Genomic DNA, 115,031 nt, shown 5'->3' with positions numbered 1-115,031 from the left:
AGTCTCTAATTGGCAAACAGGTGCCAGGTATCGGATGGCTAATCACCTTCACTTGCGGCTCAAGCCAGCCCATGCAAGGAGCTACCGAGGCTCATGCATTTCTCTGGGGGAGCAGCAAGATGAGTGAAGTACAAGTCTCACTAATGGCCCGTTTCGTTGCTTTTGGTCTGCTGACATTGCTGTTTTGCTGAGGTTCTACAGGTGCCCAGGTCCGCTTCGATGACTGTGAGCCTTCCTCCGCTGGAGGCGTTACCTGCAACACCGTTCCTGAAGGAAATACCCGGATGCAGATGATTGATGGTGAAAGCGGTTTGCTCGATGAGGCCAGCCCAGGCTGGTCGGAATATGACCCTTATCAGGGATATGAAGACATGCTGGATGACAATCAGAGCTGATGCGACTGGAGCAACTCGGCAAGAACACTGCAGCCAATCCATTTGAGCGTGTTGCCAAGCTTTAAGAGCCACCCTGATGGCGGATGGCCAGCTTCTCGAAGCAATGGAGCGAGATGTCTTCAGAGAGGTTGAGAGACAAACAACGCCTTCCTTGGGATTGGGGTTCAATCAAATTTCATAGGACTGGTTGTCGATAGTGGCAAGCTTCAAAAAAACAATCGAATCAAGCATGGCGATAATCAGTTTTTTTCTTGGATTTAGTTATAAAGACAGAGCCCAAGATAGGCTTAACAATTGATGCGTGGTTATTTGTGTCGAATCATCATTGCCAGGCTTATCTCCCCCAAATAGTAAATTTAATTGAGAATTGAATAGACAAGCAGAGGCTAGTTAATAGATCGCTCATCTTTCAGTATTAGGCAGTCTTGTCCAGGTTAATTGTGCTGAGATTAGATGCTAGTTCGATAGCTTATGTCCACAGAAAAGTCCTCGTGCTAATAAATTTTACTTATTATTGGAGAGCTACATAATGTGATTGATTCAGGATCATTTAAGAGACTTCCTTGAGCAGTAGCTTGACGAGATAAGTATTTGATCAGTGGCTTGATTGGATGTTTTGGGCAACACTGGCCTGTTCACACCATGGTGATTTCGCCTAAGAAAACTATCATTAAGCTGCGCAACTCGTCCATGCTAACAAGTAATGCCAACAAGATATAATTCTTTTACCAACCATTGTCATCGTCGCCTTTTCTTTCTATGGCTGACACATCAGACCAGCCGATCATTGACATTTCTGCCGAAACGACGGAAACCCACCCTCTGCTCAATGACGAGGATATTCATGAAAAAGTGGCTGAGCGTCTCAAGCACTCAAAAGAATTTGGAGCTTTGGTTTGGGAGGCTACTAAGGAATACTTGCAAAAAATGAACCTTACTCCACAAGAGAAGTCAAATGTAAGTGACTGGCTGGCCAGTAAAAAAGATAAATTACAACAATCAGTTGTTGCGAAATTGAATGATCTTCACCAAGGTGATCGAAAGTAGTTGTTGTATTTGCAAAAAAGTTACTGCTTGAATCTGGCTTGATGTGCTGATTGCGATGCTTTGTTTTTGATCGATAAGCCAGCCCATGATTCCAGTTTTCTGACTGCCAATCAGGTTGATAGCGATGATACATAGGTCTTCAGAGATGCCTTTCTCTTGGTCGTATGTATTTTGTATTGCCTGCCTGCATGATCGGCTTGCAGGTTTTTATGCTAACCGCAAAGTCCTTTCTCGCTCAATGAGTCGTTGTCATTAACCTGTCTACGTTTAGTGGAATTCTATATCGTGGCATCTAGAGCAGTTGCTAATAAGTAAAACCATCAGTGCTGGTTTTACTCACTGTCCTTCAGATTTTCTAATTCAATGGAGAAGTGATATAGGGCGATGCCAAGAAATGCACCAAAGACAACTTGGCCGTCGGCATTAGGTGCGATTTCTGTCGCAACGATCAGGATGAAACTAGTTAATGTCAAGGCGCGTAGAGTGCGTCGCTTTATTGCTCTATTCCTCAGCCTTTTGTGGAGCAGGGAATTGGTCTCACTCATCCACTGTTCAAGCTGTTCTCTGGATTTAGTCACTCCTAAGTCGTCAGCAGCTGTTGATTTCTCATCTTACTGTGCTTTGTCTAAGCTTTTCAGTGTGTGCACTAACAGTCCGATCAATAGTCCAGAAAACGTTCCCACAAGAATTTGTCCATCGTTGGGAGCAACTTCTAGCATCATGACAAATACAAAAACTGTCCATATTAATAGCTTTATGTTGACCATTATCATTGTTTAGCTCTTGGCTAATGATGGTGCGTTGTCTCTTTAAGAATAAGGTTTAATTTTTCAATCTGATCTGCTCTGTTGTGATGCTTTTTGCTCTGCCCTGGCAAGCTTCGCAATGATGCCAGCAGCTTCTAACTCCCCTGTGAAGCCAAATGAGGCAGAGTCAACCAGACGATCGGGAAACAAAACCCCGTCTAAGTGGTCACATTCATGTTGGATCACTCTTGCTGGGAATCCCTCAAGGCAATGCTCAATCTCTAAACCATCTTCATTGAGCGCCCTGTAGTGAATCCGACTCCAGCGGGACACCTTGCCCCGCAGGCCTGGCACACTCAAGCACCCCTCCCAACCATCTTCTAGATCAGAGCCGATTGTTGTTAAGACAGGATTAATCAGAAGTGTTTGTGGAATCGATGGGGCCTCGGGATAGCGGGGATTAGGGCCTCCTCCACCAAACAGCACCACTCTTAAAGGGATACCAATTTGGGGTGCGGCGAGTCCTGCTCCTTGATGGGCCTTCACCGTGTCTTGTAAATCCTTGATGAGTGAAATGATCAGCTCAGCAGAGACATCATCGACGACCTTGGACACTTGCCTCAATTGAGGGTTGCCCATACGCAGGATTTCCTTCACAGCCATGATTATTAACCTCCTTTTCTCTTTGCTGTAGTTCTCGCCAACACACCAAAACCAGCCACAAGGATGAGCAAGATTCTTTCAATGGACAATTGAGTTATCAGGTTCATTGTTTTGGTTTTTGTTCATGTTCAGCTGCTTAGCAGTCTCTTGCAAAAATTACTTGAGTGAGTTACTGCTGCGCTCCAGTTGTCGGCTTCAGTGAGTCCAGAGTTTCGGGTGGGTTTGAAGCTGTGATCCCCGGCAGGCATCCATTGCAAACAGACCTTTGGCGACAAAGTGTAGGTTTCCACCTCATCTTGTCGACCCATCCCATCGCGTTCGCCTTGCAAAACCAAGGTTGGTGTTTTTTGCACAGCAAGATGTTCAGTTCTCAACTGCTGAGGTTTCCCCAAGGGATGAAAGGGGTAACCCAGGCAGATGCAGCCAAGTACGTTCATTTTGGCTGAGAGTTCATCTGCCAGAAGACTGGCGACCCTGCCCCCCATCGACTTACCAGCGATGAAGACGGGCCGACTTGCAATTTCTATCTCCACTTGCTCAAGGAAGACTTGCTTCAATTTCGGCAATCGATCAGGGGGAGAGCGTTTGCCATTGATGCGTTGTTTAGCCATGTAGGCGAATTCAAAGCGCACCACTCGCCAACCGACCCCTGCTAAACCACTAGCTATCGCTGTCATGAAAGGGCTATCCATCGCTGCACCAGCCCCATGGGCTAAGAGCAGGGTGGCAGGAGCATCGCTTGAACCATTCACCAGGCGAGGGGTGGGATCCATCGATGATTTATTCATCTACGCATTCTCCTGATTTATGCCAGTTACGTAGACATACTTGGTGAGTCATCGGTTTTTGTCAGGAAGGAACGGAATGGCTCAATGAAAAAATCGTAGGAAGCTAATCAATGGGGTTGTGACCTAGGGCTGATCTAATCCCCGACAAAGAGTCGTAACTTATTAAGTGCAGTGTTTCTAATTGCCTACCGATCAGAACTTGCAAGCTTGATCACCTATTCCAAAGCGGCAGCAAGCAAGTGATGAGACGGTTAGGAGAGTTCAGCTCTTGACTAAGGAAATCAATCAGAATTCAACGCTATCGGAGCAAGGGTGTTTGGCAGCTCAACCTTTTCTCAAATGGATGATGCCATCGAAAGCAACGTTATGCACTCAATGGCTGCTCCTCTTGTTGATCAATGGAAACCACTTGGAATTCCAGCTTGGCGGCCTCTCGATTACTTAAGCGTCGAGTCCAGGCACCTTGAATTGGATCATTCCAACGAAACCCAGCTTCCTTGGCTAAGTGTCTTTGTGCATAAGACACCTGGGCACGCATCAAACGCCTTGGCTCTAGCCCATGAAGCAGCAGAGTTTCGAGATCCTTGCAACGGGCGAACACCTCGGCGAGATAAATGCAGTCGGTGAGAGCACGATGTGCGGCCCATACCGGCACGCCATAAGCGAGAGCTAAATCTCTTACAGAAGGCCTGGAACGAAGCTGACGATCAACTGGCCAAGCGATGTCTTCCATCGTGCACAGCCAGGGCTTGGAGACAGCTGGAAGCTGATCCTTCCCGAACCACTGACGATCGAAGCCAGCATTGTGAGCAACTAACAGATCAGCGGCATCCAGTAAGGCTTGGAAATAGTCCAGCCCTTGTCGCCAAGGCTGATCCAAGCGAGTGACCTCAGCGGGGATGCGATTGATTGATTCAGCCGCATTGGTTTCCACAGGTAGCAAAAAGGAATGCTGGGCAAGCACAGCACGCTGCGGTGCATGGAAAAGGATGGCTCCAACCTCTAGGCATTGACCTCGCTTCGGATCCAATCCAGTGGTTTCCGTATCGATGATCAGCAGCATCTCTGGCAGTGAGCTCAAAGCTTCTCGATGCAATGAAGGCAGTGCCACTGGTGCATGAGGTTGCGGTAAAGAGACAGCCTCTGAATTAGAGACAGCCTCTGAATTAGAGACAGCCTTTGAGGTAGAGACAGCCTTTGAGGTAGAGACAGCCTTTGAAGGAGTGACAACTGCCTCTTCTGCATTGAGATCGGGGAGAAGATCCAACTGACCAGCTCCAAAGAGATGCTGCTTTGCTTCCCCCACGCCGAGTTCATCGATCGATTGCTTGTATTCTCCCGCACCCATCAAGGGGCTCTCTAGGGTGCGTCATAGATGCGAGCTTCTGGATGGCCCTTCAAGTTGGTGATAAGGCTCCTGCCATTGATCTGGTCGATCAAAATGGCAACAAGCGGCGTAGTAATGATCTCAAAGGCAAAGTACTCGTGTTGTTTTTCTATCCCAAGGACGACACACCTGGATGTACAGCCGAAGCTTGTAGCTTTCGAGACAATTACTCAGTTTTTGCGAAACTCGGTTCTGAAGTCTGGGGGGTGAGTGGAGACGATGACATCAGTCATCGGCAATTTGCGGAACGACATGGCCTGCCCTATGCATTACTGAGCGACAAGGACAACACACTGCGGCGAGCCTTTGAAGTTCCTCGCACCCTTGGGATGCTGCCAAGCCGAGTTACTTACGTGATTGATGGCCAAGGAACAATCCGCCATATTTTTAATAATCTCCTCGATGGTCCTGCTCATATGCGTGAGGCATGTCGTGTCGTGGAGGAAATCAAAAAGAAACGATGACCAGATGGAGACGCCTCGGCAACGTCTGGGGACTATGGCCAGCTCAGCCAATCGCACTGGTCGAGATGGTGGGGGGCAGTTATTTGGCGGCGAGCCCCCAGCTCAGCTACCGACGATTGCTTGAAGGTTTAGCTGACCACAATCTGGCGGTTCATACTTGGGGCTATGTGCCAGGCTTCGACCATCAGGCTCAGGCCAATGAAGCTTGGAAACATTTGCGTCGTTGTCGACAACAACTTGAGGCCAGAGTCGGAGCCCTCCCCACACCCCTTCGCTTGGGCCATAGCCTTGGCTGCAAGTTGCATCTTCTAGCCCCAGATGGAGGTCGTAACAGCAGGGCTTTGGTGGCATTGAGCTTCAACAATTTCACGGCTGATCGTTCGATTCCCATGCTTCGCGAACTTGCACCAAAGCTTGGCTTTTACACGGAATTCAGCCCAAGCCCCAATGAAACATTGCGATTGATCCGCGAGAGTTACCACCAACCTCAGAACTTATTGGTGAGTTTTGGGGATGACAGCCTCGATCAGAGCCCAAGCCTTTTGCATAGTCTCCAGCAGCGAGTGGAAGATGCAACACAAAGCTTGCATCTTCCAGGCGATCACCTCACCCCGGCCAGTGCAGGGTTACGGCAGAACCTTCTCGGCGACTGGGCGGATGACTCCGCCCGGGCCGAGACTCTCAAGCAATTGGTGGAAACGATCTCCTCTTGGGCAAGTCCATGAACGAGGTTGTGATCAGGATCTAAGCCGATCCAGCACGGAGCGATCTTCCAGGGTGCTGGTATCACCCTTGACCTCCTCTCCAGCGGCCAAAGCCCGCAAGATACGGCGCATAATTTTGCCGCTGCGGGTCTTGGGTAAGGCATCACTGCAACGGATCTCATCAGGTCGAGCAATGGGGCCGATTTCCTTGCCCACATGAACACGAAGCTCCTGAATCAAAGCATCACTCACTTCCCTGCTTCCCTCCAAGGTGACGAAGGCCACGATCGCTTCACCTTTAAGGTCATCAGGCCTTCCAACCACTGCCGCTTCAGACACTGCCGGGTGACTCACCAATGCCGATTCGATTTCCATCGTGCCAAGACGATGGCCTGAAACGTTAATCACATCATCCACCCTGCCCATCACCCAGAAATAACCATCACCATCTCGACGAGCTCCATCGCCTGCGAAATAGATGAAACTGCCATCCTTAGGGCGTAAGTATTCCCAATAGCTCTCTCTAAAGCGTTGAGGATTTCCGTGCACGGTGCGCATCATTCCGGGCCAAGGACGTCGCACGATCAGATATCCACCATCGTCAACGGCTACCGGCTCGCCTTGTGCGTCAACCACATCAGCCTCAATACCTGGTAGGGGAAGGGTCGCAGATCCTGGTTTTGTTGGCGTCGCACCAGGTAATGGGCTGATCATTACTCCACCCGTCTCCGTTTGCCACCAAGTGTCGACAATTGGGCAACGATCACCACCGATCACCTCGCGATACCACATCCAGGCCTCAGGATTGATGGGTTCTCCGACGGTACCTAGCAAGCGCAGACTGCTCATGTCGTATTGATCGGGTACATCCCGACCACTTTTCATGAATGCCCGAATTGCCGTAGGTGCGGTGTAAAAAATCGTGATCCCGTGCTTCTGAATTAACTCCCAAAAGGCTCCAGGCTTGGATGGGCGTGGTGCCCCCTCATACATCACAGTTGTCGCCCCATTGGAAAGAGGCCCATAAACAATGTAGCTATGGCCAGTGATCCAGCCCACATCGGCTGTGCACCAGTAGACGTCTTCGTCGCGAATGTCGAAGATCCACTTGAAAGTGAGGTGAGCCCAGAGGTTATAGCCTGCCGTGCTGTGCACAACGCCCTTTGGCTTTCCAGTGGAGCCAGAGGTGTAGAGCACAAACAGGCGATCTTCACTCGCCATGGGTTCGGCCGCGCACTCTTGAGATTGAGCTGACACAAGCTCGTGCCACCACTGATCTCGACCAGGTTCCATCACCACGCTTTCTTTTGTGCGTTGCACCACCAGCACCGACGTCACGCTCGGGCAGGCACCCTCGGCTAATGCAGCATCCACTGCCGGCTTCAAGGCAACGGCCTTGTCCTTACGAAAACCACCATCAGCAGTGATCACGGCTTTGGCTTCACCATCCACCAAACGATCTCTAAGGGCTTCAGCGGAAAAGCCACCAAAGACAACAGAATGTGGGGCTCCGATACGGGCGCAAGCCAACATGGCAATGGCCGCTTCTGGGACCATTGGCATATAAAGGGCAACCAGGTCACCTTTGCCAATGCCAAGAGCTTTCAGCGCATTGGCAGCCCTGCACACTTCAGCATGAAGTTCTCGATAGGTGAAGCGCCGCACATCACCTGGCTCTCCTTCCCAGATCAGGGCTGTTTTGTCTGCCTTCGGGCCATTGAGATGGCGATCAAGACAGTTGAAGGAAAGATTTGTCGTGCCTCCTTCAAACCAACGCGCAAAGGGAGGATTCGACCAATCGAGAACGCTATCAAAGGGTTCAAACCATTCCAGCTCAGTGCGGGCGGCTTCACCCCAAAAACTGTCAGGATCAGTTTTGGCTTGCTCTGCCATCCGACGATAGGCTTCCAGGCTGCCAACCATCGACTGTGAGGCCAGCTCTGCGGAGGGATGAAAGACGCGCTGCTCCTGCAGCACTGACTTAATGGTGCCGGATGGATCAGGGGACATAAGGCAATCAATGACCAGTGATTTTCCGCATTCAAGCGATTAAGAGCAGGGACTACAGCGCTGTGACACGCTTGTTTAAACGAATCCCATAAGCGACAGTCTCTGAAGGGCATCTAAATGAGTACAGATTGAAAGGGTAAAAGTCTGAAATAAGATAAAAATACGAAGCGCAATGATCAATTCAAAGTCTTTTCCTATCTGCTTGCAGGCCGCCAAATATAGTCGTAAAAAATACATTCCTGCTAACGGTGAAAAGAATGCTCATAGCAGCACAACGATGGACCAATTCTGCGGGCAATCCATTGACTCGCAATCACTTCAATATGAAACTTGTGATTATGTTGTAAAGTCGATTGTAAAAGTGATGCCGGCTGAGTTAATTCGTGTGATTGATAAACTTGAAAAATGCATTCATCCTCTGGCCTAGATACTAATAACACATACAGGTTTCGATCTTCATCAGGTCGGCTGTCTTGTGCTTCCAGAATGTCTTGAAACATCTCATCTGCATGATTGCTTGGTAGCCATATTCACTGCTTCAGTTGAGTGGAAGCTTAGAGATTTGTTTAATGCCTTGAATGGCAACTTTCTTTGAGTAAGGGGATTGTCTTGCTTAAGTTATCCCATCATGCTTGGCTTGTCTGACAAGTGTTTGTTTTTGCTTCAGGCAGATTTGTCTTTGGATTGACGATAAGATCCTCTGATAGGCCAATAAGCCGCAAGCCAAGTAGAGCCTACCTCTGAATGCAAAATCGCAGGTTTCAGCTAGAAATGCGATAGCTGCTTCTTTTCATGACTGATGACCAGTCTCTCTTGCTAGGTGAGCCACTTTTATAGGAAAGGTGTTAAAAGTATGAGTTGGGCCACACAACCTCCTGTTAAACCCTTGACAACTTGCATCCAATCGAAAATGACTGAGCTGGATATTGAGTTTTAATCAAGTCAATCGAGAGGGTGCGCATTGGTTCATGTCCTTCCCTGCGGCCTGCTTGTTTGATCTAGATGGAGTGTTGTTGGATACTGAACCTCTACATGCTCAGGCCTGGTCTCAAACAGCGGCTGTCTTTGCTACCAGTCTCAGTACAAGTCAGTTGTCGATGCTAAAAGGTCGGCGTCGTCTTGATTGTGCTCATCTGGTCAACAATTGGTTGAACACCCCGGTAGGGATCGAACAGCTCTTAGCCGTGCGCCAGCCGATCGCAAAGCACCTGCTCAGTCAGGCTAAAGCCATGCCTGGAGCAGAGGAACTGGTTCGCTGGTGCTACGACCACAGGCTGCCAATGGCCATGGCCTCCAGTAGTACGACAGATGCCGTGGCATTTAAAAGTATCCATCACAGCTGGCTTGCACTGATTAAGACTCGAGTTCTTGGCGATGATCTATCTCTTACAGCAGGCAAACCCGCTCCAGATCCTTATCTACTTGCCGCGCGGCGGCTGGCTGTCAAGCCGACTGCCTGTTGGGCATTGGAAGACTCTCAGGCCGGCACACAGGCTGCCCTAGCCGCAGGGTGTCATGTCTGGGTGCTGAGCGAAAATGAAGCCCACATCAATTGCGATGGCAAGTTTAAAGATGAGAATCCTCGTCAAATCGCTCAGTTAAAAACCGTTCTTGACCATCTCCAGCAGGCTTGGGATGCACTCTGAAAAGCTCAGTAGAGACGGCTTAAAACAAAATCAGGTAGTTCCATTAATGCACGCTGGCAAGGTGAATCTGGTAGCCAAGCGATAGCTTCACGAGATTCCCTGGCAAAATCTTCAGCCAACTGTCGGCTGCGTGAAATAGCCTGCGAATTACGCACCAGCTCAAGGGCTTGATCAAGATCGTCCTCTTCGCTGAACTCTCGCTCAATCAGACGAGCTAGAGCCAAATGCTCCTCTAGCGCATAGAGAGCCGGTGCCGTTAGATAGCCACTGGCTAAATCACTCGCGGCAGGTTTCCCTAATTGCTGTTCACTGCCTGTGAAGTCGAGGATGTCATCGACAACCTGAAAGGCGAGTCCAAGCTGGCGACCGAAGTGATGCAGTGATTTCTGATGCTCAACACTCTCACCACTGAGCACGCCGGCAGCCTGCACACTGTTGGCCATCAGAGAAGCCGTCTTGCAATAGCTCTTCTCCAGATATGTCGCAAATGATTGGCCGGTGTCATAGCGATAGAGGCCCTGCTTCACCTCCCCATCGGCGAGGTCCATGATCACCCGACTGAGAAGCTTGACCACAGCTAAGTTATCAAGATTAGCCAGATGCCAACTGGCCTGTGCGAATAGAAAATCACCTGCCAAAACCGCAACGCGATGATTGAAACGGCTATGAACAGTGGCCACGCCTCGGCGAGTGGCCGCCTCATCGACGACGTCGTCGTGAACAAGAGAAGCCGTGTGGATCATCTCGGTAATCTCCGCCAGCCGACGATGGCGGGCCGAGAGATCACCATCAGCAGATAAAGCTCTTGAGATCAACAGCACAATGCCCGGGCGAAGGCGTTTGCCCCCGGCACTGAATAAGTGCTCTGCCGCTGCTTGAAGAATGGGATGACCGGCACCAATCAAGCTGCGCAGATCAGTGAGCAGGGTCTCAAGATCCAGCTCGACCGGCTGCAGCAGCTCAGTAACGGTGGCCATGGATTCCCTCGGTGGAGTGATCTTACGAGGCGCAGGCAGGACATTGCAGTGAAACCAACTCAACTTGAGGACGCTCGCCCAACCATGGCGTAGCACGTGTGGCAAAGCCCTCGGGATTGGCAGTCACGCAGAACCGTGTAGAGGTCAGCGACAGTGATGTTCCCAATGGGATCGTTGGGCCACCCAACAGAACATCCAGCTCGCGCGCCACACCGATAGCAGGATCAATCAAACGCACATCTTGCGGCAAAATCTGACGCAAGATCGGTTCAAGAAGAGGATAGTGAGTGCATCCGAGAACCACTGCTTCCACCTGTGCAGCCAAGAGTGGATTCAGATACTCACGCGCCGCCTGATAAAGCTCCTCGCTGCTGAGTTGACCAGTTTCAATCAATGGCACAAAGGCAGGACATCCCTGCTCAATCACCATCGTGCCTGGTCGAGAGATCTCAATTTGTTTGCCATATGCGCCTGATGCAGCAGCAGCAGGAGTGGCCAGTACTCCCACACGCGCTTCCGAAAGCATGTTGGCTGCTGCCTCGATCAACCTCACGACAGGGATCCCTCCCGCAACCGCTTCAGCCACATCAGAAGCCAACGCATTCGTGGTGTTGCAAGCCATCACAACCGCAGTCACTTGCTGGTCTCGTAACCACTGGACAACTTCCTTGGCGATCACTCGGATTTCATGCGGCATGCGGTTTCCGTAAGGGACTCGGGCGGTATCACCGAGATAGAGGCAAGACACCTGCCCATGGCGCTCCAGCACTCGCCTGAGCACAGTCAGCCCACCCACGCCGCTATCAAATAATCCCAAGCGAGGCTTCAACGGACCCCCTGCAAATAGTTGAGGATGCCAGTAGCAATAGCCAGAGCCAACTTGCGGCGATGGGCTGCTGAAGCCAGCCGAGGAGCATCTAGCCGTCCGGTTAAAAAACCTGTCTCAACAAGGGCGGAGGGCATTGTGGTTCGCCGGATGACAAAGAAACGGCCCCGTCTGACCCCTCTGTTGGGGCTCCCAGGGGAGACGTTCAGCACCTGTTGCTGGATATGAGACGCCAGCCTGGCTGAACGGGAATCAGAGAAATAGAAGGTTTCGATTCCATTGACCTGTGGTCTGGACATGCTGATGGCATTGGCATGAATGCTTACAAATGCAGTAGCACCTACTCGATTGGCGATCGCCACTCTTGGCGGTAGATCCACATCCACATCAGCCGTGCGGGTCATGATGACCTGCACCCCTCGAGCTTCTAATAGCTGAGCCACCTGAAGGGAAACATCGAGAACAACATCCGTCTCACGCACACCGCGAATCCCTATGGCACCAGGGTCTGGACCACCATGACCAGGGTCAATGACAACTCTAAAGCGCCCGCGGGGGACATTCGGCAAACCAGAGGCATTGATAGGCGTCCGTGTGGGGGTAATCCGGATTCCAGGAGCCCATCGGCTCAAAGTTGATGCTGTCAGGTCTCCTTCACCGATAGGGCGAAGCCCACGGGTCGGTAAGCCTTCGAAGTTGAGCTTCCAGCGGTCCGGAGAGGTTCCTATCAGCTTGAGCTGATTTGGATTCAGAGAGATTGATGGTTTGAACTCAATCACCAGTCGAGTTGATCCAGGCGTTGGTTTCCCCAAACGAATCGCACGCACCGGCCCGCTACCCCGCAGGCTGCGAGAGCGGCTCAATTCGCCAGGAAAATCAATCCAGACCTTTGCTCCCTGGGCACCATCCGCTGGTTGAAAGAACGCTTCTAGACGAGCCCCTCTTGATGTACGCAACTGCAACACCCCGTCGCTTCCAAGTGCCCAGGCCGCTAAAGCGCTTGCCGCTCTGGCCGGCAACGCTGCCAAAACCAAAGGGATCTGCAAGGCACCAACCACCAGCAGGATGAGAGGGCGGGACGGAGCCGAGGCCATTGGCTCAGAACAGTGCTGACTGCCGGTGTTGGAGGCTTGGCATTTGCGCGCGAATGCGACCAATGTGCGAGTTGTCAACAGGAGCAATGGCTGCACCCTGACTCACCCCTGCATCAGCCAAGACGGTTCCCCAGGGATCAATCACCATGGCATGTCCATGGCTTTGTCGACGGCTGTAATGACGACCTGTCTGGGCAGGTGCAAGCACATAGGAGGTGTTCTCGATGGCCCTGGCCTGAAGTAAGACCTGCCAGTGATCTTTTCCGGTGAAAGCCGTGAAGGCTGCTGGAATCATCAATAACTCGGCGCCAGCACCGACGAGATGGCGATAGAGCTCAGGGAAGCGCACGTCGTAGCAGATGGATAGTCCCACTCGACATAGTCCTGGCACATCCACGACCGGGGGTAGTTCACGACCAGACGTAGTCGTGGCCGACTCCTGATAGGTGTTGCCTTCAGGTAGATCCACATCGAAGAGATGAATCTTGTCGTATCTCGCGAGCAGCTGACCATCACGACCGACCAATTCGGCTCTGTTGACCGTGTGATTGCTATCTCCTGCAGGTACAGGGAAGCCCCCGCCCAGAAGCACCACCTGGTAGCGCCTTGCCATGGTGACCAGAAAGCGGCTGCATTGCTGAGCTAAGTCTTGTGCCAGCTCCAGCCGTCGCTCGTCATCACCCATAAAGGCAAAATTTTCAGGTAATCCCACCAACTCCGCACCACGGCGGGCAGCCAGTTCGATCTGCTCCTCGGCAGCAGCAAAATTGAGCTCTGGCTCCGAGGTGCTCGTCAGCTGCAAAGCGGCTGCCAGAAAGTCGGTCACAGGGTTGAAACAGAGAGCGAGATTTTAGATCGCAGTGTGGTTTCAAGAGGCACAAAGGACTCCGGGTTTGACCTGAACAGGAACCACAGAAAGCCGATCCAATTCAGCACAACATCTGAAATCTGCATCGTGATCGCCAAGCCCAATTAAGCGTTGCCCATGGCTGGCTTGACGAAGACAGGCTTCTGGATCGTGCTTCCACTGCTGCCAAAGGGCTAGTGCAGCAGTGAGTTCGTCGTTCACGACACAAGCCTCATCAGCGGCAGCATCCAATAGCAAATCGGCTAATGCTCCGGCCGCCAAAGAATCCTCCAGGGAGTAGGCCCCTTCCCAGCCACTACCAACAATCCAAAGTTGCTCAGGTGGATCCATCAACAAGTGGTCTGCAACAGCTTTGCGGTTTGGTAGTGCCAAAGTGAATAAACGCTGAACCCCACGCACTCGCTGCAACGAGCGCGTGCCGTTAGTCGTGCTCATAAATAGTCTTTTGCCAGCCACTTGCTCGGGCACCACAGCGACGGGGGAATTCCCCAGATCAAATCCCTCAATGCGCTGTCCGCCTCGCTCACCAAGCATCAAACGGGAAGACTCCGGCCATTGAGCCGCGCTCTGCCTCAGTTGGTCCAAATCAGCAAAGGTTTCAACAGCTTCGGCACCGTTGTTTAAAGCCCAGGCGATGGTGGTGGTGGCTCTGAGAACGTCGATGACGACAGCAGCATCAGGCTCAGCCCCCTGAGGCACATCCGCGGCCACATGGAAATAAGCGAGCTGCATGGCCTCGATAGGGAACGACGTGCGCCACAGTAACTAGATCATTTTGCTGGCTGTCTTACCAACCATGCCCCTGCTTCGTCCCGGACCTGCGTCCCAAGACATGCGGGACTTCCTAGCCCTACTTGAGCAACGTGGCCAACTAAGGCGGATCAGTGCCCCCGTAGATCCAGATTTAGAACTCGCCGCTATTACTGATCGGGTGCTGGGCTTGGGTGGGCCGGCCCTGTTGTTCGAAAACGTGATTGGTTCATCGATGCCAGTGGCAGTGAATCTGATGGGCACCATGGAGCGAGTGGTGTGGAGCATGGGTCTGGACAACGCTCAGCAACTTGAGGATCTGGGAACTCGTCTGGCTCTGCTGCAGCAACCAAGGCCGCCAAAGGGTCTGCAAGAAACCAGACAGTTTGCAAGTGTGTTTTGGGATCTGATCAAAGCGCGACCAGACCTGGATCTCACACCTCCCTGCCATCAGCAGGTGCTGCGTGGAGATGCGTTGAATCTCGACAACCTGCCTTTGATCCGTCCCTGGCCAGGCGATGCCAGTGGTGTGATCACCCTGGGCCTTGTGATTACCAAAGACCCGGAGACGGGAGTGCCGAATGTGGGGGTCTATCGCCTACAACGCCAATCGCCAAAGACCATGACGGTGCATTGGCTGAGCGTTCGCGGCGGAGCCAGGCACCTACGCAAAGCTGCTGCCATGGGCCAGAAGCTTGAGGTAGCCATTGCTATTGGTGTACACCCGCTGCTGATCATGGCCGCAGCAACTCCGATTCCTGTGCAACTCAGTGAATGGCTTTTTGCTGGTCTTTATGCAGGAGAGGGTGTACGTCTCACTGGCTGCAAAACACTGGATCTGAAAGTCCCTAGCCACAGTGAAGTGGTGTTGGAAGGAACCATTACACCAGGTGAGGAATTAGAGGATGGTCCATTTGGTGACCATATGGGCTTCTACGGAGGAGTGGAGCCCTCACCATTGGTGCGCTTCCACTGCGTGACTCAACGCCGCGATCCGATTTTCCTCACGACGTTTAGCGGCCGCCCCCCCAAGGAAGAAGCGATGCTCGCCATCGCCTTGAACCGCATCTACACGCCTATCTTGCGTCAACAGGTGTCGGAGATTGTTGACTTCTTTCTACCGATGGAGGCCCTCAGTTACAAGCTGGCGGTGATTGCAATCGATAAGTCTTATCCAGGACAAGCCAAGCGTGCCGCGATGGCTTTCTGGAGCGCATTGCCCCAATTCACCTATACAAAATTCGTTGTTGTGGTAGATGCAAACATCAACGTGAGAGATCCACGCCAAGTCGTATGGGCTATCGCTGCACAGGTCGATCCGCAAAGGGATCTCTTTGTACTTGAGAACACCCCCTTCGACAGCCTTGATTTCGCTAGCGAACATCTAGGGCTTGGAGGCAGGATGGCTATCGACGCCACCACTAAGATTGGCCCTGAGAAACGCCATGAATGGGGCGAGCCACTCAGCCGGGATGCAGATCTAGAAAGCAGGGTGGATGCTCGATGGCAGGAGTTGGGGCTGGAGGATTTGGGCAGCGAAGAACCTGATCCAAGCCTGTTCGGTTATGTGATGGAGAGTCTTTGCCGTCAAGCGATGGTCAAAAAGACCTGAATTAAAAATGGACTGATTAGCAAAAAACACTCGGCAGATATCTGTTGGTTGAGATGGTCCAAAAGAGACAAATTACACAACACAAAAACAAATTGGAAATAAGCTCAAACGCTTGCCCATAAGATCGATCTGATCCGGGCCACACCCATTGAGCGTTACAAGCACTGCCTCATCGTCACGTGAGCTTCGAGCAGGTGGTGGGCTTTCTGGAACGGTGCGAGTCCCTGGAGATAAATCGATTTCCCATCGAGCGCTGTTATTTGGAGCTATCGCAGAAGGGGTCACCACCATCGAGGGCCTTTTACCTGCTGAAGATCCCATGAGTACCGCCGCCTGTCTTCGAGCGATGGGAGCCACGATCAGCCCGATTCATGCCGGGCAAATAGTTCGCGTTGAAGGCGTTGGTCTCGATGGACTTCAAGAACCGCAAGATGTACTCGACTGCGGTAACTCCGGCACAACAATTCGGCTGATGCTAGGGCTGTTGGCGGCAAGCAAGGGCCGCCATTTCGTGCTTAGCGGTGATGCCTCTTTGCGCCGTAGGCCCATGAATCGGGTTGGCCAGCCATTAACAATGATGGGAGCCAAAATTAAAGGACGATCCAACGGCGACTTCGCACCACTTGCCGTGAGTGGTCAGAAACTTCGTGGTGGTGTCATCGGTACACCTGTAGCAAGTGCCCAGGTGAAGTCAGCCCTGCTGCTGGCAGCCCTGACAGCCGATGGGGCAACGACTGTGATCGAACCAGCCCATTCGAGAGACCACAGCGAACGCATGTTGCGGGCATTCGGCGCTGATCTCGAAGTGGGAGGAGAGATGGGTCGCCATATCAGAGTGAGCCCAGGACAAAAGCTTTATGGCCAAAATATTGTCGTGCCAGGTGATATCAGTTCTGCTGCTTTTTGGCTTGTCGCAGGAGTGCTTGTGCCTGGAGCTGAGCTCGTGGTGGAAAACGTTGGTTTAAACCCCACCCGTACCGGAATCCTGGAAGTGTTGCAGCAAATGGAAGCTCGCGTTGAGGTGCTCAACCGCCATGAAGTCGCCGGTGAACCGGTTGGAGACCTACGGGTGAGGCAAGGACCGTTAAAGCCCTTCAGCATCAATGGGGACATCATTCCTCGCCTGGTCGACGAGGTGCCGATCCTGGCGGTGGCTGCTTGTTTCTGTGATGGTGAAAGCAAAATTACTGACGCAAGTGAACTGCGCGTCAAGGAAACTGATCGGCTTGCTGTGATGACCAGGCAGCTCACGGCTATGGGAGCAGATATCGACGAACATGCCGATGGGCTTACCATCCGCGGGGGCCGAACACTGCGAGGCACAGACCTCGATAGTGAAACGGATCATCGTGTCGCCATGAGCCTGGCGGTGGCTGCGTTGCTGGCAGAGGGCGATTCCCGCTTGACGGGTAGCGAAGCTGCGGCTGTTTCCTACCCGAACTTCTGGGATGACCTTGAGCGGCTGCATCGCTAATGCCGGCCACTCTCGCTCTTTGGGGGCGCTGAATGTTTTCCCAACGGCGGATGGTAGCTTCAGCCTGCATAGTGAGTACTTCGACGAAGCGTTCCACAACTCCGCCGGAGCGCTGAATGAAGCATGCGCGAAATTCGCACAACCGGCAGAGTTGACGCGCTTTAGTGGCGGACAAACTCTTCGGATCCTCGACGTATGTATGGGTCTTGGCTACAACACTGCGGCTGTGCTGGATGCCATGCCAACTCCAGCGCCGAATGTGCTGTGGTGGGGTCTAGAGATTGACAGGCGACCACTGGAACTCGCTTTGGCGCAGACGGGATTCTGTAGTGCCTGGTCAGCATCGGTCCACCAGAAACTTATTTTAATCCGAGATTGTGATGGTTGGGATCAGCTAGAGAGCAGGGGAAGAATGTTGTGGGGCGATGCACGCCAAACGCTTCATCAGCTACCCCAAGATCAGCAGTTTGATTTGATTCTTCACGATGCCTTCTCTCCAGGCCGCTGCCCACAGCTATGGAGTGAAGAGTTTCTGCATGGCTTGGCCATACGATTAGCTCCAGGTGGGAGGCTCCTGACCTATAGCCGTGCAGCGGCCATACGTGCCAGCTTGCAGCGAGCAGGGCTGAAATTATTCTCGCTACTGCAAGTGCCAGGGGAGCGCGGAGGTTGGAGCAGTGGCACCATGGGGATGAAGCAGTTCAAGATCAGCTTTGGAGAGAAAGGGCCTGGTTGGCGGTCGCTTACTGCAATGGAACATGAACATCTACATACACGCGCAGCCGTTCCGTACCGCGATCCAACTGGAGAAGATCAGGCAGAAGTGATCCGGAGGCGGCGCAGCACTGAACAACAGCTCTGCGGATTAGAGGCGACCAATACCTGGCACCACCGCTGGACAGCCAAGCAAAGGCAAGGTTGATTCTTGTCAGGAAGAAACTAGTGAAAAATTAGAATAGATAAGAATTGAAAGAGATTGTTTAGAGTCATTCTTGAATCCTCCCAACTCAATGCAAGTTCATTGCTTACAGCTGATCAATCCCAAAGGTGATGTTGTGGCAACGTTTGATTTAATGGACCCTCTTTTACTGGGTGATTCATGTCAATGACTTGCAGCTTGCTTTCACTTTAGATTGTTGATCATGATCTAAACGATTGCTTGAACAATGACTCATCAATAAGGAGGCTTTTTATGTGGGGCCATAGTGCGCTTCATTGCCAGCAAAGTGCCAGTGCTAGTGAAAGTAGAAACTTCTCTGGCGCTCTTCTGGCTGAATCATCACTGCTAGAAGCTGAGCTGATCCTGCTTAAAGGCTGTTAACTGCAGTGAAGTTGTCGGAATTCAATTAGATTCCGGCCGATTCGCCATTCGCTCCATGCTTGCCGTCGCCATCTTGGCTGCTGGGAAGGGCACCCGCATGAAGAGCTGCCTGCCGAAAGTCTTGCAACCGCTCGCAGGCTCCACATTGGTTGAGCGGGTGTTGACCAGTTGCTCGGGCCTTCAACCTCAACGGCGCTTGTTGATTGTTGGCCACCAGGCGCAAGAGGTGCAACAGCAGCTCACTGATTGGCAAGGCTTGGAGTTTGTTGTTCAACAACCTCAGAACGGTACAGGTCATGCGGTGCAGCAAGTACTGCCCGTATTGGAGGGCTTTGACGGTGAGCTTTTGGTTCTCAATGGTGATGTTCCATTACTTCGACCAAGCACGATCGAACACTTGGTGAACGAACATCGCTCAAGTGGTGCCGACGTCACGCTGCTAACAGCTCGACTCGCAGATCCCACGGGCTACGGCAGGGTGTTTTCAGATCAACAAGGCCGCGTAAGCAGCATCGTTGAACATCGCGACTGTAGTGACGAACAGCGCCACAACAATCTCACTAACGCGGGCATCTACTGCTTCAATTGGAAGACATTGGCCGCAGTACTACCTCAACTTTGTAGTGATAATGATCAAGCTGAGCTCTACCTCACCGACACTGTGGCGTTGCTACCTATTGCGATGCATGTAGAGGTGGCTGATCCCGATGAGGTAAATGGCATCAACGATCGTTGCCAACTTGCCAACTGTGAGGCGCTGCTTCAAGAACGGCTACGTAACCATTGGATGAAAGAAGGGGTCACTTTTGCTGACCCTGCTAGCTGCACGCTTAGTGAAGACTGTCAGTTCGGTAGAGATGTGGTGATTGAACCCCAAACCCATTTGCGGGGCTGCTGCAACATTGGCGATGGCTGCCAGCTTGGCCCAGGAAGCTTGATTGAGAATGCCGACCTTGGTCATGGAGTCAGCGTTCTTCATTCCGTTGTACGTGATGCCAAGGTGGGAAATGAGGTGGCTATTGGCCCTTTCTCACACCTACGCCCTGGTGCAGGCATTGCTGATCACTGCCGTATTGGCAACTTTGTGGAGATTAAAAAAAGCCAAATTGGCGAGGGTTCAAAGGTGAATCACCTCAGTTATATCGGTGACGCACAACTTGGTCGCCATGTCAATGTCGGGGCCGGTACGATCACTGCAAATTACGACGGTGTGAGAAAACATCTCACCGTGGTTGGTGATAACAGCAAAACAGGGGCGAATTCCGTTTTGGTGGCGCCGATTGTTTTAGGGTCGGACGTGACAGTAGGAGCTGGCTCCACTCTCACTAAAGATGTTCCCAATGGTGCTCTCGCCCTTGGCCGCTCCAAACAACTGATTAAAAATGGTTGGCAGTGAAACGAGAGGATTGAGGCTTAGCCCCCTTAGAGCAAAGGGATCAATTTCTCTAAAGCGACACCACGACTAGCCTTAAGCAGAACCACATCGCCGTCCTCAAGCCAAGCCTGCAATGGCTGAGCAGCCTGCTCTGGGTTGGCAACGACGGCCAAATGTGGCAAGGACCCTGCTGCTGTTGCCATGGCCTCAGCCTCTGCGCCTGCAGCAACGACGACGAGTCCATCCAAACCAACTTGTACCGCCCGTTCAGCGACTTGGCGATGCAAAGCCACGCTCTGGTCTCCTAGCTCCAGCATGGTTCCGAGCACTGCAAAGTGACGTCCCGGTTGAATTGCTAATAGCTCCAATGCTGCTTGCACGGCTTCCGGCGAAGCGTTGTAGGTTTCATCCAGAACAGTGAAGTTGCCAACTTTTAGCCGTCGACTACGGCCACCAGGAACGTCTACTTTCAGATCGGATAGCGATTCGTTGCAGACATCTAATTCACGGGCAACTGCGAGTGCCAGCATCAAATTGCAAGCGTTATGCATCCCTTCTAAAGGCAGGGTGTAGGCCTTTCCCTCTAGCAATAGTTCACCCTTGGCCAGGTCAACGCAGCCAACGAGGTCAGCCATGGGTAGAGGTCTTCGATGCAGATCTGCAATCTCTGGTGGCTCTAATTGTTGATTGTCTTGAACTGCCACGCGGATCACCCGCCCCCGCCAGATCCGTTCAAGAGCATCTTCCAGTAGCGAATCCCCTGCTGGGATGACGATCACTCCTCTGGGTTTGAGGCAAGTGGTGATCTCACACTTGGCGGAAGCAATCGCCGCACGACTACCTAAACGACCGACGTGTGCATTGCCGATATTGGTGATTACAGCGACGTCTGGGTAGGTGCAACAGGAAAGCCGTTCTATTTCCCCAATTCCACGCATCCCCATCTCCACCACAACTGCGCCATGATCTGAATGCGCCTGCAACAAGGTGAGCGGCACACCCACGTCGTTGTTGTTGTTGCCTGCACTTGCCAAGACCTCACCAAGGGGTGTGAGTGCAGAACGGATCAACTCCCGAGTCGTGGTTTTTCCTGCAGAACCTGTTACGGCAACCACCGGTACATTCAGCTGACGGCGATGCAGCAACCCCAGCTGCTGATAAGCCTCGAGAGTGTCTTCCACAATCCAATGGGGGAGACCCTCGGGTACTGGATGATGATCTTTGCGAGCCACCACAGCCGCCTGGGCCTCAAGTTTTAGAGCTTGAGCAAGAAAGGCATGACCATTGAAATGCTCCCCCACCAACGGCACAAAGAAGCTGCCTTGGCTCAACTGACGACTGTCTGTGCAGATCGGACCAACAGCTTGGTCAAGATCTAGGTCAGACGCGTGAACATGCATCGGAGCACCCCAAAGCTCGACCAGCTGCCCCAGGCGCAGTCTCATTAAGCCAAATCCCGATCGAAAATAATCATGCCCACACCCACTCTTGCTGTCCTGGCAAGCAGTTGATCATCCTCACCCTGAAGCTGAAGTTCGTCATAACCGAGCTGTTCAGCAAGAGCCTGCCAAAGATCGGCAAGTTCATGCTGTCGAGATGAATTGAGGTTGTTCCAAACTGAACTAAGCCTCAACACAAGATCATTGTCCAGGGGTCTTGGTTCGGCGGCAAGAAGCAAACCACTGGGGAGATCATTGTCTGCCAGCATCGTTAACAGAGGCTCAAGCTGAAGAGGCACAGCCAAAGGCTCTGAAAGTTGTGAGGGTTCCAGTTCAGAAGGCTCCGACAACGTTGCAACAGGCTGTGACTCCGCAGTGGAGGGGGTAGACATCACAGCCAATGCAGCTGAATTGCTGGGATAGGTCTCTGCAGGATCTGGTTGTGCCACAGCTGCACGTTGGTCAATCAGCAGACTGCTGGAGAACACTCCCAAGACCACTACGGTTGCAAGTGTCAATGGCCAAAACATTGGTGCCATTGCTGCAGGCCAGAACCTTGGTGTGGAGAATTCGCCTTGCCGGTTGAGACGCCAGAGTTGCCTGAGTCGCAGACCAAGGTCTGCGAAGACATCACGAAATCCCTCTCGCAGGGATACCCAGGGATTGGTATAGGGGACTGGGAGTCGTCCCGTTTGCTTCTCTGGCCGGGGCGACTTTTCCATGTTGATCAGGAGCCCTGACGACCAATCGGCAGATTGAAAAGATGGGGGTGCAGCAATGGGGTCGTCTGCAAAAGAGCCGCCAAATCTGCAAACCCAACAACCAAGTTTAAACCTCTTTTTTTAATCATTCCCCTTCTTCTTGCGTCTGGTTCTTTTTTTCGCATTGCTGTCCTGACCCTGAAGGGAAGGATCTGAACCCTGGCCGAGAGAAAATTGCTCCACAACCGCCGCATCAGGAGACGGCTCCTTAAGGCCACAGACATCCCGATACATCTGGTCATAGTCGAGAGCGGAGCGATCCCAGCTGTAGTTTTGAGTCATCGCACGTTGCTGCAACTCACGCCAGCAATCACGATGACGGAACGCCTCCCAAGACCTCACTAATGCTGTATAGAAGTCAACAGGCTCAAATCGATCGAAGCAGAATCCAGTACCGGTTTTATGAATAGGGTCGTAAGAAGGCACCGTGTCGACAAGACCACCCACTTTGCGCACCACCGGCACGCTGCCGTAGCGCATGGCCAACAGCTGACTAATGCCACAGGGTTCGAAGCGACTCGGCATCAGAAATGCGTCACTGCCGCCGTAGATCAAACGTGCTAGGTCATCGTCGTAAGTGAGGAAAACCGAGAAGCGGCCAGGGTTCTGAATCGCCAATTGCCATAGGCCGGATTCCAAACCACGCTCACCAGTGCCCAGCACCACGATCTGGGAATCTGTGTAAGCAAGCAACCGCTCTGTCACCTGCAGCAGAAGATCAACACCTTTCTGATCCACCAACCGACTCACCATCCCCAGCAGATAGGTGTCCGGATTGACCTCAAGCCCCATGCGCTGTTGAAGTGCCTGCTTGTTAACAGCACGACCTGAAAGGTCATCGGCACTAAAAGTGGCTGGCAAAGACTTGTCATTAGCAGGGTCCCAATCCTGCAGGTCAATGCCATTGAGAATCCCACGCAGCTTTCCGGAGATGTAGTTCAACAAGCCATCAAGGCTCTCCCCGTATTCAGATGTACAAATCTCTCTGGCATAGGTGGGAGAAACGGCATTCACCCGATCGGCATAAAGCAACGCTGCCGCCATGGTGTGATCCCCTTGCATGTACCAGGGGCACCAAGTCATCCGATCAAGTTTCCAGCGCCAGGGGCCCTGATATTTGAGGTTGTGAATGGTAAAGACCGTGCTGACTTCAGGGTCCTGATGCATCCACACAGGAATCATTCCGGTATGCCAGTCGTGGCAATGCAGCACCTGCGGTTTCCAAACGTTCCAGGCAAATTCCGTTGTTGCGCTTGCGAAAAACGTAAAACGCCAATCTTCGTCTTCTCCGCCGTAGATCCGTTCAGGATCAAACACTGGATGCCCCACCAGATAAAGGGGCAAACCATTGCTGGGATGACTTGTCTCATAGATGGCGAACTCGTTGCCCATGGTCTGACCCCGCCAAATCGGATCAGTAGGGATATCCAGCAAGCTCCAGAGCTTGCCGTAACCAGGCATGATCAGACGCACATCATGATCAAGCTTGGCCAGGGCTGGGGGCAATGAGCCCACCACATCCCCCATTCCACCGACCTTGACCATCGGCGCGCATTCCGCAGCAGCAAATAGCACGCGCATTTTCAAGTCAGTCGAGAGCCGCGAGACTCTAAATGTGCATCAGCTCAATCAGATCACGATCATGGGAGCACCTTGAGCGGCGTGCCGATTTTGACCAGCCGATAGAGGGATTGGATGTCCTCTTCAAACAGCCGAACACAACCATGGGAAACAGCTCGGCCAACAGTCCAGCGGTGTGGCGTCCCATGGAAGCCAGAGGTGACGCAGCCATCAATCGTTAGCCAACGATCACCATCGTGAGCGTTTCTGCCGTTGCAATCTCGATAGAAGCCGATCCAGCGACTGCCAAGGGGATTGTTAGGCCCAGATCCGATTCGCTTACCGCTCTGGGGATGCTCCCAAATGGGATGGGGAGTCTTTCCCAAAACTTGAAACTCACCTGCCGGAGTCTCCCAGCCAGGCATGCCCACCGCCACTGAGAAGCTTGTAATTAAGGAGCCATCTTGCAAAACAAGCAGCCGACGGCTACGCCGATCCAAGACCAGATGCCGCCCCTCACGTTCAATCACAGCGGCGGGGAAGCTGGCGACGATTTGCGGAAGAGATTCTTGAAGTGCTGCATGAATCAGGGAGGGCAGCAGCGGCAGTGGAAGCGGTAGCAAGAACTCCTTCCCCAAAGCAAGCGATGCGTCAATCATGACGCTGCCTAGAGCGGCTGGTTAGGGAAGCCAGCCTGAGCCTGAAAAATCTGGAGGTCGTTTTTGTAGAAAAGCATTTCGGCCCTCCTGGGCTTCATCCGTTCGATAGAACAGATGGGTGGCCTGGCCGGCTAGCTCCTGAATTCCTGCCAAGCCATCGGTTTCAGCATTGAATGCGGCCTTCAGGCAGCGGATGGCTGTGGGGCTGTGCTGCAACACCTCTCTTGCCCAACGCACTCCCTCTGCTTCAAGGGCATCAAGGGGAACAATCTCGTTGATCAACCCCATTTCCAGCGCTTCTTCAGCTCCGTATTGACGACAGAGAAACCAGATTTCACGAGCCTTGCGTTGCCCCACGACCCTGGCTAGGTAACCAGCACCAAAGCCACCATCAAAGCTGCCCACCTTGGGACCGGTTTGCCCAAACGCGGCATTCTCTGCCGCAAGACTGAGATCACATAACAAGTGCAGCACTTGGCCGCCGCCGATCGCATAGCCAGCTACAAGTGCAATCACAACCTTTGGCAAGCTGCGAATGATGCGTTGTAGGTCGAGAACATTGAGGCGCGGCAAACCTTCCTCATCGAGGTAGCCACCGTCGCCGCGCACACTTTGGTCACCACCTGCACAAAAGGCATAGCCGCCATCGTCAGCAGGTCCAACACCGGTGAACAAAACCACGCCTAAACGTTGGTCGTCTCGAATTCGTGTAAACGCATCACAGAGTTCCATCACCGTGCGTGGTCGGAAAGCATTGCGCTTGGCCGGACGATCAATCGCAACCCTGGCAATGCCTTCTGAACTGCGATCGAGCAGTACGTCTTGATATTCACCCCAGGGTTCCCATTCGATCGTGGGCTTGCCAGGCAAAACCTGTCTTGGCCTCATATCAAACCGATTGGAATCCATAGCCATCGGGATCAAAGATCAATGTGGCCATTTTGGGAAATCGACTGCAGATGCATCACCAATCCCTCGCGAAGCTGTTGCCTCATCGATGAATCTTGACCCCGATGTGTGCATACACGTATCAAAACAGGTCCAGTCTGGAAGAGCCCCCACTCCAAGGCTGCTGGTATGTCTTCGAGACAGGCCACCTGACGGTGAGGAATGTTATGAGCCGCTGCAAGGGCAAGAGGATCAACCGCCTGAGGCATGGCAAACAGCTGCTCAAATGCTTCGCTCGGAGCTGTCTTCACCAGCAGCTGCTCAAAGATGCCTCCGCCACCATTGTCGATCAACACCACCACCAAAGGCGGGCGCTGGGGATGAGCAAGCAACCAGCCATTGCTGTCATGAAGGAGAGCTAGATCGCCGCTGACAAGCAAAGTGGGCCCAAGGGCCATCGCTAAACCCATGCTTAAAGAAAGGGTGCCGTCGATACCAGACGCGCCTCGAAAACTGAAGCATCGTCTCGAAAATAAGCTCTTGTCCGCATAAGCCAGCCAGTCCCTCACAGGACTACTCGCTGCCAACATGATTGGTAGCTCAGCTGGCAGAAGACGGGATAACCAGCGCGCCAGGGCTGGTTCTGTGATGGCACCCTGCAGGGGTAACTGCTGATCTAGCCAGTCCTGCGCAAAACGATCGATGATCTGCCATTTTTTCAGTAGAGACTGGGTTGCCTGTTGAGAGGCGGCATCAGCATCGATCCAGCGATGGTGATGTTGTTGCCACCAGGTCGTCAATCCATGACTCCATTGCACTGACAAACCAAGGGGATCGAGACAACGGGAGTCTCCCTCTGTAATTAGGAGCTGACCGTCACCAAAGCTTTTCAACCATGCCTCAAGGCTCCGACTGGCTGACATTGGTCCTAGACGCAGCACTTGAAGCTGCTCATGAGAGCCTAAAAGCCCAGCAGCCAAAAGCAGCTCCCAGGAGCGGATTAGACCAGGTTGGTCTGAAGGCAGAGCCGATAGTGGATCGGCCAGCAAGGGCCAGCCACTCAAGGCCTGCCACTCCCGCAAGGATTGCTGAAAAGCAAAGAGGTCTTTACTTAGGCCTCGCCAAGCACCAGCTATCACAACGCCGGGTCGGAAAGGATCCAATGCAAAGGGAGCCCGATCGCTAACCCCATCAGTCCCCTCAGCTGCCATTGCCAGATTTGTTGGCGTGATCGGAGCTGAACGTGGAATCTTGGGAGACCACCCCTTCCAGATCACCCTCTGCTCTTCTTCACTGAGATGTAGAGGCTCCTCAAAAGGCAGATTGAGATGAACGGCTCCTGAGGGGTGATGAGCTCGTTGCCAGGCCTCCTCTGCGAATGATTCCAGCGTTTCTCTACTGAAAAGATGCAACCCCTCTCTTGGGCCCTGCCCAATCCATCGACAGGCAGGACTCAAGAAAGTCTCCTGATTCACCGTTTGATTGGCACCGCAATCTTTGAGTCGATAGGGACGGTCAGCAGTGAGCAGCAACAGGGGCTGACAGGATCGATCAGCCTCCACCGCTGCAGGCAAAAGGTTGGCTACAGCGGTGCCCGAAGTGGTTACTACAGCTGCTGCAGTGCCAGTAGCAGTGCTAAAACCCAAAGCCAAGAAAGCAGCAGAGCGCTCATCAATGGCAGTGCTAAGCCGCAAGAGTTTGGTACGTGCCATTCCTCCTGCAGCAAGTGCAAGGGGCCCCGAGCGGCTGCCGGGACAAAGCACGAGATGGCGTAGCCCCAAGGCATGAAATGCCTCGAGCAAGCTCAGGCAAACCAGCAGATTGTTGTGAGCAAGAGACAGAGCTTGAGCCTTAGCCAATGCGATTCTCGGTCAATACCGACCGGCGAGGGCCGGCTTAATCAGTTTCGATGACCCCGACACCTTCTCCTCCTCGAAAAGAAGCAAGCGGTAGCTGGCGCAGCCTGCTGCTCTGGTTGGTTCTGGCCTTGTTGATGCGCTGGCAGGTGGTGGAGCCTCGCTGGATTCCCTCAGGTTCAATGCTGCCAACCCTTGAGTTGAAGGACCGCATTCTTGTTGAGAAGGTTCGCCCTCGACTTGCACGTCAACAAGAGCAGCCTTTGCCGCTGGGCAGCGTGGTGGTGTTTCACACGCCACCTGCACTATTGGATGCTGGCTACGACCCCAAAGCGGCCTTGATCAAACGCGTGGTGGGGCGTCCGGGCGATGAACTGGAAGTTCATCATGGTCAGCTCTTGCGCAACGAGATCGCCATCAAGGATGACTGCCGTGATGCACCAATGAACTACGAGATGGCGAAGGTGACCGTTCCTGAGCATGAACTCTGGGTGATGGGGGACAACCGCAATTCCAGTCTTGACTCTCATCTCTGGGGGCCATTACCAGAAGAAGCTGTGATCGGAACAGCTGTTTGGAGGTACTGGCCACTCAATCGGTTCGGTCCAATACGGTTCCCCTCCCAAGGCAAGAGTGGATCTAACGACCTAGCTGCGATAGGGTCAACATCGTGACGAAAAGCACACCGGATGTTCAACCCGGAGTTCCTGACCACCGATAACAACGATTGCCAGGACGGTAATGGGCTAATTCAGTACCTTCAGGATCAATCCCCTGATGTATTGCAGCGAGTCGCCAAGTCCGCCAGCAATGATATCCAGGACATCATTCGCCACAATGTTCAGGGCCTGCTGGGCATGCTCCCAGGCGAGCAATTTGAAGTGAAGGTCACAGCCAGTCGAGATAATCTCGCCAGTTTGCTCGCATCAGCAATGATGACTGGATATTTTTTGCGCCAGATGGAGCAACGCAAGGAATTGGAAGAGTCGTTGTTTTCAGATGAAGCGATGGCAGTCGACACAGACGATCTCAATCTCTGAAGGCTGCCTGAGGATCTTTCGGCACCACACCAAGGCTGAGCAGGCGTTGATCAACGCTGCCTAGAAAGCTCCAGCTGGCTTGATTGATAGCCCATGGGCGTCTGGAAATAGATTCACTTAAAGCTCGAACGTGATGAGGCTTGAAGGCCACGATGTCGCTGAAGTGAGCAGACACAAGCCAACGCATCCCTTTCAGGCGCCGCATCTCATCCAACCATTCCAACAAGACGTCCTTCGCTCTTGGAAATACGAGCCGTTCCAACACGGGCGCAACTTGTAGAAGCGGGCCTTTCTTTCCGAGACGCTCCTGAGCTGCAGCTTCCCAACCGGGTTGCCAAGCGAATGGAAACAGGCCGAAATGGGCTTTAGGGCTAAGTGTTCCGGGCCTGAAGGCATTGCGCAGCACTTCCAACAGGGGAGGTATCACAAGCGGCCCTGGCTTCAGATAGGTTGCGAACAACACCACACGGGCCCATCCTCGGCGGCGCGCTTGTGGAGAATCCTCAAGGGGTTGATCACCCCGATCACGGGCGTGGAATAACAGGGGTGTGGGGTCTAGATCAAACAGAGCTGGAGGCTCTGCCTCGATGCCTACTAGAGCATCTGTTACCAATACAGCGCCGGAAGCTCGGTGAAAACAAGCCACCTCTTCAAAACGGCCAAGCCCCAAATCCAGGGGGCCTAAAGGGAGCCAAGTACAACTGTCCGGATGGGGGAAGCCATCCTCCTGCAACACCTTGGTGCGGCGCGCTGGAATGCCTAGCCAAGATGAAGGCAAGGAAATTGGGAAACTCCACTGACCAGGACAAACCCATACCTCTGCCTGTGGGAAGGCTCGTGCCATTGCCGGTAGAGACAGTTTGTGCTCTAGGCCAGACGCGGTGGGAAGCACAATCGTGACCACATTGCCATGGGTGGCCTCCAGATCAGCTAGAGCTCGACGCAACTCGGGAGTAGGAGGAAGGGGATTGAACAACATCAACCCACCTGGCACCTTCACCACGGTGAGCCTGACAGGCACAGCGACGTAATAGAGACCTTGGAGTTGTTCAAAACTCCAGATCTGATTGGGTATTAGTTCCCGGACTAGGGTGCGGCGCTGACCATAGGGATAGAGAGGTAACAGCGGCCACCAAGGCCACTCTTGATCAAGCCAAGAGACAGTCTTATGTGCACTCACTTGCTCTGCAATAGCTTGATTCTCGGGAGTCATGTCCTCAGTCTGTGCAAGTGGTCAACATCTTGTGCAACTGGCTTTAGGGACAAGCTAGAGATAGAACAGGCGAGCAAGCCAATCTGTCCCTGGATGACGCCCAACTCCGGGATGCGTCGCAACAGCGCGAGGCTGAGGCAGCTTGCCAATTATCTCAGAGGAGTTCACTCTGAGCGGCATGGACTATCTCTGCGCAGGTAGACCAGGCCGAATGGCTAGGGTTTGATCTGTCTGCTCTTCAACGCAAAGCCAGAGGGTGGAGACGACCAGAAGTGGCTGAAGCTAGGAGCGAGTTGCAAGATCCAGATGTTTCGATCTCTGCAGCATGTTTGCTCTTCAATATCGCTACTGATGGAAAGGCTCTTAACCCTGGCAAAGAGAGCGGTTACCAATAGGCCGAAGCAGGTTAAGGAAAGCTTGTTAATCCAGGACAGACCAGCGCGTGATCATGGCCTTATGGGTTGGAGCAGAAGCTGAAACCTCGGATCCTTGCGCAGCCGCCGCCTAATCTTCGCGACGAGGTGAATAAAATAAAAGCTAATGCTTCTACTCTTATCCATACATAGACCTAGGTAAAAAAAACTAAAAATCATTCAAATAGTTTGGACAGAAAGAAGGGGCCGATTGAGATACTGGAATGATTTAAAGATCAAGGATGAGAATGGTAACTATTAACTTATTTACTGCTCTCATCCTAACCCGTAGGGGTTGGCAATAGGAAGGTGCCAGCAATTACCATTAAGTTAATCATTGACTCTGCTACTCCTGAGGCTGCTTTTGACGGCATTTTATTGATCTAAGTATTGATTGATATGTGAAAATCGCAAAAGAAGATGACCTGAAATGCATTGTTAGCATCGTTAATGCTAGGGAAGATTTGTCCATGGATGTCTACATCAAGGCTGTCAATTCTAATCAAAGATAGGTATTGAATGAATTCGATCTAAATAGTATTGAGCTTTTTGGGGCTGGCAGAGATTGCTCAGTATTTGAGATTTAAGAAGACACCAACTACAATTAAAAGCACTGTAAGCAAAGCTGCCCATATGATAACCGGGCTAATTGAGGGATTATTTCTTTTGCTGAGGGCATCGATAATCTGGTCCTTAATCTCTTGGTCAGAGAGCTCGACTACAGCTTCTGTAGTGGACTCATTTGAGTCAATAAAGAGTGAAGCGACTTTAGCTGTTGAGACTATATCTGCACCTTCAGTAGTTAATTGACTTTGCAGCAAGGGTTCTGATTTGAGCTTGGCAAGAAAAACTTTGAGTTGTGCTGCTTGCATCGCAATCTTGCTATTATTAATTACTCTATCAAGATCATGTGTAATATCAACCTTTCGTAACCAACCATAATTATAAAAACGCTGCCAATGAACGATGATGATGAAAAGACGGCAAGCTTTTGGCGAAACAAGTGAACTCCCTTGATTGTCTTGCCATCCATTGAACACTTATTAACTCTTGTATAACAAGTCAATTGAACCTTTTGGATTGCTATGGTCTCCCCTCAAATTTGTTGATAAACACCTATGCTTACGTCTGCTGCAAAGTAGATTCAATGCGTTCACCAATCAACAACATTTCATCAGTCCGATCAGGCGTTGCTCCTACGGTGATGATTGTAGGAGTTTCAATTGCAGCGATTGTTGGTTTCTCGTCGATATTCGTCGTGCCTGCTGGTGAAGTAGGAGTCGTAACGACGCTTGGGAAGGTTAGTAAAAATCCACGGCTGCCTGGCTTAAACCTAAAGATACCCTTCGTTCAATCAGTTCATTTCTTCAACATAAGGACACAAGTTCGTCCAGAAAACTTCTCTAGTTTAACTAAAGACCTGCAAGTTATAGAAGCGACTGCAACTATTAAGTATGCTGTAAAGCAGTCTGAGGCACCAAGGATTTATAGTACTATTGCAACAGGTAATGCTGAGATTTATGAACGGATCATCCAGCCATCATTACTCAAGGCTCTGAAGTCTGTGTTTTCAAAATATGAACTCGTAACCATTGCAACTGATTGGAATAATATCTCTCAGATTGTAGAAACCAATGCATCTGCTGAATTGGCAAAGTTTGACTATGTTGAGGTGAAAGGTCTCGATTTAACTGGATTAAAAATCGCAGAAGAATATCGTTCCGCAATTGAACAGAAGCAAATAGCCGAACAGCAATTATTAAAGGCACAAACAGAAGTGAAGATCGCAGGGCAAGAAGCAATCAAGTTTGAGACTCTTAATAGAGGTCTCAATGATAGGGTGCTTTATAAGCTATTTCTTGACAAATGGGATGGCAAAACTCAGGTTGTGCCAGGTTTGAATGGTCGGATGCCTCCAGTCATCGTCGGCCAGTGACGATCTCTGTATATTTATTTGTTGATGATAGTCTGAACTTGCAGGTGCAATTAAAGGCCTAAGCAGGATCATTCATATAAAGAATAGCTAGCTTTCCTTGACTGTTCACTCTTGCCTGCACTTGATTTCTCTATGTCTAGTATTCAGGAGCTGTTTGATTATAAATGAAAGCAATCTGAACAGACTTTATTGTTTCCGAACAGGTAAAAAAATTTAAGAGTTGTCCCTAGTCAAATTTCACTGTTTAAGCAATATTTGCTTAGCTCTTTTTCTTGATGTTGAGGTTGGCGAGCGGCTTTGTTAAACACCATTCACGATTCAATGTCCTTCCCGCCTTTTACTTGCCCTGAAAACCTACACCACTTCGTGAACCTGCCCTGAATTATTTGCTCGATCCAAATTTTGTACTTGTTTTGGCTTAGTTGCTGCAGAGCTTGATCACCATCAAGATGGACACTCCATTGGCTTTTTAGATCCAATTAGATCAATTGCGTTGTTCGTTTCTCTTTCCATTATCGCTCACTGGAGCCTCGATCAAAGAAGAACTTAGTAGCTCTGAATTCTGATTCGAAGTTCGAATTCAGTGGCTGTTGCAAAGATCGAACAACGCGACTTCGGCACAAAGACCGGGCCCAAAGGCGAGTGCCAGGCAAGGTCCGCTGCAAGCCTTATGACGCATGCGTTCAAGAATGAAAAGAACGGTGGCCGAAGACATGTTGCCGTGAGATTGAAGGACGGACCGGGATTCAGCCAGGTGCTCATGCTTGAGGGCCAAGGCGTCGGCGCAGGCCTGCAGGATCCTCGGCCCCCCAGGGTGGAGGGCCCAGCTGCGGATTTCAGTCAGATCGGATCCATGGCCCCTCAACCAACTGCTCAGCCAAGGTTGCAATGCACCAGCTATCGCCTCTGGCACCTGTGGTGATAAACCCATAGCGAAACCATGATCTCCGACCTGCCAATGCATCAGACTGCTGGTGTTCGGAATCACGGTGGAGCCAGAAGCCTTCAGAGTCAGAGATTCCTTCGATTGCGCCAAAGCTTGAGAAGCAACCAAGGCTGCTGCTCCATCCGCGAACAGGGCGTTGGCTACCACCTTCTCGGGGTCCCAGCCGTAATGAAGATGGAGACTGCACAGTTCGATAGAACACAGCAGCACTACCGCGTTGGCATCAGCCTCAGCGAACGCTCGCGCCACACGTAGACCGTTCAAGGCACCGTGACAGCCCATGAATCCCACATGGGTCCTCTGAACACCGGGGTCAAGTTCAAGTTGCTCGATCAGAGCAAGGTCAACACCCGGAGCCTTGAATCCGGTACAGCAAACGGTCACAAGATGAGTGATCACATCAGCTGCCAGCTCGGCCTCCTCGAGGGCAAGACGGCATGCATTGATTGCCAGCGCTGAAGCATGGTGATCAAACTCGTTCATCCTTGCGGCAGTAGTGGGGCTTTTGGCCCCGTAGAAGGGCAAACGCTGCCTGATCGGCTCACTCGCGTCGTCTCCCAGCAGAACGCTGCCCCTGTTCTGAACCTGAGTTCGTCGCTGAATCCGGCGGACCAGTGCCGCTCGTTCGGGACTGTCGGCACTCACCAATTCTGCAAGCGCCATGGAATCGCTCTGATTGACTTGTTGTTCCGGCACTGCAGTTCCCATGCCGAGAATGGTCAGAGGCATTGCTGACTTCCGGCGGAGGGGAGGGTCACATGGTTCAGGCTGGCAACAATCCGTTCAGACAGTGCCGGCCAGCGGCTGCTCAGTTCAAACAATGCCCTCGTCGACTTTGGCTGCCTCAGCACCATGGCCAGAGTGCGACAGATCCGCTGGCGACGACCGATCCGCAGCTTCAGCTCTCGCGTCCAGCGTTTCTCCAGATCATGGCTCCAGCGCAGGAGGCCTTCTTGAACGAATGGTGCCGCTGCGGCACCTGCAGTGAGGGCCCAGGCAATTCCTTCTCCTGTAAATGGCTCCACATAACCCGCTGCGTCACCCATCACCAGAAAGCGCTCTCCGGCAACAACCTCAGCGCCGCGACTAAGAGCTGGCGTCAGCTGCCATCGCCCCTGTCTCAGAGCAGCAGGAGGGGGGAAACCAGCCTGTATAAGTACATCCTGGGTAGCTCCGGCCGCTCCTTGCCCATGGGCTAGCGCCTGCCGATCGAAAGCGGCTGCCAGATTGAGTAAACCGTCCTCTCGGCGCACCAGACCCACATAACCACGTTCGCCGATTGCCATGTGAATGGCGCCTGCGGTGTAGTGCTTCTGATCATCAACAAGAACACAACCGGCTCCAACCCTGGAACGACTACGGATCCTGGTAATGCCAGCATCCTGCTCGGGTAAGCAACGCTGGGCAAGCCCAGCTGCGACAAGCACGACACGCGCCCTGACGAGGTTCTGTTGACCGCTGCGCTGATCCTTCAGCCGCACAATCCGCCAGCCTGGTTGGACTTCTTCGACCCCGGCGCTCATTTGACAGCGAACGGAAGCTCCAGCTTCAACGACCGCGTCCATCAGGGCCTGATCGAACTGTTCCCTGGAGAGAGCAAAACCATCGGGAATGGCTAGAGATGTTTGACGACCATTCAGGCCGAGGCGAAGGGTTTGCAGTCGTACGCCGCCGCGATCAATGATTAGATCGTTCTGTCCCAGAGAGGCGAGAGTCGCCTGAGCCTGTTTGTTAAAGCAGCAACCACACACTTTCCAGCGGGGGAAAGCGCGTTTTTCTACAAGTAACACCCTTAATCCTCGCCTTGCGCAATCCAGGGCGGCTAGCCCCCCTGCAGGACCGGCCCCAACCACCAGTACATCCCACGACTCCTGCATCTCAATGACGCTCCCAGCTGAGCAGGTAACGCTCAGGCCAGCAGCGATTCAGTTGAACACCCTCCAAACCTGCGCGCCGGGCTAAAGCCATGATTTCCGCAGGACGGAAAGCGGCACGAACCGAAAGGGGGCCATCGGTATGGACCACCCAGGAGCGACTCAGAAGACGCGTTCCAGCCCAGGCCATCACATAGCCCAGACGACTGCGGATCAGATCATTAACCAGCACAAGCCTGCGGGCCCTTGTTGCCATTCTGGCGAGAAGCCGTTCCACGTCGCTGTCGTCTAAGTGATGGGTGAACAGGGTGCAGAACACCACATCGAACGATTCAGCACCAACGTTCTCAGAGAGTGCGTCGGCAGAGAAGAATGTCAACTTGGCATTCCGTTTCCGTGCATTGGCACGGGCAATACGTACGGCCTCTGGGTTGAAATCACAGGCTTGAATCTCCAGCTTCAGGCCCTGGCGCTGTGCCATCAGAGCAAGATCGATCGCTGTGTCTCCACCTCCGCAGGCGAGCTCGAGCACACGTAGGGGAGTCTCGAGCTGAGGGATGGCTAGAGCCTGGATGGATTGGAATAGACCTGCAGAACAGCGGCTGATGGCATTGATGCGACGCAAGCCGTTTAAGGCCCTGGCATGTTCAGCGGGATCGAGCCCTGGCTGATCCATGACTTCCGGTTGACGATCACGCCGGTTGAGAGCCTCACCCCAGGGCATCGGGCACGAACGTGGTGTTCCCTCAACTTAGGCAGAAGGCTGGTGCGGAAATCGTCAGATCATCTTTAATCTCGCTCGAAACGTAGATGCAGGCAATGCGCCCGAACACCGAACCGGTCAAGGCCCCAAAAATCCTCTCAACAACAAGCTGCCGAACATTGTCAGAGAGCACAGCAGAGGACTCATTGCTCAGGTAGACGACGTGTCATTGCAGGAAACATGGCTCCCTGCACAAATCCCTAGGCACATCACAGGGATAAGGCCTGCAAACAAATTGCAACCACAGCCGCAAAGCGGCAGCAGCGGCCATCAAAGCCACGCTTGATCAAGTCAAATGATTGCTTGAACTGGAGTCTCAGGCGTTATCAGTGGATTATCTGTTGAAAGTGCAGATCATGCACAGAATGTGCCTTCTCAATTTAAATCTGAACAGAGATTAGGCATTGAGCAATTGCTGTTCCTCAAACCACATTGAGCGGCGCCGAATTGAAGAGGCCCACAAAAATCAAATCCTCTCTGGTCAGAGTTGCGCTGTTCGGCCACACCTATGGAGCAAGTGAACGCTGAACTTTCAAAATGCCGTATCGAGGTGCCAATAAGAAAGTCAGCAGGAAAAGAACGGTCTGCACCAGCACAATGCAGCCTGCGGTGGAACTATCGGTCCAATAGCTGATGTAGACACCTAGAACACTTGAAAGGGCACTGCTGAGGATTGCGAGCAAAGTCATCCGATCAAAGCGGTCTGTGAGTAGATAGGCCGTAGCACCAGGAGTGATCAACATCGCAACCACCAGAATGATGCCTACGGTCTGTAGACCAGCAACGGCAGCAAGTGATAACACCGATAACAGTAAATAATGCAGTAGCCCTGTATTGATGCCGATCGATCGTGCATGGGTTGGATCAAAGCAGAACAACATAAAATCCCTGCGAAGAACCAACAGAATTGCCACCACAATTCCAGTAATCAACAGCGTTTGCTGGATATCAGCCATTGAGATTCCCAGCACATTGCCAAAAAGAATATGGGTGAGGTCGATGTTGCTTCTGGTTTTGGATACCAGTACCAATCCGAGCGCAAAAAAGCCTGTGAAGACAAGCCCAATCACAGTGTCTTCCTTGACCCGTGACTTCTGTTTTACAAAGCCAATCAAAGCCACCGACCCCACGCCAAAGACAAAGGCCCCTATCGAGAACGGCAACCCCAGGGCATAGGCCACAACCACTCCGGGCATCACGGCATGGGAGACCGCATCGCCCATCAACGCCCAGCCCTTGAGGGTCATGTAGCAGGAGAGCAGTCCACATACCCCTCCAACAAGAGCACTCACCACCAAGGCACGCACCATGAACTCATGACTAAGGGGTTCCAATAACCAAGACAGTGTTGTCGCTGTTGCCAGAAGCTCTTTCATTGCTTGAAGTCCTCCGTGGAGGTCGGACCACCGCTCAGGACGTTCGGAACCATGCCGCCGAATGTCATGGCGAGGTTCTCTGGAGTAAAGACCTCTGCCGTTTCGCCATAGGCCAACACGGTCTTGTTGATGAGTACCACCAGATCGCAGAACTCACGTACATGACTGAGGTCATGGGTGGAGATCAAGATGGTGTGACCCTCATGACGAAACTGAAGGAACAGCTCCGCCATGAGCTTTTCGGTTCGTACATCAACACCGTTAAATGGCTCATCCAGTAGGAGTACCGAGGCGCGCTGGGCAATTGCGCGGGCCAGGAATGCCCGCTTGCGTTGGCCGCCGGAGAGGGCCCCAATGGGGCGATGTCTTAAGTCGAGGAGCTCCACCCGTTCGAGGGCATGCCAAACCGCCAATCGATCTGATTCCCTAGGGATGCGTAAGAGATTCATGGAGCCATAGCGACCCATCATCACCACTTCCCAGACGCTTATTGGGAACGAGCAGTCGATTTCCTCGCTCTGAGGGACGTAGGCAACAGCTTGATCGCGCTGGGCACGGGGAACTGATAGCCCATTGATTTGGATCGTTCCTCGTGATGGTCTTACAAAACCCATCAGGGCCTTGAAAAGGGTTGATTTTCCAGAACCATTCATTCCAACTAGCCCGCAGATGCAGCCAGCCCGCAAATGCAGGCTGGCGTCATAAAGCGCCACGACGCCGTTGTAATCCACGCAAATTTGATCGGCCTCAATGCGCAGGCGATCGCCGAAAGGAATTGAACGACACTGATCCATTATTTTTCGCGATTGGCTGGTACCAATTCATCCAGAATCAGACCGACGTTATGTCGTTGAAGATCGAGCAAGGTCGAGGCCGGCCCATCGGCTTGCGAAAGAGAATCAACAAAGAATGTACCGCCCATCCGAGCGCCGCTAGCCCGTGCGACCTCACGCTGAGCCTTGTCGCTGACAGTGCTTTCACAGAAGATCGCTGGCACTTCACGCAGCTTGACGGTCTCGATGAGTTTGGCCATACGTTGAGGTGTGACCTCACTCTCGGCATTGACAGGCCAAAGGTAAGCCTCCTCCATGCCGTAATCCTTTGCCAAGTAGGTGAAGGCTCCCTCACAGGTGACCAGTAAACGACGTTTGGCTGGAATCATTGCCAGAGATGTCCTTAGTTCATCATCCAGTTTTTGGAGCTGGTCTTTGTAGCGACGACCATTAATGGCAAAGGTCTTGGCACCTTCTGGATCAAGACTGCTAAAGGCTTTCACCAGTTGATCGACGTATTGCATCGCTCGTTGCGGAGACATCCAGGCATGAGGATTGGGCTTGCCTGCGTAGGCATCCCCCTCAATTAACAGTGGCTCCATACCCTCACTAAGAGTCAGCGTTGAGACCTTGCCAGCAGCGGCAGTGAACTTGCGCGCCCAGAGTTCCAGCCCAAAGCCATTTTCGACAATCAAATCCGCACCAACAGCTTGGGCTAGGTCACTTGGCGTTGGCTGATAACCATGAATTTCAGCGCCCTGCTTGACGATGGAGCGCACCTTTAAACGGTCGCCGGCAACATTGCGTGCCATGTCTGCCAGCACCGTGAAGGTGGTGAGCACAAGAGGTTTGCCTGAGTCCTGGGCCTGGGACTGGCTCGCCATCCTGGTTGGTGGTGTGCAGGCACCTAGAAGTGCAAGGCAGCTGAAGGCAAGTACAAAACGGAGGGCTTGACGCCCAGAGATCAATTGAGACACGTGATAGGTCCGTTCGCGCCAAAGACTCTCAGGGGTTATTTCATGTTCCCTGAAGCTCCTAAGTATGGAATCTTGCTTAGCCCAAAAAGAGGCTTTTCAAAGAAGTTGCGACTTAGCAACAAAAAGCCCCCTCCTTAGAGGGGGCTTTCAGGTTCAGCTGCTGCCAAACCTTGTATTGGAGATGATCAGATCAGCCAATCGCAGGAGCAATCAGAGCCACAGGTGTGGACTCAGCAGCTGCCAGGTCGAGAGGGAAGTTATGAGCATTACGCTCGTGCATCACTTCCATACCGAGGTTGCTGCGGTTGAGCACATCAGCCCAGGTTGGTACAACTCTGCCTTGGGCATCGAGAACCGACTGGTTGAAGTTAAAGCCGTTCAAGTTGAAGGCCATGGTGCTAATACCCAGTGAGGTGATCCAGATGCAGATCACCGGCCAGGCGGCCAGGAAGAAGTGCAAACTGCGGCTGTTATTGAAGCTGGCGTACTGGAAGATCAGACGACCGAAATAACCGTGGGCAGCCACGATGTTGTAGGTCTCTTCCTCTTGGCCGAACTTATAGCCGTAGTTCTGAGACTCGGTTTCGGTGGTTTCACGAATCAACGATGAGGTCACCAGTGAACCGTGCATGGCGGAGAACAAACTGCCGCCAAACATGCCTGCCACACCAATCATGTGGAAGGGATGCATGAGGATGTTGTGCTCTGCCTGGAACACCAACATGAAGTTGAAGGTTCCAGAGATGCCTAAAGGCATGCCATCCGAGAAGGAACCCTGACCTACTGGATAGATCAGGAACACAGCAAAGGCTGCCGACAGCGGTGCGCTGTAGGCCACACAGATCCAAGGGCGCATGCCCAAGCGATAGGAGAGTTCCCATTGGCGACCCAACCAGCAACAGATGCCGATCAGGAAGTGGAACACAACAAGCTGGTATGGACCGCCGTTGTAAAGCCACTCATCAACAGAAGCAGCTTCCCAAATGGGATAAAAGTGCAGGCCGATGGCGTTGCTGGAAGGAACAACAGCACCAGAAATGATGTTATTGCCGTAGAGGAAAGAGCCAGCAACTGGCTCACGGATACCGTCGATATCAACCGGCGGTGCCGCAATAAAAGCAATGGTGAAGCAGATGGCAGCTGCCAACAGCGTGGGAACCATCAGGACACCGAACCAACCCACATAAATGCGGTTATTGGTGGAGGTGACCCAATTGCAGAAGGACTCCCAGCCACTGAGGCGACCACTGCGAATGGTGGTGGTCATTGAGTATGAAGAGGACGTTAACGAGCCTCAACCCATGGTTAGGGAAGACTCGCTAATAGCATATAAAAATTGGGCAGCAAAGCTCACTTGCCGCAACTGCTTTCCTCACATTGCGACGCAGTGCGCAAACAAACTTCATGAAGGTTGTTTGCGCAGCCTAGGCAGGGTTCGATGAGGCGCCTGGTTGGCGAGCCAACTCCTTGATCCAGCTGATTCCCTGTTGAGAAAAGCTGGACCAATCGAGACGTTCCTGCTCTGCAGCCTTAGCAACCAGCAGCGGTGCCTGAATCTTTAAGGCCTCCAAATCCGGCTCTGCAACGCCACTGTTCAATGCCAGCCAATCGGCCATTGAGCGTCCAACAACACGGGTTAGGTAAGCAGCGCTGAGCGCCTGAAGAGTACCCGCTGCAAGCCAGCTGCTGCCGTCAAGTTTGGCTACGCCCAATAGAGCTTGGCCACTCCACTCCACCACTCCCTGGGCTAGAGCCGCCCCAGCCAACTGGCGAGCTGCCAACTGCAGAACCTCTGGCTTCAAGGAACACTTCCAAATCCCCGCCATCTCTTTAATCATCAAGCCGTTGACCACAGCCACGGCTAGAAGATCCGTCGTGGGTAAAGGAGAGGCAAAAACAGCCCCTGCAACCACCCATTGAGTGCGCTGTTGGAGTCCAAGGAACCTCTGCCTGCGAAGCTGCTCTAACTCGGCTTGCCAATTGCGGTGCAGACTGCCCAACAAGCGCTTACGCGTGATCTCAAGATTTCGCTGAGGGTGCTCTAACAGACGTCTCACCGGTGCAAGGGCTTCTGAAAGATCGTCTTGATTGCCTGTCCAACGCAGCACCTGTCCGCTCAAGCGTTGTGGCAACTGAGCTTGAAGTGCCTGCTGCTGATCGACCCAAGTCGATGAATCTTGCCAAGAGACGATCAGCCAGATTGGTTGATTGGCTGGCACCCTCTCTAACCAAAGAAGGTCTGCTGCCATCAACGGCAAAGGCAAGACATAGAGCAAGACATCCTGCTCTTGTAGAGCTGCGGGCCAGACCCAAGATTCGCCTGTTTGAGAGAGGGGCCGCGCCCAGCTGATGCTCAGTGGAGTGGATCCTGCAATGGCTGTCTGAACATCGGGATGATCCTCAAGAGAACCCTCTCCGGAATTCACAAAAGAAACTTTTTGAGGTTCGGAACGCTGGAGAACGGCATCAAGGGCCTCGCTGCGCTGTTGGCGAAGCGCAACCACATCTTCCTCATCCTCTAGGGCCTCAAACTGATCAAGGACCTCTTTGCAGCGACGGATCCAGCCCTGCACAGAATCTGGTGCATCAAAACGGGCCGGTATTGAGGGCCTTGACAACCACCAGACGCCCGCACCAGCAACCATCAAACCAAGACCACCGCCAGGCAGATGAATCACATCAGTGAAGACCCACTGACCGAGGACGAAGGACCCTGTGATGAGTGCTACCCGGCCAATTAAGGCAGGGGAGCGAGGCACAAGATTGATCAGTAGGGCTGGAAGCTTCACGGGGCACCACCTGTCGTGCAAGCCTTACCAGCCTACGTGACCTTCTTCGTTCAATTAATGGCTGAGAGAAGACTTTGCGTTCATTTAGCTCCTCAAATGGGGCCACAAAGAAGTGTTTCTCTGATGAAGATCAAAAAAAATTTAATCCCGTCATGAACCCCAGGCATGTCGCGAAAGACGACGATGCGTCACACTTGCGCCTGATTGCAGGCCGTAGGCCATGACTGATTCTTACAGCGATCCGCAACGACAAGAAAGGCATGGTGATGGTGCCCGGGAGAGCGGAAGGGCTGGATTCCGAGGTGGGCGCGGTCCTGGGAACCGTGAAGCCGGCGGATTTCGTATCCGTTTGAGCGACAACGAAATGCGCTCTGCCAGAGCCCTGCAGGACGCCTTTCAACTGCGCTCCACAGTGGCCGTACTGGGATTTGCCCTGCGTACCCTTGGCCAGATGTTGGACGATGGCCAATTAGACGAACTGGTGGCCAGTGAACGTTCCAAGGCCCCAAGTGGTGGCAGACGAAGAGAAGAAGGAGCTCAGCGAACGCATAGTGATCGCTCTCATAAAGACAGACAGCCAAAGCACCGAGGGGCTCGACCTGATCCCTTTGCACGGCCAGCCAAGCCTCAACCATCGGTTCAAGAGCCCGAGAAGGCTCTAGAAAGTGAACAAAACCGTGCTGAAGAACAAACTCAGGAACAGGACCAGATTGCTGAAACCGAACAATTGCTCTCAGCAGAGCAAGAGCAGGACCAGGCTGCTGAAACTGAACAAGTGCAGGCAATAGAGCATGAACCTGAGAATGCACCTAGTGAGGGCTGATTAATGCAGCGCCCGCGGGTCCTTTCCGGCGTCCAGCCGACAGGTGCTCTCCATCTGGGCAACTGGTTGGGGGCCATCCGCAATTGGGTAGATCTTCAGAGCAGCCATGACACCTATGTCTGTGTCGTGGATTTACACGCCATTACCGTTCCGCACGATTCAGAACGTTTGGCCGAGGAGACCCTCTCCACAGCCGCTCTCTACCTGGCCTGTGGGATGGATCCAGATCTCTGCAGCATCTTTGTGCAGAGCCAGGTTTCCGCCCACAGTGAGCTCTGTTGGTTGCTGAACTGTGTTACGCCTCTGAACTGGCTAGAGCGAATGATCCAGTTCAAAGAGAAGTCAGTCAAACAGGGGGACAACGTTTCTGTGGGACTGCTGGACTATCCGGTGTTAATGGCAGCAGACATTCTTCTTTATGACGCTGATTTGGTGCCCGTGGGCGAAGACCAGAAACAACATTTAGAACTCGCCCGTGACATTGCTCAGCAGCGCATCAATGCCCGCTTCGGTAGTGAAGAGAAACCTGTCCTTAAAGTCCCAGATCCCCTGATCATTAAAGAGGGGGCAAGAGTGATGAGCCTTAGCGATGGCCGTAGCAAGATGAGTAAAAGTGACCCCAATGAAGGAAGTCGTATCACACTGCTTGATCCGCCTGAACTGATCACAAAAAAAATCAAGCGGGCCAAGACAGATCCCCAAATGGGCTTGCAATTTGGCAACCCAGACCGCCCGGAGGCCGACAATCTGCTTGGGATTTACGCCATCCTTAGTGGCCGGGGAAGAGACGCAGCCGCCCAAGAATGCGCAGAAATGGGATGGGGAACCTTCAAGCCTCTGCTGGCCGACGCCACGGTGTCAGCTCTTGAGCCGATACAGCATCGCTATCAACAACTCATGGGCGACCGCATTGAACTCATCAGAGTTCTTGACCAAGGCAGGACCAGAGCGCAAGAGACCGCCCAAGCAACCCTTCAACGAGTTCGCCAGGCCCTTGGCTTCCTGATAGCCAGCTAATTAATACAGGCTGAAAGAAAAGTTTTGCTAATCATTGGAGCCCAGTGGTGGCCGAGGCATCCTTGTGGCACTGAAGCCAGCGAGTTCTAGTCATCAGCAAGGGTCTCGTGAGACGCAGAATCTGTTGTCAATGGCAGCTTCAGGCTTATGCACACTCTGTTGCGTGAGTCAAGGGTATTAATCACCATCTCGCCAGACGGGGGAGTGATTGATCAATGTGACATACCGTTTAGTTGGTTTACGTGCTTCGCTCGTTCCCATTGCACTTTGGCTTTTCAAGTCAATCGAATCATTCGAATTGGTTCACGGCAACTTCCGCCATGATCTGTCTGGGTGTTCTCATGGGTACTGGCCAGACCTTGCAAGCTGAACGCATCCAGTTGCCTAAAGAACATGCTTTTAGGGTGAACGTTTCTTATCAAAACAATGGAAGCCAAAGGCTGCACTATTTAATAACGCCCGAACGTCGAGCCCTTCTGAACACCATCCGTTATGCAGAAGGCACTTGGAAAGAAGGAAAAGACCTCGGATATCGCACAATGTTTGGAGGGGGTGTCTTTGAGGACCTCTCTCAACACCCCAACCGAGTTGTGGTGAAGTTCTACAGCAGTGCAGCAGCAGGGGCCTATCAATTCATCCCATCAACTTGGATGGCAGTAGCGAAGGAGCTGAACTTACCCAATTTCCAACCACAACATCAAGATCAAGCAGCGCTGCACTTAGTTAGCAAGCGCGGTGCTCTCAAGGAAATAGATTCTCTTGGTTTAACGCACTCCGCGATGGCTCGTCTTGCACCGGAATGGGCTTCGTTTCCTAATTGGGCTGGCAACAGCAGTTATGGACAGCCAGTAAAGAGCCATGCAGAGTTGGCAAAATTTTATTCAGCCAATTTGCGGCAACTGCAGCAGCAGGCCTTAGCAAGCTAAAAGCATCTAACTTCAGAACCAACAGAAGTTGTGTGCTTCTACTCGAAAGACATCCCTTGGTTACAACCAAACCCTAGCGTTGCCTTTGCGGATCACTCTCTAAAAGAGACATCCAAAAAGGATGACTATCACAACAGAAGCAGACAATCTCGGCAGCTTTCTTGCCACGAGCAAAGCCATAATCGATGCCCTCAACCATGACCGTGAGCATTGCGATCAGGGCAGTAAGCGATTTGCTCACTTGCTTTGCTGACGGGCCTGCTTGTAGCTGGCTTATCAGCAAAGCTCGAATCCTATGACAGACTATTCCCTAAGCAGAAATTGTTAGACATCAAGCGTCTCTCGGATTGATTAAGATCAAAGCCATGTGTGCTGGGGGTAGGCAGGTAATGCCAACATCTTTTGCTCACGACAGCTAAGATCCCTTAGGCGGTTAGATCGGCTGTATAAAAAACCATTTTGAGATCGTAGGCAATAGCTCTGACGAATCTAAGCAAGCTCCCATTGAAGTCTATGCTGGTATTTTGCTTGTTGGACTTGCTAGGAAATTTGATTCAATGTTCCTTTTTCGCAGTGTTCCTCTACATTGTTGCTAATCTGCAAAGTATTTTAGTCCAGCATTCAGAGGTGGAAGGATTGCGAATGATATAGCTGATAAAATCGAACGCTATTGCAACTCATCAAAGAAAACTCCTTGCTATGCCTATTATTACACTTCCAGATGGAAATAAAAAGAAGTTTGATCAACCCGTAACCATTATGGAGGTGGCCGAAAGCCTTGGGCCTGGATTAGCAAAGGCGGCTATTGCAGGCCGAGTCAATGGCGTATTGCTTGACACCTGTATCCCTATTGAGAAAGACTCTGAAGTCAATATCATCACGGCTAAAGACCAAGATGGAATTGAGACTATTCGCCACTCATTCGCTCACTTGATCGGTCATGCCGTAAAGCAATTATATCCCGAAGCAAAAATGGCTATTGGTCCAGTTATTGAAGACGGATTTTATTATGATATTGCTTATGATCAGCCTTTTACGCCTAAAGACTTGGAAGCGATTGAGGCTCGCATGAAAGAGCTGGTTAAACTTGACTACGACGTCAATGTTGAAATAGTTTCAAGGGAAGAGGCTCATAAGGAATTCGAAAAGCGATGCGAGCCCTACAAGATCGAAATCGTAGATGAAATTCCTGAGAATGAAATTATCAAGCTGTATCGACATCAAGAATATACTGATATGTGTAGAGGTCCGCATGTGCCTAACACAAGGCATTTACGCACTTTCAAATTAATGAAAGTATCAGGTGCTTATTGGCGAGGTGATTCAAATAAAACAATGTTGCAGCGCATCTATGGCACGGCCTGGGGAAGTTCCAAAGAGCTGAAAGCTTATCTCAAGCGCCTTGAAGAAGCTGAAAAGCGCGATCATCGCAGGATCGCCAAACAAATGTCTTTATTTCATACTCAAGAAGAAGCTCCTGGGATGATCTTTTGGCATGCCAAGGGTTGGGCTATTTATCAGGTTTTAGAGCAATATATTCGCGAGACCCTTAGCCTGCATGATTACCAAGAAATCCGAACACCTCAGGTTGTAGACCGCTCCTTATGGGAGAAATCAGGCCATTGGGAGAAGTTCAAAGATGACATGTTCACAACGACATCTGAGAATCGGGAATATGCTATCAAGCCGATGAATTGTCCCTGCCATGTACAGATCTTTAATCAAGGCCTAAAAAGTTACCGTGACCTGCCAATTAGATTGGCAGAGTTTGGTTCATGCTTAAGGAATGAACCGTCTGGCTCACTTCATGGTCTCATGCGTGTGCGCAACTTTGTTCAAGACGATGCTCACATCTTTTGCACTGAGCTTCAGGTTCAGGAAGAGGTCTCTAAGTTTATTGATCTAGTCTTTGAGATTTACAGATCATTTGGGTTTGACTCGGTGCTTATAAAGTTATCAACCAGGCCCGAAAAGCGTGTTGGTAGTGATGAGATATGGGACAAATCAGAGAAGGCCTTGTCGGATGCATTGGATGCTAAAGGTCTTGCCTGGGACTTATTGCCAGGGGAAGGTGCATTCTACGGACCTAAAATTGAGTTTTCTTTAAAAGACTGTCTTGGTAGAGTTTGGCAATGTGGAACGATCCAGGTTGACTTCTCGATGCCGGAACGTTTGGGAGCATCTTATGTAGCAGAAGACAGTCAGCGCAGAACACCAGTAATGTTGCATCGAGCAATTCTGGGTTCTTTTGAACGTTTTATCGGAATTCTGATCGAGCACTATGCTGGACGAATGCCTGTCTGGCTAGCACCTGTACAGGTGGTAGTGATGGGGATTACAGATCGCAATGCTCAGTCTTGTCAGGATGTTTGCAAGAAGTTATCAGCCCTAGAATATCGAACTGAAGTTGACTTAAGAAACGAAAAAATCGGTTTTAAAGTTCGCGAGCATACCCTTCAGCGTGTACCATTTTTAATCATTATTGGTGACAAAGAAGAACAAGGTGGAGAGGTGGCTGTGCGCACTCGAGAGGGTAAGGACTTTGGCAGCATGCCTTTGAATAGCTTCACATCACTCCTGGATGAAGCAATTGCTCTTAAAGGTAGATCAGGTGCCTCTTGACACAAGTTGTCAATAGTTAGGTAATAATGATAATTGAGGAATGCCTCGCTTTGGGGGAATGCTCTCTTCCATCTGGTTGAGAAGCTGAATGGCAAATTGGGCCTGGTCATAGGAGAAGCTAATTGCTTCTCGTTGGTCGCTCTGGCTCTCTCGTTGGAGCACTTTATTTTTGTACTGCGCAGAATCAGAACTTCTTCATGGTCTCTGATGCAAGCACTACTCAACCATCAAAAGAAATGACAGGTTTTGCGAAACGTCAATCAAACCAGTGGCGGTATCTCAATCCGTGTTGAGCAGGGCCAAGTCAGGGGGGGGCTAATTAGAGCTGGCCAATTAGTCCTTGCCAACCGATTTAGGCATGGGGATCACTATCCCTTGAGCTAATCAGCAATCTATCTAGCGTAAAAGTTGCAGATCTCTCGCTGTCAATGCAGCCTGAGTGAAGCTCTTTCCCTCATTAGTTATCACCATGCCGTCCCTGAGAACCTTTCTGGCAGGTGATTTGGGGGGCACCAAAACCTTGCTTGCGCTCTATAGCTGGGACGAAAAGCAACTCAAGCAGCAGCACCGGCGGAGGTATCTATCCAATCAGTGGACTTCGCTTGAACCCATGCTGAGCGACTTCATCGCACATTTGCCAGGGGAGATGGAGCAACCCAATAACGGCTGCATCGCTGTTGCAGGTCCGGTTCGTCATGGTGAGGCACGTATCACCAATCTGCCCTGGAGCCTGAAGGAGAAGGACCTTTGCGCAGCCACGGGACTGAAGCATTTGGAACTGATTAATGACTTTGGCGTGCTGATTTACGGCCTACCGTTTCTCAACGACTCGCAGCAGGTGGAGCTTCAGCTCTCACAGCAGCATTTGTCTGGGAAAGGACCAATTGCAGTTCTGGGGGCAGGTACTGGACTTGGAATGGCCCGTGGCCTGCCCACAAAAGATGGGATGGTGGCGCTGCCCAGTGAAGGCGGACACCGTGAATTTGCTCCTCGCAGTGAATGTGAGTGGCAACTTTGTGAGTGGCTCAAGGCCGACTTGCAACTCGAACGCCTTTCATTGGAACGTGTTGTCAGTGGCACCGGCCTGGGTCATGTGGCGCGCTGGCGGCTACAGCACAGTGACGCAGATGGTCATCCTCTGCGAGATCTGGCCGATGCTTGGCGCCATGGTGCTGATGATCATTCCGACCACTTGGATCTGCCTGCTCTTGCTAGTCAAGCCGCAAGCGAAGGCGATTCAATTCTTCAAGAAGCCTTACAGCTCTGGCTAGCTGCTTACGGTTCTGCTGCGGGAGATTTAGCTCTGCAGGAACTCTGTATCGGAGGCCTCTGGGTGGGTGGGGGTACCGCTGCGAAGCAGCTTCAAGGTCTTCGCTCAAGCACCTTTCTTGAAGCCTTCCGCAACAAGGGTCGTTTCCGTCCGTTTCTAGAGCAATTGCCTGTGATGGCAGTGATCGATCCCGAGGTGGGCCTGTTCAGTGCAGCCTGCAGAGCACACATGCTTGCTGAGCAAGGTGGGACACTGACCTAAGTAGACAAGTAGGGATGGCGCAGCCGAGTATCGGCCAAAAAATTGTGGTTGACGTACCGTCCACCACCGCCAACCTTGGTCCTGGCTTCGACTGCCTTGGTGCTGCCCTTGACCTCAACAACCGTTTTGCCATGCGGCGGATCGAAGGGGATAGCGGACGCTTTGAACTCATTATTGAAGGCAATGAGGGAAGCCACCTACGCGGTGGGCCCAACAACCTGATTTATCGCGCCGCCCAGAGGGTGTGGAAAGCCGCAGGGCTCGAACCGGTGGGACTAGAAGCCAAAGTGAGGCTTGCGGTACCCCCCGCAAGAGGCCTAGGAAGCAGTGCCAGTGCCATCGTGGCAGGGTTGGTCGGAGCCAATGCCTTGGTGGGCGAACCGCTCAGCAAAGAAAAACTGTTGGAACTGGCCATTGACATTGAGGGACATCCCGACAATGTGGTGCCTTCTCTTCTAGGAGGTCTTTGCTTGACTGCCAAGGCAGCCTCGCAACGCTGGCGGGTTGTTCGTTGTGTCTGGATCAATTCCGTGAAAGCCGTTGTAGCAATCCCCTCTATTCGCCTAAGCACGAGCGAGGCAAGGCGCGCCATGCCTAAAGACATTCCGATCAGCGATGCCGTAGAAAACCTTGGTGCCCTTACGCTCCTGCTGCAGGGACTGCGGACAGGAAACGGCGACCTGATTACAGATGGGATGCACGATCGATTGCATGAGCCCTATCGCTGGCCATTAATCAAAGGTGGTTTGGATGTTCGCGATGCGGCTCTGAATGCCGGAGCCTGGGGTTGTGCCATCAGCGGAGCTGGCCCCAGCGTGCTGGCTCTGTGCCCGGAGGATAAAGGGCAAGCAGTCAGTCAGGCAATGGTAAAAGCTTGGGAGGCCGAGGGTGTAGCAAGTAGGGCACCACTGCTTAGCATTCAGACAGGAGGGAGCCACTGGCAACCTCAGATTGAGGATGAGTAGATATACTCAAGCGCCCGCCCCGGGGCTGATCAGTTCCTTCGCATTCTCTTGCCTGCCATGGACGCCAATTTGCCGCTGACGGCTGCGTCCCAGGCCTCATTCCCCTGGCTTTCCCTGATCGTGCTGCTGCCGGCAATGGGTGCCCTGTTGATGCCTCTGTTGCCAGGGAATGAAACAAGTGACTCCCAGGCACCACGCAATTTTGCACTGGCCTTTCTGCTGGTGGATTTCGTGCTCATGCTGGTTGTGTTTAGCCGCATGTTTGATGGCCAGGATGGAGGGCTTCAGCTGGTTGAACGGGTTAGTTGGATTCCCTTCATCGGCCTGGAGTGGTCTCTCGGAGCAGACGGCCTTTCGGCTCCTCTGGTTGTACTTAGCGGGCTGATCACTCTTCTTGCCGTGGCAGCTAGCTGGAAGGTGCAAAGCAAGACAAGGCTTTATTTCGCCCTGTTGTTGGTTCAGGCTTCTGCCCAGGGGCTGGTTTTCCTCTCTCAAGATTTCCTGCTGTTCTTTCTTGCTTGGGAACTAGAGCTGGTTCCGGTCTACCTGCTAATTGCCATTTGGGGCGGAAGCAGACGTCTATATGCCGCCACCAAATTCATTCTCTACACCGCTCTAGCGTCTTTACTGATCCTGATCAGCGGACTCGCTCTGGCACTTTCGGGTGGTGAGTTCACGCTCAACCTCACTGAGCTGGCCAATCGATCTCCAGAAGGCAGCCTTGGACTCCTCTGTTATCTGGGCTTTCTGGTGGGCTTTGGCGTAAAGCTACCGATGTTTCCTCTCCACACCTGGCTGCCAGATGCCCATGGAGAAGCCAACGCACCAGTTTCGATGCTGCTGGCAGGGGTACTCCTAAAGATGGGTGGCTATGCCCTTTTGCGCTTCAACGTGCAAATGCTGCCTGATGCTCATCTTCAGCTAGCGCCGGCCCTGATCGTGATTGGGATCGTCAACATCATCTACGGAGCACTCAACGCCTTTGCTCAAGACAACGTGAAACGACGAATTGCCTGCAGTTCTGTGAGTCACATGGGCTTCGTTCTGTTGGGTATCGGCGCGATCGATGCTCTCGGGATCAGTGGGGCCATGCTGCAGATGATTAGCCATGGCCTGATTGCAGCAGCCATGTTTTTTGTCACAGGAACGTTCTACGAACGCACGCAGACCCTCTCCATCCCCAACATGGGTGGTCTGGCCAAGGTCTTGCCAATCACCTTCGCTTTTTTCTTGGCCAGCTCCCTGGCTTCCCTCGCCCTGCCAGGAATGAGCGGCTTTGTCAGTGAAATCACCGTCTTCCTCGGCATCATTAGTCAGGAAGGATTCACTTCAATATTCAGGGTTATCACGATCGTGCTGGCGGCGATTGGACTGGTGCTTACCCCCGTCTATTTGCTGTCGATGTGTCGACGGGTCTTTTTTGGCCCCAGGATTCCCGCCCTTGCAATGATCGAAGACATCAACCCCAGAGAACTGACCATTGGGCTCAGTCTGATTGTGCCCACATTGGTGATCGGATTTTGGCCTCGAGTCGCCATCGATCTCTATGAGGCTTCAACCAATGCTCTCGCTGACCGACTGATTAGCCATAGCTTGGTTGCCCAAGGTTCCCTGCTACCCCTTGGCTGAATAATGCCTGTTGCTGTGAACGAAATAAAGTCACCAGCCCTCCTCCAGGGTGAAGGAATCCCAAACTTCACTGCCATTAATGCTCAACAAGTTCAGGATCACATTCCTGAACTTCTCTCTGCTCTTAACAAACAATTCAGCCAGCTGGAACAAGACCTAGACAAAGTTTTGGCATCTGGCAAGAGCATTAATTGGGAACAAGTCATGTCTCCCCTGCATCAGCTGCAAGAGCAATTGCGTTGGAGCTGGGGAGTTGTATCCCATCTCAACGGCGTCTGCAATACCTCTGAATTACGACAAGCTCACGCTGCACAGGAACCAGAGGTGGTGCGCATTGGAAACCTTATGGGCCAAAGCCAAACACTTCATCGTGCCCTGCGCCGGCTGAAAGACCAGACCTCAAGGCCATTACTGGATTCGACTCAACAGCGGATTTTGAACGCGGAATTACTCTCCATGGATCAACGAGGCGTGGGTCTCGATGACGACGCACAGCAGGCTTTTAATACCACCAGTGAGCAACTGGCCGAGCTGTCGACCCGCTTCAGCAATCACGTCCTGGATGCAACCCAGGGATGGAGCCTGCTCCTCAATCGATCAGCACAAGTTGACGGACTGCCGCAGAGGGCCTTGGAGGTTTTGTCCTCAGCAGCCAAGCAAGCCGGAGATCATCGAGAAGACGGTGGAGAACCGACAGCGGAGCAGGGTCCCTGGCGATTAGGTCTAGATATGCCCCGCTACATCCCCTTCATCACCCATGCAAAAGATCGAGGGCTACGTGAAACGCTCTACAAGGCTCATGTGAGTAGAGCCAGTGCAGGTGAGTTAAACAATCAACCATTGATTGAAGAGCTGCTAAGCCTTCGGCTTGAGCAAGCTCAAAGGCTTGGCTACATGAACTGGGCTGAACTCAGCCTGGCCAGCAAAATGGCCGAGGGCGTTGAGGCCGTCGAGCAGTTGCTTGAGGAGTTGCGTGCTGCCGCTTTACCCGCCGCCCAAACGGAGTTAATTGAGCTCGAGGCATGTGCCAAAAAACATGGAGCTCCAGAGGCCAGCCAGCTCAAACCATGGGATGTGAACTTCTGGGCTGAACGGTTGAGGCAAGAGCGCTTTGACCTTGATCAAGAAGCGCTGCGCCCTTGGTTCCCCCTGCCAAAGGTTTTGGAAGGTTTGTTCGGACTTTGTGAACGTCTTTTTGGCATTCGCATTCAAAGTGCCGACGGTGAGGCTCCGATCTGGCATCAAGACGTGCGTTATTTCCGGGTGTTGGATGCCAATGGTTCAGACCTGGCAGCGTTCTACCTCGATCCCTATAGCCGACCAGCCAGCAAGCGAGGGGGGGCATGGATGGACGAATGCCTGATACGCAGCAAAAGCCTCGAGGGCCAATCGATTCTTCCTGTGGCCTATTTGATTTGTAACCAGACCCCACCGCAAGCAGATACACCAAGTCTGATGAGCTTCGATGAGGTGGAGACTTTGTTCCATGAGTTCGGCCATGGTCTTCAGCACATGCTCACGACCGTTGAGTATCCACAGGCTGCAGGAATCAACAACGTGGAATGGGATGCAGTGGAACTGCCTAGCCAGTTCATGGAGAACTGGTGCCTCGATCGCACCACGTTGATGGGGATGGCACGTCACTGGCGGACTGGCGAACCGCTTCCGGAGGAGGAGTTCGCAAAATTGCGCTCCAGCCGCACCTTTAATGCCGGTTTGGCAACTCTGCGCCAGGTGCATTTCGCTCTCACTGATCTGCGCTTGCATAGTTGCTGGACACCAGATCTCGGTGTGAGTCCAGATCAGCTTCGCCGTCAGATTGCTGAGACCACCACGGTGATGCTTCCGATCGCCGAAGATCAATTCCTCTGTGGCTTTGGCCACATCTTCGCCGGTGGTTATTCCGCCGGGTACTACTCCTACAAGTGGGCAGAAGTTCTTAGTGCTGATGCCTTTGCTGCCTTTGAGGAAGCTGGTCTGGAACTTGAAGATCAAATTCGGCTCACTGGCGCTCGCTTTCGCGACACAGTTCTCAGTTTGGGAGGTAGCCATTCCCCAGCAGACGTCTATCAGCAATTCCGCGGGCGACCAGCGACCACCGAGGCATTGATTCGCCATTCCGGCTTAGCCGCAAGCGCTGCGGCTAAGTGAGGAGATGGCTGAAGAGATACCGCACTCTCTTAACCCTCTAGCGTTATCACAAAGCTGGGGCCAAGACGAGCATGACGATATCCACACGGCACAACTGATTGCACTTGAGGAGGTGCTTGAAACAAGCAGCTTGCGTCGCGGCATAAGCCGAGAACAGTTGCTAAGTGAGTTGTTGCGTGATCTCGATCATCGCCGCCTAATCCCCCTGATAGGAATGCTGCCGAGAGGCTGGAGGATAGCTCCGGCCGTTCTTCCTGAACGTCTACGAGGGATTGCAACCCTATTAGAAGATGGTTTGCTAAGCCCTTTGCTGTTGGCAGCGTTAGCTGATGACCTACAGCATCTGCTGCCGACTCCGGAGAACAAACCGCCCAGTGCCCTGGAACTCTGGCGCCAACCCTCAGTTGCCCTAAAGCCAGGAAATGGTGTGGGGGTGCCGGGCAATTTAAAGAACTGTCGATTACTGGCCAACTAGCCAATCACTAGTGATGCACTTTTTGACCCGAAACAGCTTGGTCGAACCCCTTTAGGGAAAGGTCTCACTGCACTCGGTAGTGGCCTGGTCTGGCACAACGAGGGGTTGGTCATGCTTCAGAACGAGTCTTCTCAACGCATGAATGAGCTCATGGCTCAGGTGCTCAACTGCCTAGCCGCCAATCGTCTACCAGAGGCATTGCATCCCTCTGAACCTTTCTTATTCGAGGGGCTAACCTCAGGACGTCAACTCATTGAGTTGCTGAACCGACAGGGTTGGCACTGTTGCGGACGAATTAGAGCCAGTGTGGCCAGCTTCGGCCTGGGAGCTAGCCAAGCCAAGGAAAGCGGGAGATGGCTTCAGGTCCCTTTGGCGATTCCATATCGAACGGGTCTGGAGGATGATCGCAACCAGGAGATCCTCAGCTTGTTGCCGCATTGCAGCTTCGAGCTTGAGCTGCAACCATAAGACAATGATTCAATTTTACTGCAGTATTGCCAGGGTATAGAAGGCATGAATGGCTGGGTCGCGATGAATGATCTGCATCGGCCCTGGCAGAACGATCGCCACAATGGAACAGTCGCATACCCCAGCGAGCCATTAACACAGCAACGCCTCGCCGATGCAATAGAGATCACCGAATTAATCGCAGCGGTGCACAATATGGAGGCAAGCTCGCAAAAGCTACACCTAGGGGGGGTATGGAGCCCTGGGCTATTGCATTGATTCAACAGCCCTACTGGAGCAATGCCTTAACGGCTCTACCCATTTATTTCCACTGACACTGGGAGGAATATGGCGAGAACGACTGCGCCGTAGCCTCGACAACCTTCTTGATCAGGGCTTTTGTATCAACACTAGTGTGGTAGATCGCTACCGATGGGGCCTTGACACGTTGCCCCAGGATCTGAGCCTGCAAGGCTCTGCACGATTAGAGGCAATGCAGAGGCTTTCAAGCTGTCAACCCAGCCACAGTACATTTGCGCTTGTGAGGAACCTCAACGGCGAAGTGGATCTCTAAAGCGATACCAGCGCAAATTTTCATTTATAGATAGATCAACCGGAAGCCGAGCGAGCCAATGCTAAGCAGATGATCCACCACCTCATCAGTGAAGTTAACAAGCCTATCGAAAGAAAGAATTGGCTCTGGGGGGATTTCATCAAGCTTCTTAGTCACGAGAAATCAAAGTAGATGCTTTTGATCATGATGCATAGAATTGGTTAAGCATCAAGTTCATTTAAGCCTTTAATACCTAAAAGAAGCTACAGGCAATTCAATCAAGGGAATCGTGCTTGCGAAAAGTACACGTGCTAACTAAGCAGACATGAAGCTTGAAAAAGCATAAATCGCCCACTCGAACTGCCTCCTAATTACCAAGCAAGGCTCTTTTGAAAAGACATTGTCTTGCAACATCAGGAAGTAGCAAGACATGATTGAACTGGTCTTACCCAACTGCCATGCATTCAGATCTCAAGCAGAAGCACTGGAGGCCGCAATGGTTCGTCCGTGGAGATGTCGACGGATTCCTAGGACTTGGCCTCGATAACTTGATTCAAGTCCTCTTGATAATTGCCTTATGCCGCAACGTGCTCGGCTATCCGAATGAATTAGTTTTCGGCACAATCCTTCCTGCCACAGGAATAAGCCTGCTGATAGGCAACCTTGCCTATGCGCATCAGGCTCATCAACTTGCCAGCATCGAAAAACGTAGTGATCGGACAGCTCTGCCCTACGGAATTAACACCGTGAGCCTGTTTGCTTATGTGTTTTTGGTAATGCTCCCTGTGAAACTCACCGCACTGGGCCAGGGAATGGATGAGGCAAGCGCTGTTCGCCTCTCCTGGCAAGCAGGGATGGTGGCTTGCCTGGGTTCTGGGCTGATCGAAACAGTAGGGGCTTTTACAGCAGGGGTACTGCGTCGCTGGCTGCCTAGGGCTGCATTACTTGCCACTCTCGCCGGAATTGCTCTTGGCTACATCGCCCTTGGTTTTCTGCTGCGTACCTATGCCCAACCTGTAGTGGGGCTGACAGTACTAGCAATTGTTCTGGTCACCTATTACGGACGCTTGCGATTGCCCATTCCTGGTGGCTTGCTTGCTGTTGTTATTGGCGTGGGGCTTGCTTGGAGTACTGGATTAATCAATAGCGACGCTAGCCGTTGGAGTCAGGAAGCAAGTCAGATTGGCTTGCGCCTTCCTCACCTAGAAATCGCCAATCTTTGGCATGCTCGTGGCCAGCTGCTGCCCTGGCTAGGGGTGATTGTGCCAATGGGCCTATTCAACGTGCTGGGTTCTCTTCAAAACATCGAAAGCGCAGAGGCGGCAGGTGATCGTTATTGCGTTCGAAGCTCTTTATTGATCGATGGCATCGGCACAATGGCTGCCGCAGGTCTGGGGTCTTGTTTCCCTACAACCATTTATATCGGCCATCCAGCCTGGAAGGAAATGGGGGCTCGCATTGGCTATTCCTGGCTAAATGGCTTGGTAATGGGTAGCGCTTGTCTTCTAGGTGTTTTTGGTTTGGTCGCAGAGTTGGTACCTATTGAGGCAGGCATGGCGATCGTGCTCTATATCGGCATCGTGATTGCTGCTCAAGCCTTTCAATCCACGCCCAGCACCCATGCACCGGCAGTAGCTCTTGGCCTGCTTCCTGGATTAGCAGGATGGGGTGCATCACTGATCAAGGCTGGTTTGCGCGCAGGAGGCGCCGGAAGCAATTCAGAACCTTTTAATTCAGCTTTATTAGGAAGGCTTCAAGAAGCTGATGTATGGGCAAGTGGCGCTTTTGCCCTTGAGCAAGGACAAATTATTACCGCCATGCTGCTAGCGGCAATGTTGGTTTATGTGATCGAACAACGCTTTTTAGCAGCAAGCATTACTTCTTTCCTCGCATCTGCAGCCTCATGGATTGGGATCATCCACGCCTGGCGATTCACCCAGACCGATACTGTCCTGGAGCTTGGCTGGGGCGTTGGTAGCTCCTGGGCAATGGGCTATCTACTAATGGCAGTTGTGTTCATGCTCGCCGGTTTGCATCAGCGCAGATTGATTTCTGGTTGACAAAACTGTTTTCAAAATGCATAAGTTAAAGAAATGAGCGAAGGCAACACTATTGGATCCACTTTGCCAGGCTGCTGCATGTCACTCCTCTACGTTTGTAGAATGGATGCCAAGAAATATTTACAACGATGACTGATGTCTAAGAGAATGACTCAATTCCAGTGAAAGGGAGGCAGATTTTCTCTGATGATGACCTTGAAAATGTTGTTGGTGGAGTTATTAGAGGAAGAGCTTTTAATGAATATGGTTAACAGCATGGATGGAGAACCTGGTAACTTGAAAATTATTACTTCCTTCCGATTTGACTAGCTAAAGGGATTGCCTTTAATAAGAAGTGATCATTAATTCAGAATGAAGTGTATGGATGTTTCCATTCCTTCTGTTTATAGGCTCCGCCAGCGTCTCTCTCAACATCATAATAATCCTCAGCTGTCTTCTCTAGTTTCTCTATTAACTCTCTAGGAAGTTCACCTTCCTCAGTTGTTAGTTTGCCGATTTGCCTTATGAGGTCGTGAATGTAGTCCATTGTCCTTCCTAATTCACTACAATTGCACTCTACACCGCTTAAGAGAAATAATCTGACTATCGACCCTTCTTGAAACTTTGAATTTAGAGTTGCATCTTGCTGGTGCTGGGACTATGAAAACTATCAACTCTCCCTTATCAGTCGACAAGCAGGATATTCTTATAGTCAAACCAATGCCTTAGCTCGGAACACTTCATTCAAGCAATGATGAACACACTTCCCTGAAATTTCGAACGCAGGACAGCTCTTTTATTTCACTCTAGATTGGTAAGGGCTGCTAGATGGCTAGATGTAGGGTAATCAGCAAGCGTTACACGATGCTCGATGAGTTGATTGACTTTTAATTGCCTTAACAGTAACTGAGGCTTCAGCACCTTTTGGCGTCTTACGAGATTTCTTCATGAGTGGATAGAAGGCTGGGAGGTTATAGCTTAGTTAGCTCACATGTTAGATAGTTTCTCCGCTGAAAATTTCAATCATTGCTTGCAAAACTGGTCGTACTAACAACTTGCATTAATGCGAAAAACCTATGTAAAGCCTGACTTGATAGGCGCTTATCTGGTCATACATAGTTCACGACAAATTGCATCAACGACCTTAGTGCTGAAATCATCACTGAATGGTCCTGAGTGACCACAATGGTTCATACCGGAAATTTCATAGCGAGCAAGCTTCCTTTTGCGTTGCCATCGATTCCAGTTTGACAATGGCAACAGTGGCGAACGCCCGGGGTAAGCCACCTGACCAAGAGCAGCAACAGGGTCTTTCCCGCCCACGACCATAGCCACACGATTGATCTCCTCTAAAGCGCCATTCCCACTGAACACTCCACAGACAGTGATTACCTGTACTGGAACACGACAAAGTTGTTGCAAGATCTCCGCCGTCCCAATAGCCATCTCTCCTCCTCCGCTGTAACCCACTAATACCAGACGCACAGCTTTACTTGGATGGAAGCCAAGCGATTCAAGACGACGCGCGATTTTCAAGGCAAGCTCATAATTCATCACTGGGCCATAACGGCGGTCAGAGGAAATTCCCACTTTGATCACATTATTGGCTTGTACACAAAAGGCGCTTAGAAAACGAACTAATGAATTGGGATGATGCTCTTGTAGAGAAAATAATCTTCGCCAGAACCACTGACTGTATGAATCTGAACGCAGTGCAACAGGCATGATTGTGTAAGCCTCAATACCTTTGACTAAAATAGACTCATGATCAATTCCCTCTTCTAGTTGCGAGAGGAATCGACTCACCCGTGGAGGATGGTCTTCTTCACTTTGATGAATGCCATCCAGGTAAATGATGTAATGCCGATGTCCAGAAAAATTCGGGGATAGTTCAGCAAATAGATCGCTTGGGTTAGGAAGACCATCAAGCCATCCTTCCCAGAAGACAAAGTCAAGCATCACTGAATAAATACCTGACATAGGGACCAAGATGATCACCAGAAGTGCCGCAAGCTTAAGAAGCTCATCAAGTGATTCGCTGGTTACTAATGCAATAGCATCGCGACGAATCACAGCTACGCACAGGAACAAAAGGATGGCTGAGGCCAGCATCAAAACAACAACTGTCCTGCGGCTTGTAAGCAGCAGTTCACGATGATGGCGAAGCGATGATCTAGTCTTAGTCATGATCTCAGATCAGATCCAACTCAATGATCAAGAGCCACTTCTCGTGCTAGTTGGGCGTAACTTGATTTCCACCTCTGAGCGAACAAGAGCGCAATTAAAACAAGTGCCAAGGCGAAACCAGGAAGGGCCATGACCAAGCCTTGCTGGAGAGGTATACCATAAAGAGCTTTTAACAAAACAACTACATTGAGGTGAATCCATGCGAAAAGTGTTACAGCAATTAGATCACTAATATAAGGAGCTCCGACAAGAATATAAAATAATCCTGGCCAAATTGCTGGTAGCATATGGCTTGCAAAAGTAATCGGATGTAAAGGCACAGACTTGAGAGACGTAAGTATCAAGCTGTCACAGAGAATTCCCATTAGAAAAGCTAGGCTTAGGCCTAGCGCATCAAAGAATAAATGCACGGCAATTTGCACAGGACCTAAACGATTAGCAAGAAGAGAAAAGAAATGTGCTGCTGACATTGAAAGGCCAACTGCCAGTAACAATCCAACCCCAGCCTCCATTTTAAGCAGTACCTCAGCCATGGAATCAAGGCCTTGACTGAGTCCGCTTAAGCCCTGTAGAAGAGCATCAGGCACGACGCATCTCCGGACGATTTACGATCCAGAGAACAACAATTGAGAGAATGGCACTGTAGAAGCACCATACTGAATTGAAAGCCATGCTATATGTAAACAGTGTCAGAATGATAGACAATACAATTAATACTCCGAAGAGTTTGACGGCTTTGTCTTTAAGTATCAGCAATGGAATAACAATCCAAGACCAATAAATTAGTTCTCCAATAGGCTCTGTATTGATGAAATTATGGAAGATGGTGTTGACGTTGTAGACGATCCTTCCGCCTGTCACTAGTCCTGGCTGGACCAACGGTGGATGTACTAATAAAGGCAGCCAGAATGAGATTCCAAGGATGGAACCAATAATCCAAACCCAGCGTAAAGCTCTCTTGACTCCTTCACTTTCGGAATGACGCCCAATCGAGTATGCGCTCCATGGAATCCATATCATCCAGAAGCAATAGGCAAAAAATAGAAAGCCGACAGAAGTAATTGAGGTGAGAGGTTCGGTCGGTGAAGCCACTGTTTCTCCGTGACCTAATCCCACCCATACAAAACCTTCAATAAATTGCTGTAGCCCGAAGAAGAACGGTACTAGGGCTAGAGGTTTGTAGCCGGGACGTTTCGCTTCAGACGCAAGATGGTGGGTATAAAGCCCTAAGGGCATGAGGACCGCTGCAGCCGTAAAGCTGGCTGACGCTGAGAAACACATCTGTGTGCTTGTTTATGAGTGTTCGCTCAGTTTGGTCAGGTAACTCGACTTCGCCAAGTTAATTACTGAGAAGCTTTGAAATCAGCAACTTCAATGCCAGCGGATGAGACATCAATTGTTGATGCGTGATTACTGGAACGGCCTGTTGCTCACCCACCGGTAATACGGCTTGCCAGCCTGGAACAACCATGACATCCCATCGACAGAAATAACTGCTGCATTCAATGTCTTCTAAGGCTGAAACGTTACCGTTGAGCTGGCGCAGTAAGGGGCTGCCGCGCTTCATATCCGCCAAACCAGCAAACAAACAGGAGGGAATCCACTGGGCTGTGATTGTGCCTCGCTGTGGACTTCCTACACTCAGAAAACGATGCGTTCGTCGTGATCCACCTAGTTGTTGCAGCCAAATTCGACTGATCACCCCTCCCATCGAGAATCCAAGTACATCGATAACCGTCTCGGCCCCCCACTGCTCAACGATCAGCTGATCCAACGTTTCGGCCAGCTTGGAAAGCGGAACAACTCCCAGGCGATGAGGCAAGTGGGGGATCTGTAGAGGTAGCTGATGCTGTTCGAGTACCTTCACCAACCGCCTAAAAAGATGCGGGGTATCCCAAAGACCATGTACAAGCACCAATGGTCGACGGGGTTTATCCACTGATGCGACATGCGTAAACATCGCGAAAAGCCTTAACAAAGATCAGGGTGTTGGCCAATGGCGACACCTCTCAACAGCCACACTGCCACTAAACCCAGGCACCGGCGCAGCACATTTACGCACAAGCACTCGCATCGGCACAGGACCGTAGAGATCTTCCAAGAGCACTAGCAATTGCTCGCTGAAGTGTTCGATGGTGAAACACTTCAGTTCAAAGGAGAGTCGTTGCATTGCACCAATAGCCAAGCTGTAGTCCGCAGTGGCATTGAGGTCATCATCCAGGGCAGCCTTGTCAAGGTCTAACCAAAGGCTGAAATCCAAGCTGAACCACTGACCTTCACGTCTTTCATGGTCAAGCACACCCACGTGAGCCCACAAGCGCACATCGTTAACATGAATGGCTCCTAAAGGGAGACGATTGATCACAGCGGTAGGTCCCGGTGCGTGAACATGCATTCACCATTGGCATAGTCCGCCACAATGTGGCCTTGTCCACGCAACCGATAGCGATAGGTCACCAGCCCTTCCAAGCCAACCGGCCCCCTTGGAGGCAGTGTTTGAGTACTGATTCCAACCTCGGCTCCAAAGCCATAACGGAATCCATCGGCAAAACGCGTGGAGCAATTGTGAAAAACACCGGCACTATCGACAGCTTGGAGAAAACGCTCAGCCGTCTGCTGATCATTGCTGACAATCGCCTCCGTGTGACGGGAGCTATAGCGACGGATGTGATCCAGGGCTCCCTCTAGATCAGGCACCACTTTCACTGACAGAATTAGATCGAGATATTCCGTAGCCCAATCCTCTTCACTTGCTGACTCTTCTACTCCTAAAGCTCGGCTAGCTGAATCGCCAAGCAGACGAACCCCGGCCTGACGAAAGGCAGGAATTGCAAGCTCTAAAAACGACGGTGCAATGGACTGATGAATGAGCAGAGTTTCAATAGCGTTGCATGCTGCGGGGTACTGGGTCTTGCTGTCGATTGCAATCTGGAGGGCCTGCTTCAGATCCGCTGCGGCATCGAGATAGAGATGACAGATTCCGTCTGCATGACCAAGAACCGGAATTCGTGTGTTGTCCTGAATGAAACGCACCAGTTCGTTGCTGCCGCGAGGGATGATCAAATCCACTAGGCGATCAAGGCGAAGTAGGGCAAGGCTTTCCTGACGGGTCGTGAGTAAGGCAATTGCCTCGGGATCGATCTCTGTTTCAGCCAGACCATTCTTCAACGCCTCAATGATGGCCTGATTGGTGTGGCTTGCTTCGCTGCCGCCCTTGAGAAGTGCGCCATTGCCAGAGCGAATCGCCAGTGAAGCGATTTGAATTACGGCATCTGGGCGCGCCTCAAAGATTACCCCCAGGACTCCAAGAGGAACGGTGATGCGCTCCAGTACAAGGTCTTGATCGAGTTCACGATGCAACTGACGCAAACCAAGGGGATCAGATAACTGAGCCAACTGCCTGAGCCCCTCGATAGCCGAATTGAGTTTGCTTTCATCAAGCTTGAGCCGCGCCATCAGGGAAGAAGCAAGTCCCTCAGTTCGAGCCTTCTCTAAATCGAGTCGATTAGCCCTCACGATCTGCTCAGAGCTTGACAGCAAAGCATTGGCCATTGCTTTCAGGGCCTTACGCCGCTGGTTGTCATCACTTTGCCCAAGAGCCATGGCTGCTTGCCGCACCTCTGCTGCAAGTCGCAGCAACTGGGTGGAAGGCTCAGGAACTCCAGGAGAAGTTGTCATCACAGCGCGGCACAGCTGTGCTCATCATTACGCCTCAAGGGGCATTGCCGACACTTAAGAGACGTTGAAGGGCAAGTCGAGCTGCCCCCAGGCGACCAGCTCCATTCCCAAGGGCACAGGAGCGAATCTGCAAACCCTCCCTGCTCACAGCTTGCACCCGCTTCTCTACTTCCTGACGGACCGCTGGTAGGAAATGAATTGCTCCACCTGCAAGACCTCCTCCGACCAGCACCAGCTGAGGGGTGAAAACATAGACGAGAGAACTGATTCCCACCCCAAGTTTGCGGCCATAGGTTTCCCAGATCTCGAGAGCCTCGCGATCGCCAGAAGCAGCTCGTTCGCTTAATTCTTCTGGGTCCCCAGCCCATAGACGTTGAAGGGCGCCAATGCTGGCGTACTGCTCTAGGGAGCCTTGGTTGCCACTGTTGCAGCTGGGACCTTCAGAATCCACCCCAATCAGACCAGGCTCGGCTGCAGCCCCGTTATGACCGACAAACAATTGCCCCCCAAGCATGACGCCCCCACCTACTCCGGTGCCAAGAGTGAGCAGAACGACGTTTTGAAAATCTTGGGCCGCGCCCTGCCATGCTTCACCAACGAGAGCACAGTTGCCATCATTCGCCAGGGTGACGTGCCGATTCAGTCGTGGTTCCAACCAGTCGGCTAAAGGAACCTCCAGCCATCCAGGCAGGTTGATACAGACCCTGGCGACCCGCCCTTCAGCATCCATTGGTCCTGGCAAGCCCACTCCCACGAATGCAGCATGATGGTTTGGATCAACAGTTTCGATAGCTTCGCAAAGAGCAACTGTGACAGCACCTGGCACCGAGGGTTGAGGGGTTGGCAACTCGGTTTCTGCCAACAGATGGCCCTGCTGATCAAATCGACCTAACTTGATCGCGGTACCTCCCAAATCGACACCAATGAACTGAGCTAAGTCGGTTGCCAATTGGTCAAAAGCGGAAAAATAATTGCAATTGGCTCTGCCAAATCCCCTGGCTGTCTACAGAACCTGAGAGATTCATGCTGGGACTGATTTGATAAGTAAGGGTGCCTTGCGGAGGAATATCGTTGCGGTCTGGTGTCGCCAAAATAGAAACGTTAAGTCGCTTAGTGATATCAATACCAATGTCTGTGACTAACTCGAGAGTGGGTGGGACTTGCCCAGAAACGCGCTCTTGTTGACTCGTCACAACCGGCGAGACGTATGCAGGATAAAGGGCGATTTGCATTCGTTGACTGAAAGCATCAGAGATTGTTCCAAGAACAGGCGTGAGAAGAGATTGACCGATCACAGTCGCTAGTGCCGCACCACCACCTTCTCCCGACAACCCTGCCAGTGAATTTCCTCCAATTAACCCCAGCAATTGAGCACGAGGCAGTGACGGCGAGCTGCGTAAGTCAATGTTTTGGAAAAGACGATTTGCAGGTCCCTCGGCCTTCACCATTACTTTGATCAAGCGGAACTGTCCTCCGGCCCGAAGAGCACCTGTGCCATTGGTATCAAATACATTCGCTGATGCGGCATTACTGTCGGTGCCGATGCTGATGCTGTCGGAGACCTGGCTGTTCATGGCGACATCAACGTAAGGGATTAGGCCCAGAGAAGGAGTAAACACAGCGACATTCGCAGCTCGCTGATCAAGACTGAAGAACGTCGTAAACAGATTCAGCCGCCCATTCAGTAGCCGAATCACACCACGAGCCTGAAGCTTTGGATCTAGGGGGCCATTCAAACTGAGCAACCCTTCTGTACTGAAATTGGCCAGCGCATTAGCAGTGATGCGCAAATTTGGCCCCAGCTTTAAACGCAGGTTTTCGAAGCTGATAGAGGGGATGTTGGGAATCACGGAGCTCAACATCTTCCTCCGACTGACGTCTACATCTGGTCCAAGTAAGACCAAGGGTTTCTTGAAATCCCACTGCTCCTCAAGCAGGGTGTTGGCATTAACAACTTTGGGGCTGCTGGAAGTCGCTATCGCCTCTCCGGCTCCAGGCCTTTTGGTGGATTGAATGGCAGAGTTGATCGGTCGCAGAAGCCCTGAGCCGGCGGGTGAGATCGTTCCTTCTTTGATCGTGAGCTCACCACCAATCAAGGGTTTCAGTAAGGCACCCGTGAACTTGAGCTTGGCGGCCACCCCTACATCAGCCTTTGGCAACTTAAAACGGGACTTACTGATCTCGATGGTCAGGGGCTGGTCTTCAGGTGCAGGGCGAAGCAAGGCAATGGATCCCGCACCTTGCAAGATGCCCTTCGAACCAATCTTGGCTTTGAGACGCTGCACCTCAAGGCGATTGAAGTCAAAAACCATGGCAGCCTCCAACCCCTTGACAACTTGTTCCATGACGACGAATTCGCCGTTTTGCACCACCAAAAATCCATTCGCCTGAGGAGCGCTAAGGCTGCCGCTAAACAACAACTTGAGGTCGGAGTTACCGCCCTTCCAGGCGACCGCACCTTCAGCAAAATCAGCCAGAAAATGTAGGCCGTCGCCGTGGCTCTCAACCCTGACGTCTATCGGCAAGGAGGGATCCAGAGGCACTTGACCGGTAATGGTTACAGCCTCTTTGGAAGAAGAGCTTCGCAGCGCGAAGTCGAGGTTCAGGAGGGCATCATTCAAGAGGATCTGCCCTTTGTCCAAGCTCAATTTGCTCTCAGCCAACCTGGCGCTTTCCATCACTAGGTCAGCTGTGATTTCAGGGGTTCCCCGTCTGAGGTTGTATCGACCCGAAAGTCCCAGAGCGCCTCGCAGTGCTTGAGGTAGAGGTGCAACCAACGAAAGCAGAGAAAAGGGAACGTGAAGCAGTGAAAACGACCCTTCCCCACCATGCAGTGGTCCTTGAATCGAGGCGAAAATGGGTTTGACTTGTAGGGCGTGATCCTGATCCTCACTTTCTGTCCAGAGATGACCGCTGGCCTTTAGCCCCAGATTGAGTTTGGACAGATCGGGACCCTTCAGATCGATCACCGCATCAATCTGCCCACGTAGATCTTCTGGATGGATGATCTTGCTACGACGATTTTGCTGGTCGAAACGATTGACGGAAGCCTGCGCCGCTGCCAAGACTTTGAGCTGATCATCTAGAGACCTTCCCAAGGTTTGCATCAACAGAGTGCCCAGATCTTGGGCTCGCCCAATCGAAGCTGGAAGAACATCATTAAAATTAGAAAGTTGCTCTGCACTAGAGATCAGCCAACGCGCGCTTAGACCGCGTGCCTTTGCCTTAGCAGAGAGTTCGCCACCAAGGCGACCTCCTGCTGCAAGATTGATCTGGCCTGTATCCGCTGGTAGCAGCTCACCAGTCAGCTTGTAGCGCTGGTTGGCGACCCTCCCCTGAAGCAAAGCCTGTTGAAATTGCAGACCCATCAATCCTGGATTGCTGATGGTGACTTGGCCTTCTATGGCCAGGGGCTGAAGGCCCAGGCTGCCTGACCCGCTGAGTTGACCATAAACGCCTTCAAATCGCTGCTTTGAAGACAGGGCCGCCTCAATTCCATCCACTTTGAAATTGTTCAACTCCCAGCGATAGCGAGCTGGGATGCCGTTTAGCGAGAGACGGCCATCGCCACGGTTAATCGCCAACTCCTGTGGCAACCAGTCGCGTCCCAATCGAGCTGAGAGCTGCCCAGGGATCACCGCCCCCACTGATTCCATCAGCAGAGTGCTACCCCCAGTAGGGAGTCCGGCCAAGTTCCCTTGCCAATCTTCCAACAATCGCAACCCTCCAGCCTCTGGATTCACCACCCGGAGGGAAAGATTTGGCCGAAGGGCCGAGAATGGCCCTCTCACCTGACCCGAAGCAGCAAGGGTTCCAGCCAAAGAGGTGCCGAGAAGCGGACCAATACGAGCTAAAGGGAAAGGACTCAAATTCAGATTGGCCTGCAGTTCTCCACTGCGTAGGCGTCCTTGATCAACTGAGAGAGGCAAGTCCGCCACAACTTTGAGCAGGGGACTGTTGAACTGCCTTAAGCGGAGCAAACCGGAATCTGCTGACCACCCCGCTCGCAGAGACCAGGTTTCCAGCAAAGGATTACCTTGCTGAGCAAGGCTTAGCTGAAGTTGGGGGCTCGATGAAGGGCCCTCAAGCTGAAGTTTGCCTTTGATCAAGGATTGGCTGCCGAGAAGATCAGCAAGCACAGGGATGGGCTGCCATGCAGGGCCTGCAAACTCCAGGCGCTGGGTGCTCAGCCCTAACTCGGGATAGAGGGGCCCCCTTGCACGGACCTGAAGACCTGGACCACGAACATCAAACGTGTCAATAACGGCCCTGAAGGCCTTGGGATTGCGCCAGTTGGTGCGCATCTGCAAGTTCAGTTGCAGCGGACCATCAACGGGGATCTTTGGGGCAAGAATCCAGCGGCCACTGGCGTGCAGATTGGGCTCATGCCAAGGTCCATTGATCCGGGCTTGGAAGGCATGCCCTTGTTGCCGCTGGTTGACCTTGAGGTCGAGGTTGTAGGAGTGATTGAGACGAGCACCTCCCTTGAGAGAAGCGGTCCAAGGGCCGTAACGCCACTGGCTGAGAGGTAACTGAAGACGATCTTGACGACAGTTGATCTTGGCTTCACGAGATGAGAGTGACTTTTTGAGGGGACGCCCCGCTAATTGGAATCGAACCAATGACAGGGATCCCTTACAGCCCATACGTCCCTGATTAAGACTCACTTGGAGGTCACCGCCAATCTGACCCTGCATTTGCATGGGCAGCGTTCCCGGCAAAAGCCCCTGCAATGGTTTAAGGCTGATTTGGTCCAAACGAGCATGGGCCTCAAGCTCTAAACGATCCCAGCGCCCACGTCCCTTTAGGAAGAATCTTCCACGATCTGGCAATACAAATTGGACAGACCCATTGGCCCATCCCTCCGCCAACTGAAGGTCTGCCCGTGTGGTAGCGGTGAACTCCAAGTTTGCGGGTTCGATGCGGACCCTGGCGGGCTGAGTCAACCGCAGCTGAAGATCAACCTTTGGGGGAGGCTCGCCTTTGGATGGACCAGGGACCCAGTAGAAACCCTTGTGATTACGACGCAGCGTTAACCGTGATCCTTCAAGGGTTAGTACGGCAACGGGTCGCAAACGCAACAGGCTGGCTATTGGGGCAAGGCTGATGGTTAGACCAGAGAGCGATGCTGTGGAATCGTCATGACTTCCAGACAGCACTTCAGTGGGACCAATGGCCATACCCCAGGGCCGCAGGCCCTGATAGGCACCAATTTTTAAAGGATGGCCTAGAGGTTTTGAAAGCTGTTGCTCCAGTTGCGGACGCAGACGTTCAAGAAGGGCAGCAACAACTCGATCGGCGCCAACCCAAACAACCAAGCTGCTGGTTAGCAGTAGAACAGCAGGGCGTTTCCATCGCCCTTTAGCCAAAGATTGACTCTTCTGTCCCATCGATTTGAGTCAACCTTCCTGGGAGCGTGCGAAATATAAGTAGTTCTCCTGAGGTTCACCAGTCCATGTCCATTCCAGAGCTGATTGAAACCGCAACCGGATGGCTTGCCTGGTCAGGCCTAGCCCTATGCCTAATGACCCTGATTGCTTTCTTGGTTCGTTGGGGACAACGCTTCCGGCTGGTGGGAGTGACCAGCTTCAACCTTCTTCTTTTGGCAAGCTGTTGGGCTTTTGGCGTGAGCTATACCCCCCCCCTCAAGGTGGAAGGAGCTCTGGTGGTACCCGTGGTGTTTGACAACAGCACGGACCTTGTTGTCGCCCAGGCTCCCGACGACTTTCCTGATGAAGCGGTCGAAGCCACATTGGAGCAACTAGCAGGCAACATCCATCGCGGTGGATATAACGGCAGTGAAGTGCATGTGCGGCTACGCAGGCTGGAATCGGTTGGAGAGGGTGTCAGTCAACCCGTCATCCTCGGTGAAGTCATACGCGACTTGCGTCAGAACATCACGCTGCCATTAGCCGAAAAAAGTGATGCAGGTTGATCAACCTCTGGGAGATTTACCTCAGAGCTTTCGTGACGAACAAGCCTTGCTCGTGGCCGCAGGGATCACAACATGGAGCGCATTGAAACGCCTCGAGGACCAGGACCTCAACCGACTTGCTAAGGGAGGGCTTGCGACGACCCGCAACCTGAAACGATTGCGAGGCATGGCGGCACTTGTTTGTGATCTAGATCTAGAACTGGCGGATGCTGCCTTGCTGATCCACTCCGGGCTTGCCACTGCAGCCGCTTTGGCCGCTGCGACTCCACAGGATGTCGTGCATCAGACGGGACGGTTACAACGCCAACTCAATAACCATCGACAATCGAGCGTGGACCTTGCTATGGCGAATCGCTGGATCCAACTTGCTCGTACTAGGCAACTGCAGAACTGACCTAGCGAAGCCCCACAATCCCGACAAGAGTGTCTCAAATGATCACAGCGTGCATCTTTGGGACCAATGCGCTATTTGCCAGCGCTGATCGTCGTAGCCCTTGCCAGTGCTTCGGATGTCAAGGCGCAGTCCAGCCTTCTTGAAAGCGTCAAAAACAACCCAGGCGAAGCGCGCGAATTGTGCAGTCAATTTAAGGCTCTCAATACCAAAGGGGTTTCTGCTTATTCATCTCAAGCGATCTCAGAAGTCGCCCGCCAACGCAATCTCAGCTCCAATAACGCTGAGATTCTGGCCACCTATGTGATTGGAATGAACTGCCCGGATGTGCGTTGAAGGTCGAACGAGCTCTGGATCCGTGAACTGGCACGATGCCTGGCTGACACTCTCTGACGGGGTCAAGCTCGTTGCCAGGTTATGGGTCCCGAAAGGTGAGGGACCCTGGCCTGCTCTCGTGATGCGTCAGCCCTACGGACGTGCGCTCGCCTCAACGGTGACTTACATCCATCCTGGTTGGTGGGCAAGTCACGGCTATCTGGTCGTGGTCCAGGACGTACGTGGTCAAGGGGATTCCGAAGGCCACTTCAATGGCTTCCTGCAAGAAGTTTCTGATACCAGTCAGACGCATGCATGGGTTCGGGAGTTGCCAGAATGCAATGGCCGTCTTGGAACCTATGGGTTTTCCTATCAGGGCCTAACACAGCTGCTTGCCGAACCCGGGACGCCGCCACCGGACTGTCTGGCACCAGCGATGGCAGGAGTTGATGAGCGCAACCATTGGAGTTGTGAGGGAGGTGCTCACTGGTGGCATCTTGGCTTGGCCTGGGGGCTGCAACTTGCTGCACTACAAGCTCGTCGCTGTGGCAACTGGGAAGCATGGAGAGAGCTTCGTCGCAGTTTGGAAGACGACAGCTACCTGTATGAGGGTCCGGCACTTCTGAAACGCCACGATCCCGATGGAATGAGCTTGAGATGGCTACAGCAAGCGAGCCAAAACGATCAAGGCTGGGTTGTACACAAGCCCTTGGATTCCTGGCTTCGTCAACCGATGCTGCTTCTGGGTGGCTGGTGGGACCCCCATTTGAATGGCCTGCTTGACCTCTATCAACGATCAAGCCAAGTAGGTGGTAGTCCAGAACTTCACATCGGTCCAGCGACTCACCTGCAGTGGTGGCCTGATGCACAGCAACTTCAGCTGGAGTTCTTTGATCGCCATCTGCAATCTTCGAAAGCATTAACGAATTCAAGAACCCATGGGCGGATCTGGAATATCACGTCTTGTTCTTGGCAGACATTTGCAAGCCCCACCCAGACCACAGCATCAGCCCATGCCGGCTGGAGTCTTTTCAGTGGAGGGATGGCCTGCTTGGACCCCTCAGAAGGCACCCTGCATCAGAACAAGGAAGGTGGCGGCGTGGTTTATGTGGTCCATGACCCTTGGCGACCGGTTCAAGCAGTGGGAGGACATCTCAGCCCAAAACCAGGAGTTGCTGAGCGCAGCGCCGTGGACCAGCGCGCCGATGTGGCTACCTTCACAAGCACTGCTTTGCAGGAACCTCTCCAACTCAATGGGATCCCATTACTGCAGCTGACCGTGCAGTCAGATCAACCGGGATTTGACCTTTGCGTTGCCCTCTCCATTGTTAATCGCAGCAACAGCGAGGTGAAGCAGCTCTCAACAGGTTTTCTGCGTGTGCAAGGAGAGCAGGCCCTGCGCATGCTGCCGCGCAAGGTGAAACTTCAACCAATACTTGCAGACCTGCAGCGAGGAGAACATCTGCGCCTATCTCTCGCAGGCGCTGCCTGGCCGGCCATTGGTGTCAACCCAGGCCACGATCGTCATCCCTGTGGCCCTCCAGGACCCCATTGCCAAGTGGTGACCATGACACTGCAGCTCAATGGATCCAAGTTGAGGCTTTTGCCATGGAACTCCGGCAAAATAGATTTCGATTTGCCCCAAGAGTTTTGAAGCTGTCTGTTTGCCTGCTGAGCCTATCCCTTGGATTGCCCATGGGCCTGAGTGCACTAACCCTTCCGACTGTGGCAGCGCAGGAGACCATTCAAAAGACCACCTTGAGCCCTACTGAGGCGACAAAAACAGCGCAAATCCTGCTCAAGGCATTAGTGGTGCAAGACGCGAAAACCATCTATGGCCAACTTTCAGAAGCCCTGCGCAGCAGCACCACCACTGAACGGATCCAACAACGTCTGAAAAGGCGCCCTCAAGTCAAGTCAAGTCGCATTGTCGACGTCTCACCAGGCATAGACGACACCACTGTCGACGCCATGGTTGAGACCATCGATGGCGACGTCCCGTTGATCATGGTCCTCGATCAGAAAGGGAAATTGATCGCATGGAAATGGAGTGGTGAAGCATTGCCGATCGAGCAATCAGCCATTGATTTCGTTAACGATTTGGTATCTGCTCGCTGGATCGCTGCGCGTTCCTTTCTTGAACTGAGTTTTCAACAGGAGTTGAAACCACAAGACTTGCAACGCAAGTGGACAAAACTCAATCGCGTCACCGGAGGTTTCCAAAAGGTGAAAGATGCGATTGTTGCCAGCCAAGGCGGGGAACAGCAGCTGGTTCTAGTGACCATTGAGTTTGGCGATTTAACAGACAACCTTTTTGTCATTTTCAACAGTCAAGGGGAGATCATCAACGTGGATTTCTCAGCGGATCTGGTCTGATTGATCAGCGTTCGCTGATTCAACTGCTCACTCTGGTGCTCAGTCTGCCCTTGCGGTCCATGAATCGACCTAAGCTCCCGGCCATCGATGTCCTTGCCCCATGACCACCAGTGTTGCCCTCGACTGGGTGGTTCAAGACGGCCAAAGACTTGCTGAATGTCGCCACGATCATCCTTTCTCGCTGCTGGGTCCTCAATCCCATGAGGGGCAATGGATCGTGCGCATCTGGATGCCGGAGGCAAGCCAAGTAGAGCTGCTTTGTGATGGCAGAACGACTGCCATGACAACGCCCAATCACTCCTGGATCTTCGAAGCAGCTCTCAACCAAGATCCCGGCCGCACATACCAGTTGCGGGTTAAACGCGCAGGAATCGTGCATGAGCAGCACGACCCCTGGGCCTTCCACGATGAATGGATGGGGGAGATGGACCGTCACCTCTTTGCGGAGGGCAACCATCACCACATTTGGCAACGCATGGGCGCTCATCTGATGGAGCGTGAGGGTGTTGAGGGAGTGATGTTCTGCCTCTGGGCACCCCATGCATGCAGTGTGGCTGTTCTCGGAGAATTAAACGGATGGGATGGCCGTCATCATCCGATGCAGCGTCGCCAGGGAGGCCTTTGGGAGCTGTTTATTCCTGGGTTTAAAGAAGGGACCCTTTATAAATACGAAATCCGAACCCAGGACGGCCATTGCTATCAGAAAGCTGATCCTTATGGTTTCCAGCACGAGGTGCGCCCAGCGACAAGCTCCGTAGTCGCGAGGCTTGATCGCTATCAATGGCAGGACGAGCAATGGATGCGGCAACGGGATAGTCGTAATGCGCTCGATCAGCCAATTTCTGTCTATGAAATGCATTTAGGCAGCTGGATTCATGCAGCAACAGATGAACCGTATATCGAGTTGGATGGCACGCCCCGGGCGCCGGTACTCGCTGCTGACATGAAGCCTGGAGCTCGTCTCCTGACCTATCCCGAACTAGCCGACCAGTTAATCCCCTACGTGAAAGATCGGGGATTCACCCACATCGAACTGATGCCAATCTCAGAGCATCCATTTGATGGCTCATGGGGATACCAGGTCACAGGGTGGTATGCACCCACCAGCAGATTTGGAAGTCCGGATGAATTCCGTGCATTTGTTGATCGCTGCCACGCCGAAGGTTTAGGTGTGATCATCGATTGGGTGCCAGGCCATTTCCCTAAGGATGGTCATGGCCTGGCCTTCTTTGATGGAACCCATCTCTACGAACATTCTGATCCGCGCATTGGTGAGCACAAGGAATGGGGCACGCTGATCTTCAACTACAGCCGCAACGAGGTTCGCAACTTTCTCGTTGCCAATCTTGTGTATTGGTTTGAGCAATTCCATATTGATGGTATTCGTGTTGATGCGGTGGCTTCGATGCTTTATCGCGACTATCTGCGACCTGATGGAGAATGGATTGCCAATGAAGATGGAGGGCGAGAAAATACAGAAGCAGTTCGATTCCTCCAACAGGCCAATCACGTTCTCTTCCAGCACTTCCCTGGAGCACTTTCAATTGCGGAGGAGTCAACAACTTGGCCCATGGTTACTCAGCCCACTGATATGGGCGGCCTGGGATTCAACCTTAAATGGAATATGGGTTGGATGCATGACATGCTCGATTATTTCGAGTTAGATCCTTGGTTTAGGCAGTTTCACCAGAACAACATCACTTTTTCGATCTGGTATACCTACACCGAAAACTTCATGCTGGCACTTAGTCATGATGAGGTTGTGCATGGTAAAAGCAATCTTCTCCATAAGATGCCCGGAGATGACTGGCAGAAATGTGCAAATGTTCGTGCATTGCTTGCCTATATGTGGACCCATCCTGGCAAGAAAACTATCTTCATGGGAATGGAATTTGGTCAACGATCGGAATGGAATGTATGGGGAGACCTGCAATGGGAGCTGTTGACACATGATCCTCATAAGGGTCTGCAGAGATTGGTTGATGACCTCAACACTTTCTATAAAGCCGAGCCTGCTCTATGGAAAGATGACTTTGATCAATATGGATTCCAATGGATTGATTGCAATGATAATCATCATTCTGTAATCAGCTTTATGCGTCGTGAAAGTATTGGCGGAACTTGGCTTGTCGTCGTCGCCAACTTCACACCGCAAACTCATTCAAATTACAGAATTGGCGTGCCTATTGGTGGCTATTATCAGGAAGTTTTCAACACAGACAGCTCTTGTTACGGCGGTAGAAACCTCGGCAATATGGGCGGTAAAAACACTGATGAATTCAATATCCATGGATATGAGCAGTCTCTTGAACTCTGCCTACCAGCGCTGAGCGTGCTGGTCTTCCGTCATGACCCGAAGCGAAGTCTTTGAGTGCAGCCAAAGCCAATGAACATGTGACGAAGCTGCGTTCTCAACATCACTGATGCCTTAACAACAACGGCCTTCAGGTAGGTTTTCTGACTGATCCTGACCCTTGTAATGAGCGACTCCCAGCCCTTATTGCTCCGCGCTGCGCGTGGTGAGTCGGTCGAGCGGACCCCTGTGTGGATGATGCGCCAGGCGGGACGCTACATGAAGGTTTACCGGGATCTCCGGGACCGTTACCCCAGTTTTCGAGAGCGTTCTGAAAATCCTGATCTCTCTTACCAGATCTCGATGCAGCCCTTTGAAGCATTCCAGCCTGATGGGGTGATTTTGTTCTCAGACATCCTCACTCCCTTGCCCGGCATGGGCATCGATTTCGACATCGTTGAAAGCAAGGGCCCCCTCATCCAAAAGCCGATTCGCAGCCTCAGCCAAATTGAGGCTCTTCATCCATTGGAGCCAAACGCAAGCATGCCTTTTGTTGGCGAGGTGCTCGGACGCCTGCGCGAGAGCGTTGGTAATAAGGCTGCTGTGTTGGGTTTTGTGGGGGCTCCCTGGACCCTTGCTGCCTATGTGGTTGAGGGCAAAAGCAGCAAGAATTACGCCGTGATTAAGGCGATGGCTTTCCAGCAGCCAGATCTTCTGCATCGTTTGCTCAACCATTTCGCTGAATCGATTGCCACTTATTTGCGTTATCAAATCGATTCCGGCGCCCAGGTCGTGCAGATGTTTGATTCCTGGGCCGGTCAGCTCAGCCCGGCCGACTACGACACCTTTGCAGCGCCTTATCAAAAAAGAGTCGTAGACCTGGTGAAATCCACTCATCCCGACACTCCAATGATTCTCTACATCTCCGGCAGCGCTGGAGTGTTGGAACGAATGGGGCGCACAGGTGTCGATATCATCTCTCTTGACTGGACTGTTGATATGGCCGATGGCTGCGCTCGACTTCCCGAGCACTTAGGTGTGCAAGGCAATGTTGACCCTGGCCTGCTGTTTGGAACACCAGAAGCGATTGGAGACCGAATTGTCGATGCGGTTCGCAAGGCTCGAGGTCGCCGGCATATCCTCAACCTCGGCCATGGCATCCTGCCTGGAACACCTGAGGACAATGCCAAGGTGTTTTTCGAAACTGGCAAGACTGTTGACAATCTGATCGGATCTGCCGCTTGACTCCTGCCCGGATCCTGATCACAGGAGCCAGCGGCTGTGTTGGGCAGTACACAGCCGCCTGGCTACTTGAAAACTCCGATGCCGAGTTACTGCTCTGGCTCAGAGACCCGGCCAAACTCACGGCCATCTCAGCGCAACACCCACGTGTTCAACTGCTGGTTGGAGATCTACGTGATCCCCATTGTTTTGCTAATCAGCTCGCCACGGTCAGCCGTGTGATTCATACGGCAACGGCCTGGGGGGATCCAGAGCGAGCCCATCAAGTGAATGTTGTGGCTGTTAAAACTCTGCTCGGGCTTCTCAATCCAGAGGTTCTTGAGCAGATCACCTATTTCTCTACGGCAAGCATCCTCAACCGGGATCTTCAGCCATTGCCAGAAGCTCTTTCGTATGGCACTGAATACATTCAAACCAAGGCTCAGTGCCTCCAGGACCTTGAGCACCATCCGTTGGCTGATCGGATCGTGGCTGTTTTTCCTACGCTCGTTTTCGGGGGAAGGGTCGATGGCACGAGCCCATTCCCTACCAGCTATCTCACTGAAGGGTTAGAAGAAGCAAGCCGCTGGCTTTGGCTGGCACGCTGGCTAAGGGCTGATGCCAGCTTTCATTTCATTCACGCAGCTGATATTGCTTGCATATGTGGCCACTTGGCAATGACCCCCAAACTCCCCAATCGAGAGGCTGGGCAGGGAGCTGTTCGGCGTTTGGTTATGGGTCAACCCGCAATCTCTGTGAATCAAGCTATAGCGACTCTTTGTAGCTGGCGTGGGCTCAGGCAGACGCCTGGTTTACCCCTGTGGGGTTGGCTGATTGAGGCTCTGATCAAGGTGCTACCGATCGAAATCAATGCCTGGGATCGATTCAGTATCAAACAACGGCACTTTGTGCATGATCCAATTACGACACCAGAACGTGTCGGAGGTCACAGCCATGCAGCCACACTTGAAGCCGTGTTAGCCGATTCAGGGCTGCCGCAGCGAGGAAAAGTTCACAATAAGGGTTAAAGTGTTCATAGAAATGATGTAAACCCTCATGGCCTCAATGCTTCGCTCTATCGCAGCAGCTGCCTGCGCCCTGCTCTTGGTGATTGGGCTTGGAGTTTCTTCCGTTCAGGCCGCCACTACTGAAGTGAAGCTAGGCACCGATTCAGGCATGCTTGCTTTCGAGCCCAGCTCTTTAACCATTCAGGCTGGAGATACGATCAAGTTCGTCAACAACAATCTGGCCCCACATAACGCTGTATTTGAAGGCCACGATGAGTTAAGCCATCCAGATTTAGCCTTTGCACCTGGTGAATCTTGGGAACAAACCTTCTCAACTGCTGGTACTTATGATTTCTACTGTGAGCCCCATCGTGGCGCTGGCATGGTTGGAACGGTTACTGTTAACTGAGTTAAACAAACTGACTGACCAATAAGTAGATTTTAAAGACCCTAAAAATATCAAACCTGAGGTAACAATCCTTTTTTGTTGCCTCAGGTATTTTATTTGATGACATAAGTTTGATCCATCAAGCAAGTTTACATACTATTCCCCGCAGGTTTGCAGGTATCAAAGCTTGCATATATCATCAAACTAAGAATTTATATGATGCAATGACACGAGAGGGGCTGTCTGATCTTCTCCATACAGCTGAGCACAGTTTAACGCTGCGGGGCAAGTTGAAGAATTGCTCTAATGATCAGGAGTTAATAGATCTAGCTAGAGATTATGGTTTTCCTGTCCAGCTTTGCGACCTTCAAAATGAGGCTGAGTCACAGCAGATAGAGGATTGGTTTAGAAACAGTAGAATTTCTCCAATTCGCAAATGATTGGCTTGAATGCAAGTGGCTGCAAGCCTTTAAATATTTGCTGGTGAAATGGTTGAAGGTCACGGTGCTTATGTTCAATCAAGGTAGAAGCATGATTGGTGTCAGTAGTGATACATTTTCCTTGGAGTAAAAGATAGGCTAAATGTTGGGTAGTCTATTGTATTTGGATCAAGAGAATACTAAAAGCTTAAGCCATGAAGAGATGATCTAGTCTTGCTTAGATGGTTGATCTATAGGCTTCTTTAAGCCAATAATTAAACATTTTAATACCTAGATGTCAGTTTTTGATCACGAATTCAGTAATGAGATTTGATTTGTTTCTTGGTGGTGCTTACCACACTCTGCCGAAAGAGCCGTACCAATCAGAACGGTTTACCGCTTGGCGCTAATGGTTAGTCGACATACGGTTGAATCAACTTAAAAGACCACATGCAACCTACGGCTGATCAATTTACCGAAAAAGGCTGGGCAGCAATCGTTTTGGCCCAACAACTTGCCCAGCAACGCAAGCACCAGCAACTGGAAACAGAGCATTTGTTGTTGTCACTGCTAGAGCAAAATGCTTTGGCAGGAAGAATCCTAGAAAAAGCAGGTGTGTCGATCGGCAACTTGCAAACAGCCGTGGAGGCACACCTGCATGAACAGCCCACTCTGCAGGCAGCGCCAGACTCTGTCTATCTGGGCAAAGGAGTCAATGATCTGCTCGATCAAGCTGAGAAACATAAGCAAGCTTTTGGCGATGGTTTCATCTCGATTGAACATCTGTTACTTGCATTGGCCGGGGACAATCGTTGCGGCCGCAAGCTGCTCAATCAAGCGGGCGTGGATGCGGGCAAACTAAAGGTTGCAATTGACGCGGTACGCGGAAACCAGAAGGTGACCGATCAGAACCCAGAAGGAACTTACGAATCTCTCGAAAAATATGGCAGAGACCTGACTGCTGCTGCTCGCGAAGGCAAACTCGACCCTGTCATCGGAAGGGACGATGAGATTCGACGCACGATTCAGATTCTTAGTAGGCGCACCAAAAACAACCCTGTCCTCATTGGGGAGCCAGGGGTGGGAAAAACCGCAATTGTTGAAGGCCTCGCACAGCGGATTGTTAATGGCGATGTACCTGCAGCCCTTCAGAACAGACAGTTAATCGCCCTTGATATGGGTGCTTTGATTGCAGGTGCGAAATATCGAGGCGAATTCGAAGAGCGACTCAAGGCAGTGCTCAAAGAAGTTACCGCCTCTGAAGGACAAATCGTACTTTTTATTGATGAAATCCATACCGTTGTAGGTGCTGGAGCTACCGGTGGGGCAATGGATGCCAGCAATCTGCTTAAGCCAATGCTGGCTCGAGGGGAATTGCGCTGTATTGGTGCAACGACCCTCGATGAGCACCGACAGCACATCGAAAAAGACCCCGCTTTAGAAAGAAGATTCCAACAAGTGCTGGTGGATCAACCCACAGTGCAAGACACGATCTCCATCCTGCGTGGTCTCAAAGAACGCTACGAAGTGCATCATGGGGTGCGCATTGCTGATAACGCCTTGGTTGCTGCAGCTGTGCTCAGTAGCCGATATATTGCCGATCGTTTTTTGCCAGATAAAGCCATCGATTTGATGGATGAATCTGCTGCACGACTGAAAATGGAAATCACCTCCAAGCCGGAGGAAATCGATGAAATCGATCGCAAGATTGTGCAGCTCGAGATGGAGAAGCTTTCCCTAGGACGTGAGTCCGACTCCGTTAGTAAGGAAAGATTGGAAAAACTAGAACGCGAACTTGCTGAATTAGCAGAGCAACAAAGTGCGCTCAATGCACAGTGGCAACAAGAAAAAGGTGCGATTGACGACCTTTCTTCGCTCAAAGAAGAAATCGAACGGGTGCAATTGCAAGTTGAGCAAGCCAAGCGCAGCTACGACCTCAACAAGGCAGCTGAACTGGAGTATGGAACTCTGGCGGGATTGCAGAAACAACTCAGCGAGAAAGAAACTGCCCTGGCCCAAGATGGAGAGGCAGGCGATAAATCACTGCTGCGAGAGGAGGTTACGGAAGACGATATTGCTGATGTCATCGCTAAATGGACCGGGATTCCTGTCGCCAAGCTTGTGCAGTCGGAAATGGAAAAGCTGCTTGGACTTGAAGCAGAACTCCACCAACGTGTGATTGGCCAAGAACAGGCTGTGCAAGCTGTTGCGGATGCGATTCAGCGTTCTAGGGCAGGTTTAAGTGATCCCAACCGCCCGATCGCAAGTTTTTTATTTCTAGGCCCCACTGGTGTAGGTAAAACGGAGCTATCCAAGGCATTGGCCTCTCAACTGTTTGACAGCGAGGCGGCCTTGGTGCGAATCGATATGTCTGAGTATATGGAGAAGCACAGTGTAAGCAGACTGATCGGGGCACCTCCGGGTTATGTCGGCTATGAGGCTGGTGGACAGCTCACCGAAGCCGTACGCAGACGCCCTTATGCGGTAATCCTGTTCGATGAAGTGGAGAAGGCACACCCAGATGTGTTCAATGTGATGTTACAGATCCTCGATGATGGACGTGTCACCGATGGTCAGGGTCGCACAGTTGATTTTACAAATACGGTGCTAATTCTTACCAGTAATATTGGCAGCCAGTCGATTCTCGACTTGGGAGGTGATGATAGTCATTACGGGGAAATGGAGCGTCGAGTTCATGATGCTTTGCACGCTCATTTTAGGCCTGAGTTTCTCAACCGCCTGGATGAAACAATCATCTTTCATAGCCTTAGGCGCGAGGAACTGCGTCAGATCGTTGCCCTTCAGGTCAATCGGCTGCGTGAGCGTCTTGGCGATCGCAAGCTTGGCCTAGAGATCAGTGATACAGCAGCTGATTGGCTCGCTAATGCTGGCTATGACCCTGTTTATGGGGCCAGACCCCTCAAGCGAGCGATCCAACGCGAGCTTGAAACTCCAATAGCCAAAAGTATCCTGGCTGGCCTTTATGGAGATAGTCAGATTGTGCATGTGCATGTGGATGTGGACGAGGAGCGTCTGAGCTTTCGTTAACCCTCCGTTGATTAGCTCGCCCACCAGGGGTGTCGATCGAGCAAATTGATCAGAGCAGAGTTTTGCTCTCATACCACTGAGGTATTGCTTCGTAGCAAGCTGCATTGGCCTCATTCTCACGCGCTTCTACCCGCCAACAACAGCTGCGCCCAGTATCTCGATCAAGCAGAAAGGCATTGGCCCATTGCCAAACCAGCTCTGCGCTGGACTCCATGCCCACATTGTCCATCACCCTTAGATCGATAGCACCTTGATCATTCAGGCTCTGCCATTGAGGCAGGAGCGGATCATCAGCATTGGCGAGGAAGGTGTGATCGAATTGGTTGTTGAGTTGTTGTTCCAGGGGCTTAAGACTGGAAAAATCGACGACAAATCCGTAGGGGTCAAGCTCTTGAGCTGCAAACCAAAAGGTAAAACTGCGGCTATAGCCATGTACGAATCGACAGTGTCCTGGATGACGCCATTGACGATGACAACAAGGATATCCAGTAAAATTCTTGCTACAAGTGTAAGAATTTTTGAGTGTTTTAGTCATGGTCGTTCATCTAGAGAGTTGCTGGAATTGGCGTGTGTTTTGAGATTATGAGTAGAGAGTGACTTTGATGTCGTGAATCGATCTATGTGACTATACGGATCAGCCTAAGCGACGAATAAAATCATGTTCAAATAGAAGCCAATCTTTAAGGTAATGCATTGTAAATGCTTTTTATTGAAGGAAGTTGCCTTGGGGAATGGATTCTAGAGGGAAGATCTAAAGACTCATCTGTATTCCATGGCGTAGAGTCAAAGCTCTTGAGTTTGATCATTAACTTATTTGGAAAAGTATATCTAATTGAAAAAAAATTCTTCAGGCAACATTTCAGCATGATTGCGGGTGTCCATTGATTTCTGATCAAGGCTTTCAATTTGGTGCCTCCAATCCGATTGCAAGAAGAAGCATGATGTTTGATGTTTTCTGCAAGTGGCAAGTTCTTTTCAGCGGAAACTCAGATCAGGCTCCTTTTGAAAATATTAGATCTGCGATTAGTCGTAATATCTTGGAATGCGTTGCATGGTGACAAAGGAGATATGAAAACTGGCAGTTGCTAAATCTGGAGAATTGAATTGCTCAGATCTAAGAAGAGAGCAAGAATTGATTGAATTTATTTGCTTGGACGTGCTGCTAGTTAAAGATCGATATAGCTTGTTTCCATACATCAGCAGAAATCAAATCGGAAAGGTGTCCGTTCAGAGCTTTATCGATTATATAGCCATTGAAATTTAACTTATCAGCAGTTTGAATCTTCTCCTTTTAAATGTGCCTGAGACAAGCCATCTTCTTGATACTGAGACTGAATGCTTTGAGTCGCTCTTATCAGTCCGCCAGCCCACCCATCATCCCTTGATGTCTCTGGTGTTTGTTGATCCTGACCCCTAGTCATGGCTAGAAGTGAAATTTCCAATCAGCACCAATAGCATTCGAGATGCTGATGCACTGCTCCATTCGCCTCCAGGTTAAGAGACCTTAGGAGGGGCGGATCCTGCGAGAGCGAAGCAGTTGATGACTCGTTTGGTGCTGAGGGATGATTGCACGGCAGCACCTGCGCTCCTTGAGGACGAATGCAACCCCTCAGCCCCGCCTTCATCGACCAACTTTGTTTTGACGATATTGGTTTGATTCCAGCGATCTCCCAAGACTGGCTTGATGGAGCCGTTCTGATGATGGCCTGGATGAATCGCACTGCCCTAGAGCAGACATTAAAGAGTGGCCAAGTTCATTACTGGAGCCGCTCTCGTCAGGAGCTTTGGCATAAAGGTGCCACTAGCGGTCATACGCAGATCCTTAAGGGAATTCGTTATGACTGCGATGCTGATGTGCTTTTACTCAGTATCGAACAAACCGGTTTGGTCAGTTGTCATACCGGAGCTCGAAGCTGTTTCTTCGCAGAGGTAAACCAGCATTCGCAGGGAGACTCATTGACGCTCCCTCCTCCGATGGATGCCTGCAGTGAACTTTTTCGGGTGATTGATCAACGCCACACCACACCCGAAGCCAACAGTTACACAAACAAGCTTTTAGAAGGTGGTGACAATCGCATCCTCAAGAAAATTGGTGAGGAGAGTGCGGAATTTGTGATGGCTTGCAAAGACGACGATGCGAAGGCAATTGCTAATGAAGCAGCTGATCTTCTCTTTCATCTGCAAGTCGCTCTTGCCCACCACGGTGTGAACTGGAGACAAGTGCTTGAGGTGCTCGCTAATAGACGTGGAGCACCGCGTCGAAACTGAATGCTGAACTGTGGCTGACTGAGTGATTCTTTTTAGTGAAACTCCCATCAACGTGGTTGCCCAAAGTTGGTGGATTGTGAACGGATCCACTCAAGTGTGAGCCGATCTCTTTTGGAAACAGTCAAGACAGGCAATGCCCCCTGGGATACGGCCATGACATCGCCAGCGTGATCACTGTGCCCCCATAGGCCAAAAGCATGACCTAGCTCATGCAAGGCTGTCGCTTGAAGGACAGGCGCTCTTAGTTCTGGTGAAACCATGACCTTCACTTTTGGCTCAAGTTGGGTTGCCTTTTTGCGTCGAGCCTCAACGATAGTCAGCAGACTGCGGCCATTGCTGGCACGCCAACCCGAGGGGAGATGTCGGAGCGGAGGGCGTTTTCTAAACACCATCACATGAGCGCGTTCAATCTCAGCGACCCTCGTTAGTGGAATCACTTCAGACCAGCTATTGAATGCAGCATCCACAGCATTGGCCCATCGCTTTAACCAGCGATGGCCCGCAACAGAGCCTTTGGGGTTTGGTTCAACCCATACACACCAATGAGGCAGGCTTGGATAACCAAAACTGGTGGTCGCTAATTTGTCGACATACCCGAGCCCATTTCTGGACTCGGGTAATTGAAGCCCACCATTCAAAACACGTACGTCTTGCGCTGGTGGACAGTGATCTGGAACCATTTGGATTATTGAGAAGGAAGGCCGACGCCGCGGGCCATCAGGGTTGCCAAAAGGGGAATGAATGCAAATCCAATGATTTCGATGTTGATGAACCAACCGAGGCGAGTCACTAAAGAGGAACTCACTTCAGGCAGTTCTCCCTTGCGCAGTGGAATAGCCCAGAGGATATAGGTGACAGTTGGATAAAGCGAAAGAGTCCCCGCAACAATAAAGACTCCTACCTTCCACCAGAACAAAGGGTTTTGAGTGTAAAAGTCACTTCCTTGGCCGAAATACAACACCCGCAGAATGCCGCTGATCAATAGCGCCAAGCCTGCTACGCCATAAACGATGTCCGTGATTACCATGGCCGTGGCTTCTCCACGGTTTGGGGAAGCCTTCAACAGCTTTCGCTCAAGCACCAAGGCAGCAAAGCAAACCATGAAGCTCAGGTAGTGGACGTAGGCAATTCCAGCATTGTTGACAATCTCAGGCATGAGGACGACTCCCAAGTGGATGGGATGAATGAAATTCGCTTTGACGCTAGCGACATCAAGCTCAATGAACGGCTATCTCAATAGAAGAAGAGGGTGAGGGGGGGCTGCATCAATCAAAGCAACACGACATCCTGAAGAAACTGTTTAATAACGCATAAAAAGTTAATTCCGTACTCTTCCTTACGCCGTCAGGATGGAAACACTTTGGCTCTAGGTTCAATTAAGAGTTTAGTTCCAGATGGTGAGTTCTTTAAGTGCCTATCTTGGGGAGATCGGGCGCCACCAACTTCTGACACCTGAACAGGAACTCACAATGGGTCGGAAGGTTCAGGCCATGGTTGCGCTTACTGACCGCTGCCATCTTGCTGGTGGAGCAGGGCCCGAATGCGAATACTCAGATGATCAGCGCCTCACCATTCGTCGTGGTGAAAAAGCCAAGAATCAGATGATCACTGCTAATTTAAGACTTGTAGTGAATCTTGCCAAGCGCTACCAGGGCAAGGGTCTTGATCTTCTCGATCTGATTCAAGAAGGCACGCTTGGACTTACCAGAGCAGTGGAGAAATATGACCCAACCCGTGGCCATAGATTTTCGACCTATGCCTATTGGTGGATTCGCCAGGGGCTTAACCGGGCACTATCCACCCAGAGCAGGACGATACGAATTCCCGTCAATGTGAATGAAAAGCTAACCAAATTAAGGGCAGCAAAGTCAAGACTGATGCAGAGCAACGGCTTTCCTCCCACTGCTGAGCAATTGGCAAAAACCATGCGATTGCCGATGGCCGAAGTGGAAGATCTGCTCGCTTGTGAATTACGCAGTGTGACAGTGAGCCTTCAAGGAGTTGTGAAGTCAAAATCCGACCCTTCAGAACTTGTGGATGTCCTTCCCAGCGAAGAGATCCCTCCGATGGAGCGTGCCGAAATGGCGGAAAGGACTGCATCGGTATGGACTTTGCTCAATCGTGCGAACCTCACTCCTAAAGAACGGATGGTGGTCACACTTCGTTTTGGACTCGACGGATCTCATGAATGGCGCACCCTCGCAGAAGTTGCACGACATATGAGTTGCAGTCGCGAATACTGCAGGCAGGTGGTACAAAGGGCACTGAGAAAACTTCGCAAAACAGGAATTCAGAGTGGTTTGGTAGAAAGCACCCTCTAAGCGATAAACCTCACTGAAAAGTAGGAAATCCGCCCCAAGAAGGGGCGGAGCTCATCTTATGAATCCCCATAAATCAGGTAAAAATGGAATGACATCGGCGCCGAAGAACCATGGTTGATGAGGCCACCGCAACTCACACCACCGTCGATGCAACGGTGCTGGAAAGTTCCGTTATTGATCAGAGTCTGTTTCAAAAGGTGTTGCGTCAGGCTGGGCGAAGCCTTGCAAGGCCGGCTTTAGAAGCTTTGGAAATGCTCTTGGATGCATCAACACCTGCACAGGCCAGACTCACCATGCTCGCTGCACTGACCTACCTCATCATGCCCATTGATTTGGTGCCAGATTTGATCCCTGTTGCAGGATTTAGTGATGACCTTGTTGCACTTACCGCAGTCGTAGGCCTCTGGAGCAATCACATGACCCCCCAGATTCGTGACCGTGCCCGACGCAAACTAGATCGGTGGTTTCCCGTTGGCGGCTGATGTCAGGATGGTCTGGTCAAGTTGAAGATGAGCTGACTCTCCTGCTGAAGGATTGGTTGAAGCAGCAGGGACGTACCCAGGCAGACCTGCGTCGAAGCCTTCAGGCTGTGTCGACTCGCATGCCTGCCTTGCTTGAGGTCTTGGAACGTGAACATCGCCTGGGAGGAATACCACGGGTGGCAGCACGTCTATGTGAAATTGAAGCGGAATGGGTTGGAGCGAATGCATCATCTCCATTCAACAACCAAAAAGATGCTGATCCTTTCAGCCAACTAGACCTACTTCTGCAAGAAATCCGCGACGACTGCGGCAGCTGAACCAGATGACAGGCAAAGTGGATCTGAATGACTGTTTCATCATGCGTGTTCCCTTACTTGTGACTTGCCTAGGAATGACTGCCAGTCTGCAATTAGCTGCTCCTCTAAGCATGCAGGCACAGTCGGAGGGTTGGCTACTTGGACCAAACAGCAGTACAGGTGAGAACAGCAAAGTCGTGCCCAGCAACTGCATTGAACAGGAGGATGGATCCATTACCTGCGATACCAAGATTGAGAATCCCAGCGGCGATACCCAGGCTCGGCCTTCCTACAATCCGTTCAATAACTGAGATCCGCCTTGCGCCGTCTCAAGCGGGCAATGCCTTCATTTCTCAATCTAGTGGATTGGGGAGAAAGAGTAATTGTCAAGGTTCTCACAGTGATCACCGTTGTTGTGATCATTGCGGCATTGATACAGCTCATCGTGAATGTTGGCAATGAACTGTTCGCTGATTCACAGCAGAGCTGGCTTGGGGATGACTTAATCAAGGTTCTTGGTGATCTGTTAACTGTGCTGATTGCTCTTGAAGTGCTTCAGAACGTCACCAGTTATCTCCGCCGCCACGTGGTACAGATTGAGCTGGTGCTTGTCACAGCGCTGACAGCCGTGGCGCGCAAAGTGATCGTGTTGCCCCCAGGATCTGATGATAAACCTCAGTTACTGGCTGGACTGGGGATTGCCTCGATTGCTTTGGCCGGGGCTTATTGGCTGGTTAAGAGAGCGACAATTGATCCGGCCCTTTCTGCTCGTTCCAGAACAAAGCCAACCAAATTGTCCCAGGGTGAGGATCAGTTCGTTCCACACGATGCAGACGGTGAGGTGCCAAATGCAGCTGATCTCCAACGCTGAGATCAACCCACGCATCGGGATCTTTCAGTTGCATACGTGCACTCCCCTTCATTAGCACAATCCATTCGTGATCAGCCTGGTCATACCAGAACCCCTCTGGACTAGATGCAGCACAAGAGAGAATTAGTTCTAGGCGCCAATTTGAACCAGCGTGGAGAAGATGCTGTTCTTCCTGTCCTTGTGGAGGTAATGGTCGCGTTAGTAGATTGGCATCGGAAGAAAGCTGCTCGACAGGCTCAAGTTCACCCCAACGGCGTCCAATCTCAAAGCCCCAAGATCGAGCTAACTTCACCACTTGGTTGTGATCTCCACAAGCGGCTAGCAGCTCCCGTCGGCCAGGGACAGTTTCTAGCGACTGAGTCATTTCTTGAAGCTGTTGCACCTTGTCGAGGAATCGGTAGAGATCCTGTTCTGCCATCCACTTCTCCAGAATTCATTTCCAACTAATGATGCTGACAACAAATTGTTTAAGGCATCAGCGAAATTTTTTTGGTTGCCTCATCCGCTTTGATCATCACAACACGCATAGAAATACTCAACCGTGAAAACCTTTGAACAGAATTCACAACCTATTTCCATGCCTTACATCAGCCAGCCTATGAGCGCAGTGAACAGCAGTTGATTCGGCGCAAGACCTGCTCTAGGCCTTTGTGATAGCCCAGTCCTCTCTTTCACGAGGATGCCAAGCCCATGCGCAACTGTTAAAGCGGTATCAGCAGATCACAACAGATCACTACGGCAGACTGAGTCGTTACTGCTGATGATTGCATGAACCTACAGATTCGTCTGAGGCGACTTGTATTTGAACTTGGGGGCCAAACTGCAGGATTATTAATCCTGATCTCTACACTCTTGATCCATCCTATTGGCACCATTGCATTGGATACCGATGCTGGAGGATCGTTATTCAAGCAACACTGTTCAGGGTGTCATGTAAATGGTGGCAATATCATTCGACGTAACAAAACCCTTAGGCTCAAAGCACTAGAGCGCAATGGTCTAGATAATCCTCAGGCAATCGCCAGAGTGGCTCGAGAAGGAATCGGGCAAATGTCTGGCTACGAGGATGTTCTCGGCGATAGTGGAGATCAGCTCGTGGCGGCCTGGATATGGGCTCAAGCTCAGAATGCTTGGACCCAAGGGTAAACCTCAAGAGAGGTCCATATTCCTTCCTTCCAGTAAACGTCTTGCTCTAGAAGGTTCCTAACAACATCAAGACTTGCGGCTTCGAAAATCCCAAAAACATGAGTGCTCCCTTCTGTTGGACCAAGAGTGATCAGAATGCCCTGTTTCTTAAGAGTGGTAAGCCTATTGAGGTGTTCTTCACGAAAAGGGCTTCGCTTTTCAAGTGCGTTCTCGCAGTAAGTACCCCAAAGAACAAATCGTGCCATGTCTGCAGCGTAAAACTCATCGCTAAAATTTGTCTCTTAAAGGATGGCACAAATGGGTAACTAAACGCTATGTTGTTGAAGTAGATTTCCGTTTTACAAATCATGCTCACCGGCAGCGACCTCCTCACGAAAGTCAAAGACCTGGGTGATGTCAGCAAATCCGATCTTGTTCGCGCCTGTGGCTACGTCTCCACGAAGAAGGATGGTGGAGAACGCCTTAATTTCACTGCTTTCTACGAAGCTCTACTAGAAGCTAAAGGTGTAAGCCTTGGTATAACTGGTGTTGCAGGTATTGGTAAGGGTGGACGCAAGCTTAGCTATGTAGCTACTGTTCAGGGCAATGGCAATCTATTGATTGGCAAGGCCTATACAGCCTTACTTGATCTCAAGCCTGGTGATGAGTTTGAAATCAAGCTTGGACGCAAGCAGATTCGCCTAGTTCCCGCTGGTGGAAGCGACGAAGACGACGATTGATTCATATTTTGAGCTAAGGGAGATTCAGCGAAGATCGTTCCAATCTCATTTGAATCACTCAAGCCCTGGAAATTTTCCAGGGCTTTTTTGTTGATGTTTTAAGGCAGGATGATAGATATGAGCAAGTTAAAACTCATCCAGCAGCGTTGCGCAGCTCTTTGCAGAAAAGACCCGCTTCTTGAGCAACAAATCCAGGAGCCGCAGCAGCCATTCGTTTCACTAGAGCACTGCCAACAATGGCTCCATCAGCACCCCAACTTCGCACCTGCCGTACCTGCTGAGGCCCAGAAATTCCAAATCCGACTGCTACAGGATTGGAGCCGGATAATTTGAGTTGCTGCACCAAGGATTGAACACGTTCCTCCATGACAGAACGTTCGCCAGTAACTCCCGTCACGCTGACTAAATAGGTAAATCCCCTGCTGCTTTCTGCAATCCTTGCCATACGCTCCGCAGGTGTAGTAGGAGCCACCAGAAGAACCAGATCAAGTCCACGAGCCGAAGCCAAGGGAGAAAGACGCTCAGCTTCCTCGAGTGGAAGATCTGGGACCACAAGACCGGCAACTCCAGCCTCAGCCGCTTCATCACAGAAACGCTCCATGCCCCGGTTGAACAATGGATTCGTGTAGGTGAACAGGATCACAGGAATGGAAAGTTTGCCCCGCAAGTCAATCAACATCTGCAAGACCCGAGCTGGTGTCGTACCAGAAGCCAGTGCTCGAGAAGCAGCTGCCTGAATCACCGGACCATCGGCGAGGGGATCGCTATAGGGAATGCCCAGCTCGATCATGTCCGCGCCAGATTGCTCCAGGCTGAGCAATACCTCAGCAGTGGTTGCCAGATCAGGATCACCAGCCATTAGGAAAGGCATGAGTGCAAGGCGTCCCTCAGCTTGTACTCGTTGGAAGCGACTGCTGATTGTGGCTTGAGTATTGGATTTAGGTGCCAAGAAATCTGCCATAGCAATCATTAGAAGAAGGCGTGAGGGGGGCAAACGCCCTAGAACCTATGGGTCAGAGGGGGCTTGTTGTTTAGGATTCTCATCCTCAATATCCTTCAGTAAGGAAACTTTCTCAGCATCAGGCAATGCATCGAAGCGAGTCTGAAGTTCAGCAGCTGATAGATTTTCATAGGCCTGTTGATAACGTCGCCGTTGCTGCATGAAGGTCATATTCCCTGAAACCACTCGAAGTAGATATGATCCCGTCCATGCGACAACAACCACAACAAGAAGTGATTGAGCAGCGATACCGGCAGAAATACTATCCAGGCCAGCAAATCTCAATACACCGTAAGCGATGCCCCCGAGTATCAAAACAAGAAAGCCCAGCTGAATGACCTTGGCACGCGTCATATGTTCAAACCTCTCCTTGACCATGAAGGCGAAGATTCAAAAAAGGCGCGAATAGAATTAAACCGGGAAAGAATAGGAACACCATTCCGTAGGCGCTTAGACGCTCGAATTTGCCCATACAGTGCCACCGTCTGTTCATCCAGGAATAGAGGATCAAAGGGACAACAATCAAATAGAGGCCGCCTAACAAGGCATAGGCAGCGAGCACCATCAGCGAGTTGATCGAGATTGGACTGGTGACGGCCTGTAGAAACACTGTCCGCAAACTGCTTCGTGTAAATCTAGGATGCCATTGCGGGCCTTGGCCCAGCCATTGCCGGGGGCATGGCGGAATTGGTAGACGCAAGCGACTTAAAATCGCTTGTCCTGAAAAGGACGTGGGGGTTCAAGTCCCCCTGCCCCCACTGGTGATCATGGCAACGAGCCAAATATTTTCCCCATTTGCGTAGAGATTCAAGTTGCTAGCCAGACCCCAATCGAATCCTTGATTGCCAGGTCGAGCAATGGTGCAATTAATGCGCTCCGATGCGTGCTTTATCAATCAACCGAAACAGACCAGCCCAACAGTTCGCCAGCATGAAATGGAACTAAGTGTTCGGAAGACTCTGCGTTCGTTTGTCCGCTAAAAGTAGCTGGTACAACATGAGCTCGTCGTATCAGTTTGATTGAGGTGTTATTGAGGGGCAAGCCATAGAAAGCTGGACCGTATTCACTTGAGAAGGCCTCAAGACGATCCAGTGCTCCTTCCTGCTCAAAGACTTCGGCATAACTTTCCATCGCATAATGAGCATTGAAAATGCCACCACAACTACAAGCACTCTCCTTTGCAGAGCGAGGGTGTGGTGCCGAATCAGTGCCAAGGAAAAAGCATGGTTTGCCACTTGTCGCTGCTCGACGCAGGGCGAGTCGATGGCGTTCACGCTTGGCTACTGGTAAGCAGTAGAAATCACTACGAAAACCACCGAGGAACATTGCATTGCGGTTGATATGTAAATGATGAGGAGTGATAGTGGCTGCCAAATTCGGTCCACCTGTTTCCACGAACTGAACTGCCTCTTGCGTCGTGATGTGCTCCATCACTACACGAAGATTTGGATAAAGCGCTATTAGTGGTGCCAGGTGGTGCTCAATAAAAAAGGCTTCTCTATCGAAAATGTCGATATCGACATCGCTCACCTCACCATGAACGAGCAATGGCATCCCAATTTTCTCCATCGTCTCTAGAAGTGAGTTAATCGCTCTTAGATCACTGACTCCCTGCTCGGAATTAGTTGTGGCATGGGCTGGATAAAGCTTGGCGGCGATGAAAACATGCTGTTGATGCCCTTGCTCTAAAACATCTGGAGCCAAACTCTCGTTGAGGTAGGCCGTCATCAATGGCGTAAACGGAACACCATCAGGAAGGGCTGCCAAAATCTGGTCGCGATAGGTTTTTGCTGCTTCTACACTCGTGATCGGTGGCCTGAGATTGGGCATCACGATTGCTCGTCGAAACACCCGAGCTGTGCTGCCGAGAACCGCATGCAGCATGGCACCATCCCTCAGATGGACATGCCAGTCATCCGGTTGACGCAAAATGAGTTGGTCGGGCAAAGAATCCAAAGCCATCAACCCAGAATGAGGTGTAGAGATTTCAGCACCAAAGCAAGACCCAAAAATAAATTTGCTGTGATACACCCTTTCAGGAAGTGCTCCCAAAGATGATGTTTTCGACGCTATGGCTCAGTCATTTCTGAGAACAGACAATGACATTGTGTTCTCAGGAGAGAGCCTTGGCCAGTGCAGAAGAGCAAGAAGCGAAAATCAAGATCATCGATAGAAGCATTTTTGCAGCGTTACGCTTTCTAAGTAGAGAGACATCTGAGAATCAGCGTTGGTTCGATTGAGCAAAAGCGAATCTTGCAAGTATGAAGACCAAAACCTTAAGATCGTCTTACGCAAGCAACCATGATTTTTGAGAGAGAGGCTCAGGGTTTGCGTTCAGATGCAGAATCCCTTTAATCCGTTCGGATCACATGCCGCAATTCCTTGAACCGGCTTTACAAGTGCTGGCAGGAATCGGCCTGTTGTTTGGGGGCGGAGAACTGTTTGTGCAGGGTTCCGTCGCCCTTGCACTGATCTTCGGTATACCTGAACTTGTGATCGGTCTCACTGTGGTGGCCTTGGGCACATGTGCCCCCGAGCTGTTCGTCAGTGTGAGTTCAGTGCTCAAGGGCTCCGATGCCCTGGCCGTGAGCAATGTGGTTGGTAGCAATATTTTTAATGTGATGGTGGTGCTCGGCAGCAGTGCCCTTGTGCTGCCACTCAGGGTGGAGAGTCGTTTAGTGCGACGTGATGTTCCTCTGCTACTAGCGGTGTCTGCAGCCGTATGGGGAATGGCTTCAGCAGGTCGTGTGACATGGCAGGCCGGAGTAGCCCTCTTGATAGCTCTCGTGATCAATTCTGTATGGGAAATCCGTACGGCCCGTGAGGAACCGGATGGAATGGAGGAGGCTGAGCCGCAGATCAATAGCGAAACTGCCAATGGCGGTTGGATCAAAGCTTGTATCCGCCTTTTGATTGGCATCCTGTTGTTGACCGTCGGATCGAACCAGCTGGTTAAAGGGGCAAGCGATGCTGCTTCACTCTTAGGAGTGAGTGAGACCGTCATCGGACTCACGATCGTGTCTGCTGGCACCTCAATGCCGGAATTGTTCACATCTTTGGTGGCTGCTCTACGAGGCCGCACAGATCTTGCGATTGGCAATGTGGTGGGCAGCAGCTTGCTCAATCAACTTCTGGTCCTGAGCAGTTGTGCCTTGATCTCTGGTGGGGCTGGGCTGCAAGTCGATCGCTTGATCATTGAGCGAGATCTACCTGTGATGGTGCTCACCACGCTTGCCTGCATGCCAATTTTTTGGACCAGGGGACGAATTAGCCGACTTGAAGGAGGGATCCTCGTAGGGCTCTACGTTTTTTATGTGATCGATCAAGTTCTCCCCCGCACCCTACCCACTTGGCAGGATGGATTTAGATTGACAATGCTCTGCATTGTTCTACCGATTATTCTTGTGATGATAGTGCTTCAAGCCTTGTTGTATTGGCGTCAACTGCGCAGAGAACGAATAACTCATGGTGTTGATTGATTTAGCAAACATCCTGCTGAAGATGGAGACTACTCGAGTTAACTGATTCGAAGATACCGATATCATTTGACACGAACTTGAGAACATACTCATCGCCAAGATCATTGTTTGCCGAGCCGTAGCAGATCCCCTAAGGCATTGCCTGGAATACTCAAATGGCGTAATTGACCAACTGAAATGATGTATGGAATTTATTTTCAGCAATACTCCCTAAGTCATGGTGACAAACTCCTCAGAAACCGTGGGATGTAATGCCATGGTGCGATCAAAGTCTGCCTTTGTAGCACCCATTGCTAGTGCTATTGATGCCATCTGAATAATTTCGGCAGCATGTTCCCCCACCATGTGACAACCAAGGATTCGATCAGTGTTGCGATCCACAATTAACTTGAGAAGACAACGGGGTCCCCGCTTCGGCAAGGCCTGAGCCATGGATCGGAAGCGGGCGCGGTAGACCTTGACCTGATCTTTGCCATAGCGATCAATCGACTGCTCTTCAGTGAGCCCAACCGTGGCTAGCTCTGGTTGGCTGAAGACAGCACTGGCAACGAGGTCATGATTGACCTGGCGGGGTTTCTGTCCAAAAACACTGTCGGCGAATGCCCTGCCCTCATCGATTGCCACAGGGGTGAGGTTGATGCGGTCTGTTACATCACCAACAGCAAAGATGTGAGGGATATTTGTCGATTGGTTGGCATCCACTGAAATACGTCGACCTTCTAAAACGACCCCAGCAGCATCAAGGTTGAGTCCTTGCAAAAAGGGTCGTCGTCCTGTAGCAAGAAGGACCCCCCCACAAGAGAAGCGTTCCCCACTCTGGGTTGACAAGACGAGATCGCCAAGCTGGCCTTTTAGAGCGGCTGGGTTTTCTCCAAAACGAAGATCAATGCCCTTCCCCTGCATTCCATCCTGTACTGCAGTGGAGAGCTCCCGATCAAAGCCACGCAGCAAGTGATCCCCTCGCACCAGTTGGATGACCTCGACTCCAAGGCCATGGAGGATGCAGGCAAATTCACAGGCAATAAATCCAGCCCCCACCACCACTACTCGGTCGGGGAAGCTGCTTTGCATGAACATGTCATCGCTAACCCAGCCCAACTCCGCACCTGGGATATCAGGACGATGGGGACGCCCACCGACCGCGATCAGAATGTGATCGCCGTGAAGTTCTTGTGAAGCATCGATGGCTCCGTTCCTTGAGACAGCCACGCTGTTTGGGCTCGTAAAACTTCCCCATCCCGTCACAAGCTCAACACCGTTTTTGGCTAGCAGGTCAATGTGAAGAGCATTGAGACGATCCACTTCCTGACGCACATTGGCTAGCAACACCCCCGCATTGATCCGTGCTTCACTCAACTCAACTCCAAAACTGGGGGCAACTTCAAGCTGTTCCCGATAAAGAGATCCGTAGACCAACAGCTTCTTAGGGACACAGCCGCGAATGACGCAGGTCCCTCCAACACGGTCACCTTCAACGATGGCGACCTTGGCACCATGGCTTGCGGCTCGCTTAGCAGCGGCTAGTCCACCAGAGCCAGCGCCAAGCACGATCAGATCAAAAGGATGCTCCAAGAGACGAGGATCACTGCATCCATTGTCAACTCCTTAAGAAAGCAACGCCAGGATTACTCAGGCATCGTGACGACAATGACCAGAAAACCTGTCATGACTCATTCAGAACGACGAGTTATGGATTCTCTGCAATCGAGCATTGGCCGAAACTCTTGGCTTATCCAACATCAATGGTTGATCATTTGATTTGAATCGAGAACCTCTTCTCCAAGCACCTACATGCACTTGAAACAGGCATGATGATGCGGCTTCAAACCAAGGATTTATGCCTCCTGCAGCGTCGATAAAAGCTCTTGACTGGCAGGCCTTAGCAGAGCTAACAGTGCCGGAGGCTGATCGAATCAATGGCCCCACCAATGCGCAAGCCACCTTGCGCCTGTTTGGGCAATCTGAAAAAGCTTTAAGGGTCACTCTTTATCGGGACCATCACGCCTGGTGCCCCTACTGCCAGAAGGTGTGGCTTTGGCTCGAATGGAAGCAGATCCCCTACAGGATTCGCAAAGTCACCATGCGCTGCTATGGGGAAAAGGAAGCCTGGTTCAAGAAAAAAGTACCTTCAGGAATGCTTCCTGCCCTCGAGCTTGATGGTCGCTTAATCATGGAAAGTGATCAGATCTTGTTAGCTCTAGAGCATGCATTTGGTCCTCTAGGTCATCAGTTGGAGGAACCGCGCACCCTTAAGTTGCGAGATCTGGAACGGCAACTTTTTGGAGCCTGGTGTCGGTGGCTTTGCACAGTTCGATTGAATCAGAGGCAGGAACAGGCTTGCCGCGAACAATTCCAGATCAAAGCTCGGATGATGGAACACCAGCTGTCAGCAGAACAAGGACCTTGGCTGGATCCAGCTAGCAATACACCAACCAGTCCATGTCCAGGAAGCGCCGATGTGGTGTTTATCCCCTATGTCGAAAGGATGAATGCCTCATTGGCGTATTACAAAGGTTTCAGCCTGCGGGAAGAACATCCCGCCATCCATAAGTGGTTTAAGGCTCTCGAAGAATTGGAGGTGTATCGAGGTACGCAGGGTGACTTTCATACCCATGCCCACGACTTGCCGCCTCAGATGGGTGGATGCTGGGTTGCACCTAATCCAAAACAACAAGAACTGGCAGAAGCTATTGATTGTGGTGAAGGCCTTGCGGAATTGGAAACCTGCTGGGCTGATCCCGATAACTCAAAGACGCGGCCCGAGGGTCTTGCTCTGTCAAGGGTGTTGAAGCATCACCAACGACTTTTGGAACTCAACCCGCTTGGAGCTATTCGCTTCGATCAACCCTTAAGGGCTACGCTCACACGAATGGCTTTAGGGGCCTCTTGCTCACCAGATCCAGGTAGTGCTGGAGGATTGCGCTACCTCAGGGATCGCATCTCAGTCCCGCGAGACATGCCACTGCTATCAGCTCGACGGCTGCGTCAAGCCCTTGAACAAACAGCCCAGCTCGATAGCCCTGAGATGGGCGCTCCAATTCCGATTTACGATCGCTTTGATCAGAATCCCAAGCCTTTCCTGGCGAGCTGATGCAACTGATTCCTTCAGTATTGGCTGCAGCGTTTTTGCTGCTTCCAATCCATACGCCAGCGCTTGAGATCAATGGTCAGACATCTTTTGTAGCAGTGCCGACTAAGGCAAAATTAATTAACTACAGCAGCTATGCATTTGAAGGTGGAGCAAAGTTCTATTTCGTGATCGAGTTACCACAAGGAGCAGACGCTGGTCTCGGCGGAATCAGTTTAAAACAGATTCGCGGTGTCCAGCCTGCTTTCTATTACGGTCCTATTCAACCAAAGGCATTTTTGGGAATGCCACGTCAGGTTGGATCCGCCGTACCGGTATCAGCCAATTTCGAGGACGGCAATCGATCGATCACTATCAATTTTCAAGAAGCTGTTCCACCCGGAGCCAAGGTCACTGTGGCTTTCAATGTGATGACGAATCCACCCGCAGGCCTGTACGTGTATTCGGTTTCTGCTATCCCTTGGGGCCCTAATCCCATCCCCCAGAATGTAGGAGTTGTACAGATGAGTGTTTTCTCACAAAGACGATTCTGAAACTTCATAGGAATTTAGATGAGCACGAAGATTTTCTTAATAGGGGCATTCTAGAAATAGAAACCTATTGTTTCAAAGTAAAACTCCCTTAATTTTCTAGTGAGGAGTTAATTTTTTTTGTCGTAAGACAAGCTTTATTGATCATCAGCAAAGAGATAAGACTCTCCTAAATGCAATTTTAGCTCTTGACCTCATCCTCACTACACTCGGCAAGGCTCAGTACACCTACAGCAGTAAAAGCTAAGGCTCCCAATAAGGTTGCTCGGATCGCAACCTGAGGATCAAGCACAGCGGCTATGGATAAATCTACAGGGATAGCAGCGATGGCTGCTTGCATAAACCACAGACATCCGAGGGCATTTACAACAGCCACCCACCAACCAAGATGGTGCGGCTGTATGACGAAGAGACGGCCATGACCTACCTCAAGAAGCCCGAAGATCGCCGAAATAACAAACAGCACGGACCCGAGAATGTTGGGAGCAACCTCCAGCATTAGCCATGGTGTTCCATTCAGCGTAGGCAACCCCCAGCTTGAAAATGTCTCCATGTTGAAAAGAACGGTGCCAATGCTTTGCGTTAGCGCACACCAAATTCCACACCAGCCCCAGCGCTGCTTCCGATTGAGCAAACCACGGGTCACCAACAAAGCCTGTTCCAACTGAAACCAACCTCCTGCCGTAAAAACAACGGAGCCAATTGCCAAGAGCGCTGCACCCGAGCCAAGTTTGCTCATCAGCAAAACACTGCCAATAACGAACAACAGCGGACCAATGATGAACGCCACGGCCGTTTGCACTTCAAGACGATGGACGTCTTTCCCACGCAGTAATGCTTGAACCATATGCTTCGGAGCCAAGGTTCGATACTTGCCTTGCTCCAGCGGTCCATGGCCTTTTCGCAGACGACGACTTGTCCACAGCCCCCAACGTGAATGAGCTTCTAAATCATGCGGTCTGTCGCTAACAGGAACATCTTCCCGCCAAGCTGTCGTGCCCCATGGACTCGAATAATGCGACTGAAGGTTTGGAGGATGTTCCCGCTTTAAATTCAAAGCCCCCAATGGGGGGGCATCATCCATGCGCATCAAGGCATTCAACCATTGAACGGCCGAGATGATTAGTAGACGCTGCTTCAGTAGCGTTAAGACTGATCTTGACAGGATGACTCTCCAAATGAGTTATGGCGTTGCGGATGTCGGTAAGTAGGAGATCAGCCATTTCACGTGAGAAATCGCGTTTTACCAAGATCCGCTGAAAGGCTTGATGAGCAAGCTCACCTGTGAATGGATAAGCTGGCACTTGCCAACCACGTAATCTCAGTCGATCAGAGAGGTCGTAAAGGTTAAAACCAAGCTCTTGGCCGGCTCGCAATGTCCACACCACAGTGGGGATGCCACGCGCTGGGTTGCCATCGTGTATCAACTCAAATGGGCCTAGCTTTTTGAGTTCTTGAGCAACATATTGAGCATTGGCATAGCTCGCTCCATGGATGGCTTGATAACCATCGCGACCTAGGCGGACAAAGTCGTAGTACTGGGAGATCACCTGCCCCGCTGGCCGCGAGAAGTTGATCTGAAACGTTGGCATATCGCCTCCTAGGTAACTCACATGGAAAACCAATCCTTCCGGTAGATCACTGGACTCACGCCAAAGAACCCAACCCACACCCAGAGGAGCTAAGCCGAACTTATGGCCAGAGGAGTTGATTGACTTCACGCGCGGCAAACGGAAATCCCAGGGAGCCAGGTCAGGGGCACAGAAAGGAGCAAGAAAGCCACCGCTGGCTGCATCCACATGGATAGGAATGTCGAGTCCTTTTCGCTGTTGCAGCTCATCGAGGGCCTGACTGATGGCTTGTACGTCTTCATACAGGCCGTGATAAGTGACGCCCAGGGTAGGCACCACAACGATGGTGTTCTCATCCACTTGCTCCAGCATTCGTTCTGGAGACATGCAGAGCTCGCCGGAGGTCATCTCCACCTCCCGCAACTCAACGTCCCAGTAGCGGGCAAATTTCGTCCAGCAGATTTGTACACTGCCGCAAACCATGTTGGGGCGATCGATCGACTGACCTGCCGCTTTGCGATGTTCACGCCAACGCCATTTCGCAGCCAAGCCACCCAGCATGGCGGCCTCACTGCTACCGATGGTGGAGCAGCCCACAGCTTCACCGGGGGCGTGCCATAAATCAGCCATCATCGAAACACAACGGCGTTCAATCTCTGCGGTTTGGGGATATTCGTCCTTGTCGATCAGGTTCTTGTCAACCGCGAGGGCCATTAGATCAGCCACCTGGTGACTTTCATAGGTCTGACAGAAGGTGGCCAGATTTTGTTTGCTGTTGCCGTCAAGCAATAACTCCTCCTTGAGCAAATTAAATGTTGTCAATGCAGGACGGCACTCTTGCGGAAAAGTCGCGCGTGGTAATGGTGAGACCAATGCATCAACGGTTTCCCCAATGGCATGTTCTTCCAGATCGTTGGAGCGGGGATTGGAACGATGCAGGGCCATGCTTTTTTCTTGTGTCTATGTATGACCTTAACGACGTTGTTTGAGTAAGGAAGCCTTGCAAGATGGGAGGTGCAATAACAAACAACTGAGTCGGTTGATGATCCATGAACTCAACACCCCTTCGGAGTTGAACGAGGCCTATGGCCTGATCCGCCACCTTCATCCGAAACTCGGCAAAGCTGATTTCATCAGCCGTCTTGGGCTGCAACGCAATGACCATGGCTACGTGCTTTTGGGTCTTTTTCAAGACCTCAATCCAACTGATCAGAAGCAACCCTCTTCATTGGCAGTCCTGGCGGGATATCGCTTGGCTTCTTCCCTATCGCTTGGCACCTACTTCTATCTGGGAGATCTTGTGACCAACCCCACCTATCAGGGCAAGGGTCTGGCAGTTCAGATGTTGCGCTACTTGGAGGCGATCGCAAGGGATGCGGGTTGCAGACAGATCCATCTAGATGCAGGTGTGGAGCGATTTGGAGCCCATCGCTTTTATGCAAAACAAGGGTTCAACATTGTGTTTCACCATTTCGCCAAGGAGCTTGGCTGAAAAGAGTTCCATCAAACCTATGGCTATCAGATCAATCAATCCATAGACGGTTGCAGTCTTGGTAAACGATCTTGAAATGCAGAAGTTTGCTTCTTTGGGCTTATATCCCTCTAAAAGATTCTCTCAACATGCTTTTCAAAAACCCTTAAGACAATAATTGATCCGATGAATCACTTGGTCCGCTTGATCTTTGGCCATATCGATCTTTAGACCACATTGATTGCTTTGCTATGCGGGGCCCTGCAGGTTCGCCGTAGTTGGAACGTCAGTCGCTGGTCGAAAGCAACCCTGCTCTGGATCGCCTTTTGGGTCATGGGCCTAGGGGGACTGTATGGATTCGCAATGCATATAGTGTTTGGCCAGTTCATCGCCGAGCAGATCGACTGGCCTAATAGCCCATTCCAGAATGAAGTGGCATTCGCCAATCTCACCATTGGCATCCTTGGTTTGAGTAGCTTCTGGCGGCGAAGTCGTGACTATTTGGTGGCCTCGATCGTTGCCTATGCCAGCTGGTTCTTCGCCGATGGGCTCGGGCATGTTTATTCGCTGGTTGTCCGGTCCAATGATGCTCCCTCCAATGTTGGAACAATCTTGCTTACAGACTTTTTAATGCCAATCCTGGTGGTGATCTTGTTGTGGCTAAGTCGCGAAGAACGCACCCGACTAAAGAGCTAAGCCCAAAAAACACTTTCGATTTGTTGTTGCAAGCTCCGCTGCCTTCCAGAACAATGCTGACATCCCGTTGTTAATCCTAGGAGAATGAGGATGTGGCTGAGCTTTCATAAGCTCTCAGTCTGCTGACGATGGAGCTTAAAATCATAACGAAAAAAACCTTCTAAAACTCTTTTTACAGAAACTCATCTAAAAAGAGGTAGAGGCAAAAACCTAATAACAACCTCCGTTCAGTAGTAATGTCATCGACACCTGAAAGCCAGCCTGATCAAAGCCAGAGCGTAATTCTCAAACCAAGCATCCGCTTACCCGTATTGGTGTACGTTATTGGGCTAGCAATGCTACCGCTCCCTCTCCATCCTTGGGCGACGATTGTGGTGTGTGGATTCGCAGTGTTTTTGCTGGTGCAAGCCTATCTGCTGCGTTTGGAATTGACCGACAAAGATCTCGTGATATGGCGAGTCGACGAGGAGATACGTCGCTTCCCATTTGCCAATTGGCTGGCCTGGCGAATGTTCTTACCGGAACTACCATGCATCTTATTCTTCCGCGAAGTCAATAGCCCTCATCTGCTGCCGATCCTTTTTGACCCTGTCATGCTTTTAGAACAGTTGAGGCTTCGAGTTGGAACTCTCGAAGTGCCTAAAGTATCGGACTAAGATAATTCAGCAGATTGATAAGATTCTGGGTAATGACCTTTCGCCTCCTCAATCACGAACTTCAGATGAATGCATGAAACTGCAAACACCATTGTTTGAAAACGACTCATCAATTCCGTTACTTATCTATGATGGTGGCTGTCCTTTTTGTCTCCACTTTGCAGAATTGAGTGAGTTGCGTAGTGGTATTCAGGGCTTGGAGATATGTGATGGACGAGCAGAAAAGCCTTTGCGAGATAATTTAAAATCTCGAGGCATAGATCTCAGTGATGGAGCTATATTAATAGTAGGTGATGAGGCTTTTCATGGGGCTGAGGCCATTCAGTGGCTATGTAAAAAAATGGAACCATCCGCTCCGCTATTATCTGTTCTTAAGACTTTGATGTCTTCACCATTTCGCTCGAGGTTAATATATCCTTTCCTAAAGCTTGCTCGGCGAACAGCACTGGCTTATAAGCAAATACCATTGGATCCAGATTAATTAAAGAAGCTATTTAACTTGCCGGTAAATATCGGTGATCCACTTAATTTAATCAAGCCAAAGCATTAGCTTCTCTCACTTTCTTGCAGTAAACTTGATTGCCATTGCTTTCAAGAAGCTATGGCCTAAGAATTCATTGGATATCTATGATTTTGTAGGTACATCTATTCCTTTTGAAATGGTCACTAATATTTCCCTGATTGAGATTCAAGGATTGATACTTTAGGGAGTGCGATTAGAATATTTTTAGTACTTCACGATTATCCTATCTCCATGAGGTGATTGATACACTTTTTCAGTCACCTCTCCTTTGTCAATAATGATTGTCACCACCCTAGAGCCCTCTGGGATTTGAATAGTTTTTTCAGCTTCTACTTTTTCATCAGCCTCAGGCTCAATGGCTGGATTGTCTGAAGGATTCTCAATTGGCTCTTCAGGCATGGGCGGAATTCACTGCTTTTAGATCATAGCTGTGAGAGTCAAAAGTGACAGATTAAACCAAGGAAAGCGTTAAAATACTTGTTAATGGCAAGTTCAAATCTCTAAAAGTTTTTCACTGATGCTCCAAAGCCTTTGACGGTCTTCCTCCCTAAGTGCCAACGGGGCAATGCGGCAAAGCTTCGGGTAACCCCTAAAGTTAAATCTAGGTCCGTATTGTTCGCCGCCTTGAGCAGTTGGCGCGGTTGCAGCATGTAATTGCGGTAGGGATCCCATTGCAGCGCTCTGAAACATGGGATCCATTAACCGATAAGCAAGGCCTTCCGGCCAGGATTTGTTCGCAGCAACAGATTTAGGCTGCAAATTAGTGCGTGCCAGACCTGGATGTGCCAACAATGATGAGATCCCACTTGCTGCCTTGCGCACTCGCTTGTCGAGCTCTAAGGCGAACATCACATTAGCAAGTTTGCTTTGTGAGTAGGCAGCCCAGCGGTCATAGTGCTTGATCCCTTGAAGATCGTCCCATGCGATTCGACCCATGTACTGTGCGCCAGAAGTGACGGTAACAACCCTTGCTCCATGTTGCTTTGCGAGTAAGGGTAGGAGCTTTAGTGTCAATGCCATGTGGCCAAGATGATTAACGGCGAACTGAAGCTCCAGACCCTGTTTGCTGAGGGTCTGTGGAGTAGCCATCACTCCAGCATTGTTAATTAGCAGGTCCACTCGGCTGTATTGGCTTTCTACCTGCTCAGCTGCACGTCTAACGCTCGCTAAATCAGCGAGATCCAACTCAATCAGATCAAGCTTTGTGGAATCATTGCTCTCGAGAATAATTTGGCGTACAGCTTCACCTTTGGGTCGTGAGCGACAAGCCATAATGACTCTGGCGCCCTTGTTAAGCAATGCCTTGGCCGTCTCAAGACCAAGGCCACTATTGGCACCTGTTACTAATGCAACCCTTCCTTTCTGATCAGGGATATCTGCAACTTTCCAACTCATCAGGTGGCTCCCTTATCAGCGGTGATCCATAAAGTAGAACATTAAAGCCTAAGCTGCTGCATAGTATCTTGAGGAGGGCCTGTAATTTCTAAATGGTTACACTGTCCTTCTCAATTCGCTAATTGATCCCATAAGGATGGCAAGCAATGTCGTAAAGTCGATTGTAGATATTTCCTCGCCTAGGATAGAATTGCGTTTGCTTGATTTAGTCATAAGTTCAATATACATGGAAGATGGTAAGATGGGATGTTGTTGTACTACATAACACCTCAATCTTTATATTGTCGGAAGCTTTGCTAGTCAACCACACAACTCATGCCTAGCTGCAAAGATATTCAAGACCAGAACATACAAGACCAGTGATTCTTTTACTCTTCTTGCATATATCTATATTTTCGACGTAGACCATCTATCAAGCCCACTTAAACTTGCACTCAGTTTTGGGCTGAAATGGTCTCAAGTAAGTTGCTGACGAAAAATGATCTTTGTCTGCTTGAAAAATTGTGAGTTATAATCAACCTTACTGCTATCTCTGACGATTTCGTTCAAGTGTGTGGGGACATGATTCATCCTGACTTTAGTTACTATTGGCAGTGAAACTTATCTCTAAATCATTGGCCAGTCTTGTTATCCAGGCCAATCAGCTCATATGTTTTGTCTTGGGCACTCATTTATTTTACTGATCTAGATGAAAATAAATCTTCCTTCTAACAACGCCATGGGATCGGCTCAGACACTCCATGTCTTTGTTTTGATCAATAGTGAAATTTTGCCCCAAGCTTTATTACTTTGATTTAAAATTGAGTAGGAAAATGGACTGAGCCAATGGATTTATGGAACAACTTCTTATTGGCAGACGCAGGTCTGATGCTTGTAGGGATACCCCTGTTTTTCATTTGGAGAGCCGGAAAAAATAAAGCAAGCAATCAGGATCATACAAAATGATGTGTCGCTTTTTGAATGACACTAAAGTAGCTAACCGGCTGGTGAATTATGGTTCAGGATTGTCATCCTCCTGTATTTAGACTTCATTAAACTTAGAAAGGATATGTGTCTCGATATCCAACACAAAAGACTGAAGTCTGCGGTATGAATTACTAATAAATCGTTTGTGAAAATTATTGCCAGGATACGAGATTCGTTTGTAGGCAACTTTTCTAAACCGCCATGATTTATTATCGGAGTAGCGATGCAGCCAGAATTGATTTGATGGTTCTGTGGAGTCCTCAATAGTCTTAAGAATATTACGCTCCAGCATCTCTTTATTAAAAAGATTCTCAGTGCGAATTAGGGCACATCCAGTAGATCTATCAATAGCGGCCATCCTGACATCATATAAATTTGGTGAGTCCTGAGCAGCAAGTACTAGAATTAAATCTTCAGTTGTTAGAAAAGTAGAGACAATAGCCTGATCTAGGATTATCTCAAGAAATTCACTCTTTGTATCCAAATCATCAAGTTTTGCACAATAGATGTCCTTCGTTTCAGGGGAGGTCATGAAAATGACTGACTTTGGATCAAGCCAGAAATCAAGATCAACTTTTTCAATATTTGGCTCACCTTTATTCTGATGGGATATACAAGCAAGACATTGTTGGACTGTATCGGTTAGTTCATTTAGGAGGGTCTCAGGCATGTGATTGCAAATGTAATCGTTGACTGTTCTTGCTGTCAGGAATAAGTATTTATACTGTAGTATGGCTTTGGCTTAAAGATTGTGTTTCCGGTGTTTTTTGTTTGCAGGGATACAGTCTCTTAAGCAGCTTATTGCATAAGTGTCGCCTGGGTTTAAGGCAAATTGTCTTATCGCCGCAGGTGCCAATAACAAAGCTATCCTGATTCTACATAGTAAACTAGCTCCCGACTATGGCTGAGAATCTAGCAGCAAGAGAAATTCTTTTAGCAGTATCAGTATCATAGATAGTGCCATGTTATTAGCACGGTTTTAGCATTAAATTGAAAGAAGCATTGATGTGCTCTGCCCAGCCTCTTTTTTGTGACTCCACAGATGGCAGAAGCGGGATCCTTAACAACATTGTGCCTTTACCCATTCTGCAGCATCTTCATCTCCCAGAGAGGAGGCCTGTCTCCAATCAGAACAAGCACCCTCTAGATTTCCCTCCAATTCTTTAGCAATACCACGATTTCTATAGGCAGCAACATTCTTAGGGTTAATGACTAGCACCCTCTCATAGGCTCCAATTGCACCTTGGTAATCTCTTAAAGCAGACTTTGCAAGACCGCAACCAATGTAGGCATCTTCATATATCGAGTTAATTTCTATTGTCTTGTTGTAATCATCAAGCGCGGCTTGATAGTCACAAAGGTTGTAATTAGCTAGGCCCCTGTAGTTGTATGCCTCGGCATAGTGTGGATTGACTTCTATCGCCTTAGTGTAACAGTCGATCGCTGATTGATTGTTGCCTCGCTCTTGTTCAGCATTGCCTTGGCTGTAATATTTAAATGCATCTAGCTGACTTCTGTCTTCTTCATTGTTCAAATCATTTACAATCTTATTCTTAACTAAGTTTTTATTTTCACCACGCTCGTTCATCGCTGTGAGAAGTTGTGGTTGTATTACTAGCGCCTTCTCATGGTCAGTAACCGCTGCTTGCCTTCGGCCCAGTCTCTCCATTAAATTGCCGCGATTGTAATAGGCAGCGGCAAACACCGGCATGGCCTCAATTGCTTTTGTGTAATCAGAAATTGCCCCTTTGATATCATTAATATTGTTTTTGCTAATCGCTCTATTGTAGTATGATTTGGCATGTCTTGGATTTACGGTAAGTGCCTTAGTATAATCAAAGATTGCACCTTTGTTGTCGCTTAGATTGACTTTAGCAATCCCCCTATTGTAATAAGCAGTAGCATGTTGTGGATCTAGTTCAATAGCTTTTGTGTAGTCATCGATTGCCCCTTCGATGTTACTTGAGTGTCTCTTGACGACACCTCTATTGATGTAAAAGCTGGCATCCAGACTGTTAATGTCAATGGCTTTATTGTAATCATTCAGTGCGCTTTGATAATCGCCTAGTTCATCTTTTACATTCCCTCGATTATTGTATGCAATGGCATTATTTGGATTGATCTCAATTGCTTTGCTGTAACAATCAATTGCCCCTTGATAATCTTTTAAACGAAATCTTTTTTCACCTTCTTTGAAGTAGTCATTTGCAGTTTGCTCAGATACGGAATGATTGGACGACTCATTTGCCATGGCTTCAGGAGTCTCTAGCGCCACTTCAGTTGGAGTCTACAAGACATAGCCAAACTTTTAGCAGTATTTTAACTCAATGATTCTGGGGACTGGCTTGGCCATAGCCAACTCTGTGCTTGCACGAAAACGTACGTACCTTACTGATAGTTAAATCAACACTGCAGTGAAGACGGCGAAACATGTTCGTCATCGGCTCTGAATTTTAGACAGCATCCTTTCGCAAGGGAGCAATCAATGCAGAGAGCAATTTCGAAGTAATAGCAATGCCTTTTGATAGAGATTCTCAATCCAGGCAACATCGGTCTAGTTTGGTTTCCTTTATTGGACTTGCCAGATTTGACTTTATAACCAGCTACAAATCATGCATAATTAAACTTTAGATGAGTTGTTTTCGAATATGCCTATGATCAACTATTTTGAATCATTGGCTTCCGTCCTATCCATAGTGACTTTCCTTCTGCAATAAGAGGATCATCGTATTGCTTGTGGCAAGGAAAATGTTGGTGTAATCCGCGTTGAATGGTTTGAACAGTGCTCAATGATAATTCCCGCTCTGCTGGCCAGCTCAACGGTTGTTTGCCAACCCTCCGCTTTGTAGAGGGATCTTCTTGTTCTTGACTAGCTTTTCATCTTATCTTGCCCCATAGTTATCTGTTCTACCTGTCTTTATATTGACTATCGCACTTCCTCGTCAGAACAGCCCCTCTAGTGCTGGATCACGACATAGAGCGAAGTTTTGAAGCCGATGGTGTGTAAACCAGCTAAATAGAGAATCCACAATTGATCATCTAAACCACTTATGACCGATCTCGAGGCAAAGATGCTCACAACACGCGAGATGTTTCGTGCTCACCTCTATCCCTCCTTGGCGATCTTTGCAACAGGCTTAGCAACCTTCTCAACTATCTACTTCGCAATTCAGATTGAACCGATTGCCCAACAGTCACGATTCTTTCATCGTTGTGTGCAAGAACTAAAGGCAGACCCTGATGGTCAACTCGAGTCCAATTGGAAGCAAGTCCAGATCTGCAAGGGCGGCAAATAAGTATGCCGCGGGCAGCATGGGAATAGGCAAGACGAAAGTATTGGGCAGAGGGGTCCTTCCACCGGACCTTTCAACCATGCGTTGTTGAACCTGTGATAAGCAACAGCCAATCGTCTCCAGGTTACGTTTGCTGAGCCGCGACAACCATCCACGATCTTTTGAAAGGTCTGCCCCATCTATAGGTAGGCCTAAAAGTTGTCTAATAAAAAACCCGCGCTAGGCGGGTTAAGAGCTTGATTTTAAAATGTTTGATTTTAGAATCCAATCGAAATCACACCACCAATTCCTGGCCTACGACGCAAGTGGTAAGGGCGATAGACGGGCCTATAGACGTTGCGATAGCCGGGTCTATAGATCGAACGACGGTAAATGGGGGAATAAGGACGTGATACAGGAACGTAAACAGGTCTCCGGTAGCGCTTCACGACACAGCCGCCATAACTGTGGGAATAGCGCCAACCGCGACCACAACCATCAGCTGCTTGTGCTGGAGTGCTGATGGCCAGTGCTGATGTTGTGCTAATCACTGCTAATGCGGTAGCAGCAAGGGCGGATTTGAAGTTCATTGGATGGTGTGGGTTGTGGAGGCTGAGTGTCCCCGATGAACACACCATCTCCGCGATCAATGATTAAGGTGATGAACTAACTCACTCATTGCTGTGAGCTTGCACACTGAGGGGTTTGAGTGAAAAGCAAACCTATTGCTATGACTTGATTTGGCTGCATAGGATCGATGCTTTTCAGTCTGGCAAAAAGGGTTGCTATTGCTTTAGAGAGCCCCTGCATGAACCAGTTCTGCAAGCTGCATCGCCTAGATGCAGCCCATAGTCTGAACAAGTGTTTTTACTCATGCCGCCATGTTCCCCTCCTGGCTAGAGATCAAATAGGAGTCCAAGGACGCAGATACCCTGAAAATGAGTCCTGGACTTGAGGGCATCCGACGCGGGTGCCCTTTTTAATGCAATGGATTTGACGACCCTGAATAGAGAAAGAATGCTCTCTAGATGATTTTGAGCAAGCTCAGCGCTGGTTTGGAGGCACGTTAAGGGGTGACTTTTTTGGCGTTGCTACCCCTGGGAGATCGACGAACTGGCCCGTAAAGTATCAATGTGTCATTTTTTGCGGACAATTTTTGAATCTCTGGCTAATAATTGATTAGTTGGCGAAGTGCTGAGTGGGATTTCCACATTGCCCTTTATGTGTTGGAATAGCATTTCTATCCCTTCTTCTGGTTGTGACGCGTGGTCTGATGGTTTGGCAACTTAGGGACACTATTTCGGTAGCTGTCTAGCTAAAAAGTTGTCCGCGAATTCAAATCCTGGGTAATTATGTCGGCATGGATGTAGATGCAATTGGGGGTGAAAGAGGTTGGTAAGCTTACGTCAAAGAACTGTAAATCGAGGCGCAAGTTATTAAGACCCATTGGTGAATCTATGCCAAATGTCTTCAGAGCGCTTTTGCCTCTTCAATCTTCATAAGTAAATCTTTTGGGCAGACTGCAGAGATCGGAACCCTACTGATAGAGCATGATTGCTGCCCCTCCAGTCAAATAGGCTCCACTGCTTGCAGGAGAAGATGACTTAGGCCTGCGCAGTAATCAAAAGAATACAGACCCTTTCATTGAAGCCATTCAATTTTTTCATTAGTTCCAATGAATTGAAATCAACTTTCTTGTTGCTAACAAGACATGCATTCTCTAAGGCTAGTTATAAACATAAGGATTTTTCAATCGCTCGTTGGCTAGATGGAGGTCTCAATCTTCAGCTACTGCTAAACACTCCATATAGCTTCAAAACTTCGAGGTAGAGTATGGCACTAAGTGAGGTCATTACAACGATTACCGAGCCGCCAACTTTGACGAGTTTTTTGTCTGTGTTGACTTGACAAGCCTTGATCGAAGCTTCGGTTGCTCCGAACGGTAAAATGATAGCACCAAGGATTACAATTGCGATGATTCCAATCACGATTTGACTGCTAACTGTGCTGTTGCTAAAAGTATTGACTGGGACATCTAATAACTCTCTAGCTGATTCCATCAGCTTTTTAAAGTAACCCTCTTGGCTAAGCTCGAATAGAGTTTTGAATTCAGCCAACATTTTAAATTTCCGATAGTACACTCAGCTTAATCTGGCATAAGCATGATGGTTTTAAAGGTTAATCAGCGGTTAGATAAAGCAATGATTAATAGGTCTTTCTACCCATGATCCATCGCCGATGCGAGCAAATGTGTTGATCAATGTATCTCTAGCGGCTGCCTCAACGCTTTTAATCCAAATGTCTCGCATTAGCTGGCTTTGGTTGAGCCTATATCTTTGAGTTGTGATTGAAGAAGTAAAAAAGAAAGGCCGCAAGAATAGATTGGCCAGGGTAAAATTGCTTTATTGCCTAGCGGCAACATGTTCGACTGTCGCAATCTAGCCAATGCGCCGTTCAATTTTTTAGATCAGTATTGATGCTGTTTTCTCTGATGACATTGGCAACAGTCTTGAAGTCTATGCACGCCCTCGCTGTTGGAGTAGCACAGTACTTAAAGCCGCTGCTTTAGCAGGGGTTGTGAACAAATAAACGCTAAATGACAACAGGGTAATCAGATTTTAACAGGACCACCATTTTTTTGATCTGCGGATGCTGATGCTGAAATAGTGGAATGAGTAGCATTCCCTAAGTTTGTTGCAATCGAATTCAAGGTGAAAGAAAAGATTTGCTTTGTCCTCAGCATTAAATCAATAATCGCTTCAGCTTCTTCATTTAGGTGGTTGGTTGGCCCACAGTCAGGTAACTTTGAATTAGTAAAGGACCTATAATAGGTCATGAACCCGATGCGTAATTTGTCTAAGTATTTTTCCCCTATTTTTCTTGCTGCAATACTTCTCTTCTCTTCTGTTCTAGCTCCAAGGCCAGTCTTTGCAGACGACTTCGAGCTGTCCCCTGCGGTATCGGAGGTGGGCGAGACTTTCTCCGATAAGTACTGTGTTGCGATCTCAGACGGAAGCCCTGCAGATCAAGCGGCCTTAGTTGCTGGGCGTCAAATGATAAGTAGCTTAATGCGCTCAGGTGCTTTAAAAGAAGTCATGGCAGTTCCAAAAGAAGATATGGCTTCATTCATCGCCTCGAATATTTTCGAGACATGCGGAGATGATATTGGAATTTCCGAGTTAGAGCTTAATGCTTCTATCCTTAGCCTTGCAAATCAAGGTCCTAGACAATCTCAAGCCAAGCCTTTTAACCCTTCTTCGTTAATCAATAAAAACCTAAACACATAGTTCCTAAAGAAGATACTCATTCCACCGAATAGCAGAGAGCTTCCATCACGTTCGGTTATTAGGCTGTATTCATACAGATAAAGCAAGTAGCAGATTCTGATTAAAATCAGGGAAAGTGTCTATAGATGACATCCTTACAATTTTTACTTTTCAACTTTTAGGTTGATAAGAACCGAACAGAGCCATTGTCTTTGCTTGTTGTAGGCCAAATCTTTACGAGCAGTCTTAAATTCAGCTTAGTCTGACAAATAGGCTGCTATTGTTAAATCACCAAACCATCTATCGTCTATAGGCCGTATTATAGGTATGTTTGAATATTGAATCGCTGAAGGAGCCTAAAATGTCTAAGGATAAAGAGTTCGCAATTAGCAAGGATAGTCTTCGTGCTTCATGGGGAAATGTTCCAATTTCTGCAAAAATTTATCAGCAGATACAAGCCTATCTCCTCCAACGTCAATCAATGGGCTTATCAACTGATGTCGATGAATTGATTAGTACTGCTACCGATGAGTTTCGTGATTTTCAGCAACGTCCAGAGGTCAAGGTAGCCCTCGAATTGGTCTTTGCGGATCTTGAATCCGATCTGGCTTTTTCAGGATTAAGTAAAGACGATAGGACCCAATCAATCGTGATTAACTTTGCCATCGCAAACTACCTCAATAATTTCACTGGTAAATGATATCTTTGTCTCTATGTGAATAGTAGATAGCCTTATAGGAGATGCTCATGTATATATAAACCACTGTTCGGGCTATCGTCAATAATTAATCCACACTCCCGTTCCAACCCGTAACCCTATCTAGGTTCTTACCACGTAGCTGTAATTAGCTGCCAATGATTTATTCTCTGCCTCCTGTTCAGTTTCAAATTAATGCATGTCATTCGCTTAGCTCCACTAACCATTTGGAATCTTTAACGCAGCAATCTCGGCTTGCCTGCTTCGGCTATTGATTCACTTCACTCAAAAGTGCCCAGCCTTCCCATTGAACACTTTGATTAACGTCAAGTGTCTTCAATGTATGACTGGTCTTTATCATGATCACAATATTATTTTATTTTGCCGTAAACTTAAGACAATGATTTTAAATTAAATTGCCAAACCTTTATCGCTACTGAGTGTTATCCAAATAAGGAAATTCTGCTTAAAACTGTTTTTTCTACTTGACCCTCAGCTACAGCTATTCGTCCCACAACTTGATGCATTCTTTGATTGCAAGCACGGCCCATAAGCCTTAACCGCGAACCACTGATGTGCTTCTCTTAGCCCGCTATCAACACTTCTAGCTTGAGCGACGGCACAATCGAGAACAGCTTGCGATTGCATCAGAGTGTGATGTGAAAACTTCTAGACCGTTACTGCAACGGATTTGCGCACTGTATTGCCCGTGTATTGCATGTGGGTTTTGATCTTGCTGCGCCCTCTTAAACGATGGGAAAAGAGTCGAGGCTGTCTTGTTGGAATGGAAAGAGCTGATTTGCTTCAGAACTCCGAAGCCCACTGGTGATTTTGCATGGATCGGCCTTGAATTCGTCAAGGTGGTCATATGGATGCTTTACCCAGCCACCATCAACGCTCTAGGCAGTGGACTTTCAGTCGTTCACTTCTATGTGACCCACTACGATCTCGGCTGCGTCAGTGGCAGCAGGTCCGTACTTGGGCGCGTTTGATCCGTGAGGCTGAGGCCCTTTGGCATGTGGATGTGAGGGAACTCAGACGTTTGGGTGCCTTGGAGTTGTCCCAGTTGCTTGAGGAGGTTCCACCTAGCCAGCGGGGACGGGTTAATCGTTGGTTGCATCGCTATTCAGTTGCAACCAGGTTCCAATCAACTGACTTGGAGCCCAATTGCTCTGAACGGTCATGAATCGTTGATGTCACAACAGAAAAAAATTTTTTTGGCAACCCTTTTTATTTTTTATTGTACAATACCAGTTGATAAAGCGTTCAAAAATTGATAACATTTTAGATCTTAGGTTAGACGCTCCCATTCAATCAATGGGTGGTAATACTTTTTAAGCCTTTAGATAAACGTGCTTTCAGGAATATATTATTGCCTTTTTTTAGTGCTTAGTTGATTTTCAATCAAGCCTTTAGTAGCTTCTTGCTAGGAGATCAATTGTTAAAGCTTAGATCAATCCTTTTAATTTGTTGATGACAGGACTCGTTAACGGTCGAATCATGGGTTGTTTGGCTTGCCATTGCGGTTAGCTATTGCAGATTGAGTAACTAATAGGTGAGTAACGGTCTTGATAGCAGAACAAGCGTCGCTTGCAATGTTTTTATTATGCGCTGACTCTATGGTTATTTTGCTTGGATTCTTCATTGACTCTTGAATAATTCCATTGACAGAATCTATATAGATATTGATGAATCAAAAAAGCCACCTCTCTAATGAGAAGTGGCCTGAAGACTGAGATCTCAGTCATGCACGGAATCGGAGCGGCGGGATTTGAACCCACGACCCCTACTACCCCAAAGTAGTGCGCTACCAAGCTGCGCCACGCCCCGGCATAGGCAAGCTATCACAGGGTATTGCGTTGCCTCCTGGCTGATCTAATCCGTTTTGAAGGCAATCTTCTGCTCAACCGCCTTAAGAGTCGCCTTGACAGCTGATTACGGCTTTCGCTTGCGTAGCCCCATAGCTTGAGCTGATGCGCCATCTGTCTCAATTCAGCAAGGTTCATTGCTGCCAATTGCAGCTCTGGCAACGTTCTCCAAGCGCGCGCCCTCATAGGAAGCTGAGCTTCGCTGGTGCTGTTTCCCATGTTCAAGCTGACCTCAGCAAGCCACTCGGGAATGACCACCATCAGAACTGCGATGAGCCCATAGAGCTCAACCAAGCCCTTAGGGAGCGGAAGAAACCTGCGTGGCTGCTGTGGGTCTGATGGTGAGGGCAAGATCAGCAACCTGATGCTGAATCCTGACCACTTTGCCACTTCTACAAGGGCTCAGATGGGCAGGGGTGGTTAGATCTGTAAGGATCCTGAGGTTGGCTCTGGGGCCTCCCGCCACTGTAGAGCTGGTTCTTTCCCCTGTTGACCGGCATGCCTCAAGGAGAAGATCAGGCAGAAGACAATCATCAGAGTGGCAGCTAAGGCAAGCATTACCAATCGATCTGGTAAGGGTGGCTTCATTGCTCCATGTTGGTGATCTGCTTGCTTGAGTTGTAGGTTATATGAAATTTGCAGTGTGAAATGTTATATGAAAGCGGCTGCTTCTCTTTATGAGTAATTCTGGTCACACTTATCAAAAAACGATCAATGGTCAATGAGAAGACTTTCTTTGCTTAGAGCAACTTTAGCTCTGCCATGCCTGTTAACCACTATTGCTTTACCGATAAGAATTTCCTCTCCTGCTTTCGCAGATACCCTCTCTCAGGGGGAGATTCCGCTGATTCCTCGTGAAGTCTTGTTTGGCAACCCTGAGGTGAGTGGGGTTAGCTTGAGTCCAGATGGTAAGCAGATTGTTTTTCTGGCGCCCCATCGGGGAGTGTTGAATCTTTGGGCTCAAGAACTTGAAGAGGGATCTAAACCACGTCTGCTTACAAACAGCACGAATCGTCCCACTAGGCCTGCTAATTTAAGTTTTGGTTATATGTCTTGAATTAACTTGGCTTGAGACTGTTCCTTTTAAGCATGCTATTTGCTAGGGCTTGATTATTTCATTTCCAGATCTTAGAACGCAATGACTAACTGACCAATCATATTCTTGCCAGACACTGACTGGTAATTTAAAGTTTGCACCTGGGAAATCATTTAGAGCAACCTGAGTAGGCATTGCAGAGCAGTATGGTCTACTTCCGGGTTTTGCTAGGTATTGCTGGTGATAGGACTCGGCATAATGGAATTGTTGATCGGCTTTGATTTCAGTTGTAATTGCTCCAAAACCACCCCTACTTAAGAGTTGCTGAAAGCTGTCTCGACTGGCCTGCGCAAGCTCCATCTGCTGAATTGTGGTGGTGTAAATCGCCGATCGATATTGACTCCCTCGATCATTACCCTGGCGATTCCCTTGCGTGGGGTCATGGCATTCCCAGAACAATTTGAGGAGGTCGCTGAAGTCAATGATGGATTTATTCCACACCACTCGTACGATTTCAGTGTGTCCGGTACGTCCTGAGCAGACCTCTTGATAGGTCGGTTGCTCTTGATGACCACCGGCGTAACCCACTGCCGTGGTGATGATCCCAGGTAATTTCCAGAAACCCTTTTCGGCTCCCCAAAAGCAGCCACAAGCAAACAGAGCATCTTCCTGATCTGTGCTTAGCGGGGCATGCAGCCCTGTACCTAGAACGGCGTGCTGCTCAGTTTCTGAGGGAATTGGAGCCTCCTTTGAAGCCTTTGGGGTTAACCAGGATGGGAACATCAAATTCAGGCAAGATTGCTAACCATAGGCAACTTCTTTTGGCTTTAGATGCAGTTGGTTATGGAGCCCTGTCACGAAGCTCAACAGGAGGGGGGTATGCCTAAAAAAAGGGTCATCTTCAACAGGATAGAGCCAATCTTAGTTTGATCAGATGGATTCAAAATACCCATCACTGCCTCATTGATGGGAACATACAATTTCTTTAACAATTTCTTGTCCTTATATACAGTGCAGACTGACTTTCATGATTAGCTAAAGCTAAGGATTTTTTTGATTTGCTCATAAAACTCTGCTAACAGTTATTTTGCTGCCATTAGCTTCGGGCTATCTTCTTGTTGGCTAGCGACAAACCCTCTGATCTGAGTTGAGATTACTTCGCAATTCATTTCATGGTTTGTTCAATGTATAAAATAGTCAACTAAGTCTCCAAGATCAGATGCATCTCTAAGCACATTCTTGCAATCAAGCGTTCAGTTGCTAGCTGCTTCAGCTCTTTAATTTTCTGATTTGATTTGTTCTAAATTAAATCCTGTTTTCCTCTGCTTCCAGGTTGATTTACATAACAGATTCGACTTGTTAGATGGATATTGACTTTTTCCTTTTGATTTCCCATTCAAGTCTTATCCGAAAAGAGTTTCTGGATCGCTTCATCTCTGCCACTTGGCGTGGCTAAAGTTTTATGATCCATTGTGATTAGAGGTTGCGAGACTGAGCCAGTCGTGCTTCTCTCGACGCTGGCAATAAAATCAGCAGGAGTCTTACTAGTGATGATTGGAAATAGTTAA

Annotated in this window: 112 protein-coding genes, 2 tRNA genes and 1 pseudogene; 56 read left to right on the top strand and 59 right to left on the bottom strand. The window is 50.5% G+C overall.

The annotated features are described in order from the left end of the window. Positions 1–1,154 precede the first annotated feature (1,154 nt). On the top strand, positions 1,155–1,442 hold the full coding sequence (locus SIB74_RS06945; protein WP_063395476.1) for a hypothetical protein: 288 nt from the start codon (positions 1,155–1,157) through the stop codon (positions 1,440–1,442). A 332-nt stretch (positions 1,443–1,774) separates the two neighbouring features. On the opposite strand, the gene SIB74_RS06940 is transcribed toward SIB74_RS06945, so the two are convergent. The 4 genes from SIB74_RS06940 to SIB74_RS06925 all read right to left on the bottom strand — a co-directional run bounded on the left by SIB74_RS06940 (position 1,775) and on the right by SIB74_RS06925 (position 4,987). After that, positions 1,775–2,020 (bottom strand): hypothetical protein, encoded by a 246-nt coding sequence (locus SIB74_RS06940; RefSeq protein WP_011826536.1) that lies wholly within the window; start codon positions 2,018–2,020, stop codon positions 1,775–1,777. Positions 2,021–2,272: 252 nt separating this feature from the next. Next, the gene (def, locus tag SIB74_RS06935; protein ID WP_063395475.1) at positions 2,273–2,851 is read right to left on the bottom strand and encodes a peptide deformylase; all 579 of its coding nucleotides are present in this window, start codon (positions 2,849–2,851) and stop codon (positions 2,273–2,275) included. Positions 2,852–2,979: 128 nt separating this feature from the next. Then, positions 2,980–3,639 (bottom strand): alpha/beta family hydrolase, encoded by a 660-nt coding sequence (locus SIB74_RS06930; protein ID WP_063395474.1) that lies wholly within the window; start codon positions 3,637–3,639, stop codon positions 2,980–2,982. Positions 3,640–4,003: 364 nt separating this feature from the next. Then, the gene (locus tag SIB74_RS06925) at positions 4,004–4,987 is read right to left on the bottom strand and encodes a 3'-5' exonuclease (RefSeq protein WP_063395473.1); all 984 of its coding nucleotides are present in this window, start codon (positions 4,985–4,987) and stop codon (positions 4,004–4,006) included. A 41-nt stretch (positions 4,988–5,028) separates the two neighbouring features. Here SIB74_RS06925 and SIB74_RS06920 point away from each other — a divergent pair, with 41 nt between their 5' ends. Both SIB74_RS06920 and SIB74_RS06915 read left to right on the top strand, forming a co-directional pair. Further along, positions 5,029–5,490 carry a peroxiredoxin gene (locus tag SIB74_RS06920; protein ID WP_063395472.1) on the top strand — a complete coding sequence of 154 codons (462 nt, stop codon included), beginning with the start codon at positions 5,029–5,031 and terminating at the stop codon, positions 5,488–5,490. Continuing rightward, on the top strand, positions 5,487–6,215 hold the full coding sequence (locus tag SIB74_RS06915; protein ID WP_063395471.1) for a DUF1350 family protein: 729 nt from the start codon (positions 5,487–5,489) through the stop codon (positions 6,213–6,215). The genes SIB74_RS06920 and SIB74_RS06915 overlap by 4 nt, the downstream gene beginning before the upstream one ends. Before the next feature lie 12 nt (positions 6,216–6,227). On the opposite strand, the gene acs is transcribed toward SIB74_RS06915, so the two are convergent. After that, entirely contained in the window at positions 6,228–8,204 is a 1,977-nt protein-coding gene (acs, locus tag SIB74_RS06910; protein WP_063395470.1) for an acetate--CoA ligase, read from the bottom strand. Between the two features lie 202 nt (positions 8,205–8,406). On the opposite strand from acs, the gene SIB74_RS06905 reads away from it, so the two are divergent. Next, complete coding sequence (locus SIB74_RS06905) at positions 8,407–8,631, top strand: hypothetical protein (protein ID WP_063395469.1); 225 nt, start codon at positions 8,407–8,409, stop codon at positions 8,629–8,631. A 541-nt stretch (positions 8,632–9,172) separates the two neighbouring features. After that, positions 9,173–9,850, top strand: a complete 678-nt coding sequence (locus tag SIB74_RS06900) for an HAD family hydrolase (RefSeq protein ID WP_063395468.1) — start codon at positions 9,173–9,175, stop codon at positions 9,848–9,850. A gap of 5 nt (positions 9,851–9,855) precedes the next feature. On the opposite strand, the gene sds is transcribed toward SIB74_RS06900, so the two are convergent. Genes sds through SIB74_RS06875 form a run of 5 tightly spaced genes read right to left on the bottom strand, consistent with a single transcriptional unit; the run spans position 9,856 to position 14,347 of the window. Next, positions 9,856–10,827: a solanesyl diphosphate synthase gene (gene sds / locus SIB74_RS06895; protein WP_011826520.1), complete on the bottom strand. Its 972-nt coding sequence runs from the start codon at positions 10,825–10,827 to the stop codon at positions 9,856–9,858. Positions 10,828–10,849: 22 nt separating this feature from the next. After that, positions 10,850–11,656, bottom strand: coding sequence for a glutamate racemase (gene murI, locus SIB74_RS06890; RefSeq protein WP_063395467.1), 807 nt, complete (start codon positions 11,654–11,656; stop codon positions 10,850–10,852). Continuing rightward, on the bottom strand, positions 11,653–12,747 hold the full coding sequence (locus tag SIB74_RS06885) for an N-acetylmuramoyl-L-alanine amidase (protein ID WP_063395466.1): 1,095 nt from the start codon (positions 12,745–12,747) through the stop codon (positions 11,653–11,655). The genes murI and SIB74_RS06885 overlap by 4 nt, the downstream gene beginning before the upstream one ends. A gap of 4 nt (positions 12,748–12,751) precedes the next feature. Then, positions 12,752–13,573 carry a carbon-nitrogen hydrolase family protein gene (locus SIB74_RS06880; RefSeq protein WP_063395465.1) on the bottom strand — a complete coding sequence of 274 codons (822 nt, stop codon included), beginning with the start codon at positions 13,571–13,573 and terminating at the stop codon, positions 12,752–12,754. A 42-nt stretch (positions 13,574–13,615) separates the two neighbouring features. Beyond that, complete coding sequence (locus tag SIB74_RS06875) at positions 13,616–14,347, bottom strand: 2-phosphosulfolactate phosphatase family protein (RefSeq protein WP_063395464.1); 732 nt, start codon at positions 14,345–14,347, stop codon at positions 13,616–13,618. 64 nt (positions 14,348–14,411) lie between these two features. Between SIB74_RS06875 and SIB74_RS06870 the strand changes: the two genes are divergently transcribed. The 4 genes from SIB74_RS06870 to glmU all read left to right on the top strand — a co-directional run bounded on the left by SIB74_RS06870 (position 14,412) and on the right by glmU (position 20,168). Next, positions 14,412–15,977, top strand: coding sequence for a UbiD family decarboxylase (locus SIB74_RS06870; protein ID WP_063395627.1), 1,566 nt, complete (start codon positions 14,412–14,414; stop codon positions 15,975–15,977). Between the two features lie 148 nt (positions 15,978–16,125). After that, the gene (gene aroA / locus SIB74_RS06865; RefSeq protein WP_063395463.1) at positions 16,126–17,451 is read left to right on the top strand and encodes a 3-phosphoshikimate 1-carboxyvinyltransferase; all 1,326 of its coding nucleotides are present in this window, start codon (positions 16,126–16,128) and stop codon (positions 17,449–17,451) included. After that, entirely contained in the window at positions 17,426–18,373 is a 948-nt protein-coding gene (locus tag SIB74_RS06860) for an MnmC family methyltransferase (protein WP_063395462.1), read from the top strand. Before aroA ends, SIB74_RS06860 begins: the two co-directional genes overlap by 26 nt. Before the next feature lie 454 nt (positions 18,374–18,827). Continuing rightward, a complete protein-coding gene (gene glmU, locus SIB74_RS06855; RefSeq protein ID WP_063395461.1) occupies positions 18,828–20,168 on the top strand; it encodes a bifunctional UDP-N-acetylglucosamine diphosphorylase/glucosamine-1-phosphate N-acetyltransferase GlmU in 1,341 nt (446 codons plus the stop codon). A gap of 26 nt (positions 20,169–20,194) precedes the next feature. On the opposite strand, the gene SIB74_RS06850 is transcribed toward glmU, so the two are convergent. The 6 genes from SIB74_RS06850 to menD all read right to left on the bottom strand — a co-directional run bounded on the left by SIB74_RS06850 (position 20,195) and on the right by menD (position 27,313). Beyond that, positions 20,195–21,592, bottom strand: a complete 1,398-nt coding sequence (locus tag SIB74_RS06850; RefSeq protein ID WP_063395460.1) for a UDP-N-acetylmuramoyl-tripeptide--D-alanyl-D-alanine ligase — start codon at positions 21,590–21,592, stop codon at positions 20,195–20,197. Beyond that, the gene (locus tag SIB74_RS06845; RefSeq protein ID WP_063395459.1) at positions 21,592–22,308 is read right to left on the bottom strand and encodes a hypothetical protein; all 717 of its coding nucleotides are present in this window, start codon (positions 22,306–22,308) and stop codon (positions 21,592–21,594) included. Before SIB74_RS06845 ends, SIB74_RS06850 begins: the two co-directional genes overlap by 1 nt. 120 nt (positions 22,309–22,428) lie before the next feature. Then, positions 22,429–23,928: a glycogen synthase GlgA gene (gene glgA / locus SIB74_RS06840; protein ID WP_063395626.1), complete on the bottom strand. Its 1,500-nt coding sequence runs from the start codon at positions 23,926–23,928 to the stop codon at positions 22,429–22,431. A gap of 59 nt (positions 23,929–23,987) precedes the next feature. Beyond that, complete coding sequence (locus SIB74_RS06835) at positions 23,988–24,566, bottom strand: L,D-transpeptidase (RefSeq protein WP_082818455.1); 579 nt, start codon at positions 24,564–24,566, stop codon at positions 23,988–23,990. A gap of 21 nt (positions 24,567–24,587) precedes the next feature. Continuing rightward, positions 24,588–25,481 (bottom strand): 1,4-dihydroxy-2-naphthoyl-CoA synthase, encoded by an 894-nt coding sequence (gene menB, locus SIB74_RS06830; RefSeq protein ID WP_063395458.1) that lies wholly within the window; start codon positions 25,479–25,481, stop codon positions 24,588–24,590. Between the two features lie 5 nt (positions 25,482–25,486). Further along, positions 25,487–27,313: a 2-succinyl-5-enolpyruvyl-6-hydroxy-3-cyclohexene-1-carboxylic-acid synthase gene (gene menD / locus SIB74_RS06825; RefSeq protein WP_369818009.1), complete on the bottom strand. Its 1,827-nt coding sequence runs from the start codon at positions 27,311–27,313 to the stop codon at positions 25,487–25,489. A gap of 50 nt (positions 27,314–27,363) precedes the next feature. On the opposite strand from menD, the gene lepB reads away from it, so the two are divergent. Together lepB and SIB74_RS06815 are read left to right on the top strand one after the other, a co-directional pair. Further along, positions 27,364–27,984, top strand: coding sequence for a signal peptidase I (gene lepB, locus SIB74_RS06820; protein ID WP_063395457.1), 621 nt, complete (start codon positions 27,364–27,366; stop codon positions 27,982–27,984). A gap of 15 nt (positions 27,985–27,999) precedes the next feature. Next, the gene (locus SIB74_RS06815) at positions 28,000–28,350 is read left to right on the top strand and encodes a DUF760 domain-containing protein (RefSeq protein WP_011826503.1); all 351 of its coding nucleotides are present in this window, start codon (positions 28,000–28,002) and stop codon (positions 28,348–28,350) included. Here SIB74_RS06815 and SIB74_RS06810 read toward each other — a convergent pair. The 3 genes from SIB74_RS06810 to SIB74_RS06800 form a co-directional block, all read right to left on the bottom strand. Then, positions 28,340–29,563 (bottom strand): DUF4336 domain-containing protein, encoded by a 1,224-nt coding sequence (locus SIB74_RS06810; RefSeq protein ID WP_063395456.1) that lies wholly within the window; start codon positions 29,561–29,563, stop codon positions 28,340–28,342. The genes SIB74_RS06815 and SIB74_RS06810 overlap by 11 nt on opposite strands. Before the next feature lie 54 nt (positions 29,564–29,617). Then, positions 29,618–29,743 carry a hypothetical protein gene (locus SIB74_RS06805; protein ID WP_413681608.1) on the bottom strand — a complete coding sequence of 42 codons (126 nt, stop codon included), beginning with the start codon at positions 29,741–29,743 and terminating at the stop codon, positions 29,618–29,620. A gap of 802 nt (positions 29,744–30,545) precedes the next feature. After that, positions 30,546–31,016, bottom strand: a complete 471-nt coding sequence (locus SIB74_RS06800; protein ID WP_231906016.1) for a hypothetical protein — start codon at positions 31,014–31,016, stop codon at positions 30,546–30,548. Between the two features lie 164 nt (positions 31,017–31,180). On the opposite strand from SIB74_RS06800, the gene SIB74_RS06795 reads away from it, so the two are divergent. Beyond that, positions 31,181–31,912 carry a prohibitin family protein gene (locus tag SIB74_RS06795; RefSeq protein ID WP_369818015.1) on the top strand — a complete coding sequence of 244 codons (732 nt, stop codon included), beginning with the start codon at positions 31,181–31,183 and terminating at the stop codon, positions 31,910–31,912. Positions 31,913–32,492: 580 nt separating this feature from the next. Here SIB74_RS06795 and SIB74_RS06790 read toward each other — a convergent pair. From SIB74_RS06790 to SIB74_RS06755, 8 genes are all read right to left on the bottom strand, one after another. Continuing rightward, complete coding sequence (locus SIB74_RS06790; protein ID WP_063395454.1) at positions 32,493–33,587, bottom strand: type III polyketide synthase; 1,095 nt, start codon at positions 33,585–33,587, stop codon at positions 32,493–32,495. Beyond that, positions 33,578–34,735, bottom strand: coding sequence for an NAD(P)/FAD-dependent oxidoreductase (locus tag SIB74_RS06785; protein WP_063395453.1), 1,158 nt, complete (start codon positions 34,733–34,735; stop codon positions 33,578–33,580). Before SIB74_RS06785 ends, SIB74_RS06790 begins: the two co-directional genes overlap by 10 nt. Before the next feature lies 1 nt (position 34,736). After that, on the bottom strand, positions 34,737–35,456 hold the full coding sequence (locus tag SIB74_RS06780) for a class I SAM-dependent methyltransferase (RefSeq protein WP_063395452.1): 720 nt from the start codon (positions 35,454–35,456) through the stop codon (positions 34,737–34,739). Positions 35,457–36,001: 545 nt separating this feature from the next. Beyond that, entirely contained in the window at positions 36,002–36,871 is an 870-nt protein-coding gene (locus tag SIB74_RS06775) for a metal ABC transporter permease (RefSeq protein ID WP_063395451.1), read from the bottom strand. Next, positions 36,868–37,665 carry a metal ABC transporter ATP-binding protein gene (locus tag SIB74_RS06770; protein WP_011129796.1) on the bottom strand — a complete coding sequence of 266 codons (798 nt, stop codon included), beginning with the start codon at positions 37,663–37,665 and terminating at the stop codon, positions 36,868–36,870. The genes SIB74_RS06775 and SIB74_RS06770 overlap by 4 nt, the downstream gene beginning before the upstream one ends. Continuing rightward, positions 37,665–38,528, bottom strand: a complete 864-nt coding sequence (locus SIB74_RS06765) for a metal ABC transporter substrate-binding protein (RefSeq protein WP_082818463.1) — start codon at positions 38,526–38,528, stop codon at positions 37,665–37,667. Before SIB74_RS06765 ends, SIB74_RS06770 begins: the two co-directional genes overlap by 1 nt. Positions 38,529–38,811: 283 nt before the next feature. After that, on the bottom strand, positions 38,812–39,888 hold the full coding sequence (gene psbA, locus SIB74_RS06760) for a photosystem II q(b) protein (RefSeq protein ID WP_011129798.1): 1,077 nt from the start codon (positions 39,886–39,888) through the stop codon (positions 38,812–38,814). Positions 39,889–40,045: 157 nt separating this feature from the next. Beyond that, positions 40,046–41,410 carry a YcjF family protein gene (locus tag SIB74_RS06755; RefSeq protein ID WP_063395666.1) on the bottom strand — a complete coding sequence of 455 codons (1,365 nt, stop codon included), beginning with the start codon at positions 41,408–41,410 and terminating at the stop codon, positions 40,046–40,048. Positions 41,411–41,630: 220 nt separating this feature from the next. Between SIB74_RS06755 and SIB74_RS06750 the strand changes: the two genes are divergently transcribed. From SIB74_RS06750 to SIB74_RS06740, 3 genes are all read left to right on the top strand, one after another. Further along, positions 41,631–42,233 carry a hypothetical protein gene (locus tag SIB74_RS06750; protein ID WP_063395667.1) on the top strand — a complete coding sequence of 201 codons (603 nt, stop codon included), beginning with the start codon at positions 41,631–41,633 and terminating at the stop codon, positions 42,231–42,233. A 3-nt stretch (positions 42,234–42,236) separates the two neighbouring features. Further along, on the top strand, positions 42,237–43,250 hold the full coding sequence (gene trpS / locus SIB74_RS06745) for a tryptophan--tRNA ligase (protein WP_063395668.1): 1,014 nt from the start codon (positions 42,237–42,239) through the stop codon (positions 43,248–43,250). A 320-nt stretch (positions 43,251–43,570) separates the two neighbouring features. After that, positions 43,571–44,176, top strand: coding sequence for a glycoside hydrolase family 104 protein (locus tag SIB74_RS06740; RefSeq protein WP_074159129.1), 606 nt, complete (start codon positions 43,571–43,573; stop codon positions 44,174–44,176). A 73-nt stretch (positions 44,177–44,249) separates the two neighbouring features. Here the strand turns inward: SIB74_RS06740 and SIB74_RS06735 are convergent, their stop codons facing one another. Further along, positions 44,250–44,417 (bottom strand): hypothetical protein, encoded by a 168-nt coding sequence (locus tag SIB74_RS06735; RefSeq protein ID WP_011826490.1) that lies wholly within the window; start codon positions 44,415–44,417, stop codon positions 44,250–44,252. A 458-nt stretch (positions 44,418–44,875) separates the two neighbouring features. Between SIB74_RS06735 and thrS the strand changes: the two genes are divergently transcribed. The 9 genes from thrS (at position 44,876) to SIB74_RS06690 (ending at position 56,609) form a co-directional block, all read left to right on the top strand. Continuing rightward, a complete protein-coding gene (gene thrS, locus SIB74_RS06730; RefSeq protein WP_063395670.1) occupies positions 44,876–46,798 on the top strand; it encodes a threonine--tRNA ligase in 1,923 nt (640 codons plus the stop codon). 469 nt (positions 46,799–47,267) lie between these two features. Next, the gene (gene glk / locus SIB74_RS06725; protein ID WP_063395671.1) at positions 47,268–48,329 is read left to right on the top strand and encodes a glucokinase; all 1,062 of its coding nucleotides are present in this window, start codon (positions 47,268–47,270) and stop codon (positions 48,327–48,329) included. Positions 48,330–48,343: 14 nt separating this feature from the next. After that, entirely contained in the window at positions 48,344–49,294 is a 951-nt protein-coding gene (thrB, locus tag SIB74_RS06720) for a homoserine kinase (RefSeq protein WP_063395672.1), read from the top strand. Positions 49,295–49,351: 57 nt separating this feature from the next. Continuing rightward, positions 49,352–50,923, top strand: coding sequence for an NAD(P)H-quinone oxidoreductase subunit 4 (locus SIB74_RS06715; RefSeq protein ID WP_063395673.1), 1,572 nt, complete (start codon positions 49,352–49,354; stop codon positions 50,921–50,923). A gap of 3 nt (positions 50,924–50,926) precedes the next feature. Next, complete coding sequence (locus tag SIB74_RS06710) at positions 50,927–53,074, top strand: M3 family metallopeptidase (RefSeq protein WP_063395674.1); 2,148 nt, start codon at positions 50,927–50,929, stop codon at positions 53,072–53,074. Positions 53,075–53,078: 4 nt separating this feature from the next. After that, positions 53,079–53,549: a hypothetical protein gene (locus tag SIB74_RS06705; protein ID WP_231906040.1), complete on the top strand. Its 471-nt coding sequence runs from the start codon at positions 53,079–53,081 to the stop codon at positions 53,547–53,549. A 111-nt stretch (positions 53,550–53,660) separates the two neighbouring features. Next, a complete protein-coding gene (locus tag SIB74_RS06700; RefSeq protein ID WP_231906041.1) occupies positions 53,661–54,017 on the top strand; it encodes a hypothetical protein in 357 nt (118 codons plus the stop codon). A gap of 45 nt (positions 54,018–54,062) precedes the next feature. Next, positions 54,063–54,275: a hypothetical protein gene (locus SIB74_RS06695; protein WP_231906042.1), complete on the top strand. Its 213-nt coding sequence runs from the start codon at positions 54,063–54,065 to the stop codon at positions 54,273–54,275. 732 nt (positions 54,276–55,007) lie between these two features. Beyond that, entirely contained in the window at positions 55,008–56,609 is a 1,602-nt protein-coding gene (locus SIB74_RS06690; protein WP_063395675.1) for a hypothetical protein, read from the top strand. Between the two features lie 346 nt (positions 56,610–56,955). On the opposite strand, the gene SIB74_RS06685 is transcribed toward SIB74_RS06690, so the two are convergent. The 9 genes from SIB74_RS06685 to SIB74_RS06645 form a co-directional block, all read right to left on the bottom strand. Beyond that, a complete protein-coding gene (locus SIB74_RS06685) occupies positions 56,956–57,135 on the bottom strand; it encodes a hypothetical protein (protein WP_063395676.1) in 180 nt (59 codons plus the stop codon). A 554-nt stretch (positions 57,136–57,689) separates the two neighbouring features. Beyond that, positions 57,690–58,775 carry a hypothetical protein gene (locus tag SIB74_RS06680; protein WP_063395677.1) on the bottom strand — a complete coding sequence of 362 codons (1,086 nt, stop codon included), beginning with the start codon at positions 58,773–58,775 and terminating at the stop codon, positions 57,690–57,692. A gap of 20 nt (positions 58,776–58,795) precedes the next feature. Further along, on the bottom strand, positions 58,796–59,308 hold the full coding sequence (locus tag SIB74_RS06675; RefSeq protein ID WP_063395980.1) for a hypothetical protein: 513 nt from the start codon (positions 59,306–59,308) through the stop codon (positions 58,796–58,798). A gap of 46 nt (positions 59,309–59,354) precedes the next feature. Then, positions 59,355–60,056: a hypothetical protein gene (locus SIB74_RS06670; RefSeq protein ID WP_063395678.1), complete on the bottom strand. Its 702-nt coding sequence runs from the start codon at positions 60,054–60,056 to the stop codon at positions 59,355–59,357. Positions 60,057–60,114: 58 nt separating this feature from the next. Further along, a complete protein-coding gene (locus SIB74_RS06665; protein WP_063395679.1) occupies positions 60,115–60,735 on the bottom strand; it encodes an esterase/lipase family protein in 621 nt (206 codons plus the stop codon). Between the two features lie 21 nt (positions 60,736–60,756). Beyond that, positions 60,757–61,170 (bottom strand): dihydroneopterin aldolase, encoded by a 414-nt coding sequence (locus SIB74_RS06660; protein ID WP_063394962.1) that lies wholly within the window; start codon positions 61,168–61,170, stop codon positions 60,757–60,759. Then, the gene (locus SIB74_RS06655) at positions 61,137–62,453 is read right to left on the bottom strand and encodes a glutamate-5-semialdehyde dehydrogenase (protein WP_063395680.1); all 1,317 of its coding nucleotides are present in this window, start codon (positions 62,451–62,453) and stop codon (positions 61,137–61,139) included. Before SIB74_RS06655 ends, SIB74_RS06660 begins: the two co-directional genes overlap by 34 nt. A 34-nt stretch (positions 62,454–62,487) precedes the next feature. Further along, entirely contained in the window at positions 62,488–63,402 is a 915-nt protein-coding gene (locus SIB74_RS06650; RefSeq protein WP_011826471.1) for an ROK family protein, read from the bottom strand. A 4-nt stretch (positions 63,403–63,406) separates the two neighbouring features. Next, positions 63,407–67,843, bottom strand: coding sequence for a translocation/assembly module TamB domain-containing protein (locus tag SIB74_RS06645; protein ID WP_063395681.1), 4,437 nt, complete (start codon positions 67,841–67,843; stop codon positions 63,407–63,409). 65 nt (positions 67,844–67,908) lie between these two features. Here SIB74_RS06645 and SIB74_RS06640 point away from each other — a divergent pair, with 65 nt between their 5' ends. From SIB74_RS06640 to clpB, 11 genes are all read left to right on the top strand, one after another. Continuing rightward, positions 67,909–68,388, top strand: coding sequence for a Ycf51 family protein (locus SIB74_RS06640; RefSeq protein WP_063395682.1), 480 nt, complete (start codon positions 67,909–67,911; stop codon positions 68,386–68,388). Beyond that, a complete protein-coding gene (locus SIB74_RS06635; RefSeq protein ID WP_011826468.1) occupies positions 68,378–68,782 on the top strand; it encodes a DUF4332 domain-containing protein in 405 nt (134 codons plus the stop codon). The genes SIB74_RS06640 and SIB74_RS06635 overlap by 11 nt, the downstream gene beginning before the upstream one ends. Before the next feature lie 66 nt (positions 68,783–68,848). Further along, the gene (locus SIB74_RS06630) at positions 68,849–69,115 is read left to right on the top strand and encodes a hypothetical protein (protein ID WP_011129820.1); all 267 of its coding nucleotides are present in this window, start codon (positions 68,849–68,851) and stop codon (positions 69,113–69,115) included. After that, positions 69,105–70,748 (top strand): CocE/NonD family hydrolase, encoded by a 1,644-nt coding sequence (locus tag SIB74_RS06625; protein WP_063395683.1) that lies wholly within the window; start codon positions 69,105–69,107, stop codon positions 70,746–70,748. Before SIB74_RS06630 ends, SIB74_RS06625 begins: the two co-directional genes overlap by 11 nt. Then, positions 70,703–71,470: a DUF3887 domain-containing protein gene (locus SIB74_RS06620; protein WP_063395684.1), complete on the top strand. Its 768-nt coding sequence runs from the start codon at positions 70,703–70,705 to the stop codon at positions 71,468–71,470. Before SIB74_RS06625 ends, SIB74_RS06620 begins: the two co-directional genes overlap by 46 nt. 100 nt (positions 71,471–71,570) lie before the next feature. Continuing rightward, positions 71,571–73,841, top strand: coding sequence for a 1,4-alpha-glucan branching protein GlgB (glgB, locus tag SIB74_RS06615; RefSeq protein ID WP_063395685.1), 2,271 nt, complete (start codon positions 71,571–71,573; stop codon positions 73,839–73,841). 108 nt (positions 73,842–73,949) lie between these two features. After that, positions 73,950–75,008: a uroporphyrinogen decarboxylase gene (gene hemE / locus SIB74_RS06610; RefSeq protein WP_063395686.1), complete on the top strand. Its 1,059-nt coding sequence runs from the start codon at positions 73,950–73,952 to the stop codon at positions 75,006–75,008. Continuing rightward, entirely contained in the window at positions 75,005–76,012 is a 1,008-nt protein-coding gene (locus tag SIB74_RS06605) for an NAD-dependent epimerase/dehydratase family protein (RefSeq protein ID WP_063395687.1), read from the top strand. The genes hemE and SIB74_RS06605 overlap by 4 nt, the downstream gene beginning before the upstream one ends. A 28-nt stretch (positions 76,013–76,040) precedes the next feature. Further along, complete coding sequence (petE, locus tag SIB74_RS06600) at positions 76,041–76,400, top strand: plastocyanin (protein WP_063395688.1); 360 nt, start codon at positions 76,041–76,043, stop codon at positions 76,398–76,400. Positions 76,401–76,603: 203 nt separating this feature from the next. Next, entirely contained in the window at positions 76,604–76,819 is a 216-nt protein-coding gene (locus SIB74_RS06595) for a Nif11-like leader peptide family natural product precursor (RefSeq protein WP_063395689.1), read from the top strand. A 429-nt stretch (positions 76,820–77,248) separates the two neighbouring features. Further along, positions 77,249–79,846: an ATP-dependent chaperone ClpB gene (clpB, locus tag SIB74_RS06590; RefSeq protein WP_063395690.1), complete on the top strand. Its 2,598-nt coding sequence runs from the start codon at positions 77,249–77,251 to the stop codon at positions 79,844–79,846. Between the two features lie 49 nt (positions 79,847–79,895). On the opposite strand, the gene SIB74_RS06585 is transcribed toward clpB, so the two are convergent. After that, entirely contained in the window at positions 79,896–80,381 is a 486-nt protein-coding gene (locus SIB74_RS06585; RefSeq protein ID WP_063395691.1) for a 6-carboxytetrahydropterin synthase, read from the bottom strand. Between the two features lie 1,064 nt (positions 80,382–81,445). On the opposite strand from SIB74_RS06585, the gene hisIE reads away from it, so the two are divergent. After that, positions 81,446–82,114: a bifunctional phosphoribosyl-AMP cyclohydrolase/phosphoribosyl-ATP diphosphatase HisIE gene (hisIE, locus tag SIB74_RS06580; protein WP_063395693.1), complete on the top strand. Its 669-nt coding sequence runs from the start codon at positions 81,446–81,448 to the stop codon at positions 82,112–82,114. Positions 82,115–82,161: 47 nt separating this feature from the next. Here the strand turns inward: hisIE and SIB74_RS06575 are convergent, their stop codons facing one another. Next, entirely contained in the window at positions 82,162–82,794 is a 633-nt protein-coding gene (locus SIB74_RS06575) for a hypothetical protein (protein WP_063395694.1), read from the bottom strand. Positions 82,795–82,799: 5 nt separating this feature from the next. Beyond that, the gene (locus SIB74_RS06570) at positions 82,800–83,270 is read right to left on the bottom strand and encodes a DUF2214 family protein (RefSeq protein ID WP_011826454.1); all 471 of its coding nucleotides are present in this window, start codon (positions 83,268–83,270) and stop codon (positions 82,800–82,802) included. Positions 83,271–83,508: 238 nt separating this feature from the next. On the opposite strand from SIB74_RS06570, the gene SIB74_RS06565 reads away from it, so the two are divergent. From SIB74_RS06565 to SIB74_RS06545, 5 genes are all read left to right on the top strand, one after another. After that, positions 83,509–84,435 carry an RNA polymerase sigma factor RpoD/SigA gene (locus SIB74_RS06565; protein WP_063395695.1) on the top strand — a complete coding sequence of 309 codons (927 nt, stop codon included), beginning with the start codon at positions 83,509–83,511 and terminating at the stop codon, positions 84,433–84,435. A 110-nt stretch (positions 84,436–84,545) separates the two neighbouring features. Continuing rightward, entirely contained in the window at positions 84,546–84,917 is a 372-nt protein-coding gene (locus SIB74_RS06560) for a YkvA family protein (RefSeq protein ID WP_011129836.1), read from the top strand. Continuing rightward, a complete protein-coding gene (locus tag SIB74_RS06555) occupies positions 84,917–85,234 on the top strand; it encodes a hypothetical protein (protein ID WP_063395696.1) in 318 nt (105 codons plus the stop codon). The genes SIB74_RS06560 and SIB74_RS06555 overlap by 1 nt, the downstream gene beginning before the upstream one ends. 5 nt (positions 85,235–85,239) lie before the next feature. After that, a complete protein-coding gene (locus SIB74_RS06550) occupies positions 85,240–85,524 on the top strand; it encodes a hypothetical protein (RefSeq protein ID WP_063395697.1) in 285 nt (94 codons plus the stop codon). A 29-nt stretch (positions 85,525–85,553) separates the two neighbouring features. Then, entirely contained in the window at positions 85,554–86,084 is a 531-nt protein-coding gene (locus tag SIB74_RS06545) for a phosphate-starvation-inducible PsiE family protein (protein ID WP_063395698.1), read from the top strand. Here SIB74_RS06545 and SIB74_RS06540 read toward each other — a convergent pair. Then, positions 86,047–86,448 (bottom strand): annotated as a pseudogene (locus tag SIB74_RS06540) (Nif11 domain/cupin domain-containing protein); the annotation flags it as partial. The gene SIB74_RS06545 and the pseudogene SIB74_RS06540 overlap by 38 nt on opposite strands. A gap of 404 nt (positions 86,449–86,852) precedes the next feature. On the opposite strand from SIB74_RS06540, the gene SIB74_RS06535 reads away from it, so the two are divergent. Beyond that, positions 86,853–87,230 (top strand): c-type cytochrome, encoded by a 378-nt coding sequence (locus SIB74_RS06535; protein ID WP_063395700.1) that lies wholly within the window; start codon positions 86,853–86,855, stop codon positions 87,228–87,230. Here SIB74_RS06535 and SIB74_RS06530 read toward each other — a convergent pair. Next, positions 87,206–87,475, bottom strand: coding sequence for a YciI family protein (locus SIB74_RS06530; RefSeq protein ID WP_063395701.1), 270 nt, complete (start codon positions 87,473–87,475; stop codon positions 87,206–87,208). The two genes, SIB74_RS06535 and SIB74_RS06530, sit on opposite strands and share 25 nt — an antisense overlap. Positions 87,476–87,577: 102 nt before the next feature. On the opposite strand from SIB74_RS06530, the gene SIB74_RS06525 reads away from it, so the two are divergent. Then, positions 87,578–87,949: an AbrB family transcriptional regulator gene (locus SIB74_RS06525; RefSeq protein WP_011129843.1), complete on the top strand. Its 372-nt coding sequence runs from the start codon at positions 87,578–87,580 to the stop codon at positions 87,947–87,949. 133 nt (positions 87,950–88,082) lie between these two features. Here the strand turns inward: SIB74_RS06525 and trpA are convergent, their stop codons facing one another. Genes trpA through SIB74_RS06510 form a run of 3 tightly spaced genes read right to left on the bottom strand, consistent with a single transcriptional unit; the run spans position 88,083 to position 89,514 of the window. Continuing rightward, positions 88,083–88,910, bottom strand: a complete 828-nt coding sequence (gene trpA / locus SIB74_RS06520; protein WP_063395702.1) for a tryptophan synthase subunit alpha — start codon at positions 88,908–88,910, stop codon at positions 88,083–88,085. Positions 88,911–88,955: 45 nt separating this feature from the next. Continuing rightward, entirely contained in the window at positions 88,956–89,303 is a 348-nt protein-coding gene (locus tag SIB74_RS06515; protein WP_063395703.1) for a DUF3007 family protein, read from the bottom strand. A gap of 4 nt (positions 89,304–89,307) precedes the next feature. Beyond that, positions 89,308–89,514: an NAD(P)H-quinone oxidoreductase subunit L gene (locus SIB74_RS06510; RefSeq protein ID WP_369818024.1), complete on the bottom strand. Its 207-nt coding sequence runs from the start codon at positions 89,512–89,514 to the stop codon at positions 89,308–89,310. A gap of 107 nt (positions 89,515–89,621) precedes the next feature. Between SIB74_RS06510 and SIB74_RS06505 the strand changes: the two genes are divergently transcribed. After that, positions 89,622–89,707 (top strand) — tRNA-Leu (locus SIB74_RS06505). Between the two features lie 133 nt (positions 89,708–89,840). Here the strand turns inward: SIB74_RS06505 and pyrC are convergent. Then, positions 89,841–90,911, bottom strand: coding sequence for a dihydroorotase (pyrC, locus tag SIB74_RS06500; protein WP_369818017.1), 1,071 nt, complete (start codon positions 90,909–90,911; stop codon positions 89,841–89,843). A gap of 407 nt (positions 90,912–91,318) precedes the next feature. Between pyrC and SIB74_RS06495 the strand changes: the two genes are divergently transcribed. Next, the gene (locus SIB74_RS06495) at positions 91,319–92,428 is read left to right on the top strand and encodes a calcium/sodium antiporter (RefSeq protein WP_063395705.1); all 1,110 of its coding nucleotides are present in this window, start codon (positions 91,319–91,321) and stop codon (positions 92,426–92,428) included. A gap of 210 nt (positions 92,429–92,638) precedes the next feature. Here the strand turns inward: SIB74_RS06495 and gorA are convergent, their stop codons facing one another. Then, entirely contained in the window at positions 92,639–94,000 is a 1,362-nt protein-coding gene (gorA, locus tag SIB74_RS06490) for a glutathione-disulfide reductase (protein WP_063395706.1), read from the bottom strand. Positions 94,001–94,265: 265 nt separating this feature from the next. On the opposite strand from gorA, the gene SIB74_RS06485 reads away from it, so the two are divergent. Further along, complete coding sequence (locus tag SIB74_RS06485; protein WP_063395707.1) at positions 94,266–95,519, top strand: glutathione S-transferase family protein; 1,254 nt, start codon at positions 94,266–94,268, stop codon at positions 95,517–95,519. After that, positions 95,519–96,049 (top strand): DUF2808 domain-containing protein, encoded by a 531-nt coding sequence (locus SIB74_RS06480; protein WP_063395708.1) that lies wholly within the window; start codon positions 95,519–95,521, stop codon positions 96,047–96,049. The genes SIB74_RS06485 and SIB74_RS06480 overlap by 1 nt, the downstream gene beginning before the upstream one ends. A 178-nt stretch (positions 96,050–96,227) precedes the next feature. Here the strand turns inward: SIB74_RS06480 and SIB74_RS06475 are convergent, their stop codons facing one another. Together SIB74_RS06475 and SIB74_RS06470 are read right to left on the bottom strand one after the other, a co-directional pair. Next, a complete protein-coding gene (locus SIB74_RS06475) occupies positions 96,228–97,130 on the bottom strand; it encodes a hypothetical protein (RefSeq protein WP_231906044.1) in 903 nt (300 codons plus the stop codon). Beyond that, positions 97,123–98,562 carry a glutamate decarboxylase gene (locus SIB74_RS06470; protein WP_063395709.1) on the bottom strand — a complete coding sequence of 480 codons (1,440 nt, stop codon included), beginning with the start codon at positions 98,560–98,562 and terminating at the stop codon, positions 97,123–97,125. Before SIB74_RS06470 ends, SIB74_RS06475 begins: the two co-directional genes overlap by 8 nt. 97 nt (positions 98,563–98,659) lie before the next feature. Here SIB74_RS06470 and SIB74_RS06465 point away from each other — a divergent pair, with 97 nt between their 5' ends. The 4 genes from SIB74_RS06465 (at position 98,660) to SIB74_RS06450 (ending at position 100,921) form a co-directional block, all read left to right on the top strand. Beyond that, positions 98,660–99,109, top strand: coding sequence for a GNAT family N-acetyltransferase (locus tag SIB74_RS06465; protein ID WP_231906045.1), 450 nt, complete (start codon positions 98,660–98,662; stop codon positions 99,107–99,109). 216 nt (positions 99,110–99,325) lie between these two features. Next, positions 99,326–99,784 (top strand): DUF6790 family protein, encoded by a 459-nt coding sequence (locus tag SIB74_RS06460; protein WP_197463275.1) that lies wholly within the window; start codon positions 99,326–99,328, stop codon positions 99,782–99,784. Positions 99,785–100,020: 236 nt separating this feature from the next. Beyond that, positions 100,021–100,440, top strand: coding sequence for a DUF3119 family protein (locus SIB74_RS06455; RefSeq protein ID WP_063395711.1), 420 nt, complete (start codon positions 100,021–100,023; stop codon positions 100,438–100,440). A gap of 73 nt (positions 100,441–100,513) precedes the next feature. Beyond that, the gene (locus tag SIB74_RS06450; protein WP_063395712.1) at positions 100,514–100,921 is read left to right on the top strand and encodes a DCC1-like thiol-disulfide oxidoreductase family protein; all 408 of its coding nucleotides are present in this window, start codon (positions 100,514–100,516) and stop codon (positions 100,919–100,921) included. Positions 100,922–101,167: 246 nt separating this feature from the next. Here the strand turns inward: SIB74_RS06450 and SIB74_RS06445 are convergent, their stop codons facing one another. The 4 genes from SIB74_RS06445 to SIB74_RS06430 all read right to left on the bottom strand — a co-directional run bounded on the left by SIB74_RS06445 (position 101,168) and on the right by SIB74_RS06430 (position 105,575). Then, positions 101,168–101,362: a hypothetical protein gene (locus SIB74_RS06445; protein ID WP_063395713.1), complete on the bottom strand. Its 195-nt coding sequence runs from the start codon at positions 101,360–101,362 to the stop codon at positions 101,168–101,170. Positions 101,363–101,455: 93 nt separating this feature from the next. After that, positions 101,456–102,358 (bottom strand): oxidoreductase, encoded by a 903-nt coding sequence (locus SIB74_RS06440; RefSeq protein ID WP_063395714.1) that lies wholly within the window; start codon positions 102,356–102,358, stop codon positions 101,456–101,458. A gap of 1,021 nt (positions 102,359–103,379) precedes the next feature. Then, positions 103,380–103,994 carry a hypothetical protein gene (locus tag SIB74_RS06435; protein WP_063395715.1) on the bottom strand — a complete coding sequence of 205 codons (615 nt, stop codon included), beginning with the start codon at positions 103,992–103,994 and terminating at the stop codon, positions 103,380–103,382. A gap of 390 nt (positions 103,995–104,384) precedes the next feature. Next, positions 104,385–105,575 carry a tetratricopeptide repeat protein gene (locus SIB74_RS06430; protein ID WP_231906046.1) on the bottom strand — a complete coding sequence of 397 codons (1,191 nt, stop codon included), beginning with the start codon at positions 105,573–105,575 and terminating at the stop codon, positions 104,385–104,387. A gap of 799 nt (positions 105,576–106,374) precedes the next feature. Between SIB74_RS06430 and SIB74_RS06425 the strand changes: the two genes are divergently transcribed. Continuing rightward, positions 106,375–106,620, top strand: coding sequence for a hypothetical protein (locus SIB74_RS06425; protein WP_063395717.1), 246 nt, complete (start codon positions 106,375–106,377; stop codon positions 106,618–106,620). Positions 106,621–106,874: 254 nt separating this feature from the next. On the opposite strand, the gene SIB74_RS06420 is transcribed toward SIB74_RS06425, so the two are convergent. Together SIB74_RS06420 and SIB74_RS06415 are read right to left on the bottom strand one after the other, a co-directional pair. Beyond that, positions 106,875–107,186: a hypothetical protein gene (locus SIB74_RS06420; RefSeq protein WP_063395718.1), complete on the bottom strand. Its 312-nt coding sequence runs from the start codon at positions 107,184–107,186 to the stop codon at positions 106,875–106,877. Between the two features lie 1,194 nt (positions 107,187–108,380). Then, positions 108,381–108,716, bottom strand: coding sequence for a hypothetical protein (locus SIB74_RS06415; RefSeq protein WP_231906047.1), 336 nt, complete (start codon positions 108,714–108,716; stop codon positions 108,381–108,383). A gap of 714 nt (positions 108,717–109,430) precedes the next feature. On the opposite strand from SIB74_RS06415, the gene SIB74_RS06410 reads away from it, so the two are divergent. The 3 genes from SIB74_RS06410 to SIB74_RS06400 all read left to right on the top strand — a co-directional run bounded on the left by SIB74_RS06410 (position 109,431) and on the right by SIB74_RS06400 (position 111,745). Further along, positions 109,431–109,883 (top strand): hypothetical protein, encoded by a 453-nt coding sequence (locus SIB74_RS06410; protein ID WP_063395719.1) that lies wholly within the window; start codon positions 109,431–109,433, stop codon positions 109,881–109,883. 340 nt (positions 109,884–110,223) lie between these two features. Further along, complete coding sequence (locus SIB74_RS06405; protein ID WP_063395720.1) at positions 110,224–110,562, top strand: hypothetical protein; 339 nt, start codon at positions 110,224–110,226, stop codon at positions 110,560–110,562. A gap of 865 nt (positions 110,563–111,427) precedes the next feature. Then, positions 111,428–111,745 (top strand): hypothetical protein, encoded by a 318-nt coding sequence (locus SIB74_RS06400; RefSeq protein WP_063395721.1) that lies wholly within the window; start codon positions 111,428–111,430, stop codon positions 111,743–111,745. 570 nt (positions 111,746–112,315) lie between these two features. Here the strand turns inward: SIB74_RS06400 and SIB74_RS06395 are convergent. From SIB74_RS06395 to SIB74_RS06385, 3 genes are all read right to left on the bottom strand, one after another. Continuing rightward, positions 112,316–112,389 (bottom strand) — tRNA-Pro (locus tag SIB74_RS06395). Positions 112,390–112,403: 14 nt separating this feature from the next. Then, on the bottom strand, positions 112,404–112,778 hold the full coding sequence (locus SIB74_RS06390) for a hypothetical protein (RefSeq protein WP_413681800.1): 375 nt from the start codon (positions 112,776–112,778) through the stop codon (positions 112,404–112,406). Positions 112,779–112,847: 69 nt separating this feature from the next. Further along, on the bottom strand, positions 112,848–113,015 hold the full coding sequence (locus SIB74_RS06385) for a hypothetical protein (protein ID WP_197463276.1): 168 nt from the start codon (positions 113,013–113,015) through the stop codon (positions 112,848–112,850). Positions 113,016–113,163: 148 nt separating this feature from the next. On the opposite strand from SIB74_RS06385, the gene SIB74_RS06380 reads away from it, so the two are divergent. Beyond that, the gene (locus SIB74_RS06380; protein WP_063395722.1) at positions 113,164–113,484 is read left to right on the top strand and encodes a TolB family protein; all 321 of its coding nucleotides are present in this window, start codon (positions 113,164–113,166) and stop codon (positions 113,482–113,484) included. Positions 113,485–113,526: 42 nt separating this feature from the next. Here the strand turns inward: SIB74_RS06380 and msrA are convergent, their stop codons facing one another. Further along, positions 113,527–114,246 carry a peptide-methionine (S)-S-oxide reductase MsrA gene (gene msrA, locus SIB74_RS06375; RefSeq protein WP_063395723.1) on the bottom strand — a complete coding sequence of 240 codons (720 nt, stop codon included), beginning with the start codon at positions 114,244–114,246 and terminating at the stop codon, positions 113,527–113,529. Between the last annotated feature and the right edge of the window lie 785 nt (positions 114,247–115,031).

The organism is Prochlorococcus sp. MIT 1306, from assembly GCF_047304515.1.
In the GTDB taxonomy this organism is placed as follows: Bacteria; Cyanobacteriota; Cyanobacteriia; order PCC-6307; family Cyanobiaceae; genus Prochlorococcus; species Prochlorococcus marinus_D.
Note: the sequence above shows the minus strand (reverse complement) of the source record. Positions and strands in the feature narration are given on the sequence as shown.

Coding starts and splice junctions, on each gene's coding strand:
- SIB74_RS06945 (WP_063395476.1), top strand. CDS start 1,155: ATGGCTGACACATCAGACCAGCCGATCATTGACATTTCTGCCGAAACG.
- def (WP_063395475.1), bottom strand. CDS start 2,851: ATGGCTGTGAAGGAAATCCTGCGTATGGGCAACCCTCAATTGAGGCAA.
- SIB74_RS06930 (WP_063395474.1), bottom strand. CDS start 3,639: ATGAATAAATCATCGATGGATCCCACCCCTCGCCTGGTGAATGGTTCA.
- SIB74_RS06925 (WP_063395473.1), bottom strand. CDS start 4,987: ATGGGTGCGGGAGAATACAAGCAATCGATCGATGAACTCGGCGTGGGG.
- SIB74_RS06920 (WP_063395472.1), top strand. CDS start 5,029: ATGGCCCTTCAAGTTGGTGATAAGGCTCCTGCCATTGATCTGGTCGAT.
- SIB74_RS06915 (WP_063395471.1), top strand. CDS start 5,487: ATGACCAGATGGAGACGCCTCGGCAACGTCTGGGGACTATGGCCAGCT.
- acs (WP_063395470.1), bottom strand. CDS start 8,204: ATGTCCCCTGATCCATCCGGCACCATTAAGTCAGTGCTGCAGGAGCAG.
- SIB74_RS06900 (WP_063395468.1), top strand. CDS start 9,173: ATGTCCTTCCCTGCGGCCTGCTTGTTTGATCTAGATGGAGTGTTGTTG.
- sds (WP_011826520.1), bottom strand. CDS start 10,827: ATGGCCACCGTTACTGAGCTGCTGCAGCCGGTCGAGCTGGATCTTGAG.
- SIB74_RS06885 (WP_063395466.1), bottom strand. CDS start 12,747: ATGGCCTCGGCTCCGTCCCGCCCTCTCATCCTGCTGGTGGTTGGTGCC.
- SIB74_RS06875 (WP_063395464.1), bottom strand. CDS start 14,347: ATGCAGCTCGCTTATTTCCATGTGGCCGCGGATGTGCCTCAGGGGGCT.
- SIB74_RS06870 (WP_063395627.1), top strand. CDS start 14,412: ATGCCCCTGCTTCGTCCCGGACCTGCGTCCCAAGACATGCGGGACTTC.
- SIB74_RS06860 (WP_063395462.1), top strand. CDS start 17,426: ATGACCTTGAGCGGCTGCATCGCTAATGCCGGCCACTCTCGCTCTTTG.
- glmU (WP_063395461.1), top strand. CDS start 18,828: ATGCTTGCCGTCGCCATCTTGGCTGCTGGGAAGGGCACCCGCATGAAG.
- SIB74_RS06850 (WP_063395460.1), bottom strand. CDS start 21,592: ATGAGACTGCGCCTGGGGCAGCTGGTCGAGCTTTGGGGTGCTCCGATG.
- SIB74_RS06845 (WP_063395459.1), bottom strand. CDS start 22,308: ATGGAAAAGTCGCCCCGGCCAGAGAAGCAAACGGGACGACTCCCAGTC.
- glgA (WP_063395626.1), bottom strand. CDS start 23,928: ATGCGCGTGCTATTTGCTGCTGCGGAATGCGCGCCGATGGTCAAGGTC.
- SIB74_RS06835 (WP_082818455.1), bottom strand. CDS start 24,566: ATGATTGACGCATCGCTTGCTTTGGGGAAGGAGTTCTTGCTACCGCTT.
- menB (WP_063395458.1), bottom strand. CDS start 25,481: ATGGCTATGGATTCCAATCGGTTTGATATGAGGCCAAGACAGGTTTTG.
- lepB (WP_063395457.1), top strand. CDS start 27,364: ATGACCCCGACACCTTCTCCTCCTCGAAAAGAAGCAAGCGGTAGCTGG.
- SIB74_RS06815 (WP_011826503.1), top strand. CDS start 28,000: ATGTTCAACCCGGAGTTCCTGACCACCGATAACAACGATTGCCAGGAC.
- SIB74_RS06810 (WP_063395456.1), bottom strand. CDS start 29,563: ATGACTCCCGAGAATCAAGCTATTGCAGAGCAAGTGAGTGCACATAAG.
- SIB74_RS06805 (WP_413681608.1), bottom strand. CDS start 29,743: ATGCCGCTCAGAGTGAACTCCTCTGAGATAATTGGCAAGCTGCCTCAG.
- SIB74_RS06795 (WP_369818015.1), top strand. CDS start 31,181: ATGATTGTAGGAGTTTCAATTGCAGCGATTGTTGGTTTCTCGTCGATA.
- SIB74_RS06790 (WP_063395454.1), bottom strand. CDS start 33,587: ATGCCTCTGACCATTCTCGGCATGGGAACTGCAGTGCCGGAACAACAA.
- SIB74_RS06785 (WP_063395453.1), bottom strand. CDS start 34,735: ATGCAGGAGTCGTGGGATGTACTGGTGGTTGGGGCCGGTCCTGCAGGG.
- SIB74_RS06780 (WP_063395452.1), bottom strand. CDS start 35,456: ATGCCCTGGGGTGAGGCTCTCAACCGGCGTGATCGTCAACCGGAAGTC.
- SIB74_RS06775 (WP_063395451.1), bottom strand. CDS start 36,871: ATGAAAGAGCTTCTGGCAACAGCGACAACACTGTCTTGGTTATTGGAA.
- SIB74_RS06770 (WP_011129796.1), bottom strand. CDS start 37,665: ATGGATCAGTGTCGTTCAATTCCTTTCGGCGATCGCCTGCGCATTGAG.
- SIB74_RS06765 (WP_082818463.1), bottom strand. CDS start 38,528: ATGGCGAGCCAGTCCCAGGCCCAGGACTCAGGCAAACCTCTTGTGCTC.
- psbA (WP_011129798.1), bottom strand. CDS start 39,888: ATGACCACCACCATTCGCAGTGGTCGCCTCAGTGGCTGGGAGTCCTTC.
- SIB74_RS06750 (WP_063395667.1), top strand. CDS start 41,631: ATGACTGATTCTTACAGCGATCCGCAACGACAAGAAAGGCATGGTGAT.
- trpS (WP_063395668.1), top strand. CDS start 42,237: ATGCAGCGCCCGCGGGTCCTTTCCGGCGTCCAGCCGACAGGTGCTCTC.
- SIB74_RS06740 (WP_074159129.1), top strand. CDS start 43,571: ATGATCTGTCTGGGTGTTCTCATGGGTACTGGCCAGACCTTGCAAGCT.
- thrS (WP_063395670.1), top strand. CDS start 44,876: ATGCCTATTATTACACTTCCAGATGGAAATAAAAAGAAGTTTGATCAA.
- glk (WP_063395671.1), top strand. CDS start 47,268: ATGCCGTCCCTGAGAACCTTTCTGGCAGGTGATTTGGGGGGCACCAAA.
- thrB (WP_063395672.1), top strand. CDS start 48,344: ATGGCGCAGCCGAGTATCGGCCAAAAAATTGTGGTTGACGTACCGTCC.
- SIB74_RS06715 (WP_063395673.1), top strand. CDS start 49,352: ATGGACGCCAATTTGCCGCTGACGGCTGCGTCCCAGGCCTCATTCCCC.
- SIB74_RS06710 (WP_063395674.1), top strand. CDS start 50,927: ATGCCTGTTGCTGTGAACGAAATAAAGTCACCAGCCCTCCTCCAGGGT.
- SIB74_RS06705 (WP_231906040.1), top strand. CDS start 53,079: ATGGCTGAAGAGATACCGCACTCTCTTAACCCTCTAGCGTTATCACAA.
- SIB74_RS06700 (WP_231906041.1), top strand. CDS start 53,661: ATGCTTCAGAACGAGTCTTCTCAACGCATGAATGAGCTCATGGCTCAG.
- SIB74_RS06695 (WP_231906042.1), top strand. CDS start 54,063: ATGAATGGCTGGGTCGCGATGAATGATCTGCATCGGCCCTGGCAGAAC.
- SIB74_RS06690 (WP_063395675.1), top strand. CDS start 55,008: ATGCATTCAGATCTCAAGCAGAAGCACTGGAGGCCGCAATGGTTCGTC.
- SIB74_RS06685 (WP_063395676.1), bottom strand. CDS start 57,135: ATGGACTACATTCACGACCTCATAAGGCAAATCGGCAAACTAACAACT.
- SIB74_RS06680 (WP_063395677.1), bottom strand. CDS start 58,775: ATGACTAAGACTAGATCATCGCTTCGCCATCATCGTGAACTGCTGCTT.
- SIB74_RS06675 (WP_063395980.1), bottom strand. CDS start 59,308: ATGGCTGAGGTACTGCTTAAAATGGAGGCTGGGGTTGGATTGTTACTG.
- SIB74_RS06670 (WP_063395678.1), bottom strand. CDS start 60,056: ATGTGTTTCTCAGCGTCAGCCAGCTTTACGGCTGCAGCGGTCCTCATG.
- SIB74_RS06665 (WP_063395679.1), bottom strand. CDS start 60,735: ATGTTTACGCATGTCGCATCAGTGGATAAACCCCGTCGACCATTGGTG.
- SIB74_RS06660 (WP_063394962.1), bottom strand. CDS start 61,170: ATGCATGTTCACGCACCGGGACCTACCGCTGTGATCAATCGTCTCCCT.
- SIB74_RS06655 (WP_063395680.1), bottom strand. CDS start 62,453: ATGACAACTTCTCCTGGAGTTCCTGAGCCTTCCACCCAGTTGCTGCGA.
- SIB74_RS06645 (WP_063395681.1), bottom strand. CDS start 67,843: ATGGGACAGAAGAGTCAATCTTTGGCTAAAGGGCGATGGAAACGCCCT.
- SIB74_RS06640 (WP_063395682.1), top strand. CDS start 67,909: ATGTCCATTCCAGAGCTGATTGAAACCGCAACCGGATGGCTTGCCTGG.
- SIB74_RS06635 (WP_011826468.1), top strand. CDS start 68,378: ATGCAGGTTGATCAACCTCTGGGAGATTTACCTCAGAGCTTTCGTGAC.
- SIB74_RS06630 (WP_011129820.1), top strand. CDS start 68,849: ATGCGCTATTTGCCAGCGCTGATCGTCGTAGCCCTTGCCAGTGCTTCG.
- SIB74_RS06625 (WP_063395683.1), top strand. CDS start 69,105: ATGTGCGTTGAAGGTCGAACGAGCTCTGGATCCGTGAACTGGCACGAT.
- SIB74_RS06620 (WP_063395684.1), top strand. CDS start 70,703: ATGGAACTCCGGCAAAATAGATTTCGATTTGCCCCAAGAGTTTTGAAG.
- glgB (WP_063395685.1), top strand. CDS start 71,571: ATGACCACCAGTGTTGCCCTCGACTGGGTGGTTCAAGACGGCCAAAGA.
- hemE (WP_063395686.1), top strand. CDS start 73,950: ATGAGCGACTCCCAGCCCTTATTGCTCCGCGCTGCGCGTGGTGAGTCG.
- petE (WP_063395688.1), top strand. CDS start 76,041: ATGGCCTCAATGCTTCGCTCTATCGCAGCAGCTGCCTGCGCCCTGCTC.
- SIB74_RS06595 (WP_063395689.1), top strand. CDS start 76,604: ATGACACGAGAGGGGCTGTCTGATCTTCTCCATACAGCTGAGCACAGT.
- clpB (WP_063395690.1), top strand. CDS start 77,249: ATGCAACCTACGGCTGATCAATTTACCGAAAAAGGCTGGGCAGCAATC.
- SIB74_RS06585 (WP_063395691.1), bottom strand. CDS start 80,381: ATGACTAAAACACTCAAAAATTCTTACACTTGTAGCAAGAATTTTACT.
- hisIE (WP_063395693.1), top strand. CDS start 81,446: ATGCAACCCCTCAGCCCCGCCTTCATCGACCAACTTTGTTTTGACGAT.
- SIB74_RS06575 (WP_063395694.1), bottom strand. CDS start 82,794: ATGGTTCCAGATCACTGTCCACCAGCGCAAGACGTACGTGTTTTGAAT.
- SIB74_RS06570 (WP_011826454.1), bottom strand. CDS start 83,270: ATGCCTGAGATTGTCAACAATGCTGGAATTGCCTACGTCCACTACCTG.
- SIB74_RS06565 (WP_063395695.1), top strand. CDS start 83,509: ATGGTGAGTTCTTTAAGTGCCTATCTTGGGGAGATCGGGCGCCACCAA.
- SIB74_RS06560 (WP_011129836.1), top strand. CDS start 84,546: ATGGTTGATGAGGCCACCGCAACTCACACCACCGTCGATGCAACGGTG.
- SIB74_RS06555 (WP_063395696.1), top strand. CDS start 84,917: ATGTCAGGATGGTCTGGTCAAGTTGAAGATGAGCTGACTCTCCTGCTG.
- SIB74_RS06550 (WP_063395697.1), top strand. CDS start 85,240: ATGACAGGCAAAGTGGATCTGAATGACTGTTTCATCATGCGTGTTCCC.
- SIB74_RS06545 (WP_063395698.1), top strand. CDS start 85,554: ATGCCTTCATTTCTCAATCTAGTGGATTGGGGAGAAAGAGTAATTGTC.
- SIB74_RS06535 (WP_063395700.1), top strand. CDS start 86,853: ATGAACCTACAGATTCGTCTGAGGCGACTTGTATTTGAACTTGGGGGC.
- SIB74_RS06530 (WP_063395701.1), bottom strand. CDS start 87,475: ATGGCACGATTTGTTCTTTGGGGTACTTACTGCGAGAACGCACTTGAA.
- SIB74_RS06525 (WP_011129843.1), top strand. CDS start 87,578: ATGCTCACCGGCAGCGACCTCCTCACGAAAGTCAAAGACCTGGGTGAT.
- trpA (WP_063395702.1), bottom strand. CDS start 88,910: ATGGCAGATTTCTTGGCACCTAAATCCAATACTCAAGCCACAATCAGC.
- SIB74_RS06515 (WP_063395703.1), bottom strand. CDS start 89,303: ATGACGCGTGCCAAGGTCATTCAGCTGGGCTTTCTTGTTTTGATACTC.
- SIB74_RS06510 (WP_369818024.1), bottom strand. CDS start 89,514: ATGGTGCTCGCTGCCTATGCCTTGTTAGGCGGCCTCTATTTGATTGTT.
- pyrC (WP_369818017.1), bottom strand. CDS start 90,911: ATGGCTTTGGATTCTTTGCCCGACCAACTCATTTTGCGTCAACCGGAT.
- SIB74_RS06495 (WP_063395705.1), top strand. CDS start 91,319: ATGCCGCAATTCCTTGAACCGGCTTTACAAGTGCTGGCAGGAATCGGC.
- SIB74_RS06485 (WP_063395707.1), top strand. CDS start 94,266: ATGCCTCCTGCAGCGTCGATAAAAGCTCTTGACTGGCAGGCCTTAGCA.
- SIB74_RS06480 (WP_063395708.1), top strand. CDS start 95,519: ATGCAACTGATTCCTTCAGTATTGGCTGCAGCGTTTTTGCTGCTTCCA.
- SIB74_RS06475 (WP_231906044.1), bottom strand. CDS start 97,130: ATGGATGATGCCCCCCCATTGGGGGCTTTGAATTTAAAGCGGGAACAT.
- SIB74_RS06470 (WP_063395709.1), bottom strand. CDS start 98,562: ATGGCCCTGCATCGTTCCAATCCCCGCTCCAACGATCTGGAAGAACAT.
- SIB74_RS06465 (WP_231906045.1), top strand. CDS start 98,660: ATGATCCATGAACTCAACACCCCTTCGGAGTTGAACGAGGCCTATGGC.
- SIB74_RS06455 (WP_063395711.1), top strand. CDS start 100,021: ATGTCATCGACACCTGAAAGCCAGCCTGATCAAAGCCAGAGCGTAATT.
- SIB74_RS06450 (WP_063395712.1), top strand. CDS start 100,514: ATGAAACTGCAAACACCATTGTTTGAAAACGACTCATCAATTCCGTTA.
- SIB74_RS06445 (WP_063395713.1), bottom strand. CDS start 101,362: ATGCCTGAAGAGCCAATTGAGAATCCTTCAGACAATCCAGCCATTGAG.
- SIB74_RS06440 (WP_063395714.1), bottom strand. CDS start 102,358: ATGAGTTGGAAAGTTGCAGATATCCCTGATCAGAAAGGAAGGGTTGCA.
- SIB74_RS06435 (WP_063395715.1), bottom strand. CDS start 103,994: ATGCCTGAGACCCTCCTAAATGAACTAACCGATACAGTCCAACAATGT.
- SIB74_RS06430 (WP_231906046.1), bottom strand. CDS start 105,575: ATGGCAAATGAGTCGTCCAATCATTCCGTATCTGAGCAAACTGCAAAT.
- SIB74_RS06425 (WP_063395717.1), top strand. CDS start 106,375: ATGACCGATCTCGAGGCAAAGATGCTCACAACACGCGAGATGTTTCGT.
- SIB74_RS06420 (WP_063395718.1), bottom strand. CDS start 107,186: ATGAACTTCAAATCCGCCCTTGCTGCTACCGCATTAGCAGTGATTAGC.
- SIB74_RS06415 (WP_231906047.1), bottom strand. CDS start 108,716: ATGTTGGCTGAATTCAAAACTCTATTCGAGCTTAGCCAAGAGGGTTAC.
- SIB74_RS06410 (WP_063395719.1), top strand. CDS start 109,431: ATGAACCCGATGCGTAATTTGTCTAAGTATTTTTCCCCTATTTTTCTT.
- SIB74_RS06405 (WP_063395720.1), top strand. CDS start 110,224: ATGTCTAAGGATAAAGAGTTCGCAATTAGCAAGGATAGTCTTCGTGCT.
- SIB74_RS06400 (WP_063395721.1), top strand. CDS start 111,428: ATGGATGCTTTACCCAGCCACCATCAACGCTCTAGGCAGTGGACTTTC.
- SIB74_RS06385 (WP_197463276.1), bottom strand. CDS start 113,015: ATGAAGCCACCCTTACCAGATCGATTGGTAATGCTTGCCTTAGCTGCC.
- msrA (WP_063395723.1), bottom strand. CDS start 114,246: ATGTTCCCATCCTGGTTAACCCCAAAGGCTTCAAAGGAGGCTCCAATT.